Origin of the sequence: Streptomyces drozdowiczii (assembly GCF_026167665.1) — a bacterium.
GTDB classification, from domain to species: domain Bacteria; phylum Actinomycetota; class Actinomycetes; order Streptomycetales; family Streptomycetaceae; genus Streptomyces; species Streptomyces drozdowiczii_A.
Genome location: NZ_CP098740.1, coordinates 2,755,718 through 2,869,057, shown reverse-complemented (window position 1 = coordinate 2,869,057; position 113,340 = coordinate 2,755,718). Strand labels below are relative to the sequence as shown.

The 113,340-nt window shown below is 71.1% G+C and carries 108 protein-coding genes and 9 pseudogenes (2 of these 117 only partly in view); 83 read left to right on the top strand and 34 right to left on the bottom strand.

The window, feature by feature from the left end; all coding sequences use genetic code 11:
• From NEH16_RS12830 to tuf, 5 genes are all read left to right on the top strand, one after another.
• Positions 1-3,472 carry the 3' portion of a DNA-directed RNA polymerase subunit beta' gene (locus tag NEH16_RS12830; RefSeq protein WP_073964459.1) on the top strand. It extends 428 nt beyond the left edge of the window, so the window shows 3,472 of its 3,900 coding nt (coding positions 429-3,900); its start codon lies beyond the left edge, outside the window; it ends in the stop codon at positions 3,470-3,472.
• 444 nt (positions 3,473-3,916) lie between these two features.
• A complete protein-coding gene (rpsL, locus tag NEH16_RS12825) occupies positions 3,917-4,288 on the top strand; it encodes a 30S ribosomal protein S12 (RefSeq protein ID WP_003948652.1) in 372 nt (123 codons plus the stop codon).
• A gap of 2 nt (positions 4,289-4,290) precedes the next feature.
• Complete coding sequence (gene rpsG, locus NEH16_RS12820) at positions 4,291-4,761, top strand: 30S ribosomal protein S7 (protein ID WP_073964452.1); 471 nt, start codon at positions 4,291-4,293, stop codon at positions 4,759-4,761.
• A gap of 38 nt (positions 4,762-4,799) precedes the next feature.
• On the top strand, positions 4,800-6,929 hold the full coding sequence (gene fusA / locus NEH16_RS12815) for an elongation factor G (RefSeq protein ID WP_073964451.1): 2,130 nt from the start codon (positions 4,800-4,802) through the stop codon (positions 6,927-6,929).
• A gap of 160 nt (positions 6,930-7,089) precedes the next feature.
• Positions 7,090-8,283, top strand: a complete 1,194-nt coding sequence (tuf, locus tag NEH16_RS12810) for an elongation factor Tu (RefSeq protein WP_018101246.1) — start codon at positions 7,090-7,092, stop codon at positions 8,281-8,283.
• Between the two features lie 106 nt (positions 8,284-8,389).
• Here the strand turns inward: tuf and NEH16_RS12805 are convergent, their stop codons facing one another.
• The 4 genes and pseudogenes from NEH16_RS12805 to NEH16_RS12790 all read right to left on the bottom strand — a co-directional run bounded on the left by NEH16_RS12805 (position 8,390) and on the right by NEH16_RS12790 (position 10,727).
• Complete coding sequence (locus tag NEH16_RS12805; protein WP_265547170.1) at positions 8,390-8,854, bottom strand: GNAT family N-acetyltransferase; 465 nt, start codon at positions 8,852-8,854, stop codon at positions 8,390-8,392.
• A complete protein-coding gene (locus NEH16_RS12800; protein WP_265542140.1) occupies positions 8,851-9,201 on the bottom strand; it encodes a hypothetical protein in 351 nt (116 codons plus the stop codon). Before NEH16_RS12800 ends, NEH16_RS12805 begins: the two co-directional genes overlap by 4 nt.
• Before the next feature lie 40 nt (positions 9,202-9,241).
• Positions 9,242-10,023 (bottom strand): annotated as a pseudogene (locus NEH16_RS12795) (helix-turn-helix domain-containing protein).
• Positions 10,024-10,301: 278 nt separating this feature from the next.
• Positions 10,302-10,727, bottom strand: coding sequence for an ATP-binding protein (locus NEH16_RS12790; protein WP_265542138.1), 426 nt, complete (start codon positions 10,725-10,727; stop codon positions 10,302-10,304).
• A 162-nt stretch (positions 10,728-10,889) separates the two neighbouring features.
• Between NEH16_RS12790 and NEH16_RS12785 the strand changes: the two genes are divergently transcribed.
• Positions 10,890-11,771 (top strand): helix-turn-helix domain-containing protein, encoded by an 882-nt coding sequence (locus tag NEH16_RS12785; protein WP_265542136.1) that lies wholly within the window; start codon positions 10,890-10,892, stop codon positions 11,769-11,771.
• Positions 11,768-11,976, top strand: a pseudogene (locus NEH16_RS12780) (DUF397 domain-containing protein). Before NEH16_RS12785 ends, NEH16_RS12780 begins: the two are co-directional and overlap by 4 nt.
• A gap of 33 nt (positions 11,977-12,009) precedes the next feature.
• On the opposite strand, the gene NEH16_RS12775 reads toward NEH16_RS12780, so the two are convergent.
• Complete coding sequence (locus NEH16_RS12775; protein ID WP_265542134.1) at positions 12,010-12,153, bottom strand: hypothetical protein; 144 nt, start codon at positions 12,151-12,153, stop codon at positions 12,010-12,012.
• A gap of 335 nt (positions 12,154-12,488) precedes the next feature.
• Here NEH16_RS12775 and NEH16_RS12770 point away from each other — a divergent pair, with 335 nt between their 5' ends.
• Positions 12,489-12,758 (top strand): GlsB/YeaQ/YmgE family stress response membrane protein, encoded by a 270-nt coding sequence (locus NEH16_RS12770; RefSeq protein ID WP_073964445.1) that lies wholly within the window; start codon positions 12,489-12,491, stop codon positions 12,756-12,758.
• Positions 12,759-12,879: 121 nt separating this feature from the next.
• Here NEH16_RS12770 and NEH16_RS12765 read toward each other — a convergent pair whose 3' ends face one another.
• From NEH16_RS12765 to NEH16_RS12755, 3 genes are all read right to left on the bottom strand, one after another.
• Positions 12,880-13,533, bottom strand: a complete 654-nt coding sequence (locus NEH16_RS12765) for a hypothetical protein (RefSeq protein WP_265542132.1) — start codon at positions 13,531-13,533, stop codon at positions 12,880-12,882.
• The gene (locus NEH16_RS12760) at positions 13,530-14,147 is read right to left on the bottom strand and encodes an RNA polymerase sigma factor (RefSeq protein WP_265542130.1); all 618 of its coding nucleotides are present in this window, start codon (positions 14,145-14,147) and stop codon (positions 13,530-13,532) included. The genes NEH16_RS12765 and NEH16_RS12760 overlap by 4 nt, the downstream gene beginning before the upstream one ends.
• Before the next feature lie 90 nt (positions 14,148-14,237).
• On the bottom strand, positions 14,238-14,786 hold the full coding sequence (locus NEH16_RS12755; RefSeq protein WP_265542128.1) for a helix-turn-helix domain-containing protein: 549 nt from the start codon (positions 14,784-14,786) through the stop codon (positions 14,238-14,240).
• A gap of 36 nt (positions 14,787-14,822) precedes the next feature.
• Between NEH16_RS12755 and NEH16_RS12750 the strand changes: the two genes are divergently transcribed.
• Positions 14,823-16,085 (top strand): alpha/beta hydrolase family protein, encoded by a 1,263-nt coding sequence (locus tag NEH16_RS12750; protein WP_265542126.1) that lies wholly within the window; start codon positions 14,823-14,825, stop codon positions 16,083-16,085.
• Between the two features lie 9 nt (positions 16,086-16,094).
• Here the strand turns inward: NEH16_RS12750 and NEH16_RS12745 are convergent, their stop codons facing one another.
• The 3 genes from NEH16_RS12745 to NEH16_RS12735 form a co-directional block, all read right to left on the bottom strand.
• Positions 16,095-18,218: an RNA repair domain-containing protein gene (locus tag NEH16_RS12745; RefSeq protein WP_265542124.1), complete on the bottom strand. Its 2,124-nt coding sequence runs from the start codon at positions 18,216-18,218 to the stop codon at positions 16,095-16,097.
• Positions 18,218-19,882, bottom strand: a complete 1,665-nt coding sequence (locus NEH16_RS12740; RefSeq protein ID WP_265542123.1) for an RNA ligase family protein — start codon at positions 19,880-19,882, stop codon at positions 18,218-18,220. Before NEH16_RS12740 ends, NEH16_RS12745 begins: the two co-directional genes overlap by 1 nt.
• An 87-nt stretch (positions 19,883-19,969) precedes the next feature.
• Positions 19,970-21,529, bottom strand: coding sequence for an FG-GAP and VCBS repeat-containing protein (locus NEH16_RS12735; RefSeq protein ID WP_265542121.1), 1,560 nt, complete (start codon positions 21,527-21,529; stop codon positions 19,970-19,972).
• Between the two features lie 444 nt (positions 21,530-21,973).
• On the opposite strand from NEH16_RS12735, the gene NEH16_RS12730 reads away from it, so the two are divergent.
• From NEH16_RS12730 to truA, 35 genes and pseudogenes are all read left to right on the top strand, one after another.
• Positions 21,974-24,253 carry a DNRLRE domain-containing protein gene (locus NEH16_RS12730; protein WP_265542119.1) on the top strand — a complete coding sequence of 760 codons (2,280 nt, stop codon included), beginning with the start codon at positions 21,974-21,976 and terminating at the stop codon, positions 24,251-24,253.
• 226 nt (positions 24,254-24,479) lie between these two features.
• Positions 24,480-30,374 carry a LamG-like jellyroll fold domain-containing protein gene (locus tag NEH16_RS12725; RefSeq protein WP_265542117.1) on the top strand — a complete coding sequence of 1,965 codons (5,895 nt, stop codon included), beginning with the start codon at positions 24,480-24,482 and terminating at the stop codon, positions 30,372-30,374.
• Positions 30,371-31,096, top strand: coding sequence for a DNA/RNA non-specific endonuclease (locus tag NEH16_RS12720; protein WP_265542114.1), 726 nt, complete (start codon positions 30,371-30,373; stop codon positions 31,094-31,096). Before NEH16_RS12725 ends, NEH16_RS12720 begins: the two co-directional genes overlap by 4 nt.
• Positions 31,090-31,626, top strand: a complete 537-nt coding sequence (locus tag NEH16_RS12715; protein ID WP_265542112.1) for an SMI1/KNR4 family protein — start codon at positions 31,090-31,092, stop codon at positions 31,624-31,626. Before NEH16_RS12720 ends, NEH16_RS12715 begins: the two co-directional genes overlap by 7 nt.
• 463 nt (positions 31,627-32,089) lie before the next feature.
• Positions 32,090-32,398 carry a 30S ribosomal protein S10 gene (rpsJ, locus tag NEH16_RS12710; protein ID WP_003948644.1) on the top strand — a complete coding sequence of 103 codons (309 nt, stop codon included), beginning with the start codon at positions 32,090-32,092 and terminating at the stop codon, positions 32,396-32,398.
• A gap of 13 nt (positions 32,399-32,411) precedes the next feature.
• Complete coding sequence (gene rplC / locus NEH16_RS12705) at positions 32,412-33,056, top strand: 50S ribosomal protein L3 (RefSeq protein ID WP_018101228.1); 645 nt, start codon at positions 32,412-32,414, stop codon at positions 33,054-33,056.
• A 4-nt stretch (positions 33,057-33,060) separates the two neighbouring features.
• Positions 33,061-33,708, top strand: coding sequence for a 50S ribosomal protein L4 (rplD, locus tag NEH16_RS12700; RefSeq protein WP_073964435.1), 648 nt, complete (start codon positions 33,061-33,063; stop codon positions 33,706-33,708).
• Positions 33,708-34,031: a 50S ribosomal protein L23 gene (rplW, locus tag NEH16_RS12695; protein ID WP_003966958.1), complete on the top strand. Its 324-nt coding sequence runs from the start codon at positions 33,708-33,710 to the stop codon at positions 34,029-34,031. The genes rplD and rplW overlap by 1 nt, the downstream gene beginning before the upstream one ends.
• A gap of 38 nt (positions 34,032-34,069) precedes the next feature.
• Complete coding sequence (gene rplB / locus NEH16_RS12690) at positions 34,070-34,906, top strand: 50S ribosomal protein L2 (RefSeq protein WP_073964434.1); 837 nt, start codon at positions 34,070-34,072, stop codon at positions 34,904-34,906.
• Between the two features lie 12 nt (positions 34,907-34,918).
• Positions 34,919-35,200 (top strand): 30S ribosomal protein S19, encoded by a 282-nt coding sequence (gene rpsS / locus NEH16_RS12685; RefSeq protein ID WP_073964433.1) that lies wholly within the window; start codon positions 34,919-34,921, stop codon positions 35,198-35,200.
• A gap of 40 nt (positions 35,201-35,240) precedes the next feature.
• The gene (gene rplV / locus NEH16_RS12680; protein ID WP_004571827.1) at positions 35,241-35,588 is read left to right on the top strand and encodes a 50S ribosomal protein L22; all 348 of its coding nucleotides are present in this window, start codon (positions 35,241-35,243) and stop codon (positions 35,586-35,588) included.
• A complete protein-coding gene (gene rpsC / locus NEH16_RS12675; RefSeq protein WP_018101223.1) occupies positions 35,588-36,424 on the top strand; it encodes a 30S ribosomal protein S3 in 837 nt (278 codons plus the stop codon). The genes rplV and rpsC overlap by 1 nt, the downstream gene beginning before the upstream one ends.
• Before the next feature lie 5 nt (positions 36,425-36,429).
• Positions 36,430-36,849, top strand: a complete 420-nt coding sequence (rplP, locus tag NEH16_RS12670) for a 50S ribosomal protein L16 (protein WP_018101222.1) — start codon at positions 36,430-36,432, stop codon at positions 36,847-36,849.
• Positions 36,849-37,073, top strand: coding sequence for a 50S ribosomal protein L29 (gene rpmC / locus NEH16_RS12665; RefSeq protein ID WP_014047786.1), 225 nt, complete (start codon positions 36,849-36,851; stop codon positions 37,071-37,073). Before rplP ends, rpmC begins: the two co-directional genes overlap by 1 nt.
• The gene (rpsQ, locus tag NEH16_RS12660; RefSeq protein ID WP_018101221.1) at positions 37,073-37,360 is read left to right on the top strand and encodes a 30S ribosomal protein S17; all 288 of its coding nucleotides are present in this window, start codon (positions 37,073-37,075) and stop codon (positions 37,358-37,360) included. Before rpmC ends, rpsQ begins: the two co-directional genes overlap by 1 nt.
• A 101-nt stretch (positions 37,361-37,461) precedes the next feature.
• On the top strand, positions 37,462-37,830 hold the full coding sequence (gene rplN, locus NEH16_RS12655; protein WP_003966950.1) for a 50S ribosomal protein L14: 369 nt from the start codon (positions 37,462-37,464) through the stop codon (positions 37,828-37,830).
• A gap of 2 nt (positions 37,831-37,832) precedes the next feature.
• A complete protein-coding gene (rplX, locus tag NEH16_RS12650) occupies positions 37,833-38,156 on the top strand; it encodes a 50S ribosomal protein L24 (protein ID WP_003966949.1) in 324 nt (107 codons plus the stop codon).
• Positions 38,156-38,713, top strand: a complete 558-nt coding sequence (rplE, locus tag NEH16_RS12645) for a 50S ribosomal protein L5 (RefSeq protein WP_018101220.1) — start codon at positions 38,156-38,158, stop codon at positions 38,711-38,713. Before rplX ends, rplE begins: the two co-directional genes overlap by 1 nt.
• Positions 38,714-38,715: 2 nt before the next feature.
• The gene (locus NEH16_RS12640; RefSeq protein WP_003948630.1) at positions 38,716-38,901 is read left to right on the top strand and encodes a type Z 30S ribosomal protein S14; all 186 of its coding nucleotides are present in this window, start codon (positions 38,716-38,718) and stop codon (positions 38,899-38,901) included.
• A 224-nt stretch (positions 38,902-39,125) separates the two neighbouring features.
• The gene (gene rpsH / locus NEH16_RS12635; protein WP_018101219.1) at positions 39,126-39,524 is read left to right on the top strand and encodes a 30S ribosomal protein S8; all 399 of its coding nucleotides are present in this window, start codon (positions 39,126-39,128) and stop codon (positions 39,522-39,524) included.
• A 21-nt stretch (positions 39,525-39,545) separates the two neighbouring features.
• Positions 39,546-40,085 (top strand): 50S ribosomal protein L6, encoded by a 540-nt coding sequence (rplF, locus tag NEH16_RS12630; RefSeq protein WP_018101218.1) that lies wholly within the window; start codon positions 39,546-39,548, stop codon positions 40,083-40,085.
• A 2-nt stretch (positions 40,086-40,087) separates the two neighbouring features.
• A complete protein-coding gene (gene rplR, locus NEH16_RS12625) occupies positions 40,088-40,471 on the top strand; it encodes a 50S ribosomal protein L18 (RefSeq protein WP_018101217.1) in 384 nt (127 codons plus the stop codon).
• 46 nt (positions 40,472-40,517) lie between these two features.
• Positions 40,518-41,123 (top strand): 30S ribosomal protein S5, encoded by a 606-nt coding sequence (gene rpsE / locus NEH16_RS12620; RefSeq protein ID WP_018101216.1) that lies wholly within the window; start codon positions 40,518-40,520, stop codon positions 41,121-41,123.
• Positions 41,123-41,305, top strand: coding sequence for a 50S ribosomal protein L30 (rpmD, locus tag NEH16_RS12615; protein WP_003966943.1), 183 nt, complete (start codon positions 41,123-41,125; stop codon positions 41,303-41,305). Before rpsE ends, rpmD begins: the two co-directional genes overlap by 1 nt.
• A 1-nt stretch (position 41,306) precedes the next feature.
• Complete coding sequence (gene rplO / locus NEH16_RS12610; protein WP_018101215.1) at positions 41,307-41,762, top strand: 50S ribosomal protein L15; 456 nt, start codon at positions 41,307-41,309, stop codon at positions 41,760-41,762.
• Between the two features lie 222 nt (positions 41,763-41,984).
• A complete protein-coding gene (gene secY / locus NEH16_RS12605; protein ID WP_073964432.1) occupies positions 41,985-43,304 on the top strand; it encodes a preprotein translocase subunit SecY in 1,320 nt (439 codons plus the stop codon).
• A complete protein-coding gene (locus tag NEH16_RS12600) occupies positions 43,304-43,963 on the top strand; it encodes an adenylate kinase (protein ID WP_073964431.1) in 660 nt (219 codons plus the stop codon). The genes secY and NEH16_RS12600 overlap by 1 nt, the downstream gene beginning before the upstream one ends.
• Before the next feature lie 129 nt (positions 43,964-44,092).
• Positions 44,093-44,928 (top strand): annotated as a pseudogene (map, locus tag NEH16_RS12595) (type I methionyl aminopeptidase).
• A gap of 164 nt (positions 44,929-45,092) precedes the next feature.
• Positions 45,093-45,314 carry a translation initiation factor IF-1 gene (gene infA / locus NEH16_RS12590; RefSeq protein WP_003956442.1) on the top strand — a complete coding sequence of 74 codons (222 nt, stop codon included), beginning with the start codon at positions 45,093-45,095 and terminating at the stop codon, positions 45,312-45,314.
• Positions 45,315-45,374: 60 nt separating this feature from the next.
• Complete coding sequence (gene rpmJ / locus NEH16_RS12585; protein WP_003956441.1) at positions 45,375-45,488, top strand: 50S ribosomal protein L36; 114 nt, start codon at positions 45,375-45,377, stop codon at positions 45,486-45,488.
• Positions 45,489-45,679: 191 nt separating this feature from the next.
• Positions 45,680-46,060, top strand: coding sequence for a 30S ribosomal protein S13 (rpsM, locus tag NEH16_RS12580; protein ID WP_018101211.1), 381 nt, complete (start codon positions 45,680-45,682; stop codon positions 46,058-46,060).
• A 92-nt stretch (positions 46,061-46,152) separates the two neighbouring features.
• On the top strand, positions 46,153-46,569 hold the full coding sequence (gene rpsK, locus NEH16_RS12575; RefSeq protein ID WP_265547168.1) for a 30S ribosomal protein S11: 417 nt from the start codon (positions 46,153-46,155) through the stop codon (positions 46,567-46,569).
• Positions 46,570-46,706: 137 nt separating this feature from the next.
• Positions 46,707-47,729 (top strand): DNA-directed RNA polymerase subunit alpha, encoded by a 1,023-nt coding sequence (locus NEH16_RS12570; RefSeq protein WP_003966937.1) that lies wholly within the window; start codon positions 46,707-46,709, stop codon positions 47,727-47,729.
• Positions 47,730-47,864: 135 nt separating this feature from the next.
• Positions 47,865-48,341 carry a 50S ribosomal protein L17 gene (gene rplQ, locus NEH16_RS12565; RefSeq protein WP_073964429.1) on the top strand — a complete coding sequence of 159 codons (477 nt, stop codon included), beginning with the start codon at positions 47,865-47,867 and terminating at the stop codon, positions 48,339-48,341.
• A gap of 88 nt (positions 48,342-48,429) precedes the next feature.
• Entirely contained in the window at positions 48,430-49,284 is an 855-nt protein-coding gene (gene truA, locus NEH16_RS12560) for a tRNA pseudouridine(38-40) synthase TruA (RefSeq protein WP_073964428.1), read from the top strand.
• On the opposite strand, the gene NEH16_RS12555 is transcribed toward truA, so the two are convergent.
• Positions 49,281-50,138, bottom strand: a complete 858-nt coding sequence (locus NEH16_RS12555; protein ID WP_265542084.1) for a hypothetical protein — start codon at positions 50,136-50,138, stop codon at positions 49,281-49,283. The two genes, truA and NEH16_RS12555, sit on opposite strands and share 4 nt — an antisense overlap.
• 58 nt (positions 50,139-50,196) lie before the next feature.
• Here NEH16_RS12555 and NEH16_RS12550 point away from each other — a divergent pair, with 58 nt between their 5' ends.
• The 4 genes from NEH16_RS12550 to glmM all read left to right on the top strand — a co-directional run bounded on the left by NEH16_RS12550 (position 50,197) and on the right by glmM (position 54,587).
• On the top strand, positions 50,197-51,825 hold the full coding sequence (locus tag NEH16_RS12550; RefSeq protein ID WP_265547166.1) for an ABC-F family ATP-binding cassette domain-containing protein: 1,629 nt from the start codon (positions 50,197-50,199) through the stop codon (positions 51,823-51,825).
• A 224-nt stretch (positions 51,826-52,049) separates the two neighbouring features.
• On the top strand, positions 52,050-52,493 hold the full coding sequence (rplM, locus tag NEH16_RS12545; protein ID WP_073964425.1) for a 50S ribosomal protein L13: 444 nt from the start codon (positions 52,050-52,052) through the stop codon (positions 52,491-52,493).
• Positions 52,494-52,538: 45 nt separating this feature from the next.
• On the top strand, positions 52,539-53,063 hold the full coding sequence (gene rpsI / locus NEH16_RS12540; protein WP_073964424.1) for a 30S ribosomal protein S9: 525 nt from the start codon (positions 52,539-52,541) through the stop codon (positions 53,061-53,063).
• Positions 53,064-53,228: 165 nt separating this feature from the next.
• A complete protein-coding gene (glmM, locus tag NEH16_RS12535) occupies positions 53,229-54,587 on the top strand; it encodes a phosphoglucosamine mutase (protein WP_073964423.1) in 1,359 nt (452 codons plus the stop codon).
• Between the two features lie 31 nt (positions 54,588-54,618).
• Here the strand turns inward: glmM and NEH16_RS12530 are convergent, their stop codons facing one another.
• On the bottom strand, positions 54,619-55,593 hold the full coding sequence (locus tag NEH16_RS12530; RefSeq protein ID WP_265542081.1) for a DUF389 domain-containing protein: 975 nt from the start codon (positions 55,591-55,593) through the stop codon (positions 54,619-54,621).
• Between the two features lie 17 nt (positions 55,594-55,610).
• Positions 55,611-56,603 carry a type I pantothenate kinase gene (gene coaA, locus NEH16_RS12525; protein WP_018101201.1) on the bottom strand — a complete coding sequence of 331 codons (993 nt, stop codon included), beginning with the start codon at positions 56,601-56,603 and terminating at the stop codon, positions 55,611-55,613.
• A 141-nt stretch (positions 56,604-56,744) separates the two neighbouring features.
• Here coaA and NEH16_RS12520 point away from each other — a divergent pair, with 141 nt between their 5' ends.
• Together NEH16_RS12520 and NEH16_RS12515 are read left to right on the top strand one after the other, a co-directional pair.
• Entirely contained in the window at positions 56,745-57,599 is an 855-nt protein-coding gene (locus tag NEH16_RS12520; RefSeq protein ID WP_265542078.1) for a hypothetical protein, read from the top strand.
• 168 nt (positions 57,600-57,767) lie between these two features.
• Positions 57,768-58,526, top strand: a complete 759-nt coding sequence (locus NEH16_RS12515; protein WP_374215660.1) for a DUF6008 family protein — start codon at positions 57,768-57,770, stop codon at positions 58,524-58,526.
• 89 nt (positions 58,527-58,615) lie between these two features.
• Here the strand turns inward: NEH16_RS12515 and argG are convergent, their stop codons facing one another.
• The gene (argG, locus tag NEH16_RS12510; protein ID WP_073964420.1) at positions 58,616-60,061 is read right to left on the bottom strand and encodes an argininosuccinate synthase; all 1,446 of its coding nucleotides are present in this window, start codon (positions 60,059-60,061) and stop codon (positions 58,616-58,618) included.
• Between the two features lie 136 nt (positions 60,062-60,197).
• Here argG and NEH16_RS12505 point away from each other — a divergent pair, with 136 nt between their 5' ends.
• Positions 60,198-60,656 carry a DUF4396 domain-containing protein gene (locus tag NEH16_RS12505; protein ID WP_073964419.1) on the top strand — a complete coding sequence of 153 codons (459 nt, stop codon included), beginning with the start codon at positions 60,198-60,200 and terminating at the stop codon, positions 60,654-60,656.
• Positions 60,657-60,668: 12 nt separating this feature from the next.
• On the opposite strand, the gene NEH16_RS12500 is transcribed toward NEH16_RS12505, so the two are convergent.
• The 3 genes from NEH16_RS12500 to NEH16_RS12490 all read right to left on the bottom strand — a co-directional run bounded on the left by NEH16_RS12500 (position 60,669) and on the right by NEH16_RS12490 (position 62,766).
• Positions 60,669-61,313 (bottom strand): dihydrofolate reductase family protein, encoded by a 645-nt coding sequence (locus NEH16_RS12500; protein ID WP_265542072.1) that lies wholly within the window; start codon positions 61,311-61,313, stop codon positions 60,669-60,671.
• 87 nt (positions 61,314-61,400) lie between these two features.
• Positions 61,401-62,333: a zinc-binding dehydrogenase gene (locus tag NEH16_RS12495; RefSeq protein ID WP_265542070.1), complete on the bottom strand. Its 933-nt coding sequence runs from the start codon at positions 62,331-62,333 to the stop codon at positions 61,401-61,403.
• Between the two features lie 34 nt (positions 62,334-62,367).
• On the bottom strand, positions 62,368-62,766 hold the full coding sequence (locus tag NEH16_RS12490; RefSeq protein ID WP_265542069.1) for a nuclear transport factor 2 family protein: 399 nt from the start codon (positions 62,764-62,766) through the stop codon (positions 62,368-62,370).
• A 123-nt stretch (positions 62,767-62,889) separates the two neighbouring features.
• Here NEH16_RS12490 and NEH16_RS12485 point away from each other — a divergent pair, with 123 nt between their 5' ends.
• The gene (locus NEH16_RS12485; protein ID WP_265542067.1) at positions 62,890-63,807 is read left to right on the top strand and encodes a LysR family transcriptional regulator; all 918 of its coding nucleotides are present in this window, start codon (positions 62,890-62,892) and stop codon (positions 63,805-63,807) included.
• A gap of 18 nt (positions 63,808-63,825) precedes the next feature.
• On the opposite strand, the gene NEH16_RS12480 is transcribed toward NEH16_RS12485, so the two are convergent.
• The 3 genes from NEH16_RS12480 to NEH16_RS12470 all read right to left on the bottom strand — a co-directional run bounded on the left by NEH16_RS12480 (position 63,826) and on the right by NEH16_RS12470 (position 65,646).
• Positions 63,826-64,248: a RidA family protein gene (locus NEH16_RS12480; RefSeq protein ID WP_265542065.1), complete on the bottom strand. Its 423-nt coding sequence runs from the start codon at positions 64,246-64,248 to the stop codon at positions 63,826-63,828.
• Positions 64,249-64,360: 112 nt separating this feature from the next.
• Positions 64,361-64,612: a hypothetical protein gene (locus tag NEH16_RS12475; RefSeq protein WP_265542063.1), complete on the bottom strand. Its 252-nt coding sequence runs from the start codon at positions 64,610-64,612 to the stop codon at positions 64,361-64,363.
• 50 nt (positions 64,613-64,662) lie between these two features.
• A complete protein-coding gene (locus NEH16_RS12470; protein WP_265542061.1) occupies positions 64,663-65,646 on the bottom strand; it encodes an Lrp/AsnC family transcriptional regulator in 984 nt (327 codons plus the stop codon).
• A gap of 130 nt (positions 65,647-65,776) precedes the next feature.
• On the opposite strand from NEH16_RS12470, the gene NEH16_RS12465 reads away from it, so the two are divergent.
• The 8 genes and pseudogenes from NEH16_RS12465 (at position 65,777) to tsaE (ending at position 74,692) form a co-directional block, all read left to right on the top strand.
• Positions 65,777-67,267: an MFS transporter gene (locus tag NEH16_RS12465; RefSeq protein ID WP_265542059.1), complete on the top strand. Its 1,491-nt coding sequence runs from the start codon at positions 65,777-65,779 to the stop codon at positions 67,265-67,267.
• 93 nt (positions 67,268-67,360) lie between these two features.
• Entirely contained in the window at positions 67,361-69,208 is a 1,848-nt protein-coding gene (gene glmS / locus NEH16_RS12460; RefSeq protein ID WP_073964412.1) for a glutamine--fructose-6-phosphate transaminase (isomerizing), read from the top strand.
• Between the two features lie 22 nt (positions 69,209-69,230).
• Positions 69,231-69,598: pseudogene (locus NEH16_RS12455) on the top strand (holo-ACP synthase).
• Between the two features lie 201 nt (positions 69,599-69,799).
• Entirely contained in the window at positions 69,800-71,266 is a 1,467-nt protein-coding gene (locus NEH16_RS12450) for an NAD(P)H-hydrate dehydratase (protein WP_265542057.1), read from the top strand.
• Positions 71,267-71,308: 42 nt separating this feature from the next.
• Entirely contained in the window at positions 71,309-71,695 is a 387-nt protein-coding gene (locus tag NEH16_RS12445; RefSeq protein ID WP_265542055.1) for a DUF488 domain-containing protein, read from the top strand.
• A gap of 52 nt (positions 71,696-71,747) precedes the next feature.
• Positions 71,748-72,895 (top strand): annotated as a pseudogene (gene alr, locus NEH16_RS12440) (alanine racemase).
• A 39-nt stretch (positions 72,896-72,934) separates the two neighbouring features.
• Positions 72,935-74,172: pseudogene (locus tag NEH16_RS12435) on the top strand (alpha/beta fold hydrolase).
• The gene (tsaE, locus tag NEH16_RS12430; protein ID WP_265542053.1) at positions 74,141-74,692 is read left to right on the top strand and encodes a tRNA (adenosine(37)-N6)-threonylcarbamoyltransferase complex ATPase subunit type 1 TsaE; all 552 of its coding nucleotides are present in this window, start codon (positions 74,141-74,143) and stop codon (positions 74,690-74,692) included. Before NEH16_RS12435 ends, tsaE begins: the two are co-directional and overlap by 32 nt.
• 380 nt (positions 74,693-75,072) lie before the next feature.
• Here the strand turns inward: tsaE and NEH16_RS12425 are convergent, their stop codons facing one another.
• A complete protein-coding gene (locus NEH16_RS12425) occupies positions 75,073-75,618 on the bottom strand; it encodes a hypothetical protein (protein ID WP_265547164.1) in 546 nt (181 codons plus the stop codon).
• Positions 75,619-75,841: 223 nt separating this feature from the next.
• Here NEH16_RS12425 and tsaB point away from each other — a divergent pair, with 223 nt between their 5' ends.
• The 7 genes from tsaB to NEH16_RS12390 all read left to right on the top strand — a co-directional run bounded on the left by tsaB (position 75,842) and on the right by NEH16_RS12390 (position 80,715).
• Positions 75,842-76,489, top strand: coding sequence for a tRNA (adenosine(37)-N6)-threonylcarbamoyltransferase complex dimerization subunit type 1 TsaB (gene tsaB, locus NEH16_RS12420; protein ID WP_265547163.1), 648 nt, complete (start codon positions 75,842-75,844; stop codon positions 76,487-76,489).
• Positions 76,486-76,980 carry a ribosomal protein S18-alanine N-acetyltransferase gene (gene rimI / locus NEH16_RS12415; protein ID WP_073964403.1) on the top strand — a complete coding sequence of 165 codons (495 nt, stop codon included), beginning with the start codon at positions 76,486-76,488 and terminating at the stop codon, positions 76,978-76,980. Before tsaB ends, rimI begins: the two co-directional genes overlap by 4 nt.
• A complete protein-coding gene (gene tsaD, locus NEH16_RS12410) occupies positions 76,980-78,080 on the top strand; it encodes a tRNA (adenosine(37)-N6)-threonylcarbamoyltransferase complex transferase subunit TsaD (RefSeq protein ID WP_265542050.1) in 1,101 nt (366 codons plus the stop codon). Before rimI ends, tsaD begins: the two co-directional genes overlap by 1 nt.
• Entirely contained in the window at positions 78,077-78,358 is a 282-nt protein-coding gene (locus NEH16_RS12405) for a hypothetical protein (protein WP_073964401.1), read from the top strand. Before tsaD ends, NEH16_RS12405 begins: the two co-directional genes overlap by 4 nt.
• A 63-nt stretch (positions 78,359-78,421) precedes the next feature.
• The gene (locus NEH16_RS12400) at positions 78,422-78,892 is read left to right on the top strand and encodes a VOC family protein (protein WP_265542048.1); all 471 of its coding nucleotides are present in this window, start codon (positions 78,422-78,424) and stop codon (positions 78,890-78,892) included.
• Positions 78,893-78,939: 47 nt separating this feature from the next.
• Positions 78,940-79,605, top strand: a complete 666-nt coding sequence (locus tag NEH16_RS12395) for a hypothetical protein (RefSeq protein ID WP_265542047.1) — start codon at positions 78,940-78,942, stop codon at positions 79,603-79,605.
• 135 nt (positions 79,606-79,740) lie between these two features.
• Positions 79,741-80,715 carry a polysaccharide deacetylase family protein gene (locus NEH16_RS12390; RefSeq protein ID WP_374215661.1) on the top strand — a complete coding sequence of 325 codons (975 nt, stop codon included), beginning with the start codon at positions 79,741-79,743 and terminating at the stop codon, positions 80,713-80,715.
• On the opposite strand, the gene NEH16_RS12385 is transcribed toward NEH16_RS12390, so the two are convergent.
• Entirely contained in the window at positions 80,706-81,116 is a 411-nt protein-coding gene (locus NEH16_RS12385; protein WP_265542043.1) for a DUF6234 family protein, read from the bottom strand. The two genes, NEH16_RS12390 and NEH16_RS12385, sit on opposite strands and share 10 nt — an antisense overlap.
• A gap of 307 nt (positions 81,117-81,423) precedes the next feature.
• Here NEH16_RS12385 and groES point away from each other — a divergent pair, with 307 nt between their 5' ends.
• Together groES and groL are read left to right on the top strand one after the other, a co-directional pair.
• Positions 81,424-81,732, top strand: coding sequence for a co-chaperone GroES (gene groES / locus NEH16_RS12380; RefSeq protein ID WP_018101172.1), 309 nt, complete (start codon positions 81,424-81,426; stop codon positions 81,730-81,732).
• A gap of 103 nt (positions 81,733-81,835) precedes the next feature.
• Complete coding sequence (gene groL, locus NEH16_RS12375) at positions 81,836-83,461, top strand: chaperonin GroEL (RefSeq protein ID WP_073964396.1); 1,626 nt, start codon at positions 81,836-81,838, stop codon at positions 83,459-83,461.
• A gap of 161 nt (positions 83,462-83,622) precedes the next feature.
• On the opposite strand, the gene NEH16_RS12370 is transcribed toward groL, so the two are convergent.
• Positions 83,623-83,889, bottom strand: a complete 267-nt coding sequence (locus NEH16_RS12370) for a hypothetical protein (RefSeq protein ID WP_265542039.1) — start codon at positions 83,887-83,889, stop codon at positions 83,623-83,625.
• A gap of 104 nt (positions 83,890-83,993) precedes the next feature.
• Here NEH16_RS12370 and NEH16_RS12365 point away from each other — a divergent pair, with 104 nt between their 5' ends.
• Entirely contained in the window at positions 83,994-84,443 is a 450-nt protein-coding gene (locus tag NEH16_RS12365) for an SRPBCC domain-containing protein (protein ID WP_265542037.1), read from the top strand.
• Positions 84,440-84,778, top strand: coding sequence for an ArsR/SmtB family transcription factor (locus NEH16_RS12360; protein ID WP_265542035.1), 339 nt, complete (start codon positions 84,440-84,442; stop codon positions 84,776-84,778). Before NEH16_RS12365 ends, NEH16_RS12360 begins: the two co-directional genes overlap by 4 nt.
• 129 nt (positions 84,779-84,907) lie before the next feature.
• On the opposite strand, the gene NEH16_RS12355 is transcribed toward NEH16_RS12360, so the two are convergent.
• From NEH16_RS12355 to NEH16_RS12335, 5 genes are all read right to left on the bottom strand, one after another.
• Positions 84,908-85,936 carry a hydroxyacid dehydrogenase gene (locus NEH16_RS12355; protein ID WP_265542033.1) on the bottom strand — a complete coding sequence of 343 codons (1,029 nt, stop codon included), beginning with the start codon at positions 85,934-85,936 and terminating at the stop codon, positions 84,908-84,910.
• A gap of 28 nt (positions 85,937-85,964) precedes the next feature.
• On the bottom strand, positions 85,965-86,819 hold the full coding sequence (locus NEH16_RS12350) for a carbohydrate ABC transporter permease (protein WP_073862660.1): 855 nt from the start codon (positions 86,817-86,819) through the stop codon (positions 85,965-85,967).
• Positions 86,816-87,703 carry a carbohydrate ABC transporter permease gene (locus NEH16_RS12345; RefSeq protein WP_073964391.1) on the bottom strand — a complete coding sequence of 296 codons (888 nt, stop codon included), beginning with the start codon at positions 87,701-87,703 and terminating at the stop codon, positions 86,816-86,818. Before NEH16_RS12345 ends, NEH16_RS12350 begins: the two co-directional genes overlap by 4 nt.
• A gap of 4 nt (positions 87,704-87,707) precedes the next feature.
• Complete coding sequence (locus tag NEH16_RS12340; RefSeq protein ID WP_265542030.1) at positions 87,708-89,036, bottom strand: ABC transporter substrate-binding protein; 1,329 nt, start codon at positions 89,034-89,036, stop codon at positions 87,708-87,710.
• A 107-nt stretch (positions 89,037-89,143) separates the two neighbouring features.
• Positions 89,144-90,256: a substrate-binding domain-containing protein gene (locus NEH16_RS12335; RefSeq protein WP_265542028.1), complete on the bottom strand. Its 1,113-nt coding sequence runs from the start codon at positions 90,254-90,256 to the stop codon at positions 89,144-89,146.
• Positions 90,257-90,369: 113 nt separating this feature from the next.
• Here NEH16_RS12335 and NEH16_RS12330 point away from each other — a divergent pair, with 113 nt between their 5' ends.
• Positions 90,370-92,193, top strand: coding sequence for a DUF2264 domain-containing protein (locus tag NEH16_RS12330; protein WP_430523777.1), 1,824 nt, complete (start codon positions 90,370-90,372; stop codon positions 92,191-92,193).
• A 39-nt stretch (positions 92,194-92,232) separates the two neighbouring features.
• On the opposite strand, the gene NEH16_RS12325 is transcribed toward NEH16_RS12330, so the two are convergent.
• The gene (locus NEH16_RS12325) at positions 92,233-93,006 is read right to left on the bottom strand and encodes an SDR family NAD(P)-dependent oxidoreductase (RefSeq protein ID WP_073964387.1); all 774 of its coding nucleotides are present in this window, start codon (positions 93,004-93,006) and stop codon (positions 92,233-92,235) included.
• Positions 93,007-93,058: 52 nt separating this feature from the next.
• Positions 93,059-93,729, bottom strand: a pseudogene (locus tag NEH16_RS12320) (MOSC domain-containing protein).
• 89 nt (positions 93,730-93,818) lie between these two features.
• Here NEH16_RS12320 and NEH16_RS12315 point away from each other — a divergent pair.
• Positions 93,819-94,721: a LysR family transcriptional regulator gene (locus NEH16_RS12315; protein WP_265542026.1), complete on the top strand. Its 903-nt coding sequence runs from the start codon at positions 93,819-93,821 to the stop codon at positions 94,719-94,721.
• 88 nt (positions 94,722-94,809) lie between these two features.
• Here NEH16_RS12315 and NEH16_RS12310 read toward each other — a convergent pair whose 3' ends face one another.
• Positions 94,810-95,133: a WhiB family transcriptional regulator gene (locus tag NEH16_RS12310; RefSeq protein WP_265542024.1), complete on the bottom strand. Its 324-nt coding sequence runs from the start codon at positions 95,131-95,133 to the stop codon at positions 94,810-94,812.
• A 426-nt stretch (positions 95,134-95,559) separates the two neighbouring features.
• Between NEH16_RS12310 and NEH16_RS12305 the strand changes: the two are divergent.
• From NEH16_RS12305 to NEH16_RS12290, 4 genes and pseudogenes are all read left to right on the top strand, one after another.
• Positions 95,560-96,170: pseudogene (locus NEH16_RS12305) on the top strand (response regulator).
• A 247-nt stretch (positions 96,171-96,417) separates the two neighbouring features.
• Entirely contained in the window at positions 96,418-96,993 is a 576-nt protein-coding gene (locus NEH16_RS12300) for a sigma-70 family RNA polymerase sigma factor (RefSeq protein WP_018101160.1), read from the top strand.
• 160 nt (positions 96,994-97,153) lie between these two features.
• A complete protein-coding gene (guaB, locus tag NEH16_RS12295) occupies positions 97,154-98,656 on the top strand; it encodes an IMP dehydrogenase (RefSeq protein WP_073964384.1) in 1,503 nt (500 codons plus the stop codon).
• Positions 98,657-98,763: 107 nt separating this feature from the next.
• Positions 98,764-99,888 (top strand): GuaB3 family IMP dehydrogenase-related protein, encoded by a 1,125-nt coding sequence (locus tag NEH16_RS12290; RefSeq protein WP_018101158.1) that lies wholly within the window; start codon positions 98,764-98,766, stop codon positions 99,886-99,888.
• Between the two features lie 72 nt (positions 99,889-99,960).
• Here the strand turns inward: NEH16_RS12290 and NEH16_RS12285 are convergent, their stop codons facing one another.
• Both NEH16_RS12285 and NEH16_RS12280 read right to left on the bottom strand, forming a co-directional pair.
• On the bottom strand, positions 99,961-100,491 hold the full coding sequence (locus NEH16_RS12285; RefSeq protein ID WP_265542022.1) for a hypothetical protein: 531 nt from the start codon (positions 100,489-100,491) through the stop codon (positions 99,961-99,963).
• A 122-nt stretch (positions 100,492-100,613) separates the two neighbouring features.
• Complete coding sequence (locus NEH16_RS12280) at positions 100,614-101,876, bottom strand: nucleotide sugar dehydrogenase (RefSeq protein ID WP_265542020.1); 1,263 nt, start codon at positions 101,874-101,876, stop codon at positions 100,614-100,616.
• A gap of 242 nt (positions 101,877-102,118) precedes the next feature.
• Between NEH16_RS12280 and NEH16_RS12275 the strand changes: the two genes are divergently transcribed.
• From NEH16_RS12275 to NEH16_RS12250, 6 genes and pseudogenes are all read left to right on the top strand, one after another.
• A complete protein-coding gene (locus NEH16_RS12275) occupies positions 102,119-103,828 on the top strand; it encodes a glycerol-3-phosphate dehydrogenase/oxidase (protein ID WP_265542018.1) in 1,710 nt (569 codons plus the stop codon).
• A 142-nt stretch (positions 103,829-103,970) separates the two neighbouring features.
• Positions 103,971-105,911: a serine/threonine-protein kinase gene (locus tag NEH16_RS12270; protein ID WP_265542016.1), complete on the top strand. Its 1,941-nt coding sequence runs from the start codon at positions 103,971-103,973 to the stop codon at positions 105,909-105,911.
• Positions 105,912-106,110: 199 nt separating this feature from the next.
• Positions 106,111-108,905, top strand: a pseudogene (locus NEH16_RS12265) (protein kinase).
• Between the two features lie 114 nt (positions 108,906-109,019).
• Entirely contained in the window at positions 109,020-110,651 is a 1,632-nt protein-coding gene (locus NEH16_RS12260; protein WP_265542014.1) for a serine/threonine-protein kinase, read from the top strand.
• A gap of 152 nt (positions 110,652-110,803) precedes the next feature.
• Complete coding sequence (locus tag NEH16_RS12255) at positions 110,804-112,432, top strand: succinic semialdehyde dehydrogenase (protein WP_265542012.1); 1,629 nt, start codon at positions 110,804-110,806, stop codon at positions 112,430-112,432.
• Positions 112,433-112,483: 51 nt separating this feature from the next.
• A protein-coding gene (locus NEH16_RS12250; RefSeq protein ID WP_265542011.1) for a GMC oxidoreductase crosses the window boundary here: on the top strand, positions 112,484-113,340 show its 5' portion. 967 nt of this gene lie beyond the right edge of the window; 857 of the gene's 1,824 nt are visible here — the first part of the coding sequence; its start codon is at positions 112,484-112,486; its stop codon lies beyond the right edge, outside the window.

The following is a 113,340-nucleotide window of genomic DNA, read 5'->3' as shown; positions in this document are numbered from 1 at the left end:
CCGCACCCGCGACCTCCCCTCCCTGGAGGCCCACGTCTCCGTCGAGCGCCAGCAGATCGAGAACCGCCGCGACTCCGACCTGGAGAACCGCGCCAAGAAGCTCGAGTCTGACCTGGCCGAGCTGGAGGCCGAGGGCGCCAAGGCCGACGTGCGCCGCAAGGTGCGCGAGGGTGCCGAGCGCGAGATGAAGCAGCTGCGCGACCGTGCGCAGCGCGAGATCGACCGCCTCGACGAGGTGTGGAGCCGCTTCAAGAACCTCAAGGTCCAGGACCTGGAGGGCGACGAGCTGCTCTACCGCGAGCTGCGTGACCGCTTCGGCACGTACTTCGACGGCTGCATGGGCGCCGCCGCGCTGCAGAAGCGCCTGGAGTCCTTCGACCTCGACGAGGAGGCCGAGCGCCTCCGCGAGATCATCCGTACCGGCAAGGGCCAGAAGAAGACCCGTGCGCTCAAGCGCCTCAAGGTCGTCTCCGCGTTCCTGCAGACGAGCAACAAGCCCAAGGGCATGGTGCTCGACTGCGTGCCGGTCATCCCGCCGGACCTGCGTCCGATGGTGCAGCTGGACGGTGGCCGCTTCGCGACCTCCGACCTGAACGACCTGTACCGCCGCGTGATCAACCGCAACAACCGCCTGAAGCGGCTTCTCGACCTCGGCGCGCCCGAGATCATCGTGAACAACGAGAAGCGCATGCTCCAGGAGGCCGTGGACGCCCTCTTCGACAACGGTCGTCGCGGTCGCCCGGTCACCGGCCCCGGTAACCGCCCGCTGAAGTCCCTCAGCGACATGCTGAAGGGCAAGCAGGGTCGTTTCCGTCAGAACCTGCTCGGCAAGCGCGTGGACTACTCCGCGCGTTCCGTGATCGTCGTCGGTCCGCAGCTCAAGCTGCACCAGTGCGGTCTGCCGAAGGCGATGGCGCTGGAGCTCTTCAAGCCGTTCGTGATGAAGCGCCTGGTCGACCTGAACCACGCGCAGAACATCAAGTCGGCCAAGCGCATGGTCGAGCGCGGCCGCACCGTGGTGTACGACGTCCTCGAAGAGGTCATCGCCGAGCACCCGGTGCTGCTGAACCGTGCGCCCACGCTGCACCGCCTCGGCATCCAGGCCTTCGAGCCGCAGCTGGTCGAGGGCAAGGCCATCCAGATCCACCCGCTCGTCTGCACCGCGTTCAACGCGGACTTCGACGGTGACCAGATGGCCGTGCACCTGCCGCTCTCCGCGGAGGCGCAGGCCGAGGCCCGCATCCTGATGCTGTCCTCGAACAACATCCTCAAGCCGGCCGACGGCCGCCCGGTCACGATGCCGACCCAGGACATGGTGCTGGGTCTGTTCTTCCTGACCACCGACGGCGACCTCCGTGACACCAAGGGCGAGGGCCGCGCGTTCGGCTCCACGGCCGAGGCGATCATGGCGTTCGACGCCGGCGAGCTGGCGCTCCAGTCGTCCGTCGACATCCGCTTCCCGGTGGGCACCATCCCGCCGCGCGGCTGGGTGCCGCCGGTCGCCGAGGAGGGCGAGCCCGAGTACCAGCCGGGTGACACCTTCCGGCTGCGGACGAGCCTGGGCCGCGCGCTCTTCAACGAGCTGCTGCCCGAGGACTACCCGTTCGTCGACTACTCGGTCGGCAAGAAGCAGCTCTCCGAGATCGTCAACGACCTCGCCGAGCGCTACCCCAAGGTCATCGTGGCGGCGACGCTCGACAACCTGAAGGCGGCCGGCTTCCACTGGGCGACCCGTTCGGGCGTCACCGTGGCCATCTCCGACGTCGTCGTGCCCGAGGCCAAGAAGGCCATCGTCAAGGGCTACGAGGAGCAGGACGAGAAGGTCCAGAAGCAGTACGAGCGCGGTCTGATCACCAAGGACGAGCGCACGCAGGAGCTCATCGCGATCTGGACCAAGGCGACCAACGAGGTTGCCGAGGCCATGAACGAGAACTTCCCCAAGACGAACCCCATCTTCATGATGGTTGACTCGGGTGCCCGAGGAAACATGATGCAGATGCGTCAGATCGCCGGTATGCGTGGTCTGGTGTCCAACGCCAAGAACGAGACGATCCCGCGTCCCATCAAGGCGTCCTTCCGTGAGGGCCTCACCGTTCTGGAGTACTTCATCTCCACGCACGGTGCCCGTAAGGGTCTGGCGGACACCGCCCTGCGTACCGCCGACTCGGGTTACCTGACCCGTCGTCTGGTGGACGTCTCGCAGGACGTGATCATTCGCGAGGAGGACTGCGGCACCGACCGCGGCCTCAAGCTGAAGATCGCCGTCAAGGGTGCCGACGGTGTCCTCCGCAAGACGGACGACGTCGAGACCTCGGTCTACGCCCGCATGCTCGCCGAGGACGTCGTGGTGGACGGCAAGGTCATCGCGCCTGCCAACGTCGACCTCGGTGACGTCCTGATCGACGCCCTGGTGGGCGCCGGCGTCGAGGAGGTCAAGACCCGCTCGGTCCTGACCTGTGAGTCCGCGGTCGGCACCTGTGCCTTCTGCTACGGGCGCTCGCTCGCCACCGGCAAGCTGGTCGACATCGGTGAGGCGGTCGGCATCATCGCCGCCCAGTCCATCGGTGAGCCCGGCACCCAGCTGACGATGCGTACCTTCCACACCGGTGGTGTGGCCGGTGACGACATCACCCAGGGTCTGCCGCGTGTCGTCGAGCTCTTCGAGGCGCGTACGCCCAAGGGTGTCGCCCCGATCTCCGAGTCCGCGGGCCGTGTCCGCATCGAGGAGACCGAGAAGACCAAGAAGATCGTCGTCACCCCGGACGACGGCAGCGACGAGATCGCCTTCCCGATCTCGAAGCGCGCCCGTCTCCTGGTGGGCGAGGGCGACCACGTCGAGGTGGGCCAGAAGCTCACCGTGGGTGCCACCAACCCGCACGACGTGCTGCGCATCCTCGGCCAGCGCGCGGTCCAGGTCCACCTGGTCGGCGAGGTCCAGAAGGTCTACAACTCGCAGGGCGTGTCGATCCACGACAAGCACATCGAGATCATCATCCGGCAGATGCTCCGCCGCGTGACGATCATCGAGTCCGGCGACGCGGAGCTGCTGCCGGGCGAGCTCGTCGAGCGCTCGAAGTTCGAGACCGAGAACCGTCGTGTGGTCACCGAGGGCGGTCACCCCGCCTCCGGCCGTCCGCAGCTGATGGGTATCACCAAGGCGTCGCTGGCGACGGAGTCGTGGCTGTCCGCGGCCTCCTTCCAGGAGACGACCAGGGTCCTGACGGACGCGGCGATCAACGCCAAGTCCGACTCCCTGATCGGCCTCAAGGAGAACGTCATCATCGGTAAGCTCATCCCGGCCGGTACGGGCCTGTCCCGCTACCGCAACATCCGGGTCGAGCCGACCGAGGAGGCCAAGGCCGCGATGTACTCGGCCGTCGGCTACGACGACATCGACTACTCGCCGTTCGGCACGGGCTCCGGCCAGGCCGTTCCGCTGGAGGACTACGACTACGGTCCGTACAACCAGTAAGCGAGTCGCTTGATACGCCGAAGGGCGGTCGCCCCGCACACGCGGGGTGGCCGCCCTTCGGCGTGTGATACGTCACAGCGCCGGGCCCGAGCCGCGGGCCTCCGGGGCCGCCCGAGGGCTCGTACGGCCCCAGAGGCGCCCTCAGGGGGCCGTAGGGCATCCGTACGGGTCGGGACAAGCCGGGCGCGCGGGCCGGCCGTCCGAGCTGGACGCCATTTGTTTTGACCCAGGTCCGTGAGGTAGGTACGCTCAGACCTTGTGCCTGGGGTGTGCCTGGGTTCGTGTGCGTGTCCTCAACCGCATGGCGAGCCTGTCTTCGGCCACCGTGATCCGTGCTCCTCATACCGTTCCGGTACGGGCTCGCAGGATTCGACACACCCGACCGCGTGGGTCGGTGACGTTCCAGGTTAGTTTCACCGACGGCACACAGAAACCGGAGAAGTAGTGCCTACGATCCAGCAGCTGGTCCGGAAGGGCCGGCAGGACAAGGTCGAGAAGAACAAGACGCCCGCACTCGAGGGTTCGCCCCAGCGCCGCGGCGTCTGCACGCGTGTGTTCACGACCACCCCGAAGAAGCCGAACTCCGCGCTCCGGAAGGTCGCGCGTGTGCGTCTGACCTCGGGCATCGAGGTCACGGCCTACATCCCGGGTGAGGGACACAACCTGCAGGAGCACTCCATCGTGCTCGTGCGTGGTGGCCGTGTGAAGGACCTGCCGGGTGTTCGTTACAAGATCATCCGCGGCTCGCTCGACACCCAGGGTGTCAAGAACCGCAAGCAGGCCCGCAGCCGCTACGGCGCCAAGAAGGAGAAGTAAGAATGCCTCGTAAGGGCCCCGCCCCGAAGCGCCCGGTCATCATCGACCCGGTCTACAACTCTCCTCTTGTCACGTCGCTGATCAACAAGATCCTGCTCGACGGCAAGCGTTCCACCGCCGAGCGGATCGTGTACGGCGCCATGGAGGGTCTTCGTGAGAAGACCGGCGCCGACCCGGTCATCACGCTGAAGCGCGCGCTGGAGAACGTCAAGCCCTCGCTCGAGGTCAAGTCCCGCCGTGTCGGTGGCGCCACCTACCAGGTGCCGATCGAGGTCAAGCCCGGTCGTGCCGCCACTCTGGCCCTCCGCTGGGTCGTGGGTTACTCCCGCGCCCGCCGCGAGAAGACGATGACCGAGCGCCTCATGAACGAGCTGCTCGACGCCTCGAACGGTCTTGGCGCTGCCGTCAAGAAGCGTGAGGACACCCACAAGATGGCCGAGTCCAACAAGGCCTTCGCGCACTACCGCTGGTAGTCGCTACCCCCATCGAGACCGAGAGAAGACTGAGCCTTATGGCCACCACTTCGCTTGACCTGGCCAAGGTCCGCAACATTGGGATCATGGCCCACATCGACGCGGGCAAGACGACCACCACTGAGCGGATCCTGTTCTACACCGGCGTCTCGTACAAGATCGGTGAGGTCCACGACGGCGCTGCCACGATGGACTGGATGGAGCAGGAGCAGGAGCGCGGCATCACCATCACGTCCGCCGCGACGACCTGCCACTGGCCGCTCAACGATGTTGACCACACCATCAACATCATCGACACCCCGGGTCACGTCGACTTCACCGTCGAGGTGGAGCGTTCGCTCCGCGTCCTCGACGGCGCCGTCACCGTGTTCGACGGTGTGGCCGGCGTCGAGCCGCAGTCCGAGACCGTCTGGCGTCAGGCGGACCGCTACGGCGTGCCGCGTATCTGCTTCGTCAACAAGCTCGACCGCACCGGTGCCGACTTCCTGCGCTGCGTCAGCATGATCGTGGACCGCCTCGGCGCGACCCCGATCGTCATGCAGCTGCCGATCGGTGCCGAGGCGGACTTCACGGGCGTCGTCGACCTCGTGTCGATGAAGGCCTTCGTGTACCCCGAAGAGGCCGCCAAGGGCGAGATGTACAACGTCGTTGACATCCCGGCCGAGCTCCAGGAGCAGGCGGACGAGTGGCGCGGCAAGCTGCTCGAGGCCGTGGCCGAGAACGACGACGCCATGATGGAGCTGTACCTGGAGGGCACCGAGCCCACCCAGGAGCAGCTGCACGAGGCGATCCGTCGCATCACCCTGGCCTCCAAGGGCGGCGCCGACTCCGTCACCGTCACCCCGGTGTTCTGTGGCACCGCGTTCAAGAACAAGGGCGTCCAGCCCCTGCTCGACGCGGTCGTCCGCTACCTGCCTTCCCCCCTGGACGTCGAGGCCATCGAGGGCCACGACCCCAAGGACCCCGAGACCGTCGTGAAGCGCAAGCCCTCGGACGACGAGCCGCTGTCGGCTCTGGCGTTCAAGATCGCGAGCGACCCGCACCTCGGCAAGCTCACCTTCGTCCGGATCTACTCCGGTCGCCTGGACGCCGGCACCGCGGTGCTGAACTCCGTGAAGGGCAAGAAGGAGCGCATCGGCAAGATCTACCGCATGCACGCGAACAAGCGTGAGGAGATCGACTCGGTGGGCGCCGGCGACATCATCGCCGTCATGGGCCTGAAGCAGACCACCACCGGTGAGACGCTGTGCGACGACAAGAACCCGGTCATCCTGGAGTCCATGGACTTCCCGGCGCCGGTCATCCAGGTCGCGATCGAGCCCAAGTCCAAGGGTGACCAGGAGAAGCTGGGTGTCGCCATCCAGCGCCTCTCCGAGGAGGACCCGTCCTTCCAGGTGCACTCCGACGAGGAGACCGGCCAGACCATCATCGGTGGTATGGGCGAGCTTCACCTCGAGGTGCTCGTCGACCGCATGAAGCGCGAGTTCCGCGTCGAGGCGAACGTCGGCAAGCCGCAGGTCGCGTACCGCGAGACGATCCGCAAGGCCGTCGAGCGCATCGACTACACGCACAAGAAGCAGACTGGTGGTACCGGCCAGTTCGCGAAGGTGCAGATCGCCATCGAGCCCCTCGAGGGCGGCGACGCGTCGTACGAGTTCGTCAACAAGGTCACCGGTGGCCGCATCCCCCGTGAGTACATCCCCTCGGTGGACGCGGGTGCCCAGGAAGCCATGCAGTTCGGTGTCCTGGCCGGTTACGAGATGGTGGGCGTCCGCGTCACCCTGATCGACGGTGGTTACCACGAGGTCGACTCCTCGGAGCTGGCCTTCAAGATCGCCGGTTCGCAGGCGTTCAAGGAGGGTGCCCGCAAGGCGTCCCCCGTGCTCCTCGAGCCGATGATGGCCGTCGAGGTCACCACGCCCGAGGACTACATGGGCGATGTCATCGGCGACCTCAACTCCCGCCGTGGCCAGATCCAGGCCATGGAGGAGCGCAGCGGCGCTCGCGTCGTGAAGGGCCTCGTGCCCCTCTCGGAGATGTTCGGCTACGTCGGAGACCTCCGCAGCAAGACCTCGGGTCGCGCAAGCTACTCGATGCAGTTCGACTCCTACGCCGAGGTTCCGCGGAACGTCGCCGAGGAGATCATCGCGAAGGCCAAGGGCGAGTAACTCTCCCGAGCTCACGCTTTAGGCTTGTCACCGGAGCCCGTGGGGCATTCGTCGCGCAGTTCACACTTCGCGGAGAATGCCCCCGGGGGCCGGCATCCCAGCAAAGATCACCTGGCGCCGATGAAGCAAGGCGTACAGAACCACTCCACAGGAGGACCCAGTGGCGAAGGCGAAGTTCGAGCGGACTAAGCCGCACGTCAACATCGGCACCATCGGTCACATCGACCACGGTAAGACGACCCTCACGGCCGCCATTACCAAGGTGCTGCACGACGCGTACCCGGACCTGAACGAGGCCTCGGCCTTCGACCAGATCGACAAGGCTCCCGAGGAGCGCCAGCGCGGTATCACCATCTCGATCGCGCACGTCGAGTACCAGACGGAGTCGCGTCACTACGCGCACGTCGACTGCCCGGGTCACGCGGACTACATCAAGAACATGATCACCGGTGCCGCGCAGATGGACGGCGCCATCCTCGTGGTCGCCGCCACCGACGGCCCGATGCCGCAGACCAAGGAGCACGTCCTCCTGGCCCGCCAGGTCGGCGTTCCGTACATCGTCGTCGCCCTGAACAAGGCCGACATGGTGGACGACGAGGAGATCCTGGAGCTCGTCGAGCTCGAGGTCCGCGAGCTGCTCTCCGAGTACGAGTTCCCGGGCGACGACCTGCCGGTCGTCAAGGTCTCGGCGCTCAAGGCGCTCGAGGGCGACAAGGAGTGGGGCAACACCGTCCTCGAGCTCATGAAGGCCGTGGACGAGAACATCCCGCAGCCCGAGCGCGACGTCGACAAGCCGTTCCTGATGCCGATCGAGGACGTCTTCACGATCACCGGTCGTGGCACCGTCGTCACCGGCCGTATCGAGCGTGGTGTCCTCAAGGTCAACGAGACCGTTGACATCGTGGGCATCAAGCAGGAGAAGACCACCACCACGGTCACCGGCATCGAGATGTTCCGCAAGCTGCTCGACGAGGGCCAGGCCGGTGAGAACGTCGGTCTGCTCCTCCGTGGCATCAAGCGCGAGGACGTCGAGCGCGGCCAGGTCATCATCAAGCCCGGTTCGGTCACGCCGCACACCGAGTTCGAGGCCCAGGCCTACATCCTGTCGAAGGACGAGGGTGGCCGTCACACCCCCTTCTTCAACAACTACCGCCCGCAGTTCTACTTCCGTACCACGGACGTGACCGGCGTCGTGACCCTCCCCGAGGGCACCGAGATGGTCATGCCGGGCGACAACACCGTCATGTCGGTCCAGCTGATCCAGCCGGTCGCCATGGAGGAGGGCCTGAAGTTCGCCATCCGTGAGGGTGGCCGGACCGTGGGCGCCGGCCAGGTCACCAAGATCAACAAGTAATCACTTGTTGCGTCTGACCTGGTAGCTCCGCACAGAGCACCAAGAAGGGCCCCGTCCCACCGTTCACGCGGTGGGGCGGGGCCCTTCGGCTTACAGGCTTACGGGCTTACGCGGCAGGCTCGGGCCACCTGACCATGAACACGTCCACCGGGTCCTCCCGCTCGGTCCCGAAGCCGTGCCGCTCGTACAGCCGCCGCGCGGCGCTGCCCTGGAGCACGTTGAGCCGCACCGGCACCCCTTCCGCGTCCGTACGCGCCAGCAGGCGCCGCAGTACGCCGGAGCCGATGCCCCGCCCCTGGAGCGCCGCGTCCAGGAAGAAGCTCTCCAGGCACCACCCGTCCTCGTGCGGCTTCAGCGTCACGCAGCCCGCGAAGCGGCCGTCCACCACGACGACCGAGGTGTGCTCGGGGACGTACGAGTCACGCATCCGCTGCCGCACCCGGTGCTCGTCGTAGCGGCCGAGGCGGACCAGGTCGGGGCGCATCACGACGGCGCGGAGCTCGACGATGTCTTCGAGGTCGCCGGGGGTGGCGGGGCGCAGGTCCCAGGCGCGTTCGGTGTAGGTGCTCAGCACGGTGTCCCGCAGTCGCTTGCCGCCTGCGGGCCCGCCAGGGCGTCGAGGCTGTAGCCGAGCGCGGCGAGTCCCGCGACGGCCGCCGTGAGTCCGAGTGCGGTGCGCCACCGTCCTCGTACGGCGGTGAAGGCGGCCAGGGCGGTAAGGGCTCCACCGCCCGCGAGGAGAGGCAGGCCGAGTAGAAGCACCTCCGGATTGGTCTCACCCTCGAAGGCGCCGAAGAGGCCCCTGCGGCCGTACGGAAGCCAGATCGCGAGGCCCGCGAGGGCGCCGAGCAGCGCGGTGAGGAGCCCTGCGGTGCCGGTGAGGGCTTCGCGTCGGGGGGTCGGATGCGCGGTTTCCATGTACGGGGAGACGCCCGTCCGGGCCCGGCGGTTCGGCTGGTCAGGCGGCTCTTTGGGGTTCCGCCTCGCGGCAGTCGCGGCAGTGGCCCGGTTCGGGGGCGCGGAAGACTCGGTCGCAGCGGTCGCAGTCCTGGAGGGGACGGCCTGTTCCGGGGCGTCGGGCAGTGGGGGCGGGAGGTGTGCGGTCAGGCGGTTGCGGACGAGTCCGGCCGGGTGCCTGAGGGGGGTCGGGAGGTCGCTCGTCAGCGCGTGCCGCACGGTGGCGGGGTGCACCTCGCGGTCGAGCCAGGCGGTGACTGCGGGGGCGAGGTCGCTGATCTCCCTTGCGGACAGCGTGAGTTGGGGTGCGTGGCGGCGGAGGCCGGCGAGGAGATCCGCGGCGGCCCGGTGCCGCGTCTCGACCGGGATGGGCGGCGCGGGCTGCCTGGGCGGGGCGGCGGGGGCGGGCGCGGCTTGCGTGGGTGCGGTCGTGTGCGGCTGGTTGTACGACGTCGTACGGGTGACCACCCGGCCGTCCGCCAGGCGTACGCGGTCCCGGTGCAGATACCCGGCATCCTCCAACTCCCTTAGCGCGGAGGCGATGCGGGCCTCGCTCTCCGGGAAGCGGGCTGCGAGGAACTTGATGCCGATCCTGGCGCCCGTGGGCAGCGACTGGATGTGCGCGGCGAGCCCGATCGCGGTCAGCGAGAGGTCCGCGTGCTGGGCGAGCTGGTTGCCGATCACCGTAAAGCCGGTGGTGTGGCGGACGTTGACGTGCCGGATGCCTGCGGCGGGGGAGCCGGAGGGGGCGCGAGGGGGCGCGATAACCTGCGGGGTAGCCATCAGGAAGTCGTTCTCTTCCGTGTTGGTCAGGCCCTCGGTGGAGATTGGCGTCTCGCCGGGGGCCGTCACGTTCTGTGGTGTTGTCGCGGCGAGCATATGCCAGCGAACCCGGCCCGAATCCAGCCCAGTTGCCCGAGTTCACTCGCGCGAGTGATGCAGGTCAAGACGGGGTGGGGTGGGTATTGGTCTGGTTCTTTCCCAGGTTCTTTAAAAGCCTTTTTGCGTCGCGAAGGACCGCGACCCGGTGGCCCGGGACGCGGTCGGGGGCGTCACGGTAGTCACCGTACGAGGTCGAGTTCCGCCCAGACCGTCTTGCGGGGCAGCGGCCCCTCTTCGACGCCCCAGCGGTCCGCCAGCGCCGCGACGATGAGCAGGCCGCGCCCGCTCTCCGCGTACGGGGCGGGGTGGTCCGGTACGGGGAGGCGGTCACTCCGTGTGTCCGTCAGCTCGATCCGCAGCCGCTGTTCCGGGCTGACGGTGAGGCTCAGGCGGAAGTCCCGGCCCTGCACCCGCCCGTGCGTGGCCGCGTTCGCGGCCAGCTCGGCCACGATGTGCGCGGCGGCCTCGGTGGGGAGCCCCCAGTCGCCCAAATGCGCCGTCGTGAGCAGCCGGGCGAGCCGTGCGCCCCGGCGCGTGGGGGAGAGCCGTACGGCGAACTCCCGGGCGGGAGCGGAAGTTTCGGTTCGGGTGATTTCTCGATTCACGTCACTCAGGGTGGCCGCGCGCCCCTACCGTGAACAGTGACTCGGTGCTTACGTACGGTCATTGTCCCGAGCTTGTCCAGCGTTGTCCCCGCTGTACGGGGTGACGCCCAGGGGACGTACACGGTTGAGGAAGAACGGCACGCGCGTGGAAGCGGGGCACGGATGAGTGTGGACGAGATCGGTACGGACCGGCAGCCCGACGCCGGAGCGGACGAACCCGGCTGGGACGTCGACCCCGACGACGAGTCGGGCGTCGCGGTGGTCGCCGCCGTGGGCCGCCAGATCAGGGCCTGGCGCGAGGCGGCGGGCCTGACGGCGGCGGAGTTCGGTACGCGGCTGGGGTACGGGGAGAACCTGATCTACAAGGTGGAGGGCGGTCGCCGGATCCCTCGGCCTGAGCTGCTGGACATGGCGGATGAGGTGTGCGGGGCGGGCGGCAAGATCGCCGCGATGAAGAAGGACCTCGCGGAGGTGCGGTACCCGAAGAAGGTCCGGGATCTGGCGAAGTTGGAGGCGCGGGCCGTTGAGGTGGCGGCGTACGGCAGTCATAACCTGCACGGCCTCTTGCAGACTGAGGAGTACGCCAGGGCCCTCATCGGCACGAGACGGCCCGTCCTCTCGACGGACGAGCTGGAGCGGGCCGTGGCCGCGCGCGTGGCGCGGCAGTCCATCTTCGAGCGTGTGCCCGCGCCTGAACTCAGCTTCGTCCAGGAGGAGTCCTCGCTGCTCCGCCCGGTCGGCGGCCGGGAGGTCTGGCATCGGCAGCTGGACAACCTGCTGCGGCTGGGCGAGTTGCCCTTCGTTGACATTCAGGTGATGCCGACCGCCCGGTGGGACCACCCAGGAACGGGCGGCCGCATCCAGGTGCTGAAGTTCGCCGACGGATCGGCCGTTGGCCGTGCGGACGATGAGTTCGCTGGCAGGCCCATTGTTCACCCCAAGCAGCTTCGTATCCTTGAGCTAGGGTTCGGCATCATCCGGGCTCGCGCTTTAACTCCGGAGGAGTCCATGGCTTTCATCAAGCAAGTACGGGGAGAAACATGACCCACAGGCCGACTGCCGGGGAAGCCTCTGAGCTGCGGTGGTTCAAGAGCAGCTACAGCGACAGCAGCAACCCGAATGACTGCGTTGAGGTCGCTGCCTCTCCGGGGCTGTGCACGTCCGTGACTCGAAGGACCTGTCCGTGCCGGAGCTCGCCTTCGGCACGGACGCTTGGGCGGGGTTCGTTTCGTACGCCGCTGACTCCTAGGGAGTCGTCAGTGACCTGGGCCGCCAGGTCCGACTAGGACGCGTCGCGCAGGGCGGCGGCGTGGGCTGGTCGGGCCACGTCGTCGGCCCAGGCGCCGCCGGCCCGGTCGTCCTTGCCGATTCGGGCGAACCCCCGGTCCAGCAGGCCACGGGCCTCGGCGTCCCGCTTTCGGGCCACCGCCTTGACCGCGCCGATGGCGTTCGCCAGGGCGCTGGCCGGCCGCGACCGACGCGGCGCGGACGTCCAGGTCGAGCCGCCAGAACAGCGGCACCCCCGCGAAGCGGACGAACAGAAGGCGGCGGCGGTCGGAGCGAGAGAAGTCCGGGTCGATACGGATGCTGTCGACCGGTCGGACCCCTCCCAGGGCCCCCACCGCGCGATCCAGGCAGTCCGGGAACCGGGCATCGCCGCCGGGCCCGCCGAACGCATCTGCGCAGCCGATGTTTGAAGGCGCCCTTCCGGTAAAGACGGTCGTTGACAAAATCTTTATACGACCAGGTAGGTGGGACATCATGGGCATCATCGCGTGGATCATCATCGGGCTTCTTGCGGGTCTCATCGCCAAGGCGCTCGTGCCGGGCAAGGACCCGGGCGGCATCATCATCACGATGCTCATCGGCATTGCGGGCGGCCTTCTCGGCGGCTGGCTCGGCAAGGTCATCTTCGGCGTCGACTCCATCGACGGCTTCTTCGAACTCTCCACCTGGATCGCGGCCATCGTCGGCTCGATCATCCTGCTCGTGCTCTACCGGGTCATCACCGGCAACCGCCGCCACGCCTGACCCACACCGCTCCGCACGGTCGCGAAACGGCTCCCCCAGCCACGGGGGAGCCGTTTCGCGTATCCCGGACGCCACCCGCCAACAGGTGGACAGATGGTTCACCGGCAGGGGAGCCGCGAACTCAGTCGGCGGTGGCGGGGGGCGGCAGGGGCCCCGGCTGCGCGAAGGGCCGGGGATCGCACGGGGCCGCGGCGCCCTTGATCGCGGAGTACCACGCGATGTCCTGGTCGATCTCGATCACCAGGGTGTCGCCGGGGTGGAGGGTGGCCCGCCATCCGGAATCGGTAGGAGGGCCCTTCCTCTCCGTGTCCGGCGGTGTCGAGGGCTTGATTCCGGGCATGCCCTCCACCGGCTTCCCGATGTCGATCTTCATCTCGGGGTCTGCGACGCCAGCCGGGGGCTCGATGACCTTCCCCCGGGGCCGGACGCAGGAGCTTCCGAGGGGCAGGGTGTCGATGCTCACCAGCACGCCCAGCTCGCGTACCCGCTTCACGAGTGCCTTCTGTTCTTCGGGGTCCGGGGTGAGGTCGTAGAGGGTGACGGTGACGGTGCCGTCCCCGTTCCGGTCCACGGCGTACGCCTCCGGCGTCGTGGGCGACCCGGGCAGCAGCATCGCCGCCACCGTCGCCGCGGTGGCCAGTCCGGCGACGAGCGCGAGCCGCGGTGCGGTGATCACGCGGCGCGGGCGCGGGCGCGCCGGGACGGGCTCCGGGCCGCGCGCCGCGATCTCCCGCTTCAGCTCTTCGAGCAGCCGGTCCTCGAACGTCGTCTTCATGCCCTCTCCCCTGCTCCCGCGATCAGTGCGTCCCCGGCGAGTGCCGGCGCCGGTTCGTCCGTGACGCCGCCGGCCGCCCCGCGCAGCGTCTTGCGCGCCCGGTGCAGCCGCACCCGGGCGGTCACCTGGCGCAGGCCGAGCGCCGAGGCGGCCTCGGGGAGGGTGAGCTGGTCCACGGTGATGAGCTCCAGCAGCGCGCGCTCGCCCTGCGGCAGGCCGGAGAGCGCGGCCAGGGCCCGGCGGCCGGCGGCCTCGGCGTCCAACTGCTCCTCCAGGCGCGCGATGTCGTCCGCCTCCAGCAGCCTGCGGCCCGCGATCCGGGCGCCCAGGGCCGCTTGGCGGGCGGTGCGGCGGGCCTCGGCGCCGACCAGGTTGCGGGCTATGCCGTACAGCCAGGCCGTCTCGCTGCCCCGGCCCGGACGGTAGGAGTCCGCGGAGTCGATCGCGGCGAGGAAGACCTCCGCCGTCAGGTCCGCGACCGTGTGGGGGTCGGTGACGCGCCGGGCGACGAAGCGGGTGATCGCGTCGAAGTGGCGCCGGTAGAACTCCTCGAAGAGGTCCGGGTCGCGCGCTGCCGCCGCCGGTCCGTCCTTGTCGCGGGTGTCGCTCGTCAAGGTGGTGTCTCCCAGTCCGCCGGCCTGCCTGTCACACCTACTTGGCGGCGGACGGGAAAGGCGTTACACGGGCGCGCCTCTTGAAGTTCGCTACGTCCCCGCTTCCGAGGGAGGCGCTTCCATCGGGAAGTGGATCGGGCTGAGCAGGTACTGAGTCCGCTCCGGGCTCGGCTCGTTGGCGAGTTTCGGGGCGATCGCCGCGCGCAGGCCGCCGATCAGCTCCTCCAGCTCCGCCGGGCTCAGCCAGACCGAATGCTGGCGGTAGCCCACCCGGTCCGCCACGGGATCGGCCCCCTCGCGGTCCAGGTAGGCGGTGAACTCGGCCAGCAAGGCCGTCATCGCGGTGGCGAAGGCGCGCCGGTGGTCCTCCGGGGTGAGCGCGGAGACCTCCTCCGGGCCGATCCTGGCCCGGTCCTGCCGTAGCCGGTAGTGCCGTTCCACGGCGCCGCGCACCCGGCGCTCCTCGGCCACCTCGAGGATGCCCCCGGCCGCCAGCAGGTCGATGTGCCGGTAGACGGTGGCCTTGGAGGCTTCCGGGATGCGGGCGCGGAGCTGAGAGGTGGTCAGCGTCCGTACGCCACCCATCGCGAGAACGATCCGCAGCCGGATGGGATGGGCGAGCAGGTCCAGGGAGTCCACCCGCTCACCTTCTCATGGCTGATACCTTTCTCACTCATGAGACTGGTTGAGGGCGGGGTACCGGGGACGGCGCGGCGATTCGCCGCGCTGTTGCGGACGGAGCGGTTCGAGGAATCCGTGGAGCTGTTCGCACCCGCGCTGCGGGCGGCGCTCCCCGCCGAGCAGCTGCGGCTCGCCTGGTCGACCGAGGTCGCGGGACGCGGCGGCCGCGCGGCCGTGGAGGAGCCGGTGGCCGAGGCCGGCTCGGCGCGCGTGCGCATACCGGTGCTCTGCGCCGAGGGCGGATTCACCGTGGTCACGTCGGTCGGTGACGACGGGCTGTTGCAGGGGCTGCGGTTCGACACGCAGGGCGACGCCGCGTGGGAGCCGCCGGGTTACGTGGACGAGGACCGGTTCACCGAGTGCGACGTCGTCGTGGGCGACGGGCCGCTCGCCGTCCCCGGCACGCTCACCCTGCCCGTGGGCGAGGGGCCGTGGCCCGCCGTGGTCCTGCTCAGCGGCGGCGGCGCGTTCGACCGGGACGAGACCATCGGCGCGAACAAGCCGCTGAAGGACCTCGCGTGGGGCCTCGCCTCCCGGCAGGTGGCCGTCCTGCGCTTCGACAAGGTGACCTTCGCCCACCCGGACCTTCTGCCGCCGGACTTCACGATGGCCGACGAGTACGTGCCCCACGCGCTCGCCGCCGTCCGGCTGCTGCGGCAGCGGCCCGAGGTGGCCCCGGACCGGATTCACCTGCTGGGGCACAGCATGGGCGGCAAGGCGGCGCCCCGGATCGCCGCGGCCGACCCGTCCGTAGCGGGCCTGGTGCTGCTCGCCGCGGACACGCAGCCGATGCACGAGGCGGCCGTCCGGGTGGCCCGCCACCTGGCAGAACTCGCCCCCGGGCCGGCCGCCGACGCGATGGTGTCGACCCTGGTCCGGCAGGCCGCCGCGGTGGCGGACCCGGGGCTCACGCCCGACACGCCCCCGGAGTCGCTGCCGCTGGGCTTCTCCGCCTCCTACTGGCTCGACCTGCGCGCCTACGACCCGTCGGCCACGGCCGCCCGGCTGCACCGCCCGATGCTGATCCTCCAGGGCGGCCGGGACTACCAGGTGACCGTCGCCGACGACCTCGCGGGCTGGCGGCGCGCCCTCGCGGACCGCCCGGAGGTGTCGATCCGCGTCCACGAGCGCGCCGACCACCTCCTCTTCGCCGGAAGCGGCCCGTCCACCCCGGCCGACTACGCGCGGCCCGGCCATGTGGACCCCGGGGTGGTGGACGACGTGGCGAACTGGCTGACGCGGCGCGCGACCCCGTAGCGCCCGCCCTCAGGTGTCGCGCGGACGCGCCACCGGGTTCGGGCCGGGGCGCAGCGACGCCCCCCTGAGCCCGCGCAGGACCTCCGCCCCGATCTCCGCCAGGCGGTGCGCCTCCGGGGGTGTCGCGCCCAGGCCGATCGCGTAACCCGTGTGGTCGGGGGTCGTGATCGGGCGGGGCCAGACGCGGGTGTCGGGGGCGCCGGCTTCCGCGAGGGCGGCGGTCAGGGCCAGGAGGCGGCCTCGCAGGCGCCCCTCCTCGGACGGGGCCGCCGCCGCGAGAGCCCAGGCGGTGTGCTCCGTGAGCGGGGGCGGGGCGCAGAGCGCGGCCGGTTCCGTGTCCAGCAGCTCCCAGGCCCGGAACAACTCCGCCGTCAGCACGTCACGCCCCGCGGCGCTCACCTGGGCCGTGCAGGAGCGGACCGGTGCCGTCGGCGTGTACACCGTGACCGGGTCGCCCGTCGCCGGGCCCCCGCCCACCGGTTCGCGCCAGTCCCATGCCGCCCAGGTCGCGAAGAAGTCCCGGAGGCCGCCGCCCCCGTGTGCCGTACGGGCCGCGAGGGTCGCCCAGGCGATGCCCGGCAGGCCGCCGCACGGCGCGGAGTCCAGGCCCCGCGCCGCCGCCCACTCCTTCACGCCCCGCGCGAGCGCGGTGAACGCCTCCTGACGCGGGAACGCCTCCGCGTCGCTCACCGCGCTCAGCGCGACGGCCGCCGCCTCGCCCAGCTCCGCGCGGCGCGCCACCGCTTCGGCCGGGGGCACGGTCCCCGTCGCCACGGTGACCAGGTCCACCCGCAGCCCGTCCACGTACCAGCGCAGCCCGGGGACACGGGCCCCGCTCACCTCGCGCAGGTCCCGCGCCTCCGGGAAGGCGGCCGCGAGCCGGTCCCGTACGCCCGTGACGTCGGGGAGCGCCGCCACCAGGTCCAGGTCGGCGCCGGGGAGTGCGCAGCCCATGCGCCGCGAGCCGACGAGGTGGACGTGCGCGCCGGGGAGGGCGGCGGCGACGCGTTCCGCCACCTCTTCGGTGTGGAGGGAGGCCGCGCCGAGCCCCACCCGTACCCCGTAGTGATCCGACACATGCAGGCCACCCGGCCCGGGCTCTTCCCCGAGCAGGGTCGCCGTACACGCCCGCAGCCGGTCCGTACGCAGCAGTACGCGGTCCAGCCGCGACACCCGCCCCGACAGGGACGAGATCGCGGCCAGCGGATTGGCCGACGGGTCGAAGGTCGGGGTGTCGTCGGCGGGGCCGTGCACCTCCGTCCACGCGTCCGCCATCGCCAGGCGGGTCTGCGGATGGTCGCCGCCGTCGTTGAAGTCGCCGACCAGGACGAGTTCGCCCTCCACCGCCGCCAACCCCGTGGCCAGGTCGGCCAGTTCGGCGTCCCGGCGGGCCGCGCCCTCGGGGGAGTGGTCGCTGCTGAGATGCGTGACGGCCACCGTGACCGGGCCGTCCGCCGTTTCCACGACCGCCGCCGCGACCGCCTTGTGCGGGCCCAGTACGTGCACCGCCGCCTCGCTCACCGGCAGGCGGCTGAGCAGCAGCAGGCCGTGATCGGGGACGTCGTGGCCGGCCGGGTCGGTCGCGAGGGTGTAGTGAGCACTCACCCACTCGCAGCGCAGCAGCAGCGCGAGCAGCGCCGGCTCCACCTCCTGGAGCGCGATCACGTCCGCGTCCGCCGCGCGCAGCGCCTCGGCCAGCAGGGGGCGGCGGCGCGCGGTGTCGATGCGGTCGCTGTCGTAGCGGTCCCAAAGGGTGTTCCAGGTGAGGACCGTCAGCGGACCCGGCGGACCCTTCGCGCCGGTCGGCGCCACGGACCAGGTGCCCGTCGCGGGGGAGTACGCGTGCGGGGTCCGGGCCGTGAAGTACGGGGAAGGCAGGCGGCGCGCCTCCCGTATCCGCCCGGCGTCCGTCGCGTCGATGCGGTCCGTGCCCGTCGCCCGGTCCCAGACGACCTCGCCGTCCGCCTCGAAGAAGAGGACCCGGTGCCAGGGGATGTCGCCGCCCGGCGTGAACCGGTCCAGCGGCACCCGCTTCGGCTCCCGGCCCCGCTGCGCCACGCCCAGCACGAAGCGCGCCGGGTCGAAGCGGGCGTCCCAGCGGACCCGGTGGTAGATCTCCTCGCTCGTACGCATCAGGCCCGGTCCTCCACGGTTCCGCTGGTGCCGATGTACCAGGTGCGGTGCGCCTGGCCGGGATACGGGGGCACGAACCGGTGCAGCTGCGACGCCAGCACCTGCGGCGGTACGGGGTGCTCCCGGCGCCCGTTGCGCGCGGCCAGCTCCGCCTCGCCGATCCACGCCACGGCGTGCGTCACCAGCGCGTCGCGGCGGCGGGCGACCGCGTGGACCAGGGAGCGCTGGTGCGGGTTGAGCGAGGTGGCGTCCCAGACCACCGTCGCGCCGGGGACGAGGGCCGCGTCCAGCCGGTCCAGGCCCTCGCGCAGCACGTCCCCGTTGGCGCTCTGGTCGGCCCGCGAGCCCCTTGCCATGCGCAGATCGTCCAGCGAGATGTACGCGGCGACCCCCGGCAGGCCCCGGGCGAAGGTGCTCTTGCCGCTGCCCGAGGGCCCGGCCAGCTGGACCAGGCGCGGGAAGTCCCCGGACCGCCACCGCCAGGTCGCGGCGACGGCCTCCTCGGCGGTGGCGATACGGCCGTCCGCGTACGCCTCGCGGGCCTGCGCCAGGCAGCGCGCGGCGGCCTCCGGCCCGAGCCCGGCGAACGCCTCGGCCAGCCCGTCCGGCTCCCGCACCTCCTCCGCGTGCAGCGCCGACCACTCGACCTGCTCCCGCGCCCCGGCGGTGTCCGCCAGCACCCCGGACACCGCGTGCAGCACGGACAGGTCGGCGGCGAGCGCCATCCGGGCCAGCCCGGCGCGCCGCTCCTCGTCGGGGTAGGGCCGGTGCAGCCCGGGGGCCAGCCCGACGAGGTCCGCGACGCGCCGGGCGAGCGGCATGCCGACGCTGGGGGCGAGGAGCGGCGCGAGGGCGGTGCGGCGGGTGCCGTGCAGCAGCGCGGCGAGGACACCGGCGAGCCGGTCGTCCCCGGTGCGGCCGAGGGCGTCCAGGGCGTCGGCGGCGGCGAGGGCCTTCTCCGGCCCGTCTCCCGGACCGGCGCCCACCGCCGCCGCCAGCGCCGCCGGGTCGACGGGCGCTCCGGACCGTACGGACCAGAGCGCCGCCGCGGGCCCGAGCCCGTTCTCCACGACCTCCGCGTGCATCCAGTGCGTATCGGTCACCACATGGCCCGGCCGCACCCACTTCCCGACGACGCGCCCGAACAGCGCGGCCGGGAAGCTCGCGGCCGGCCGGACGACGTACCCCTCCTGCCGCCCGGTGTCCGGCTTCAGCGCGCGCAGCGCCTTCGCGTCGAAGACCCCGCGCCACAGCACCGGGGGCGCCGGGATGCCCAGGGAGCGCAGGAAGCCCACGGTCCGGTCCCAGCCGAGACAGCGGTCGCCGTCCCACACGGAGAACCCGTAGAAGTGGCTCTCCAGCGCGTCGTACGCCAGGGAGTGCCGCGCGAACATGTTCTCGCCGCAGATCCGCCACCCCTGTGGGATCCGGGGACCGACGCGGGCCTGGAGGGCCTTCACCCAGGTCCGCGACGGATGGTGCGCCGAGTCCAGCGAACGGGCGTGCAGCCCGTCGGCGTACAACGTGGTGTTCTCCCCGTCCAGCTTCTCGGTGACGACGACCTCGGTCCCGGCCAGCGCCGCCAGGTCGGTCATCCGCACGTCGTCGGAGGTGGCCCCGGGCGACCAGGGCAGATGAGCCGTCCGTGGATAGTGCGTCCGCATGCTCTTCCGCCCCCGTGCCGTTGCCGTATCCGGTCGGAAACTGTAGGGGCGGGGGGCTCGCGCGTACGAACGAATTACGCGGGCGGGTCAGTGCGGCAGCGCCGCCCCGAACGCGTCGCCGTCGCTGCCCGCCGAGAAACCGAGGTCGGCCTCCGCGAGGGCCGTGGCCGACTCCAGGGTGCCGGGCTTGACCTTGAGCACGGTGACGGTCCCGGCCGCGTTGCCGGGGGCGCCGACCAGCGGTTCGACGCGGCCGTTGCCATCGGTGTCCAGGGCCCCGACCGTCCAGCCGAAGTGGTCGCCGACGGCCGGGTCGCCGGGCACCTTGTCGGTGTCCTGGTCGATCCACAGTGCGCCCTTGGTCGTGACACCACCGGTCGCGTTGCCGAAGAGGATCATGGAGGCGCCGGCACCGGTCGCGGAGCCGATCGCCTCGCTGCGCATGCCGACGACGAGGTCGTCCGTGCCGTCCCCGTCGAAGTCGCCCGAGGCGAGGCTGGACGCGAAGTAGTCCTCCATCTCGGGTGCGCCGGAGATGCCGGGGGAGTCCTGGTCGAAGAGCTTCACGCGGCTGGTGGCGGACAGGCCTTGGGAGCTCCCGTAGAAGACCGCGAGCCGTCCGGCCGCGCCCTTCCCGCCGACCTGCTCGTCGGACACGCCGACAGCGACGTCCGCGTAGGCGTCGTCGTTGAAGTGGCCTACCGCCAGCGCGCTGCCCGCGAATTCGCCGATGCCGTCGACGTTGCCGGAGTCGATGTAGCCGCCGGCGGCCGGGGCCCCGTTCTTGATGGGGCCGTACAGGATGTGCAGCGAGCCCCGGTCGGAGCTGCCGGCTATCTGCTCGCCGATGGTGGCGGAGATCAGATCTCCGACGCCGTCGCCGTTGACGTCGGCCACGGCGAGCTGCTCGCCGAAGCGGTCCTCCTTCTCGGGGCCGCCGGGCACGTTCGCCGTGTTCTGGTCGATCTGGATGGTGTCCTTGGCGTTCAGGCCGGTGGACGTGCCGAACATGATCTTGATGGTGCCAGCGTTGGACGCGCCCCCGGCGCTGTCGAGGGGCTGGCCGATGGCGAGGTCGCAGTAGCCGTCGCCGTTGACGTCACCGGTGGCCAGGGTGTACGCGAAGATCTCGTCCTTGGCCACCGCGCCCGGGTAGGACGCCGTGTCCTCGCTGAAGGTCTCGGTCGTGGAGTTGTAGATCCCGCCGGAGCCGCCGTAGTGGACGCTCAGCATCCCGGCCCCCTCGACGTCCCCGATCGCCTCCATCGGCGAGGCCACCGCGAGGTCGGCGTACCCGTTGTTGTCGAAGTCGCAGCTAGCCACCGACTGGCCGAAGGCGTCGTCGTTCTCCGGGTCGCCCCCCACGCCCGGAGACGCCTGGTCGATGCGGACCGCGCTGCGGGAGGGCCCGGTGGAGGTGCCGTTGGCGATGATGACCGAACCGGCGCCCGCGTGGCCCGACACGGTGTTTCCGGGCAGGCCGACGACGAGGTCCGGCTTGCCGTCGCCGTTGAAGTCATAGGGCTTGGCCGCATGGCCGGAGCCGGCCGTGAGGGCGACCGTCGCCACCACGCCCACGGAGGCGAGCAGGGCGACGGCCGCATGCCACGCCTTGGGCCGACGCTTCGTTGCCTTCTCTTCGGCCATGACTGTCCTTCACTCGTCTCCGGGGCATGCCGAGTTCGCTCCATGGCCGGTTTCCGCACCATGAGTGCCTCACGCGGAAGGCGGGAACGGAGTGGCCCGCGGCGCGGTCCGCGCGATCGACGTCGCAGGCTATCCCGTTGATCATCTCGACTTGATCACGGTCGGGCGGTCGCGCGAGACGGTGTATCAGGGCTGGCTGAAACCGTTTGTCGCAGGCAGAGATGGGTAGTTGGGTCCGTGGAGGAGGCGTGAAGACCCCGTGTGACACGGACTCGGGGTGACATGTCGTTATGAATCCGTTGTCATGGCCATGGTTCGGGCGTCCGTTGATCACTTAACGTGTACGCCGCCGAGGTCTCGTGATCTTCGTCGGGTCCCGGCTCCCTGCTTCCGGCCGATCGCTCCCCACGGGTGGGCGGTCGGTCTTCGGTTTGAAGGAGTTCCGTGCCCAGCCGCCCCCGCCCCCGTCCGCACGCGGTCTTCCGGCACGCCTTCGCGGGGCGCTCCTCGCGCGCCGCCGCCCTGACGGCGGGCAGCGTGCTCCTGGCGCTGGGCGCGACCCTGCTGCCGCCCCCGGCCCTGACGCCGTTCGCGCGCGCCGCCGACGCCGCGGCGCCCTGGTCCGACACCGAGGCGCCCACCCAGCGCACCGGGACCGCGGCGGGCCGCGACCACGAGGTCGGCGCCGACCGCACCGACGCCACCGGCCGCAACGACCTCGACCCGGCGGACCTGGAGACGGGCGATGGCGCCCTGCCGCTGCACGACGGTGGCAACGGGTTCGCGACGGTCGAGCCGGAGGCGGCGCAGACCGCCCTCGAACCGGGCACCGAGGCCACCGAAAAGGACGGCACGACCGGCTACGACCCGGACGAGAGCGTCGAGATACCCGCCGAACGTACGGCCACCTCCAAGGAGTTCGGCAACCCCGACGGCACCCGCACCACCCGCGTCTACACCGAACCCGTGCACTACGAGGACGCCTCCGGCACCTGGCAGGACATCGACACCTCGCTGGTCCCGGCCGACGAGGCCAAGGGCGCTCCCGAGGCCGCGAAGACGGACGGCGACCGGCTGGCCGCCGCCTCCGACGACACCGGACTCACCCTCGCCCCCCAGGGCGACGACCCGGCCCTGGCCCGGCTGACCCTGGACGAGGGGCAGCACGCGGTCGGCTTCGGGCTCGACGGTGCGTCGGACACCACCGCGCAGGTCCACGGCGACACCGCGCACTACGCCGGCATCCGGCCGGGCGCGGACGTGACCCTTCAGGCGACACACGGCGCGGTCAAGGAGACCATCGTCCTCGACTCGGCCGACGCGCCGCACGTCTGGACGTTCCCGCTCGACCTCGACGGGCTCACCCCCTCTCTGGACCAGCACGGCGCGGTCCTCCTGAAGGATGCGGACGGCGCCGCCCAGGCGGTCATCCCCAAGGGCTGGATGGAGGACTCGTCGCACGACGCGGAGACCGGCGGCCCCGCCCTCTCCGGCGACGTCGACTACGCCCTCACCGAGAAGGACGGCCGCTGGTCGCTGAAGGTCGAGTTGGACGACGCGTGGCTCGCCGCTCCGCAGCGCGTGTACCCGGTCAAGGTCGACCCGAGCGTGGACGACATCGACAGCAACGGCGACGCCTTCGTCCAGGACTCCTGGCCGGACAGCAACTTCGCCGGGGACGACGAGCTGAAGATCGGCAGCTACGACGGAGGCACCAACCGCGCCATCAGCTACATGCGGTTCAACAACGTCACCAGCAAGCTCAAGAACCGCTACATCCTCAACGCCGACCTCGGTCTGTTCAACGTCTTCTCCTCAAGTTGCAGTGCCCAGAAGATGACGGTCAACCAGGTCACCGGCTCGTGGAGCTCCACCACGGTCACCTGGAACAACCGTCCGGCGAGCCTCGACCACCTGATCGCCTCCGACTCGTTCGCCTACGGCGAGAACTGCGGCGGATCCAAGTGGCGGACCATCGATCTCGGCAACAAGGGCGTCGACCTCGTCCAGGGCTGGGTGGACGGCTCCATCACCAACAACGGGCTGGCGATCTGGGCCGACTTCGACAGCTCCGGCCCCTGGAAGCGCTTCGGCAGCGCCAACTCGGCGAACAAGCCGTACCTCAGCGTCACCCACAGCGCCTACGGCGCGTGGTACACCGTCGGGTCGCAGACCGCCCCGCTGACCGGCGGCCAGAGCGGTGAGGTGGACGTCACCGTCAAGAACACGGGTGACTTCACCTGGGAGCCCCAGGGCTGGAACGAGGTCCGCCTCGGCACCCGGGTGCGCAACTACAGCACCGGCGCCCTCATGGAACAGAAGGCGTTCACCCGTCTCAACGAGCGCCTGACCCCGGGCGACGACACGACCCTGAGCGCCCGCATACCCCCGCTTCCCCGGGGAAGTACAAGGTCAACTTCGACGTACAGCGGCTGCGCGACCAGAAGTGGTTCTCCACCGAGAGCGTCCCGGTCGCCACCGTCACCGTCACCTCCCAGGACATCGGCCCCCGGGTCACCGACGTCTACCCGCACCCCGGCGGACAGGTCGGCAGCCTCACCCCGACCCTGTTCATGGACACCGAGACCGTCGACCACTACCCGGCCGGCGCCGCGATCGACCACTACTTCGAGGTCTGCTCGGGCACGACGGCCAAGCCCACCGGCTGCGTCAACTCCGGCTGGCAGACCAAGCGGACCTGGAACGTCCCCGCGTCCAAGCTGACCTGGGGCAAGCAGTACATCTGGCGCGTCAAGGCCCGCGAGAACGGCCTGGCGACCGCGCTCAGCCCCTTCTACACCTTCACCACCGCCGTCGAGCAGCCCGCGATCACCTCACACCTCGGCGACCAAGGACCGGCCGGTGACGGCCGCGAGGTCGACCCCGGCATCGGCAACTACACGACCACCGACACCGACGCGACCGTCGCCACGACCGGCCCGGGCTGACCGTGGCCCGCACCTACAACAGCCGTGACCCGCGCTCCGACAACGCCTTCGGGGCCGGCTGGACCACCCGCTACGACATGCGGATCGCACCCGACGGGGACGGCACCGGCAACGTCGTCGCCACCCTGCCCACGGGCCGCCAGGTCCGCTTCGGCAAGAACCCCGACGGCAGCTACGCACCCCCGTACGGCAGCTTCTCCACCCTCACCTCGGTCACCGGAGGCGGCTGGACGCTGACCGACAAGGACCAGACCTCGTACGTCTTCGACGGCGACGGGCGCCTTACCCGGGTCACCGACTACCGCGACCGCGCCCAGACCCTCACGTACAACACCTCCGGCGAGCTCACCACCGTCAACGCGGCCGGTGGCCGTGCCCTGCACCTCACCTGGTCCGGCGGACACGTCAAGACGGTCACCACCGACGCCCCGGCGACCGGCGCGGACCCGCTGACCTGGACGTACACCTACGACGGCGACCGGCTGACCCAGGTCTGCGGCCCCGAGGACACCACCGGGCACTGCACCGCCTACCGCTACGGCGACGGCTCGCACCACCGCACCGTCGTCCACGACGCCGGACCGTTCTCCTACTGGCGCCTGGACGAGAAGGACGGCGCCACCGACGCCGCGAGCGACCTCCCGCTCGACCGCGACGAGCACGCCGCGACCTACCAGGACGTCCAGCTCGGCACCGCCGGCGCGCTCAAGGGCAGCGCCGACACCGCCGCCACCTTCAACGGCACCACGTCCTATGTGCAGCTGCCGGACCAGCTGATCTCCGACACCCCGTACCTCACCGCCGAACTGTGGTTCCGCACCACCGGCAGCGGTGTCCTGCTCAGCTACCAGGACCACACGCTGGAAGAGGCCACCGCCGGCAAGAACACCCCCGCCCTCTACGTCGGCACTGACGGAAAGCTGCGCGGCGAGTTCTGGAACGGCAAGGCCGCGCCCATCACCTCGGCCACCACCGTCAACGACGGCACCTGGCACCACGCGGCCCTCACCGCCGCCGGCAACACCCAGACGCTGTACCTCGACGGCAAGAAGGCCGGCAGCCTCAGCGGCGACATCACCCAGTACGACCAGCGCTTCGTCTACCTCGGCGCCGGCTACTGGAACGGCTGGGCCGCCACCACCGGGACCATCGGCCACCTCACCGGCGACATCGACGAGGCAGCCGTCTACAGCCGCCCCCTCGGCGCGAGCACCATCGCCCAGCACCACGCCGCCGCCCAGGTCGCCCAGCAGCTCACCGGGGTGACCCTGCCCAGCGGACGCGTGCACTCCGCGGTCGCGTACGACACCGTGCACGACCGGGTGTCCTCGTACACCGACGCGAACGGCGGCGACTACACGCTCTCCGACCTCGCGGCGACCGGGACCGACGCCAAGCCCGCCACCGACGACCAGGACGCCGTCGACGGCACCACCACCCTCACCGTCACGGTCACCGACCCCGAGAAGCGCACGTCCGCGTACACCTACGACCCGCTCCAGGGCAACCGGCTCATCAGCCAGAAGGACACGGCGGGCCACACCGGCACCTTCGCCTACGACACCGGCGGCTTCCTGGCCGCCACCACCGGCCCCGACGGCACCGTCACCCGCTTCGGCAACGACGAACGCGGCAACAAGGTCTCCCAGACCACCTGCCGCGACGCCGCCGACGAGGCCACCTGCCACACCGCGTACTACGCCTACTACCTGAACACCTCCGACCCGCTCGACCCCCGCAACGACCAGCTGACCGCCGTCCGCGACGCCCGTTCGGCGAGCGCGTCCGACGACACGTACAAGACGACGTACGGCTACGACGCCCACGGCGACCGCGTCTCCACCACCACCCCGGCCACCCCGGACTTCCCCTCCGGCCGCACCGAGTCCTCCACCTTCACCGACGGCACCGAGCCCGCGGTCGGCGGCGGCACGGTCCCGGCGGGCCTGCTCGCCGACACGACGGACGCACGGGGCGGGGTGACCGAGCGCGCGTACACCGCGGCGGGTGACCTGGCCGAGGTGACCGATCCGGCGGGCGTGGCCACCGCGTACGCCTACGACGCGCTCGGCCGCGAGACCGCCCAGAAGGAGACGTCCGACGCCCAGCCCGACGGCGTCACCACGACGACCGTCTACGACGGTGAATCCCGGCCGGTCACGGTGACCGATCCCGCCGTCCCCAACGCGGTCACCGGCAAGCAGCACCGGGCGAGGACCACCTACACCTACGACGCCGACGGCAACGTGCTCACCGAGTCGGTCTCCGACACCGTGGGCGGCGACCCGGCCCGCACCACCGAGCGCGGCTACGACACGCACGGGCGGCAGAAGTCGATGACCGACCCGTCCGGGGCGACCGAGACCAGCACCTACGACGTGTTCGGCCACCGCGTCGCCGGCACCACGGCCGACGGCCAGAGCTACGAGTACGCCTACACCGCGCTCGGCGCGCTCGCCGAGGTGACCCTGAAGGACTGGAAGGGCGACCCGAACAACCCGTCCGACCCCGTCGACAAGGTCATCGACTCCTACGCGTACGACCCGGCGGGCCGGCTCGCCGAGCACACGGACGCCATGGGCCGCACGACCCGCACCACCTACTACGACGACGGGCTGGAGGCGCGGCAGATCCTGACCGGGTTCCACAACCCGGACGGCACCACCCGGGACCTCGTCCTCAGCGAGAAGAAGTACGACGCCGCGGGCAACCTCACCTCCGAGACCACCGGCAACGGCACCGTCACCACCGCCTACGAGGTGGACGCGGCGGGCCGCACCACCGCGGAGGTCCTCGACCCGTCCGGCCTGGCGCGGCGCACCGCCTACACCTTCGACGCGTCCGGCGCCGTTCTCACCGAGACGCACACCGGAGCGGGCGGCAGCCGCGCCGAGAAGGTCACCTACGAGCGGGACATCACCGGCGAGGCCACCCGCCTGACGGTGGAGAACGGCGACGAGGACCTGGTCACCACCCGGACCGTGGACGACCGCGGCCTGGTGCTGTCCGAGACCTCGGCGCGGGGCAACGCACCCGGCGCGGACGCCGCCGCGTACACCACCGACTACGGCTACGACGCGCTCGGCCGCCAGACCGAGGCGAAGGCACCCCCGGTCACCGCGGAGACCCGCGACGGCGGCGCGAGCACCGTCCGCCCGGTCACCCGCACCGGCTACAACGCCTTCGGCGACCCGACCGACCAGCAGGACCCCGACGGGAACGTCACGCACACCACGTACGACGGACTCGGCCGGGAGACCGCCACCACCCTGCCCGGCTACACCCCGCCGGGCGGCTCCCCGCTCGTCACCCGCACCTCCCGTACCTACGACTCCGCGGGGCGGCCGGTCACCGAGACGGACGAGCTGGGCGGGGTCACCACCTACACCTACGACCAGCTCGGCCACCTCGCCGGAGTGACCCGGCCGGCCCCGGCCGAGGGCGCCGACCGGCCCGTCACCACGATGACGAACGACCTCCTGGGCGAGCAGCTGTCGGTCACCGAGCCCACCGGCGCCCGTTCCGAGGCCACCTACGACGACCTCGGGCGGCAGATCACCTCGACCCGGCTGGAGCGCCGACCGGCTCCGGGCGCGTTCACCACCACGCTGACGTACGACGACTCCGGCAACCTGGTCGCCACGAAGAGCCCCACCGGGATCACCGAGGGCAGCGAGTACAACGCGGCCGGCGAGCCGGTCTCGCAGACGGACGCCGCAGGGAAGAAGACGCTCTACACCTACGGGCCGACAGGGCTCACCACGTCGACCACGACCCCGCAGGGCCGGACCACCCGCGCCGGATTCGACCTGGCCGGGCGCGCCGTCTCCGCTTCCGACGAGGACGCCACGGGCAAGGTGCTGAGCACCCGCAGCTCGACGTACGACGCCGACGGCAACCCCGTCGCCGTCACGGACGCCCTGCACCACACCGTCCGGCAGCGCTACGACGCGCTGGGGCGGCTCACCGAGCTGGTCGAGCCCGTCGACGCCGACACGTCCATCACCACTACCTTCGGCTACGACGCGGCCGGACAGCGGACTCGGCTGACCGACGGACGCGGAAACACCACCTGGACCACCTTCACCAGCCACGGTCAGCCGGAGTCGATCGTCGAGCCGTCCACCACGGCCGACCCGGCCGAGGCCGACCGCACCTGGACCACGGTGTACGACGCGGCGGGTCGTCCCGCCGAGGAGCGCCAGCCGGGCGGGGTGACGCAGACGCGCACCTTCGACGCGCTGGGCCGCGTCACCGAGGTCACAGGGTCCGGCGCCGAGGCGGCGACCACCGCCGACCGCTACGGCTACGACGCGGCCGGGAACCTCACCTCGGTGAGCGCCCCGGGCGGGACCGACCGCTACACCTACGACGACCGGGGCAATCTGCTCACCGCGTCCGGCCCCTCGGGCACGGCCACGCTGGCCTACGACGAGGAGGGACACCTCACCGGGCGCACGGACGCCGCGGGCCACGCGGTCTTCGGCTACGACACGGCGGGCCGCCTCGCCTCGGCGGCCGATCCGCTGACCGCGACGACCCTGACCTACGGGTACGACAACGCCTCCAGGCTGACTTCGGTCGGCTACGGCACGTCGGGCGCTCACCGGTCCTTCTCCTACGACGCCCTGGACCGGCTGACCTCCGACACGCTCAAGGCCCCCGGCGGCGCGACGACTGCGTCCACCGGATACGGCTACGACGCCGCGTCCCGCCTGGTGTCGGAGACCACCAGCGGTACGGCGGGACACGGTGAGCAGGACTACGCCTACGACTGGGCGGGCCGGCTCACAGAGTGGACCGGGGCCGACGGCGCGAAGACGTCGTACGGCTGGGACGCCGCCGGCAACCGCACCAAGGCCGGTTCGACCACGGCCACGTACGACGCTCGGAACCGGCTGCTGACCGCGGGGGACACCTCGTACAGCTACTCACCGCGCGGTACTCGGACCGGCAGCACCGAGGGCGGCGTCACGCACACGGCGGCGTTCGACGCGCTGGGACGCATGATCACCAGCGACGACACCACCTACACCTACGACGGCCTCGGGCGCGTGGTGGGCCGTGGGGACGACGCCTTCACGTACGCCGACCAGTCGAACGACCTGGTCAGCGATGGCGGCTCGCTGGTCTTCCGGGGCCCCGACGGTGACGCGGTGGCCACCGCGGACCCGGACGGCGGCAACGCCTCGGCGGTCCTCTCCGACCAGCACGGCGATGTGACCGGCCGCTTCACGCCGGCCACCGGTGAGCTCGCGGGCTCCTCCGCGTACTCGCCGTTCGGCCAGGTCACCGCCCGGACGGCGGGCGGGACGGGCTCCCTCGGTTACCAGGGCGAGTACACCGACCCGGACTCCGGGCAGGTGGACATGCACGCCCGCTGGTACGACCCGTCCACCGGCGGCTTCTCCTCCCGCGACTCCTGGACCCTGAACCCGGCGCCGTCCGGGCAGGCCAACCGTTACGCGTACGGGGCCGGCAGTCCGCTGCTCAACACGGACCCGAGCGGGCACTGCCTGGAGGACCTGTGCATCGGCGAGGCGGCCTTGGGCACCCTGCTGGCCGGGTACCTGGGATCGTCCATCTCCGAGTACTACCGGCAGCACCCGGTGCACATCTCGTGGCCTTCCTTCTCGTGGCCCTGGTCGCACTCCAGCAGCAGTTCGGCGACGACCTCGCACACCAACATCTTCGGCAACTCGATGTCGTCCACCGCGAACGCCATCGCCGCCCAGGCGGCGGCGCAGGCGGCGGCCGCGCGGAAGCATTCCGGTTCACCGGCGCGGGATCACCCGAGCTACTCCGACTACACGCCCTACCGCGCGCCAGGACGCCCGCAGGCACCCCGTCCGCCGGGCCCGCCCCCGCCGCCCCGCCGCCGCCGTGGGCCCAGATGATCAAGGCCGTCCTGCGCGTTGTCCACGCCAGGCCGACGAGCAGCAAGGACACGGACGCCGAGCACCAGGCGTTCGTCGACAACTCGATGACTCGGTCCCAGGCCGAACTGGAAGTGACCCAGGAGGAGCTGCGCGGATACTTCAAGTCCTTCCCGCGCGCGGGCGGCCAGGAGTTCGCCGATGGGCTGCTGGCCCCTGATCCGGCCGCGGCCCCCGGTGGCGGCAGTGGCACGGACACACGCGACGATCCTTGCGACACGTCACGCGCGGAGCGGTACAACTACCAGCCCCTGCGGAACGGCCGCCCGGACGGAGCGACCGGCCTCATCTGCCCGGCCGACCTCAAGCCCAAGGGGAGCAAGCGTGACGACGGCGCCGCTGTGTCCGTCTCCGGATTCCCGGAGGGCAACAACGTGGATGCCTCGGGCAAGCCGATCTACAATCGCACGCACATCATCGGAGACATGTTCCACGGTGAATGGCGGACCGAGAATCTGTTCACCGGGTACGACCGGATGAACAAGAGCGGAATGAAGCGCTGCGAGAACAAGATGGCGAAGCAGCTGAGGGCGAACAATCCCGTCTTCTATTCCGGTCAGCTCATCTACGGTGCCGGAAACAGCGCGATACCGGAAAGTATCCGAATGACGGCATACACGAAGAATGGGCGTCTCTTCGATGTGACGGTCCAGAACAGCTCTGATTGGCAGACGACATGCTGAACGTGACAGCTCTGGAAGACGTGGCTCCCGCCATGGTGCCGTTCCGCTCCGAGGCGTCACGCCCCATCGATTTCGCCGCTGTCTCCTCGGCGCTGGGCTGCGACCTGCCGACGGACTTCAAGGAGCTGGCCCGCCGCTACCCGACACTGGAGTTCGACGGGTTCCTGCGCGTGCCGCTGCCTCGACCCGGTGCCGAGTCCGCTTTTGTCGACGGAATCCGTCAGGAACTTGAAATCCTGCGGGATCTGGAGGACGACGACATGGCGGAAGGGTATACGGCCTATCCGGCGCCCAATGGGCTGCTTCCCTGGAGTGAGTCCCTCTCCGGTGACGTCTTCTACTGGCGGGTCGCGGGTTCGGACCCCGATGCCTGGCCCATCGTCGTGAACAGCAGGAACGATGAGTGGTGGGAGTTTCCGGGCGGGGCCGTCGCCTTCCTCGTCGGGTTGATCGACGGCTCGGTCGAGCGGCGAGGCCTGCCCGGGGACGTTCCGAGCAGGCATCCCGCGGTGCGCGTCTTTCCGGGGTGATCTCGTACGGCCCGCGCCGCCCCGTACCTTCCACAGAGGGCGGGGCCCGGGGTCGCCCCGATGCGCGCCTGCGTTTGACCAGCCACTCGGCCGGGGTAAGATCCTCGGCCCGATTGGCCAGGCCCGCAGCCCGTATGGCACACTAGCCAGGTTGCTCGGTTGAGTGTCAATGCTGCGCGCCTCCCGCCGGGAGGACCGGAAGCGAGTCCCACAGTACTCGTCGGCCCCATGCGGGCCGGACGTACGGGAATCTTCCGGGAAGCGTAAGTGGGGCACCGGCCAGGCACCCGGTGGGGTTTCACCCCCGGCAGCGTGGTCTTCGGCCCGCACCCCCTTGGTTGGGAAATCCTTCGGGACTTCTGCGTAGAGGGGATGCGACACGCCCGACCGCGTGGGTCGGAGGTGGGGATACCAGAACCCCGGGTTCCAGAGCGTTAAACGAGAGACAGGACTACTAGTAGCCATGGCGGGACAGAAGATCCGCATCCGGCTCAAGGCCTACGACCACGAGGTCATCGACTCCTCGGCGAAGAAGATCGTCGAGACGGTGACCCGCACTGGTGCGTCGGTCGCGGGCCCGGTGCCGCTGCCCACTGAGAAGAACGTGTACTGCGTCATCAAGTCGCCGCACAAGTACAAGGACTCTCGCGAGCACTTCGAGATGCGCACGCACAAGCGCCTCATCGACATCCTCGACCCCACGCCGAAGACGGTTGACTCGCTGATGCGTCTCGACCTGCCGGCTGGCGTCGACATCGAGATCAAGCTCTGAGGGGACGGCCGAGATGAGCAAGAACATCAAGGGCGTCCTGGGCGAGAAGCTCGGCATGACCCAGGTCTGGGACGAGAACAACCGGGTCGTCCCGGTGACCGTCGTCAAGGCCGGTCCGTGCGTCGTGACGCAGGTCCGTACGAACGACAGCGACGGCTACGAGTCGGTGCAGATCGCCTTCGGCGAGATCGACCCGCGCAAGGTGAACAAGCCCCTCAAGGGTCACTTCGCCAAGGCCGACGTCACCCCGCGCCGCCACCTGGTGGAGATCCGCACTCCTGACGCCAGCGAGTACACGCTCGGCCAGGAGATCAATGCCGAGGTGTTCGAGTCCGGCGTCAAGGTCGACGTCACGGGCAAGAGCAAGGGCAAGGGCTTCGCCGGTGTCATGAAGCGTCACAACTTCCGGGGCCTCGGCGCCGGTCACGGCGTGCAGCGCAAGCACCGTTCCCCCGGTTCGATCGGTGGCTGCGCCACCCCTGGGCGTGTCTTCAAGGGCATGCGCATGGCCGGTCGCATGGGTAACGAGCGCGTCACCACCCAGAACCTGACCATCCACGCGGTTGACGCGGAGAAGGGTCTGCTCCTCATCAAGGGCGCGGTCCCCGGTCCGAACGGCGGCCTCGTCCTGGTCCGTACCGCGGCCAAGGGGGCTTGAGGTAATGAGCACCATTGACATCCTTTCGCCGGCAGGCGACAAGGCCGGTACCGTCGAGCTCCCCGCGGAGATCTTCGACGCGAAGACCAGCGTTCCGCTGATCCACCAGGTCGTCGTCGCACAGCTGGCAGCTGCCCGTCAGGGCACGCACAAGACCAAGTCCCGTGGCGAGGTCCGCGGTGGTGGGCGCAAGCCGTACCGCCAGAAGGGCACCGGCCGCGCGCGCCAGGGTTCGACCCGCGCGCCGCAGTTCGTCGGCGGTGGCGTCGTCCACGGCCCGCAGCCGCGTGACTACTCGCAGCGCACCCCGAAGAAGATGAAGGCCGCCGCCCTCCGCGGTGCCCTCTCCGACCGGGCGCGTCACTCCCGTATCCACGTCGTCACCGGCGTGGTCGAGGGTGGGGTCTCCACGAAGGCCGCCAAGACGCTGTTCGGCAAGATCTCGGAGCGCAAGAACCTGCTCCTGGTCGTCGACCGCAGCGACGAGGCCGCGTGGCTCTCCGCACGCAACCTGCCCCAGGTGCACATCCTGGAGCCGGGCCAGCTGAACACGTACGACGTGATCGTCTCTGACGACGTGGTCTTCACCCAGGCCGCCTTCGAGTCCTTCGTGTCTGGCCCCCAGACCGAGACCGAAGGGAGCGACGCCTGATGAGCGAGGCGACCGTTACCAGCAAGACCTACTCCGACCCGCGCGACGTTCTCGTCAAGCCGGTTGTCTCGGAGAAGAGCTACGCGCTGCTCGACGAGAACAAGTACACGTTCATCGTCGCGCCGGGCTCCAACAAGACCCAGATCAAGCAGGCCGTCGAGGCGGTCTTCTCGGTCAAGGTCACCGGGGTCAACACGATCAACCGCCAGGGCAAGCGCAAGCGCACCCGCACCGGTTTCGGCAAGCGCGCCGACACGAAGCGCGCCATCGTGACCCTCGCTGAGGGCGACCGTATCGACATCTTCGGCGGCCCGACCTCCTAGTGAGGCCGAGTCGTCCGGAATCGGACGAGGACTGAGAAATGGGTATCCGCAAGTACAAGCCGACGACCCCGGGCCGTCGTGGCTCCAGCGTCGCCGACTTTGTCGAGATCACGCGGTCCACGCCGGAGAAGTCGCTGGTCCGCCCCCTGCACAACAAGGGCGGCCGTAACAACACCGGTCGTGTGACCGTTCGCCACCAGGGTGGTGGCCACAAGCGCGCCTACCGCGTGATCGACTTCCGTCGTCACGACAAGGACGGCGTGCCGGCCAAGGTCGCGCACATCGAGTACGACCCCAACCGCACCGCGCGCATCGCGCTCCTGCACTACGCGGACGGCGAGAAGCGCTACATCATCGCGCCGCGTGGCCTGACGCAGGGCGACCGTGTCGAGAACGGCCCGGCCGCCGACATCAAGCCCGGCAACAACCTGGCGCTGCGCAACATCCCGGTCGGTACGACCATCCACGCCATCGAGCTGCGGCCCGGCGGCGGCGCGAAGTTCGCCCGCTCCGCGGGTGCCTCCGTGCAGCTGCTGGCGAAGGAGGGCACCATGGCCCACCTTCGTATGCCGTCGGGTGAGATCCGCCTGGTCGACGCCCGCTGCCGCGCCACCATCGGCGAGGTCGGCAACGCCGAGCAGTCGAACATCAACTGGGGCAAGGCCGGCCGTATGCGGTGGAAGGGCGTCCGCCCGACCGTCCGTGGTGTCGTCATGAACCCGGTCGACCACCCGCACGGTGGTGGTGAGGGCAAGACCTCCGGTGGCCGTCACCCGGTTTCGCCGTGGGGTAAGAAGGAAGGTCGTACTCGTTCGCCCAAGAAGGCGTCGAACAAGTACATCGTCCGCCGCCGCAAGACGAACAAGAAGCGCTAGGAGCGGGTTTAGATGCCGCGCAGTCTCAAGAAGGGGCCCTTCGTCGACGGCCACCTCGCCAAGAAGGTGGACGCACAGAACGAGGCAGGCACCAAGAACGTCATCAAGACCTGGTCCCGTCGCTCGATGATCGTCCCGGCCATGCTGGGTCACACCATCGCGGTGCACAACGGCAAGATCCACGTCCCGGTGTTCGTCACCGAGTCGATGGTCGGCCACAAGCTCGGCGAGTTCTCGCCGACTCGCACCTTCCGCGGCCACGTCAAGGACGACCGGAAGTCGAAGCGCCGCTAACGCGGGGTGACTGACTATGACTTACACCGAAGGGACAACCATGGAAGCCAGGGCCCAGGCGCGGTACATCCGCGTCACGCCCATGAAGGCCCGCCGCGTGGTGGACCTCATCCGTGGCATGGACGCCACGGAGGCTCAGGCGGTCCTGCGTTTCGCCCCGCAGGCCGCGAGCGTGCCGGTCGGCAAGGTGCTGGACAGCGCCATTGCCAACGCCGCACACAACTACGACCACACCGACGCCTCTTCGCTGGTCATCAGCGAGGCGTACGTGGATGAGGGCCCGACCCTGAAGCGGTTCCGTCCGCGTGCCCAGGGCCGTGCCTACCGGATCCGTAAGCGGACCAGCCACATCACCGTGGTCGTCAGCAGCAAGGAAGGAACCCGGTAATGGGCCAGAAGGTAAACCCGCACGGGTTCCGGCTCGGCATCACCACGGACTTCAAGTCCCGCTGGTACGCCGACAAGCTGTACAAGGACTACGTCAAGGAAGACGTCGCCATTCGTCGCATGATGACGAAGGGCATGGAGCGCGCCGGTATCTCGAAGGTTGAGATCGAGCGCACCCGCGACCGCGTCCGCGTCGACATCCACACCGCTCGCCCGGGCATCGTCATCGGCCGCCGCGGCGCCGAGGCCGACCGCATCCGCGGCGAGCTGGAGAAGCTGACCGGCAAGCAGGTCCAGCTGAACATCCTCGAGGTCAAGAACCCCGAGGTGGACGCTCAGCTGGTGGCCCAGGCCGTCGCCGAGCAGCTTTCCTCCCGCGTCTCCTTCCGTCGTGCCATGCGCAAGAGCATGCAGAGCACGATGAAGGCCGGCGCCAAGGGCATCAAGGTCCAGTGCGGCGGTCGCCTCGGCGGCGCCGAGATGTCCCGCTCGGAGTTCTACCGCGAGGGCCGTGTGCCCCTGCACACGCTCCGCGCGAACGTCGACTACGGCTTCTTCGAGGCCAAGACGACCTTCGGCCGCATCGGCGTGAAGGTCTGGATCTACAAGGGCGACGTCAAGAACATCGCCGAGGTCCGCGCCGAGAACGCTGCTGCCCGTGCGGGCAACCGCCCGGCCCGTGGCGGCGCTGACCGCCCGGCCGGCCGCGGTGGCCGCGGTGGCGAGCGTGGCGGCCGCGGCCGCAAGCCGCAGCAGTCGGCTCCGGCCGCCGAGGCCCCCAAGGCCGAGGCGACCGCCGCTGCTCCGGCTGCTGAGAGCACCGGAACGGAGGCCTGACCGAAATGCTGATCCCCCGTAGGGTCAAGCACCGCAAGCAGCACCACCCGAAGCGCAGCGGCATGTCCAAGGGTGGCACGCAGGTTGCGTTCGGCGAGTACGGCATCCAGGCGCTGACCCCGGCGTACGTGACGAACCGTCAGATCGAGTCCGCTCGTATCGCCATGACGCGTCACATCAAGCGTGGCGGCAAGGTCTGGATCAACATCTACCCGGACCGTCCCCTCACCAAGAAGCCTGCCGAGACCCGCATGGGTTCCGGTAAGGGTTCCCCGGAGTGGTGGATCGCCAACGTCAAGCCCGGACGCGTCATGTTCGAGCTGTCGTACCCCAACGAGAAGATCGCCCGTGAGGCGCTGACTCGTGCGGCCCACAAGCTGCCGATGAAGTGCCGGATCGTCAAGCGCGAGGCAGGTGAAGCGTGATGTCGGCCGGTACCAAGGCGTCCGAGCTGCGCGAGCTGGGCAACGAGGAGCTCCTCAACAAGCTCCGCGAGGCCAAGGAAGAGCTGTTCAACCTCCGCTTCCAGGCGGCGACGGGTCAGCTCGAGAACCACGGTCGGCTCAAGTCCGTCCGTAAGGACATCGCCCGGATCTACACCCTGATGCGCGAGCGCGAGCTCGGTATCGAGACGGTGGAGAGCGTCTGATGAGCGAGAAGACTGTGACTGAGAGCAAGACCGCCGAGCGCGGCTTCCGCAAGACCCGCGAGGGCCTCGTCGTCAGCGACAAGATGGACAAGACCGTCGTCGTCGCCGTCGAGGACCGCGTGAAGCACGCGCTGTACGGCAAGGTCATCCGCCGTACGAACAAGCTCAAGGCCCACGACGAGCAGAACGCCGCCGGCGTCGGCGACCGCGTCCTCCTGATGGAGACCCGGCCGCTGTCCGCCACGAAGCGGTGGCGCATCGTCGAGATCCTCGAGAAGGCCAAGTAATTCCTGAGGGGACTTCCCCTCAGGTCAGTTCCGCCAGGCTCGGCAGGGGCTCCCGTTAGCGGGGCCCCTGCCGGGAACCGGCAGACGATCAGGAGATAGACGTGATCCAGCAGGAGTCGCGACTGCGCGTCGCCGACAACACGGGTGCGAAGGAAATTCTCACCATCCGTGTTCTCGGTGGCTCGGGTCGCCGCTACGCGGGCATCGGTGACGTCATCGTCGCCACCGTCAAGGACGCGATCCCCGGTGGCAACGTGAAGAAGGGTGACGTCGTCAAGGCGGTCATCGTTCGCACCGTCAAGGAGCGTCGTCGCCAGGATGGCTCGTACATCCGCTTCGACGAGAACGCCGCCGTCATTCTGAAGAACGACGGCGACCCCCGCGGCACCCGTATCTTCGGCCCGGTGGGCCGTGAGCTGCGCGAGAAGAAGTTCATGAAGATCATCTCGCTCGCGCCGGAGGTGCTGTAAGCATGAAGATCAAGAAGGGCGACCTGGTACAGGTCATCACCGGTAAGGACAAGGGCAAGCAGGGCAAGGTCATCGTGGCCTACCCCGCTCAGGACCGCGTCCTCGTCGAGGGTGTCAACCGGGTCAAGAAGCACACCAAGGCCGGCCAGACCGCTCGCGGTTCGCAGACCGGTGGCATTGTGACGACCGAGGCCCCGATCCACGTCAGCAACGTGCAGCTGGTTGTTGAGAAGGACGGCAACAAGGTCGTTACTCGCGTCGGCTACCGCTTTGACGACGAGGGCAACAAGATCCGTGTTGCCAAGCGCACCGGTGAGGACATCTGATGACTACCACCACCGCGCCGCGTCTCAAGACGCGCTACCGCGAGGAAATCGCCGGCAAGCTGCGTGAGGAGTTCTCCTACGAGAACGTCATGCAGATCCCCGGTCTGGTCAAGATCGTGGTCAACATGGGTGTGGGCGACGCCGCCCGCGACTCCAAGCTGATCGACGGTGCCGTCAAGGACCTCACCACGATCACCGGTCAGAAGCCGGCCGTCACCAAGGCCCGCAAGTCGATCGCGCAGTTCAAGCTGCGCGAGGGTCAGCCGATCGGCTGCCACGTCACCCTCCGCGGTGACCGCATGTGGGAGTTCCTGGACCGTACGCTGTCGCTCGCGCTGCCGCGTATCCGTGACTTCCGCGGCCTGTCGCCCAAGCAGTTCGACGGCCGTGGCAACTACACCTTCGGTCTCACGGAGCAGGTCATGTTCCACGAGATCGACCAGGACAAGATCGACCGGGTCCGGGGCATGGACATCACCGTGGTCACCACGGCGACCAATGACGACGAGGGTCGTGCCCTCCTTCGTCACCTCGGCTTCCCGTTCAAGGAGAACTGACCGTGGCGAAGAAGGCTCTGATCGCTAAGGCCGCCCGTAAGCCGAAGTTCGGCGTCCGGGGTTACACCCGGTGCCAGCGCTGCGGCCGGCCCCACTCCGTCTACCGCAAGTTCGGCCTCTGCCGCGTGTGCCTTCGTGAGATGGCTCACCGTGGCGAGCTGCCGGGCGTGACCAAGAGCTCCTGGTAATTCTCCTTCGCCCTTTGGGCGTTGGGAATCACCGGAGACTCTCGGTAAGCATCTGGTCGGCAGGAGCCCGGCCCCGCATGCCGTAGGCTTGCAGGGTTGGGCGCCTGCCGCCCATGACCGACTTACTACGCCGTAGGTCCCCGCACCGCACCCGTCCCGCCTCTGAGCGGGGAGAGGGATGGCGCATACAGGAAACCCCGGCGAGAGAGGCCGAAGGCCAACTCATGACCATGACTGATCCCATCGCAGACATGCTCACGCGTCTGCGCAACGCGAACTCGGCGTATCACGACGACGTCGTGATGCCGCACAGCAAGATCAAGTCGCACATCGCGGAGATCCTCCAGCAGGAGGGCTTCATCACCGGCTGGAAGGTCGAGGACGCCGAGGTCGGCAAGAACCTCGTCCTCCAGCTGAAGTTCGGCCCGAACCGCGAGCGCTCGATCGCCGGCATCAAGCGGATTTCGAAGCCGGGTCTGCGTGTCTACGCAAAGTCCACCAACCTGCCGAAGGTCCTCGGCGGCCTGGGCGTGGCGATCATCTCCACGTCCCACGGTCTCCTGACCGGCCAGCAGGCTCAGAAGAAGGGCGTAGGTGGGGAAGTCCTCGCCTACGTCTGGTAGTCGGGAACGGAGGAATAGCTCATGTCGCGAATCGGCAAGCTCCCCATCCAGGTTCCCGCCGGTGTGGACGTCACCATCGATGGCCGCACGGTCAACGTGAAGGGCCCCAAGGGCACCCTCACGCACACCGTCGCGTCGCCGATCGAGGTCACCAAGGGTGAGGACGGCGTCCTGAACGTCGTCCGCCCGAACGACGAGCGTCAGAACAAGGCCCTGCACGGCCTGTCCCGCACGCTGGTGGCGAACATGATCACCGGTGTGACCCAGGGGTACATCAAGGCGCTCGAGATCAGCGGTGTCGGTTACCGCGTCCAGGCGAAGGGCTCCAACCTGGAGTTCGCCCTGGGCTACAGCCACCCGATCCTGATCGAGGCCCCGGAGGGCATCACCTTCAAGGTGGAGACCCCCACGAAGTTCACCGTCGAGGGCATCGACAAGCAGAAGGTCGGCGAGACCGCGGCCAAGATCCGCAAGCTGCGGAAGCCTGACCCGTACAAGGCCAAGGGCGTCAAGTACGCCGGCGAGGTCATCCGCCGCAAGGTCGGAAAGGCTGGTAAGTAGCCATGGCATACGGCGTGAAGATCGCCAAGGGCGACGCGTACAAGCGCGCGGCTCGCAAGCGGCGCCACATCCGCGTCCGCAAGCACATCTCCGGTTCGCCGGAGCGTCCGCGCCTGGTCGTGACCCGCTCCAACCGCCACATGGTCGCCCAGATCATCGACGACATCGCGGGCCACACGCTCGCGTCGGCGTCGACCCTGGACGTCTCCATCCGTGGTGGCGAGGGCGACAAGAGCAGCCAGGCCAAGCAGGTCGGCGCCCTGGTCGCCGAGCGTGCCAAGGCCGCAGGCGTCGAGGCCGTCGTGTTTGACCGCGGTGGTAACCAGTACGCCGGGCGGATTGCCGCTCTGGCTGACGCCGCCCGTGAAGCCGGGCTGAAGTTCTAGCCCCGGTTCCTACGCACAGCGGACGTAACAGAGAGAGGTAAATCCAATGGCTGGACCCCAGCGCCGCGGAAGCGGTGCCGGTGGCGGCGAGCGGCGGGACCGGAAGGGCCGTGACGGCGGCGCTGCCGCCGCCGAGAAGACCGCGTACGTCGAGCGCGTCGTCGCGATCAACCGAGTCGCCAAGGTTGTGAAGGGTGGTCGTCGCTTCAGCTTCACCGCGCTGGTCGTGGTGGGCGATGGTGACGGCACCGTCGGTGTCGGTTACGGCAAGGCCAAGGAAGTTCCCGCGGCCATCGCCAAGGGCGTGGAAGAGGCCAAGAAGAACTTCTTCAAGGTCCCGCGTATCCAGGGCACCATCCCTCACCCGATCCAGGGTGAGAAGGCTGCGGGCGTCGTCCTGCTCAAGCCGGCTTCCCCCGGTACCGGTGTGATCGCCGGTGGCCCGGTGCGCGCCGTTCTCGAGTGCGCCGGCGTCCACGACATCCTGTCGAAGTCGCTCGGGTCCTCGAACCCGATCAACATCGTGCACGCGACCGTGGCGGCCCTCCAGGGCCTGCAGCGTCCCGAGGAGATCGCGGCCCGCCGCGGTCTGCCCCTCGAGGACGTCGCCCCCGCGGCCCTGCTTCGTGCGCGTGCGGGAGCGGGTGCGTAATGGCTCGCCTCAAGATCACGCAGACGAAGTCGTACATCGGCAGCAAGCAGAACCACCGCGACACCCTGCGTTCGCTCGGGCTCAAGCGCCTGAACGACTCGGTTGTCAAGGAGGACCGCCCCGAGTTCCGCGGCATGGTGCACACCGTCCGCCACCTCGTGACGGTTGAGGAGGTCGACTGACATGGCGGAGAACAAGCCGCTGAAGGCGCATGACCTCCGGCCTGCCCCGGGTGCCAAGACCGCCAAGACCCGTGTGGGTCGTGGTGAGGCGTCCAAGGGTAAGACCGCTGGTCGTGGTACCAAGGGCACCAAGGCCCGTTACCAGGTTCCGCAGCGCTTCGAGGGTGGGCAGATGCCCCTCCACATGCGTCTGCCGAAGCTCAAGGGCTTCAAGAACCCGTTCCGCACGGAGTACCAGGTCGTGAACCTGGACAAGCTCGCGACGCTCTACCCCGAGGGTGGAGAGGTCACGGTGGCCGACCTGGTCGCCAAGGGTGCCGTGCGCAACAACCACCTCGTCAAGGTCCTCGGACAGGGCGAGATCTCCGTGGCGCTGCAGGTTTCGGTTGACGCCGTCTCCGGCTCCGCCAAGGAGAAGATCACCGCCGCCGGCGGTACCGTCACCGAGCTCGTCTGAGACAACTCGGACACTCAGGTGGCCTGAACATCCGACCGGGGATGCCCTCTCAAATGGGGCATCCCCGGTTGGTCGTTCCTAGGGGGGCATGTACGCCGGTAAGGTGGCGTCCGTTGCTGTGGTATCCCCTGGGCGCACGCGCCCGGGCTCCTTGGCTTTTCGTATCCGTCGATCCTCAAGACCGTCACCTCTACGCTCTGCGCGGGGGTCGCAGGAGGCACCGTGCTCACCGGCTTCGCCCGGGCGTTCAAGACGCCCGACCTGCGCAAGAAGCTGCTCTTCACTCTCGGCATCATCGTGCTCTACCGGCTCGGGGCCCACATCCCGGTACCGGGCGTGAGCTACGAGAACGTCCAGACCTGTGTTGATCAGGCCAGCAAGGGCAACAACAGCCTCTTCGGCCTGGTGAACATGTTCAGCGGTGGTGCGCTGCTGCAGATCACGATCTTCGCGCTCGGCATCATGCCGTACATCACGGCCAGCATCATTCTCCAGCTGCTGACCGTGGTCATCCCCCGACTCGAGGCGCTCAAGAAGGAGGGGTCGTCCGGCCAGGCGAAGATCACGCAGTACACGCGTTATCTGACGGTCGCGCTCGCCATCCTCCAGGGCACCGGCCTGGTCGCCACCGCCCGCAGCGGCGCCCTGTTCAGCGGCTGCCCGGTCGCCGACCAGATCGTCCCGAACCAGTCGCTGTTCACGACCATCACGATGGTCATCACGATGACCGCCGGCACCGCCGCCGTGATGTGGCTCGGTGAGCTCATCACCGACCGCGGCATCGGCAACGGCATGTCGATCCTGATGTTCATCTCGATCGCGGCGACCTTCCCGTCGGCCATGTGGGCCATCAAGACCAGCGGCAAGCTGGCGGACGGCTGGATCGAGTTCTTCACCGTCATCCTGGTCGGCTTCGTCATGGTGGCCCTCGTCGTCTTCGTCGAGCAGGCCCAGCGCCGCATCCCGGTGCAGTACGCGAAGCGCATGATCGGACGCCGTTCGTACGGTGGCACCTCCACCTACATCCCGCTGAAGGTGAACCAGGCGGGTGTGATCCCCGTCATCTTCGCTTCTTCGCTGCTCTACATCCCGGCCCTGATCGTCCAGTTCTCCAACTCCAAGGCCGGCTGGGCCATCTGGATCCAGGACAACCTGACCAAGGGCGACCACCCGTACTACATGACGGTCTACTTCCTCCTGATCGTGTTCTTCGCCTTCTTCTACGTGGCGATCTCGTTCAACCCCGAGGAAGTCGCCGACAACATGAAGAAGTATGGTGGCTTCATCCCGGGTATCCGGGCTGGTCGACCTACTGCCGAGTACCTGAGCTACGTGCTCAACAGGATCACTTGGCCGGGCTCGCTGTACCTGGGTCTGATCGCTCTGGTGCCGACGATGGCGTTGGCAAGCTTCGGTGGCGCTAACCAGAACTTCCCGTTCGGCGGGACGAGCATCCTCATCATCGTGGGTGTGGGTCTGGAGACCGTGAAGCAGATCGAGAGTCAGCTCCAGCAGCGCAATTACGAAGGGTTCCTCCGCTGATGCGAATCGTCCTCGTCGGCCCGCCGGGTGCCGGCAAGGGAACGCAGGCCGCGTACCTTGCCAAGAACCTGTCGATTCCGCACATCTCCACGGGCGACCTCTTCCGCGCCAACATCAGCCAGGGCACCGACCTTGGCAAGCGGGCCCGCGCCTACATGGACGCGGGGCAGCTGGTGCCGGACGAGGTGACGATCGGGATGGCCAAGGACCGCATGTCCCAGCCGGACGCGGTCAACGGCTTCCTGCTCGACGGCTTCCCGCGCAACGTGGGCCAGGCCGAGGCTCTGGACGTGATGCTCAAGGACGAGGGCGTGAAGCTGGACGCCGTGCTCGACCTGGAGGTCCCCGAGGACGAGGTCGTGAAGCGGATCGCGGGTCGCCGCATCTGCCGCAACGACAGCGCGCACGTCTTCCACGCCACGTACAACCCGCCGAAGACCGAGGGCGTCTGCGACACCTGCGGCGGCGAGCTGTACCAGCGCGACGACGACAGCGAGGAGACGGTGCGTACCCGGCTGGAGGTCTACCACACGCAGACCGAGCCGATCATCGACTACTACCGGGCTCAGGACCTGGTGGTCACCATCTCCGCGCTCGGCAAGGTCACCGATGTGACCGACCGGGCCATGGAGGCGCTGAAGAAGTCCGCGGAGGACTGAGCGCCCACCCCGCAGTAGCGCAGTACAAGCCGGCCGCGGCGTCCTCGGACGCCGCGGCCGACTGCTTGCCGCCGCGTATCGTGGAAGACCCGCCCCCCGTTCACCGTCCCACCGGAAAGGCGCCGCAGCATGGTGCAGATCAAGACCCCGAGCAGATCGCGAAGATGCGCGAGGCGGGGCTGGTGGTCGCTGCCATCCACGCGGCCACCCGTGAGGCGGCGGTGCCCGGCGCCACCACCCGCGACCTGGACCAGGTCGCCCGCAAGGTGATCGCCGACCACGGCGCGAAGTCGAACTTCCTCGGGTACGGCGGGTTCCCCGCGACCATCTGCACCTCGGTGAACGAGGTCGTCGTCCACGGCATCCCGGACGACAAGACGGTCCTCAAGGACGGCGACATCATCTCCATCGACGCCGGCGCGATCGTGGACGGCTGGCACGGCGACGCCGCGTACACCGCCTTCGTCGGTACGGGGCACGCGCCGGAGCTGATCGAGCTCTCCCGGGTGACCGAGGAGTCGATGTGGGCCGGCATCGCGGCGATGAAGGTCAACAACCGCCTCGTCGACATCTCCAAGGCGATCGAGTCCTACATCCGCCGCCAGCCCCGCCCCGCCACCGGCAAGTACGGGATCATCGAGGACTACGGCGGGCACGGCATCGGCACCGAGATGCACATGGACCCGCACCTGCTGAACTACGTCTCCCGCAAGCGCGGCAAGGGCGTCAAGCTGGTCCCGGGCCTCTGCCTGGCCATCGAGCCGATGGTCTCGCTGGGCACCCCGCACACGGAGGTGCTGGAGGACGAGTGGACCGTGATCACCACGGACGGCACCTGGTCCTCGCACTGGGAGCACTCCATCGCCCTCACGGAGCAGGGCCCGCTGGTCCTCACCGCCCCGGACTGCGGCCGCGAGAAGCTGGCGCAGTACGGCATCGAGGCCGCTCCGGACCCCCTCGGCTGATTGGGGCCGCGCAGGAGGTCTAAGGATCTCCCGCGGTGGGCAAACTTGACGGATTCGCCTTTGGGAGTCCGCTGACGTAGACTGACTCGTCGGCTCTCGTGCATCCGTGTGCCCGCATACGAAGAACGAAAGTCGATCAAGGTAGCCGATTCGAAGGGCGAAGCGTGGCCAAGAAGCAAGGTGCCATCGAAATTGAGGGCACCGTGATCGAGTCCCTCCCGAACGCCATGTTCAAGGTGGAGCTCCAGAACGGTCACAAGGTCCTCGCGCACATCAGCGGCAAGATGCGTATGCACTACATCCGCATCCTCCCGGATGACCGGGTCGTCGTGGAGCTCTCTCCGTACGACCTGACGCGTGGCCGGATCGTCTACCGCTACAAGTAGATCTTGCCGCCGTCCGCTTCCGTGCGGACGTGGGCACTGACCCGGAGAACCTGACATCCCATGAAGGTCAAGCCGAGCGTCAAGAAGATCTGCGACAAGTGCAAGGTGATCCGCCGTCACGGCCGGGTCATGGTCATCTGCGACAACCTGCGCCACAAGCAGCGCCAGGGCTGACGCACGACCCCCTGCATCTCGCAGTTCGCGCGACGCACGTAACACGTACATACGCAGAGCCCGTCCAAGCCACGGCTGACGGCACCTCCGGCGGGGGCCGGGGACCCGGACGTACCACCTCTCCCAGCGAGGGGTCGGCGGTCGGGAGTGGTTCTGCGGAAGACCCCCGACTTAACAACTGGAGCCATTGAATGGCACGCGTTTCAGGTGTTGACATCCCGCGCGAAAAGCGCGTGGAGGTTGCCCTCACCTACGTCTTCGGTATCGGGCGCACCCGGTCCAAGGAGATCCTCGCCGCCTCCGGCGTGAACCCGAACACCCGCGTTCGTGACCTGGCCGAAGAGGACCTGGTCAAGATCCGCGAGTACGTGGACGCCAACCTCCGCACCGAGGGTGACCTCCGCCGCGAGATCCAGGCCGACATCCGCCGCAAGGTCGAGATCGGCTGCTACCAGGGTCTCCGTCACCGTCGCGGTCTGCCCGTCCACGGCCAGCGCACCAGCACCAACGCCCGTACCCGCAAGGGTCCGCGTCGCGCGATCGCCGGCAAGAAGAAGCCCGGCAAGAAGTAGTCCTCAGCGGACGCACTGCGGGCGACCGGCATATCCGGCCTCCGCAGCAACCAGCGGTCTTCGCTGTAGGACCGATCACCTCCCCTCTCCATCTGGAGTCAAGACATGCCCCCAAGGGACGTCAGGGCGCAGCCAAGAAGGTGCGTCGCAAGGAAAAGAAGAACGTCGCTCACGGCCACGCGCACATCAAGAGCACGTTCAACAACACGATCGTCTCGATCACGGACCCCACGGGCAACGTGATCTCCTGGGCCTCCGCCGGCCACGTCGGCTTCAAGGGCTCGCGCAAGTCCACCCCCTTCGCCGCGCAGATGGCCGCCGAGTCGGCCGCCCGCCGCGCGCAGGAGCACGGCATGCGCAAGGTCGACGTCTTCGTGAAGGGTCCGGGCTCCGGCCGCGAGACCGCGATCCGTTCGCTCCAGGCCACCGGCCTGGAGGTCGGTTCGATCCAGGACGTCACCCCGACGCCGCACAACGGCTGCCGTCCGCCGAAGCGGCGCCGCGTCTGAGTTGTCACGGCCGGTGACGGCCGTGCGCCAGTAGCGCCGGGTCCGGGCGGTACTCCTCTTCGGAGGCGTACCGCCCGTACCCTTGTTACATCTGTCGGGCATCAAATAGTGGGTGCCCCCGACTGAAGGATCACAGCATGCTTATCGCTCAGCGTCCGTCGCTGACCGAAGAGGTCGTCGACGAATTCCGCTCGCGGTTCGTCATCGAGCCGCTGGAGCCGGGCTTCGGCTACACGCTCGGCAACTCCCTGCGCCGCACGCTCCTCTCCTCGATCCCGGGTGCCGCTGTCACCAGCATCCGCATCGACGGTGTCCTGCACGAGTTCACCACCGTGCCGGGCGTCAAGGAGGACGTGACCGACCTCATCCTCAACATCAAGCAGCTGGTCGTCTCCTCGGAGCACGACGAGCCCGTCGTGATGTACCTGCGCAAGCAGGGCCCCGGCCTGGTCACCGCCGCGGACATCGCTCCGCCGGCCGGTGTCGAGGTGCACAACCCGGACCTCGTCCTCGCCACGCTGAACGGCAAGGGCAAGCTGGAGATGGAGCTGACCGTCGAGCGCGGTCGCGGCTACGTCTCCGCCGTCCAGAACAAGCAGGTGGGCCAGGAGATCGGCCGTATCCCGGTCGACTCCATCTACTCGCCGGTGCTCAAGGTCACGTACAAGGTCGAGGCGACCCGTGTCGAGCAGCGCACCGACTTCGACAAGCTGATCGTCGACGTCGAGACCAAGCAGGCCATGCGTCCGCGTGACGCGATGGCTTCGGCCGGTAAGACCCTGGTCGAGCTGTTCGGTCTGGCGCGCGAGCTCAACATCGACGCCGAGGGCATCGACATGGGCCCGTCGCCGACGGACGCCGCGCTCGCGGCGGACCTGGCGCTGCCGATCGAGGAGCTGGAGCTCACGGTCCGCTCGTACAACTGCCTCAAGCGCGAGGGCATCCACTCGGTGGGCGAGCTGGTGGCCCGCTCCGAGGCGGACCTGCTCGACATCCGCAACTTCGGTGCGAAGTCGATCGACGAGGTCAAGGCGAAGCTGGCCGGTATGGGCCTGGCGCTGAAGGACTCGCCTCCCGGCTTCGACCCGACCGCCGCCGCCGACGCCTTCGGCGCCGACGACGACGCGGACGCCGGTTTCGTGGAGACCGAGCAGTACTGAGCCTGTACTCCGGCGATTGAAGACGTGTCCTCAATCGCCGGACGGGCTTGATTTCACACTTCCGCGCGGCGGCCGCCGCGTGGGAACTGACATCGGTACCTGATACGGCCGGTGCAGCACACAAGGAGAAAACCCATGCCGAAGCCCGCCAAGGGTGCCCGTCTGGGCGGCAGCGCCGCGCACGAGAAGCTTCTTCTCAACAACCTCGCGAAGTCGCTGTTCGAGCACGGCCGCATCACCACGACCGAGGCCAAGGCGCGCCGCCTGCGTCCGGTCGCGGAGCGTTTCATCACCAAGGCGAAGAAGGGCGACATCCACAACCGTCGCCTGGTGCTGCAGTCGATCACGGACAAGGGCGTCGTCCACACGCTCTTCACCGAGATCGCCCCGCGGTACGAGAACCGCCCCGGTGGTTACACCCGCATCACCAAGATCGGCAACCGTCGTGGCGACAACGCCCCGATGGCCGTCATCGAGCTGGTCGAGGCGCTGACCGTGGCGCAGCAGGCCACCGGTGAGGCCGAGGCCGCCACCAAGCGTGCGGTCAAGGAAGACGCGGCCAAGAAGGACGAGACCCCGGTCGAGTCCGTCGAGGACGCGAAGGACGCCTGAGCGTTCCGGAACCACTGAACGGGTCCGCATCACCCTCCGGGGCGGTGCGGGCCCGTTCGGCTGTGCGGGATCTTGAGAGGATGCGCTGGTGAGTGACGAGGTGGAGCCCGGCTTCGTACGGGTACGGCTGGACCTGGCCTACGACGGCAAGGACTTCTCGGGCTGGGCGAAGCAGACCGCGCGGCGGACGGTCCAGGGCGAGATCGAGGATGCGCTGCGGACCGTGACCCGCTCCTCACGCACGTACGACCTGACGGTGGCCGGCCGCACCGACGCCGGGGTGCACGCCCGGGGCCAGGTCGCCCACGTCGACCTGCCGGAAGAGGTGTGGGCCGAGCACGCCGAGAAGCTGCTGCGGCGGCTCGCCGGGCGGATGGCCCCCGATGTGCGGGTCTGGCGGATCAAGGAGGCACCGCCGGGGTTCAACGCCCGGTTCTCCGCGCTGTGGCGCCGTTACGCGTACCGCGTCGCCGACCGCCCCGGCGGCGTCGACCCCCTCGTCCGGGGCCATGTGCTCTGGCACGACCGGCCGCTGGACGTGGCCGCGATGAACGCCGCAGCGGCGCGGATGACCGGGGAGCACGACTTCGCGGCGTACTGCAAGAAGCGCGAGGGCGCGACGACGATCCGGACGCTCCAGAAGCTGCACTGGGTGCGCGACGCGGAGACCGGGATCATCACCGGGACCGTGCAGGCGGACGCCTTCTGCCACAACATGGTGCGGGCCCTCGTCGGGGCGATGCTCTTCGTGGGCGACGGGCGGCGCCCCGATCCGTGGCCGGCCGAGGTGCTGGCCGCCGCCGTGCGCGACCCCGGGGTGCATGTGGTGCGCCCGCACGGGCTGACGCTGGAGGAGGTCGCGTATCCGGCGGACGAGCTGCTGGCGGCGCGCGCGGTGGAGGCGCGCAATGTGCGGACGCTCCCCGGGGCGGGCTGCTGCTAGGTGGTCGTGATGTCGGCGGCGGCCGACGCCTGGACCTCGCCGCGGTGGCGGATGCGGCGGAACGTGTAGTCCGTCAGGTCGTCGCCGGTCGTGTAGACGTCCTTGTCGGCCTTGGTGGCGTCGCGGCCGTCCGTGAAGCCGCCGACCGTGAAGTACGCGTACCGGCCGTACGAGTTCGCCGTACGGCGGCAGATCACGCCGTCGCGGCAGAAGACCGGGATGCCCGAGCCGCTCAGCGAGGCCAGGCCGCCGGTCGCCAGCTGGGCGGTGCGTTTCGCCTGGGCCTCCGTGTCGAAGACCGCGATGCCGACGGTGACCGCCACGCCGTCGCGGCTGTACGTGGCCCGGATGACCTGGTCGCAGCCGTTGGCGGTGAGGACCGCGCCCAGCGCGCCCTGGGTGGTCGCCGCGCACTGCTTGGTGCGGTGGGTGGCGCCCCTGGCGTACGTACGGCCTCCGGCGGTCAGCTTGTCGTCGGGGAAGAAGGCGTCCACGTCGACCGGCAGCCGGTCCTTCTTGACGTCGGCGATGTAGTCCCGGGGGTCCGGCGGGGGCGGGGGTGCCACCGAGGAGAAGGACGGCTCGGGGGCGGGGAGTCCGGTGGGCAGGCCGTCCGCCGTGGGCGCCTCGCTCGCGTGCTTGCCGGCGGAGGGGCCGCCGCCGTTCGCGGAGACCACCGCCGTCGCCACGACCGCGGCGACGGCCGCCGCGGTGAGGGCGCCGCCGCCGATCAGCAGCCACTTCTTGCGCCGGGCGCGGGCCGCGGAGGCGTCGGCCAGCGCCTCCCAGTCGGGAGTGCCGCCGCTGCCGGGCTCCTCGGGCCCCTTGGAAGGCCCCCCGTCCCCAAAGCTCATGCCGCGCATCCTAGACGCCGCGTAATCCGGTTGGGCCAAGCGTCCGGTGCCCGTGACAATGCTCTGTATGGGACATCTCGAAGCGGGCCACCTTGAGTACTACCTTCCGGACGGGCGGGTGCTGCTCGGCGATGCCTCGTTCCGGGTGGCCGACGGTGCCGTCGTCGCCCTCGTCGGGGCGAACGGGGCCGGCAAGACCACGCTGCTGCGGCTGCTCGCCGGGGAGCTGCAGCCGCACGGCGGCTCGGTGTCGGTGAGCGGCGGGCTCGGCGTGATGCGCCAGTTCGTCGGCTCGGTCCGCGACGAGCGCACCGTCCGCGACCTGCTGGTCTCCGTGGCGCAGCCCCGTATCCGGGAGGCCGCGCTCGCCGTCGACCGGGCCGAGGAGCGCATCCTCACCGTGGACGACGAGGCCGCGCAGATGGCGTACGCGCAGGCGCTGAGCGACTGGGCGGAGGCGCGCGGCTACGAGGCCGAGACGGTGTGGGACATGTGCACCATGGCCGCGCTCGGCGTCCCGTACGAGAAGGCGCAGTGGCGCGAGGTGCGCACGCTCTCCGGCGGTGAGCAGAAGCGGCTGGTCCTGGAGGCCCTGCTGCGGGGCCCCGACGAGGTGCTGCTCCTGGACGAGCCGGACAACTATCTGGACGTGCCCGGCAAGCGGTGGCTGGAGGAGCGGCTGAGGGAGACCCGCAAGACGGTGCTCTTCGTCTCCCACGACCGGGAGCTGCTGTCCCGCGCCGCACAGAAGATCGTCAGCGTGGAGCCCGGCCCGGCCGGCAGCGACGTCTGGGTGCACGGCGGCGGCTTCGACACGTACCACCAGGCCCGCAAGGAGCGGTTCGCCCGCTTCGAGGAGCTGCTGCGGCGCTGGGAGGAGGAGCACAAGCGGCTGAAGGCCCTCGTGCACCGGCTGCGCCAGCAGGCGGCGATCAGCCCCGACATGGCGAGCCGCTACCACGCGATGCAGACCAGGTTCCGGAAGTTCGAGGAGGCCGGCCCGCCGCCGGAGCCGCCGCGCGAGCAGGACATCCGGATGCGGCTGCGCGGCGGCCGGACCGGGGTGCGCGCGGTGACCTGCGAGGGCCTGGAGCTGACCGGCCTGATGAAACCGTTCGACCTGGAGGTCTTCTACGGGGAACGGGTCGCGGTCCTCGGCTCCAACGGGTCCGGCAAGTCCCACTTCCTGCGGCTGCTCGCGGGCGAGCCCGTGGCGCACACGGGGGAGTGGAAGCTCGGTGCGCGGGTGGTCCCCGGGCACTTCGCGCAGACCCACGCGCACCCGGAGCTGCTGGGCCGCACGCTGGTCGACATCCTGTGGACCGAGCACGCCAAGGACCGGGGCGGGGCGATGTCCGTACTGCGCCGCTACGAGCTGGAGCGGCAGGGGGACCAGCCGTTCGAGAAGCTGTCCGGCGGGCAGCAGGCCCGGTTCCAGATCCTGCTCCTGGAGCTGACCGGCACGACCGCGCTGCTGCTGGACGAGCCGACGGACAACCTGGACCTGGAGTCGGCGGAGGCGTTGCAGGACGGTCTGGAGGCGTACGAGGGCACGGTGCTCGCGGTGACGCACGACCGCTGGTTCGCGAAGAGCTTCGACCGGTACCTGGTCTTCGGCTCGGACGGGGTCGTCCGCGAGACGTCGGAGCCGGTGTGGGACGAGCGGCGGGTCGAGCGGGCGCGGTAGGGGACGCGTTTTGACCCGTCCGGGGCCGGACGGGTAGTCTCGACGTTTGTTATGCGTATGGGCTGCGTCTTCTTGACGCGCAGAGCCTTTGCGCAGGTTCTCTGGAGCAGTTACCAGTGGCTCGCATACGGGCGTCGTCCCGGCATTGTGTGCCCCAGCTGCATGATCGCTTCAGAGGTGTCGTGTGTCTGGACCCCATCCACTGAAGAAGCGAAGGCTACGAAGTGCGTACGTACAGCCCCAAGCCCGGCGATGTGACCCGTCAGTGGCACATCATTGACGCGCAGGACATTGTCCTGGGCCGTCTCGCCACCACGGCTGCGAACCTCCTGCGAGGCAAGCACAAGGCGATTTACGCCCCCCACATGGACATGGGCGACTTCGTCATCATCATCAACGCCGACAAGGTTCACCTGTCCGGCAACAAGAGGACCCAGAAGATGGCGTACCGCCACTCCGGGTTCCCGGGTGGTCTGCGCTCCGTGCGCTACGACGACCTCCTCGCGAACAACCCCGAGAAGGCCGTCGAGAAGGCCATCAAGGGCATGATCCCCAAGAACTCCCTGGGCCGCCAGATGATCTCGAAGCTGAAGGTCTACGCGGGTGACCAGCACCCGCACGCTGCGCAGCAGCCGGTTCCGTACGAGATCACCCAGGTCGCGCAGTAGTCCCGGCCTCCCCCCTAAGACGCAAAGAAAGATCTGAGGAGAATCGTGGCCGAGACCACTGTTGAGACCGTCGAGGGCACCGAGGGCGAGGAGAACTTCGCCGAGGTGACCACCTTCGAGTCCGAGGTCCCCGTCGAGGGTGAGTACACCTCCGAGTCGCTCGCCGGCCGCTTCGGCGACCCGCAGCCCGCCGCCGGCCTGGGCCGTCGCAAGAACGCCATCGCCCGCGTCCGGATCGTTCCGGGCACCGGCAAGTGGAAGATCAACGGTCGCACCCTCGAGAGCTACTTCCCGAACAAGGTGCACCAGCAGGAAGTCAACGAGCCCTTCAAGGTGCTCGAGCTCGACGGCCGTTACGACGTCATCGCCCGCATCGCGGGTGGCGGCGTCTCGGGTCAGGCCGGCGCCCTGCGCCTGGGTGTGGCCCGCGCGCTGAACGAGGCGGACGTGGACAACAACCGCGCGACCCTGAAGAAGGCCGGCTTCCTCTCCCGCGACGACCGTGCGGTCGAGCGCAAGAAGGCCGGTCTCAAGAAGGCCCGCAAGGCCCCGCAGTACAGCAAGCGCTAAACCGCCTGCTCATCCGCGTTACACGTTCGCCCCGGCGGCACCTCTCGTGCTGCCGGGGCGTTCGTTTATCGACATCCTCGGGCATATAACGGCATAAGGCGTTCATAGGCTTGTTGGTTGCGTGATCTGATCTTTTGCGTTTCGGAGCACTTTCGGAGGACACCAGTGGGACGACTCTTCGGCACGGACGGCGTGCGCGGTGTCGCCAATGCGGATCTGACGGCCGAGCTCGCGCTCGGCCTCTCGGTGGCCGCGGCACACGTACTGGCCGAGGCGGGCACCTTCGAGGGCCATCGGCCGACGGCCGTGGTCGGCCGTGACCCGCGCGCCTCCGGAGAGTTCCTGGAGGCGGCCGTCGTGGCCGGTCTGGCGAGCGCCGGCGTCGACGTCCTGCGCGTCGGCGTGCTGCCGACCCCGGCCGTGGCCTACCTGACCGGCGCGCTCGGCGCCGACATCGGGGTCATGCTCTCCGCCAGCCACAACGCCATGCCGGACAACGGTGTCAAGTTCTTCGCCCGGGGCGGCCACAAGCTCGCCGACGAGCTGGAGGACCGCATCGAGACGGTCTACGAGCAGCACCGCACCGGTGAGCCGTGGACCCGCCCCACCGGCGCCGGCGTCGGCCGCGTCACGGACTACGTGGAGGGCTTCGACCGGTACGTCGCCCACCTCATCGGCGTCCTCCCGAACCGCCTCGACGGCCTGAAGGTCGTCCTGGACGAGGCGCACGGCGCCGCCGCCCGCGTCTCGCCCGAGGCGTTCGCCCGCGCCGGGGCCGAGGTCGTCACGATCGGCGCCGAGCCGGACGGGCTGAACATCAACGACGGCTGCGGCTCCACCCACCTGGCGCTGCTGCGCGCCGCCGTCGTCGAGCACGGCGCGGACCTGGGCATCGCCCACGACGGCGACGCCGACCGCTGCCTGGCCGTGGACGCGGCGGGCGAGGAGGTCGACGGCGACCAGATCCTCGCCGTGCTGGCCCTCGCCATGCGCGAGGCCGGACAGCTGCGCCGGGACACCGTGGTCGGCACCGTGATGTCGAACCTCGGCTTCAAGCTGGCCATGGAGCGCGAGGGCATCCAGCTCGTCCAGACGGCCGTCGGCGACCGCTACGTGCTGGAGTCCATGAAGGCCGAGGGCTACGCGCTGGGCGGCGAGCAGTCCGGCCACGTCATCGTCCTGGACCACGCCACGACCGGCGACGGCACCCTGACCGGCCTGATGCTCGCGGCCCGGGTCGCCGCGACGGGCCGCTCGCTCGCCGAGCTGGCCGGGGTCATGGAGCGCCTGCCGCAGGTCCTGGTCAACGTCCCGGACGTGGACAAGGCCCGCGTGCACACCTCGCAGGAGGTGGCCGCCGCCGTCGCCGAGGCCGAGCGCGAGCTGGGCCACACCGGCCGCGTGCTGCTGCGCCCCTCGGGTACGGAGCCGCTGGTACGGGTCATGGTCGAGGCGGCGGACATCGAGCAGGCCCGTACGGTGGCGGGGCAGCTGGCGGACGTCGTGAAGTCGGCGCTGGGCTGACGGCCCGGAGGGGCGGGCCGGTGCCCGCCCCTCAGCGCGTCGGCGCCGAGGGCTTCGTACGGGCGCGCTGGTGGGCCCGCTGGTGGCGCCGGGTCGTCCGCCACAGCGCCTTCTGCACCAGCAGCGTCAGCGTGCCCGCGAGCACGATCCCGCCGAGGTTCGCCAGCAGCTGCTGGACGGACCCGGTCATCTGGCCGTAGTCCCGGTAGCTGAAGGCCACCGCCGCGTTGGCGGCCGCCGGCACCGTGGTCACCGAGATCGCGACCCCGATGAGCGCGCCGGACTTCGCCGAGGTCAGCGAGAGCGTGCCCGCGATCCCGGCCAGGAACGCCACGACGAACGACATCCAGTCCGGCTGCCAGACGAACGCGGTGTTGGGCCGCTTCCCCTCGATCATCGACATGTCGAACAGCCCGAAGGCGTCCATCAGCCAGGCGAAGCCCACCGTCAGCAGCATCGCCGCCGCGAACCCCCCGATCAGCGCGATCAGCGAGCGCCCCACCAGGCGCGGGGCGCGCTGCACCAGCGCCGTCGAGATCCCGGCCAGCGGCCCGAACTCGGGCCCCACCGCCATCGCGCCCACGATCAGGATCGCGTTGTCCAGCATCACCCCGCAGGCGGCGAGCATCGTCGCCACCGCGAGGAACGCGACATAGGTGGCGCTGAACGTCGAGTCGTCGTGCGTGGCCTCGACCAGCTCCTCCCAGAGCACCGCGTCCGAACCCTCGCCCGGCGCCGCCTCCTCCGCCCGGTCGGCGCGCGCGGAGAGCGTCAGGTCCATGTTCTCGACGGTGATCGCGCCGAAGTCGTCGAGCCCGAGCCGGCGCAGCTCGGCGATCAGCTCGTCGCCCGCCTCGCGCGCCACGTCGCACAGCACGATGTCGCCCACCGGGTCGCGCGCGACGCCCGGCAGCACCGCGAGGTGCGCGGTGCCGACGGTGCGCTCCAACAGGTCCGTCACCTCGTCCGTGCGGTCGGCGGGGACGAGCAGGCGCAGATGCAGCACGGAAACCCTTTCCGGAGTCAGAGCTTGCGCAGGGACAGCCGCTGGACCTTGTGGTCGGGCCCCTTGCGCAGCACCAGCGTGGCACGTCCGCGGGTCGGCGCCACGTTCTCCACGAGATTCGGCCGGTTGATGGTGCGCCACATGGTGGCCGCGTACTCCATCGCCTCGGCCTCGGAGACCTGGGTGTACTTGCGGAAGTACGAGGACGGGTCCTGGAACGCCGTCTCGCGCAGCTTCCGGAAGCGGTTGAGGTACCAGGTCTCGATGTCCTCCGGCTTGGCGTCCACGTACACGCTGAAGTCGAAGTAGTCGGCGAGCCCGACCCTGGTGCGGCCGTCCTTGCCGGGCAGGGCGGGCTGGAGGACGTTCAGCCCCTCCACGATGAGGATGTCCGGGCGGCGCACGGTGAGCCGTTCGCCGGGGACGATGTCGTAGATCAGGTGGGAGTAGACCGGGGCGGTGACCTCGTCCTTGCCCGCCTTGATGTCGGCGACGAAACGGGTGAGGGCGCGCCGGTCGTACGACTCCGGGAACCCCTTGCGGGACATCAGGCCGCGCGCGTGGAGCTCCTTCATCGGCAGCAGGAACCCGTCGGTGGTGACCAGCTCGACCCGGGGGTGCTCCGGCCAGCGGGCCAGCAGCGCCCGGAGGATGCGCGCGGTGGTGGACTTGCCGACGGCGACACTGCCCGCGACGCCTATGACGAACGGGGTGCCGCGCTGCGCGCCCTGCCCGTTGCCCGCGTCGCCGAGGAAGGTGTTCAGCGCGCCGCGCAGCCCGGAGGTGGCCTGCACGTACAGGTTCAGCAGCCGCGAGAGCGGCAGGTAGACGTCCCGCACCTCGTCGAGATCGATGACGTCGCCGAGCCCGCGCAGCCGCTCCACCTCCTCGGCGGTCAGCGGCAGCGGCGTCTTGTCGCGCAGCGCGCTCCACTCCGCCCGGGAGAGGTCGACGTACGGCGTCGCCGCGTGCTCGGCGCGGCGGGGGCTCCGTGCGGGTGAAGTGATCACGTCTTCATTGTCGCGGGAGTTCCACGGGAGCGGGGGGTGGGCTCGGTCACGGTGGCGGTGCGGGCATACCGGTGCGGGCCCGGTTCCGGGGCGCTGGTAGCCTGCCGCCCCGCCTTTCTCCTACGCGGCAATGAGGTGCAAATGAGATCAGGCAGAACCGGGGTCGTGGCGGCGCTCGCGGGGGCTCTGGCCCTTTCGGCGTTCACGGCACCGACGGCGCGGGCCGCCGACACCGGGATCACGGTGTCGCGGATCGTCGTCAACGGGGGGAAGCCCATCGTGGTGGGCACCACGGAGGTGAAGGAGCCCCCGGTCACGTTCCGGATCACCCTTCCCCCGGGGTACAGCACGGCCGACCCCTTCGCGTACGACGCGGAACCGTTTCTGTACCACGGGACCACGCCGGCCAAGGGCATCGACAGCGGTGGGCTCCAGATGGGGATCTACACCTGCTACGAGAAGAGCGACCGGATCGCGGACTGCGAGGGGTCCCTGTACGTGGACCCGTACTACCGGCTGGACTCCAACAACGACGCCACGACCTGGAAGATCGGCGTCAAGGCGCAGCTGTTCCGCGACGACTCCCACCTCGTGGCCGAGGAGTACCTGGCCACCTCCGGGACGGTCCAGATCCGGCGCTATGCCAAGGCCACCGTCGACGCCGCGCCCGAGCCGGTGGCGAAGGGCAAGCCGATCACCGTGACCGGCACCCTGAAGCGGGCGGACTGGGTGAAGCACGCGTACACCGGGGTGGCGGACGCGTCCGTCCAGTTGCAGTTCCGGCCCAAGGGCACCACCTCGTACAACACCGTGAAGACGGTGCGGTCCAGCTCCACGGGCGCGCTGAGGGCGACGGTCACCGCGACCCTCGACGGGGACTGGCGGTGGAGCTTCGGCGGCTGGTCCACCACGGGCGGCGCGGTCTCGTCCGCCGACTACGTCGATGTGAGCGGCGCGGGCGGGATCGTCAGGGAGATGCACGCACGGCCCTGGTGACCTGCGGCGATGCGGGCCGGGTGCGCTTCGGGGCACCCGGCCCGCTTCTCTTCGGTGCCGGGTTCGGCAATCCGGAAGAAGCAAAACGGACGGTTCGCCAGCAGTCTCTTCGCACACGTATGTGTTTTCTCGAAGGGACCTCGTATGGATCACTCAGGAATGCCAGGAATGACGGGTATGCCGGGGATGGAGTCCACCGTTTCGACGGCGGACACCCTGGGGGCCGTCTTCATCATCGCCTGGGCCGTCGCGATGTGGGCCGCCGTCGCCGTGCTGGCGGTCGGGAACCGGCGGTCGGTGCGGCCGTGGGTGTACAAGTTCGCCGTGGCGCTCATCGGCATCGGTGTCGTGGGCCAGGTCGGCCACTTCCAGGAGCATGTCGCGCAGGCCGCCTACTGGATCGCGCACCCGTACGACCCGGCGTGGATGACCCCGTGGGGCAACAGCTTCTCCCGGGGCCTCGGGCAGATCGACCCGAGCAAGCCGTCGCTCGGGATGGAGATCCTGCACCTGGCCGGGAACTTCATCTTCCTCGCCGGACTGGTCGGCATCGTGCAGATCACGCACCGGGTCACCGGGGAGCTGAAGTCGCGCAAGTGGGCCCGGATGGGCGTCTGGATGCAGGGCATACACGGCCTGGAGCACATCGTGCTGACCGCCTCCATCGCGCTCGGAGCGAGCCGGGCCATCGGCCTCTCGACCTGGTTCGGCGCCATCGAGCCCGGCCCGGCGCTGGTCACGTACCGCGTCTGGTGGCACTTCGTGGCCAACGCGGTCGGCACGGTCATCCTCGGGATCTCCGTCTACCACCTGTGGAAGGAGAAGCGGGCGGTCAAGGCGAGCTTCGCGCCCGTGGAGGAGGCCCCGGCCGTGCTCCCCGCCGAGGACGGCCCCGCGCGCACCCTCGAACCGGCGGGGCGCCCCTGACCGTGGCTCCGCGCACTCCCGCCGTACGGAAAGGAGCCGGCCGGGCACCCCGAGAGGTGTCCGGCCGGCTCTGTCGCGTACGGGACGGGTCAGTCCGTGCCGGCCTCCATCGCCGCGCGGTCCAGCATCTCGTCCTGGTCCGAGACCTCGCCGCGCGAGGCGATGGCCTCGGCGCCGCCCTCGGGGAGCTGGCCGATCAGGCCGGTGGCGGCGGCCTGGGCCGCGCCGATGGCCGGGTTCGCGGTGCCGATCATGCCGAGGCCCGCGTACTGCTCCAGCTTGGCGCGGGAGTCCGCGATGTCCAGGTTCCGCATGGTGAGCTGGCCGATGCGGTCGACCGGGCCGAAGGCGGAGTCCTCGGTGCGCTCCATGGAGAGCTTGTCCGGGTGGTAGCTGAAGGCCGGGCCCGTGGTGTCGAGGACCGAGTAGTCCTCGCCGCGCCGCAGCCGCAGGGTCACCTCGCCGGTGACGGCCGTGCCGACCCAGCGCTGGATCGACTCGCGGACCATCAGCGCCTGCGGGTCCAGCCAGCGGCCCTCGTACATCAGCCGGCCGAGGCGGCGGCCCTCGTTGTGGTACTGGGCGAGGGTGTCCTCGTTGTGGATGGCGTTGACCAGGCGCTCGTACGCGGCGTGCAGCAGGGCCATGCCGGGGGCCTCGTAGATGCCCCGGCTCTTGGCCTCGATGATCCGGTTCTCGATCTGGTCGGACATGCCCAGGCCGTGGCGGCCGCCGATGGCGTTCGCCTTCAGGACCAGGTCGACGGCGGTCTCGAACTTCTCGCCGTTGATCGTGACCGGGCGGCCCTGGTCGAAGCCGATCGTGACGTCCTCGGTCTCGATCTCGACCGACGGGTCCCAGAACCGCACGCCCATGATCGGCTCGACGGTCTCCACACCGGTGTTCAGGTGCTCCAGCGTCTTGGCCTCGTGGGTGGCGCCCCAGATGTTGGCGTCCGTGGAGTACGCCTTCTCGGTGCTGTCCCGGTAGGGCAGGCCGTGGGCGACCAGCCACTCCGACATCTCCTTGCGGCCGCCGAGCTCCGTCACGAACTCGGCGTCCAGCCAGGGCTTGTAGATGCGCAGGTGCGGGTTGGCCAGCAGGCCGTAGCGGTAGAACCGCTCGATGTCGTTGCCCTTGAACGTGGAGCCGTCGCCCCAGATCTGGACGTCGTCCTCCAGCATCGCCCGGACCAGGAGCGTGCCGGTGACCGCGCGGCCCAGCGGCGTCGTGTTGAAGTACGCCCGGCCGCCCGAGCGGATGTGGAACGCCCCGCACGTCAGCGCGGCCAGGCCCTCCTCCACGAGTGCGGCGCGGCAGTCGACCAGGCGGGCGAGCTCGGCGCCGTACGTCTTGGCGCGGCCCGGGACCGAGGCGATGTCGGGCTCGTCGTACTGGCCGATGTCGGCGGTGTAGGTGCACGGGACGGCACCCTTGTCGCGCATCCACGCGACCGCGACCGAGGTGTCGAGGCCGCCCGAGAAGGCGATGCCGACGCGTTCGCCGGTGGGCAGGGAGGTGAGGACCTTGGACATAGGAAGATTATGCATCATCTCGCATGATCATGCAACGCCCCGTGTGCGACGCTTCCGGGAATACCCCTAGGGGGTATGTGGTTGAGAGGGGCGGTACGGGAAACCCGTCCCGTACCGCCCGACGGAGGGAAGCGCGATGGATCACGTCCACCACGGCGGTCACGCCACCTGGCGGATGGCGGCGCAGGCGACCCTGCACTGCCTCACCGGCTGCGCGATCGGCGAGATCCTCGGCATGGTGATCGGCACGGCGGCCGGCCTGCACAACGGCGCCACCGTGGCCCTCTCCATCGCCCTGGCCTTCGTCTTCGGTTACGCGCTGACCATGCGCGGCGTCCTGAAGGCGGACGTGCCCCTGCGGCAGGCGCTGAAGGTGGCGCTGGCCGCCGACACGCTGTCGATCGCCGTCATGGAGCTCATCGACAACACCGTCATGGTCACCATCCCCGGCGCCATGGACGCGGGCCTGTCCGACGTCCTCTTCTGGGGCGCGCTCGCCGGCTCGCTGGCCCTCGCCTTCGTCATCACCACACCGGTCAACCGCTGGATGATCGGACGCGGCAAGGGCCATGCCGTGGTGCACGCCTACCACTGAGGGCCCACGGGCTCACTTCCGCCAGAACAGGTGGTGCGTCACCCCGCTCGGGCTCGGTACGACGTCCAGGTGGAAGCGGTCGCGGAGGTCGTCCGGGGAGTCCCAGAGGCGCATGCCCGTCCCGAACTTCACCGGGGACACCGCCACATGCAGGGTGTCGACCAGGTCGGCGTCCAGGAACTCCCGGATGGTCGAGACCCCGCCGCCGAGCCGGACGTCCTTGCCCTGCGCGGCCTCCCGGGCCTGGGCGAGGACGTCGGCGGGCTCGCCGTCCACGAAGTGGAAGGTGGTGTCGGAGAGCGTGAAGGAGGGCCGCTTGTGGTGCGTCAGGACGAACACCGGGGTGTGGAACGGCGGCTCGTCGCCCCACCAGCCCTGCCACTCGTGGTTCTCCCACGGACCGCGCTGCGGGCTGAACTTGTTGCGGCCCATGATCTCGGCGCCGATGTTGAGCGAGAAGTCCCGCGTCATGTAGTCGTCCAGGCCCCGGCTGCCGCCCGGGTCCCTCCGGCCCGGCCAGCTCGCGGTCGCCCCGGCCCAGGAGAACAGCTGCCCCGGGTCGACATGGCCGAAGGGCCGCTCCAGGGTCTGGTTCTCCCCGCAGGCGACCCCGTCGGCGGAGACGGTGAAGTTCTGGACCTTCAGCAGTTGAGTCATGGGTGCTCTTCTCCCGGTGATGGGTGACAACGCAAGGGGTGACTCCTCGGGGGGCCCGGACTCATCGCCGTACGCCGCCCCGATTTCTCATCCCACCGTAAGCACCGCGTTCCCCCGCACCCGGCGCGCCCGGATGTCCGTGATGGCGTCCCCGGTGCGCGACCAGTCGCGGACCGAGCCTATCTCCGGGTGCAGCCGCCCGCCCGCCACCAGCCGTACCAGGGTGGCGAGTTCGGCGGCATACGTGGTGTCGGCGCGGGTGTAGTCGAAGTGGGCGATACGGGCCTGGGCGGGGCCGCCGAAGAAGTCGAAGAAGTCCAGCGTGACCGGGGTGCGGCTCGCCTGGCCGAACCAGACCAGCAGGCCGCCCGGGGCCAGCCGGGCCAGCGCGGCCGGCAGCGAGTCCCCGCCCACCGACTCCAGGACCACGTCGTACGGCCCCTCCGCGTCCTCCGGCGAGGTCACCACCGCCTCGGCCCCCAGCTCCAGCAGCCGCGCCCCGCGCTCCCGGGTCGCGCTCACCGCCGTCACCGCCGCGCCCGAGGAGGCCGCCAGCTCCGTGACGTAGTGGCCGACGCCGCCGCTCGCCCCGGTGAGCAGGACCCGCCGCCCCGCCACCGGACCGGCCGCGCGCAGCAGGCGCAGCGCGGTGATCCCGGCGAGCGGGAGGGCCGCCGCCGTCACCGCGTCCACGCTGTCGGGGAGCGCGGCGAGGCTGTGCACCGGGACGGCGACGCGCTCGGCCCAGCCGTACGCGGGCGGGTGGCCGACGACGCGGGTACCGGCGGCCGGGCCGGTCCCGTCGGCCGCCGCCCGGACGACCGTGCCGGCGACGTCCTTGCCGGGGCGCCAGCCGGGCCACCGGCGGTCGAGCTGCCCGTCGAGCTGGAAGGACTCGCCCCGGTTGACCGAGTACGCCTCGACCGCGACCAGGGCCTCGTCGGCGGCGGGTTCGGGCTCGGGGGCGTCGCCGATCCGGACCGTGCCGCCCTCGTCGGCGGCGGGAAGTTGTGCGCGCATGGTGGGCTCCTCAGCTCCTCAGCTCCTCGGCTGCTCAGGCGAAGACGACGTTGTGGGCGTGCAGGGTGTCGAAGTGCTCCCGGACGGCGGCGATGCGGCCGTCGCGCACGGTGAAGACGGCCAGGCAGTGCTGGTCGTACCGGCCGCCCTTCCGCGTCAGCGCGCGTGTCTTCCATTCCGCGAGCACCCGCTCGCCCTCCGCGATCACTCCCAGGAACTCCATCTCCACGGTCTCCGGCACCAGCCGGGCGGTCATCGTCGCCACGAACTCGTCGAAGATCTCGTCCGGGCCGGTCCAGGTGCCCGAGACGGGCAGGTCACCGGCGAGCGTCCAGGTGGTGTCGGCGTCGAAGAACGCCCTCAGCCGGTCCATGTCGCCCGCGGCGAGGGTCTTCATGTAGTCGAGGACGACGTCCTTGGGGGTGCTGTGCATGATCGTGAATCCCTTCCTCCGTGTTGTTCCCGACGCTACGGAGACCGGGGCCGCGCAGGGAAAGACCTGTTCCCGATCACTCCAGACCCGCCCGGCATCAGCGCAGGTCATATGCTGTTCGGCATGTCGGATCTACGGCGCCTGCGCTATTTCCTGGCCGTGGCGGAGGAACGCAACTTCACCCGCGCCGCCGAGCGCCTGCACATCGCGCAGCCCGCGCTCAGCCGCCAGATACGTGAGCTGGAGCGGGAGTTGGGCGTACGGCTCCTGGACCGCACCACGCACTCCGTCGAACCCACGGAGGCCGGGCGGCTGTTGATGGAGCGCGGCGCGGCCCTCAGCGAGGAGGCGGACCGCCTCTGGCGCGAGGTGCGCGGCTTCGCCGGGGGCGAGAGCGGCACGCTGGTGCTCGGCTACAGCATGAGTACGAGCTACGAGACGGCCCCCGCGATCCTCGCCGCCCTGGCGGACCGGCTGCCCGGCGTCACCGCCGACACCCGGCTGCTGTCCACGGCCGAGATCCTGTCCGGGGTCGCCGACGGCACCCTCGACGCGGGCCTGGTCCGCTGCCCGCCGCCGACGCCCGAACTCGTGCGGACGCTCGTACGGCTGGAACCGCAGGGCGTCCTGATGTCCGCCGCCCACCGCCTCGCGGCGCGCCCCGCCGTGGACCCGGCCGAGCTGTCCCCGGAGACGCTGCTCATCCACCCGCGCGAGGCCAACCCGGGCCACTACGACGCGATCACGGCCCTCCTGGCCGAGGCGGGCGCCACCCCCGAACTGCGCCTGCGCCCGCTGACGTTCGACGCCGGCCACACCCCGGTCGCCCGGGGCGACGCGGTCTCGGTCGTCGGGGACTCGGCCGCCCCGAGCCTGCCCGCCGGGCTGGTGTGGCGCCCGCTGACCGGGGGAGCGGCCATCGAACTCCACCTCCTCACCCGGGGCCGGGGCGCCCGCCCGGTGGTCGCCCAACTCCTGCGTACGGCGGGGGAGGTGGCCCGGGCCGGGGGGTGGCTGCGGTCGCCGGGGGCGGCGGGGTGAGCGGGGCGGCCCGTCGGGTCACCGGGGGACGACGGCCAGCGCCTCCACCTCGATGAGCAGCTCCGGCCGGTAGAGAGCGGCCACCTGCACGGCCGTGCTGGCCGGGGGCCGCCGCACGTCGACATGGACGTCCCGGGCTGCCCGGATGGCGGGCAGGAACGCCACATCGGTGACGAAGAAGCTGAGCTTGGCGACGTCGGCGAACGTCGCCCCGCCCGCGGCGAGGCAGCGCGCGAGGTTCTCGAAGACCTGCCGGGCCTGGGCCGCGGGGTCGCCCTCCCCGACCACGTCCCCGTTCTCGTCGAGCGCGACCTGGCCGGAGATCACGACGAGCCTGCCCTCCCCGGTGACGACATGGCTGTAGCCCTGGGCGGGGGCGACTCCGTTGGGCGGTATGTGGGTCAGCGTGGACTCGCCGGACCCGTCGTGTGCGTTGTGCACGGGAACCTCTCTCCTGTGGTGGCTGATGGGCTCAACCATATGTGTCCGCAGGCGAGTTGGGTTCCCGCTGAACTGCCGCCCAGGATGTCAGCGCCACGCCGCGGTGATGTCCTCAGGGCCCCACTGCGCGGGCGCCTACGGCGGCCAGCGTCCGCAACCAGTCCTCGGGGGCGGCGGCGTGCTCCAGCGCCGCACCGTGGTCCCGCATCCCCTGACCGCCGGCGACCGCGTCGAACAGCGCCCGCCGGGCGAGCGGCGCCGGCTGGCTCCGGGTCGCCTGGAAGAAGACGTACGGTCGGCCCGACCGGGCGCAGAACTCCTGCACCAGCCGGGTCTTGCCGATCCGCCGCCGCCCCTTGATCACCAGGGCCTGCCCCGCGCTGCCCGCATACGGATTCCTGTGACCGCCGGTGCCTACCCCCGGAACTGCCGGTACGTCAGCTGCTTCACCCGGCGCAGCAGCGGCATCGACTCCACGTGCTCGACGCCGTCCAGGCCGCCCAGGCGTTCGCTGAGGTAGCGGTAGAGGTGGGCGGAATCGCGGGTGATCACGACCGCCATCAGATTGGACGGGCCCGTGGTGGCCGCCGCGTACGCCACCTCGGGGTCGGCCCCCAGCGCCTCGCCCACCGCGTGGAGGGCGCGGGGGGCGGCGGTGACGCAGAGCATGCTGGAGTTGCGGAAGCCGAAGTAGCCGGCGTCGAACTCCACGTCCACGTACAGCGCGCCGGACGCGGTCAGCCGGGCCAGGCGGCGCCGGACCGCCGATTCGGAGAGGCCGGTCGCGCTCTGGAGTTCGGCGTACGTGGCCCTGCCGTCCCGTTCCACCGCGGCGACCAGGGGTTCGTCGTCGGCGGTGATGACCCGCGGGCCGGGCGGGGCGGGGTCGGCGGCCGGGGCGAGGGCGGCGGCCTCCTCTCCCGTCAGCGCGGTGCTCTTGTGCAGCCAGCCGCTCGGGCCGCCGTAGAACCGGTGCAGCAGCTGGTGCGCGCGGATGTCCACGATGTGCGGGGTGCGCGGCAGCTTGCCGAGGAGCAGGTCGTCGGCGTCGCCCCGGTTGCGTACGTTGGCCGTGCAGGTCACCTCCGTGCCGCCGGAGGTCAGCCCGACCCAGGCGGTGTCGGGGCGCTTGGCCAGGGCCTCCGCGATGGCCGTCGCGCCCTCCGGCGCGCACCGCACCCGCAGCAGCCAGTGCTCGAACGGCTCGTCCGACGCGGCGCACCTGACCCCGACGACCCGCAGCCCGCCCTCCGCCCGCAGCCTCCGGAAGCGGCGCGCGACCGTCTGGTCGGAGACGCCGAGGACGGCCGCGATCCGGCTGAAGGAGGCGCGGGCGTCCAGTTCGAGGGCGTGCAGGATGCGCAGGTCCAGGGCGTCGCCCCGGGTGGGTGATTCCACTCCCGAAGGCCCCTTCCGTGTCGGATTCCGGCGCCGGGGTGTCACTGGCTGGGGATTCCGGCCGCCCGCATCCGATCGTACGGGGGTGGCCGCCGGTCACACGGAACCCGTACGGGAGAAGGACAAGGACATGCGTAAGTGGGGGCCGCTCACCGCGGTCTGTCTGGGGACGTTCATGCTGCTGCTGGACGTCACGATCGTCATCGTGGCACTGCCCGACATGGCGAAGGCGCTCGACGCCTCGCTCTCCGACCTGCAATGGGTCATCGACGGCTACGCCCTCGCGCTGGCCGCCCTGCTCCTCGGGATAGGCGCGGCGGCCGACCGGCTCGGCCGGCGCCGGGTCCACGTCGTCGGCGTCGTGCTCTTCGCCGCCGCCTCGCTGGCCTGCGGGCTCGCCTCCTCGCCGGGCCTGCTGGTGGCGGCGCGCGCCGTCCAGGGCGTGGGCGCCGCCGCGATGTTCGCGACGACGCTGCCGCTGCTCGCCTCGGTCTACCGGGGCAAGGACCGGTCCGTGGCGCTCGGGCTCTGGGGCGCGGTGGCCGGGGGCGCCGCCGCGATCGGGCCCGTGGTCGGCGGGCTGCTCGCCGAGGGGCCCGGCTGGCGGTGGATCTTCTACGTCAACCTCCCCGTGAGCGTCGCCGCGATCTGGCTGACCGGCAGGACCGTGCCCGAGTCGCACGGGGCGCGGGACCGGCGCACCGACTGGGCGGGGACCGCCGCCTTCGCGGTGTTCGCCGGGGCGGCCACGTACGCCGTCGTCCGGGCCGGCAGCGTCGGCTGGGCGTCCGGGCAGACGCTCGCCACGTTCGGGATCGCCGCGCTCGCCCTGGTCTGCTTCGTCGTCGTGGAACTGCGCGTCGAGCACCCGCTGCTCGACCTCTCGCTGTTCCGCACCTCCGCGTTCACCGGGGTGATGGCCGGGGCGCTCGCCTTCAACATGGCGGCCTTCGGCGTGCTGCCGTACACCTCGATCTGGTTGCAGACGGTCCTCGGACTCAGCCCGGTCCAGGGCGGCCTGGCGGTCCTGCCGCTCGCCGCCACCTCCTTCGTGGTCGCCGCCGCCGGCGGCCGGCTGCTGCACGGGGTGCAGCCCCGCTTCACCATCGGCATCGGACTCGCCCTCATCGGCGCCGGCACCCTCGCCCAGGCGGTCCTGGGCGCGGGCTCCTCCTGGCCCGCCCTGATCCCGGGCCTGGCGCTCGCGGGCATCGGTACGGGCCTGGTCTCGCCGGCCATCGCGGGCGCGGCGCTCGCGGCGGTCCCGCCGGAGCGGGCCGGGATGGCGGGCGGCGCGGTCAACACCTTCCGGCAGCTCGGTTACGCCTTCGGGGTCGCCGTGCTCGGGACGGTGCTGACCTCCCGGATGGCGGAGAGCCTGGGCGACGGGAGGTCCCACGCCCTGGCGGGCGGCGGCGCGGCGGGGCTGCGGGCCGCCGGGATGCCGGAGCACGCGCTGCGGACGGCGTTCGCCTCGGGGCTGAACACGGCCGCGGTGGTGGCCGGTGCGGTGGGCGTCGTCGCGGGCGTCGCGGTGCTGCTGCTGGTGAAGAAGGCGGAGCGGCCGGTGGCTGCGACGGAGGGCAAGGAACCCGTACCGGAGGCCGTGCGGGCGGGGTGAGGGCGCGGCGGCGCGTGGTCCTCAATCGGCTCATGGGCCCGGTTTTCTGCGATTATGCGAAGAACAGGGCCTTGTGACCATGAAGGGACCACTATGTGCGGAATCGTGGGTTACGTCGGCGGACAGTCGGCACAGGACGTCGTCGTCGCGGGCCTCAAGCGGCTGGAGTACCGGGGCTACGACTCCGCCGGCATCGCCGTCCTCGCCGACGGCGGGCTCGCCGCCGCCAAGAAGGCCGGGAAGCTGGTCAACCTGGAGAAGGCGCTCGGCGAACACCCGCTCCCGGCCGGCACCGCCGGGATCGGGCACACCCGCTGGGCCACCCACGGCGGGCCCACCGACGCCAACGCCCACCCGCACCTGGACAACGCCGGCCACGTCGCCGTCGTCCACAACGGGATCATCGAGAACTTCGCCGCCCTGCGCACCGAGCTGGGCGAGCGGGGCCACGATCTGCTCTCCGAGACCGACACCGAGACCGTCGCCCACCTCCTCGCCGAGGCGTACAGCCAGAGCGGGGAGCCGGCGGAGGCCATGCGCCAGGTGTGCCGCCGCCTGGAAGGGGCGTTCACCCTGGTCGCGGTCTTCGCGGACGCGCCCGACGTGGTCGTCGGCGCCCGGCGCAACTCCCCGCTCGTCGTGGGGCTCGGGGACGACGAGTCCTTCCTCGCCTCCGACGTCGCCGCGTTCATCGAGCACACCCGGTCCGCGATCGAGCTGGGCCAGGACCAGGTGGTGGAGCTGCGCCGGGACGGCGTCCTCGTCACCGGCTTCGACGGCCGGCCCGCCGAGGTCCGCGAGTACCACGTCGACTGGGACGCCTCGGCCGCCGAGAAGGGCGGTTACGCGTCCTTCATGCTCAAGGAGATCGCCGAGCAGCCGAAGGCCGTCACCGACACCCTCCTCGGCCGCATCGACCCCGAGGGCACCCTCCACCTCGACGAGGTCCGCATCACGCGCGGCGAGCTGCGCGAGGTCGACAAGGTGGTGATCGTCGCCTGCGGCACCGCGTACCACGCCGGGATGATCGCCAAGTACGCCATCGAGCACTGGACCCGCATCCCCTGCGAGACCGAGCTGGCCAGCGAGTTCCGCTACCGCGACCCGATCCTGGACCCGCACACCCTGGTCGTCGCCATCTCGCAGTCCGGGGAGACCATGGACACCCTGATGGCCCTGCGGCACGCCCGCGAGCAGGGCGCGAAGGTCCTCGCCATCTGCAACACCAACGGCTCGACCATCCCGCGCGAGTCCGACGCCGTCCTCTACACGCACGCCGGGCCCGAGGTCGCCGTCGCCTCCACCAAGGCGTTCCTCACCCAGCTCGTCGCCTGCTACCTCGTCGCCCTCTACCTCGGCCAGGTGCGCGGCACCAAGTGGGGTGACGAGATCCGGACCGTGATCCGGCAGCTCTCCGAGATCTCCGGCTCGGTCGAACGGGTCCTGGAGACCATGGAGCCGGTCCGGGAGCTGGCCCGTTCGCTCGCCTCCCACGACACCGTGCTCTTCCTCGGCCGGCACGTCGGCTTCCCGGTCGCCCTGGAGGGCGCGCTGAAGCTCAAGGAACTCGCGTACATGCACGCCGAGGGGTTCGCCGCCGGTGAGCTGAAGCACGGGCCGATCGCGCTCATCGAGGACGGGGTGCCCGTCGTCGTCGTGGTCCCCTCCCCGGCCGGGCGGTCCGTGCTGCACGGCAAGATCGTGTCGAACATCCAGGAGATCCGGGCCCGGGGCGCCCGTACCGTCGTCATCGCCGAGGAGGGCGACGAGGAGGTCGTCCCGTACGCCGACCACCTCATCCGCATCCCCGCAACGCCTACGCTGCTCCAGCCGCTGGTCGCCACCGTGCCGTTGCAGGTCTTCGCCTGCGAACTCGCGACGGCCCGGGGCAACGAGGTGGACCAGCCGCGCAACCTGGCGAAGTCCGTCACCGTGGAGTGAGCCGAGCAGTGAGGGTGGGAACGTGATCATCGGGGTCGGGATCGACGTGGCGGAGATCGAGCGGTTCGAGGCGGCGCTGGAGCGTACGCCGCAGCTCGCCTCTCGGCTGTTCGTGGAGGCGGAGCTGCTGCTGCCGAGCGGCGAGCGGCGCGGGATCGCCTCGCTGGCCGCCCGGTTCGCCGCGAAGGAGGCCCTGGCGAAGGCGCTCGGCGCGCCGGGCGGGCTGCTGTGGACGGACGCGGAGGTGTACGTGGAGGAGAGCGGGCAGCCGCGGTTGCGGGTGGGGGGACGGTGGCGGCTTGCGCCGCCGGGTTGGGGGTGCGGCAGTGGCATGTGTCGCTCAGCCATGACGCGGGGGTGGCGTCCGCGGTGGTGATCGCGGAGGGGTGACGTGGGCTCCGCCCCTGTGGCCCCGGGTGCCCCGGTGTGCCGGTTCCGTCCTCAATCGCCGGACGGGCTTGAATGTGCGGCCCGTCCTCGGTTCCGTTACCGATGTCCTCAAGCGCCGGACGGGCTTGATGGGGCCGGTCGCCGCTTGTCGGTGCCGCCCGTCGCCTGCGTGGGGTTCTCAACCTGCGTACGTTGGAAGGCATGCGTACCGCCTACAGCGTTGACACCGTACGGGCCGCCGAAGCGGCTCTCATGGCTCGGCTTCCCGACGGGGCCCTGATGCAGCGGGCCGCCGCCGGGCTCGCCGCCGCCTGTGCCGGGCTGCTGCGGCGGGGCGGGCGGGTCTACGGCTCACGCGTCGTCCTCCTCGTCGGCACCGGCGCCAACGGCGGCGACGCCCTGTACGCCGGGGCCCGGCTCGCACGGCGCGGCGCGGGAGTGGTCGCCGTGCGGGTCAGCCCGGGGCGGGCCCACGAGGCGGGCAGCGCGGCCCTGGTCGCGGCGGGCGGGCACGTCGTCGACGGGGCGGAGAGCACCGCGCACGAGGACTGGGCCGGGCGCATCGACCTCGTCGTGGACGCCATCACCGGCATCGGCGGACGCGGCGGACTGCACCCCGAGGCCGCCGAGCTGGTCCGGAAGTACACCGCGCACGGCGCGCCCGTCGTCGCCGTCGACCTGCCCAGCGGGGTCGAGGCGGACACCGGCGAGGTGACCGGCGACGCGGTGCGCGCGGACGCCACCGTCACCTTCGGCGCGTACAAGCCCGCGCTGCTCGTGGACCCGGCCGCCGAACGGGCCGGGGCGCTGAGCCTCGTGGACATCGGCCTCGGGCCCGAACTCCCCGCCGTGCCCGACCTGGAAGCGCTCCAGTACGCGGACGTGGCCGCCCTGCTGCCCGTACCGGCCGCCGAGAGCGACAAGTACCGGCGCGGGGTCGTCGGCATCGCCGCCGGATCGACGCGCTACCCGGGCGCCGCCGTGCTCGCCGTCTCCGGGGCGCTGCGCGCCGGGGCGGGCGCCGTGCGCTACGCGGGCCCCGGCGGCGAGGCGGTCATCGCCCGCCACCCGGAGACCCTGGTCCACGCGGGAAGGCCCTCCGAGGCCGGGCGGGTGCAGGCGTGGGTCGTCGGCCCCGGACTCGGCGACGGCACCGAGGCCGTGGCGGCCGTCTCCGACGTGCTGGCCACCGACGTGCCGGTGCTGGTCGACGCGGACGGGCTCCGGCTCCTGGACGCGGACGCGGTCCGGGCCCGCACCGCGCCCACCGTCCTCACCCCGCACGCCGGGGAGGCCGCCGCGCTGCTCGGCGTGGCGCGCGAGGAGGTCGAGGCGGGGCGGCTCGCCGCCGTACGGGAGCTGGCCGGGCGGTTCGGCGCGACCGTGCTGCTCAAGGGCTCGACCACCCTCGTCGCCACCGACGCCCCGCACACCCCGGTCCGGGTCAACCCGACCGGCACCCCGTGGCTGGCCACCGCCGGCAGCGGCGACGTGCTCTCCGGCCTCACCGGCTCCCTGCTCGCCGCCGGACTCGCCCCGCTCGACGCCGCGTCCGCCGGGGCCTATCTGCACGGGCTCGCCGCCCGCCGCGCCGCCGACGGCTCCCCGCTCGCCGCGATGGACGTCGCCGACGCGATCCCCGGGGCGTGGCGGGACGTCCGGGCCTGAGCGAAGCTGAGGGAGAAGACCGCCGAGGAGAGGTGACCGGCCGTGAGCAGCAGCGGTGACGTGCGCGTACGCCGGGTCTACGACGGGGTCGAGGAGGGCGACGGCACCCGCGTCCTGGTGGACCGGCTGTGGCCGCGCGGGGTGTCCAAGGAGAAGGCCGCGATCGACCGCTGGCTCAAGGACCTCACCCCGTCGGACGAGCTGCGCTCCTGGTACCACGAGGACCGCTCCGCCACCCGCTACGACGCCTTCGTCGAGCGCTACCGGGCGGAACTCGCCGGTCCGGCCGAGTCGGCGGCCGTGGACGAGCTGGCCGGGCTGGTCCGCGAGGGCGGCCCGGTGACCCTCGTGACGGCCGTCAAGGACGTCGAGCACAGCCACGTACCGGTCCTCGCCGACCACCTGGAACACGAGCTGCGCCACCGCTGACGCGCCCCGCCGGACCGGCCCGCCCGGGCGGGAATGAGAAACTGGGCGCGATATGAACGAGACAGCGTCCTTGCGAGCCCGTGCCGAGATCGACCTCGCCGCACTCCGCGCCAACGTGCGCGTCCTGCGCGACCGGGCGGCCGGGGCGCACCTCATGGCCGTGGTCAAGGCCGACGCCTACGGGCACGGCGCGGTCCCCTGCGCGCGCGCCGCGCGGGAGGCGGGCGCCGCCTGGCTGGGCACCGCGACCCCGCAGGAGGCCCTGGCCCTGCGCGCCGCCGGGCTCGACGGCCCGATGCTGTGCTGGCTCTGGACCCCCGGCGGGCCCTGGCGCGAGGCGATCGAGGCCGACATCGACGTGTCGGTCAGCGGGATGTGGGCGCTGGCCGAGGTCACCGAGGCCGCCGCGGCGGCCGGCCGGACCGCCCGTATCCACCTCAAGGCCGACACCGGACTCGGCCGGGCCGGCTGCCAGCCCGCCGACTGGCCCGAGCTGGTCGCCGCCGCCCGCGCCGCCGAGCGCGCGGGCACCGTCCGCGTCACCGGCCTCTGGTCCCACTTCGCCTGCGCCGACGAGCCGGGCCACCCCTCGATCACCGCCCAGCTGGACACCTTCCGCGACATGGTGGCGTACGCCGAGAAGGCCGGCGTCGAGCCCGAGGTGCGGCACATCGCCAACTCCCCGGCGACCCTGACCGTCCCCGAGTCCCACTTCGACCTGGTGCGGACCGGGATCGCCATGTACGGCATCTCGCCCAGCCCGGAGCTGGGCACGTCCGCCGACTTCGGGCTGCGGCCCGTGATGACGCTCGCCGCGTCCGTCGCCCTGGTCAAGCAGGTCCCGGCCGGCCACGGCATCAGCTACGGCCACCACTACACGACCCCCGCGAGACCACCCTCGCCCTGGTGCCCCTCGGTTACGCCGACGGCATCCCGCGCCACGCGTCGGGCCGGGGCCCGGTCCTGGTCGGCGGGGTGCGGCGGACGATCGCGGGCCGGGTCGCCATGGACCAGTTCGTCGTGGACCTGGACGGCGACGAGCCGGTGGCGGGCAGCGAGGCGGTGCTGTTCGGGCCCGGCGACCGGGGCGAGCCGAGCGCCGAGGACTGGGCGGAGGCCGCCGGCACCATCGCGTACGAGATCGTCACCCGGATCGGGGCCCGGGTACCGCGCGTCCACCTGGGCGCCACGACCGACTGACACGACCCACTGGCACGACCCACGAGGAGCGGGGCACGGGTGAGCGACATCAGCACGGGTGACGTGATGGCGACGGCGGCCGCTTCGGGGGCCGGCTGGCGCCGGGCGGGCATCGCCGGCGCCGCCATAGGCGTGCTCGCCGCCGGGGCCGCGGCCGGGGTCGCCGTGGAGCGGCTGACCGTCGGCCGGGGCATGCGCAAACGGGCCCGCCTCGCCCTGGACGCCACCGGCCCGTACGGCTCGCTGCGCGGGACGCCCGGCCGGGCCACCGCCGACGACGGCACCCAGCTGTACTACGAGGTGGACGAGGTCGATCCCCCGAGGACCCCGGCCCCACGGGCTCCCGCCGGCGCCGCCTCTTCGGCCGCAAGGCGCCCGCCCCCGTCACCGTCGTCTTCAGCCACGGCTACTGCCTCGGCCAGGACTCCTGGCACTTCCAGCGCGCCGCCCTGCGCGGCATCGTGCGCACCGTCCACTGGGACCAGCGCAGCCACGGCCGCTCCGAGCGCGGCCGCGCCCAGGCCCGCGCCGGGGGAGGGGTGCCCGTCGGCATCGACCAGCTCGGCCGCGACCTCAAGGCCGTCATCGACGCCGCCGCGCCCGACGGTCCGCTCGTCCTCGTCGGCCACTCGATGGGCGGCATGACGATCATGGCGCTCGCCGACCAGTACCCGGAGCTGCTGCGCGACCGGGTCGCCGCCGTCGCCTTCGTCGGGACGTCGAGCGGCCGGCTGAACGAGGTCAGCTTCGGGCTCCCCGTGATGGGCGTCAACGCCGTGCGGCGCGTCCTCCCCGGCGTGCTGCGGGCGCTCGGCTCGCAGGCGGAGCTGGTGGAGCGGGGGCGCCGGGCGACCGCCGACCTGTTCGCCGGGCTGATCAAGCGGTACTCCTTCGGCTCCCGGGACGTCGACCCGGCCGTCGCGCGGTTCGCGGAACGGCTCATCGAGTCCACCCCGATCGACGTGGTCGCCGAGTTCTACCCGGCCTTCGCCGAGCACGACAAGAGCGCCGCGCTGCCCCTCTTCCGGGACCTCCCGGTCCTCATCCTGGCCGGTGACAAGGACCTGGTGACGCCCAGCTCGCACAGCGAGGCCATCGCGGACCTGCTGCCCGACGCGGAACTCGTCATCGTGCCGGACGCCGGGCACCTGGTGATGCTGGAGCACCCCGAGACGGTGACCGACCGGCTCGCGGACCTGCTGGTGCGGGCCGGAGCCGTACCGGAGTCCTCTAACGTTGGCGGGCATGGAACCGCAGAACAACCCGGCGGCCGCTGAGGCCACCGCGTACGAGAACGCCCCCGGCGCCGTCACCGTCAAGCTGGCCGTCGACTCCCCCGAACAGATGCGGGCCCTCGGCCGCCGGCTCGCCGCCGCGCTGCGCCCCGGCGACCTCGTGATGCTCACCGGTGAGCTGGGCGCCGGCAAGACGACCCTGACCCGGGGGCTCGGCGAGGGCCTGGGCGTCCGGGGCGCGGTGACGTCCCCCACCTTCGTGATCGCCCGCGTCCACCCCCCGCTCTCCGACGGGCCCGCGCTGGTCCACGTCGACGCGTACCGCCTGGGCGGCGGGCTCGACGAGATGGAGGACCTGGACCTCGACGTGTCGCTGCCGGAGTCCGTGGTGGTCGTGGAGTGGGGCGACGGCAAGGTCGAGGAGCTTTCGGACGACCGGCTCCAGGTGTTCATCGACCGCGCGGTGGGGGACACGGACGACGAGCGCCGCACGGTGACCCTGGTGGGCGTGGGGGCGCGCTGGGCGGGGCTGCGGAACGAGTCCTGGACGCCGTGGGGCTGACCGCCCCGCTGTTTCCGACGCGGTGTCGGCAAAATGTTGCGCGGGACGGGGCGGGCATGGTGACATGGAGGACGAGAGCGTAGTTAGGTCTACCTAACCATGCCTTCCACCGGAGCCGGAGCCCCAGGAGGCGTCATGCCGACATCCGACCGAAAGACCGGCCCGCCGCGGGCGGTACCGACGAGCACTCTGCTGGCCGCGACGGCAGCGGCGACCGCGGTGTCCACCCCTCCGCCCGCGCGTAAGAATCCGGACGGGCGGCAAAATCAAGCCCGTCCGGCGAGTGAGGACGTCTGTGACGGGGGCGCGGACAACGCGCGCCGGTAGATCAAGCCCGCCCGGCGATTGAGGACAGCGCGACGGGGCCGCCGGGCCCCGGGCTAGGGGACCACCACCACGGTCGCCCCCACCGTGGCGAACCGCCACACCGCGTCCCCGTCGGCCCGGGACATCCGCACGCCCCCCGCCTTCACCGTCGGGTCCGGCGCCTCCATGGACCCGTCCTGCGCGGCGCTGAAGCCGATCGTCACGTCGTTGACCGTCGCGAACCGCACGACGTGCTCGATCGGCACCCCGTCCGACCCCTTGACGCTGCCCGACCGCGAGGTCACCGCGTAGGTGCCCGGCACGGCGCTCACCGAGCTGGGCATCACCTTGAACGTCCGGGACGCCTTGCCCTTCGCGTCCACCAGCCACACCCGGCGGTCCTTCAGCGCGTACACGACGCGCATGCCGCTGCCGGACCGGGCGGGGACGGCCAGCGGGTCCTTCTTCGGCTTGGCCGTGCCGTGCCCGCCGGCCGGGGCGGACGCCGACGCGCTGCTGGACGCCTTCGGCTTCGCCGTCAGGTCGTCCGGCACGTTGGCGGAAGCCTGGTACGCCAGGAAGCCGACCGCCGCGACGGCCGCCGCGGTGAGCGCGGCCACGATTCCCGAGCTGCCCCTTGCCACCGTGCGTGCCTCTTTCGCTGTCGTGTGCCGTCAGGCGCGAACCGTACGTCGTACGCGAACGTAAGTCGTACAAGCGTTTACACGTACTCCGCGTATACCCGGTGACGGTAGCAGCCGGGACCGCCCGGGCCGGGATGCCGTACGGGGCGCGGGGCGGGCCGCGCCGGAGCCGTAGGCTGTTTGCGTGCTCTTGCTCGCAATGGATACCGCCACCCCCGCCGTCACCGTCGCCCTGCACGACGGGACCCGCGTCGTCGCCGAGTCCGCGCAGGTCGACGCCCGCAGGCACGGGGAGCTGCTGCTGCCCGCCGTCGACCGGGTCCTCGCGGACGCGGGGCTGAAACTCGACGCCGTCACGGACGTCGTCGTGGGCGTCGGCCCCGGCCCGTACACCGGGCTGCGCGTCGGCCTGGTGACGGCCGCCACCTTCGGCTCGGCGCTCTCCGTGCCCGTGCACGGCCTGTGCACCCTGGACGGCCTCGCGTACGCCGCCGGGCGCTCCGGACTCGACGGTCCGTTCGCCGTCGCCACGGACGCCCGCCGCAAGGAGGTCTACTGGGCGCGGTACGAGGACGCCCGCACCCGGACCGAAGGACCGTCCGTCGACCGGCCCGCCGACATCGCGGACCGGCTCGCGGGCCTCCCGGTCGTCGGCGCGGGCGCGGTGCTCTATCCGGAGGCGTTCCCGGACGCGCGCGGTCCCGAGCACCTCGCGGCCGGCGCCCTCGCGGGCCTCGCCGCCGAACGCCTCGCGGCCGGCGACGAGCTGCTGCCGCCCCAGCCGCTCTACCTGCGCAGGCCCGACGCCCAGGTGCCGAAGAACTACAAGGTGGTCACCCCGAAGTGACCGTCACGACCGCGGTGCTGCGCGAGATGCGCTGGTGGGACATCGACCCCGTGCTCGCCCTGGAGCACGAGCTGTTCCCGGAGGACGCCTGGTCGGCGGGCATGTTCTGGTCCGAGCTGGCCCACGCGCGCGGCCCGGCCGCCACCCGCCGCTACGTCGTCGCCGAGGAGCCGGGCACCGGCCGGATCGTCGGGTACGCGGGCCTCGCGGCCGCCGGCGACCTCGCCGACGTACAGACGATCGCGGTCGCCCGCGACCACTGGGGCGGCGGGCTCGGCTCCGAGCTGCTGACCGACCTGCTCAGGCACGCCACCGCCTTCGAGTGCGCCGAGGTGCTGCTCGAAGTCCGCGTCGACAACACGCGCGCCCAGAAGCTCTACGAGCGCTTCGGTTTCGAACCGATCGGCTTCCGCCGCGGCTACTACCAGCCGGGCAACGTCGACGCGCTCGTCATGCGCCTCCACGTACACGAAGAAAACGAGACTGACTGATGGCTGACGAACCGCTCGTACTCGGCATCGAGACCTCCTGCGACGAGACCGGGGTCGGCATCGTCCGGGGGACCACGCTCCTCGCGGACGCCGTCGCGTCCAGCGTCGACACGCACGCCCGCTTCGGCGGCGTCGTCCCCGAGATCGCCTCCCGCGCCCACCTGGAGGCGATGGTCCCCACCATCGAGCGCGCCCTGAAGGAGGCCGGGGTCAGCGGCCGCGACCTGGACGGCATCGCCGTCACCGCCGGGCCCGGCCTGGCGGGCGCCCTGCTCGTCGGCGTCTCCGCCGCCAAGGCGTACGCGTACGCGCTGAACAAGCCGCTGTACGGGGTCAACCACCTGGCGTCCCACATCTGCGTCGACCAGCTGGAGCACGGACCGCTGCCCGAGCCCACCATGGCGCTCCTGGTCAGCGGCGGGCACTCCTCGCTGCTGCTCGCCCCGGACATCACCAACGACGTGCGGCCGCTCGGCGCGACCATCGACGACGCGGCCGGCGAGGCGTTCGACAAGATCGCCCGGGTGCTGGACCTCGGCTTCCCCGGCGGCCCGGTCATCGACCGCCTCGCCCGCGAGGGCGACCCGGCCGCCATCGCCTTCCCGCGCGGGCTCACCGGCTCGCGCGACCCCGCGTACGACTTCTCGTTCTCCGGCCTGAAGACCTCCGTCGCCCGCTGGATCGAGGCCAAGCGGGCGGCCGGCGAGGAGGTGCCGGTACGCGACGTGGCCGCGTCCTTCCAGGAGGCCGTGGTCGACGTGCTCACCCGCAAGGCCATCCGCGCCTGCAAGGACGAGGGCGTCGACCACCTGATGATCGGCGGCGGCGTCGCGGCCAACTCCCGGCTGCGCGCGCTCGCCGAGGAGCGGTGCGAGCGGGCCGGCATCCGGCTGCGCGTGCCCCGCCCCAAGCTGTGCACCGACAACGGCGCGATGGTCGCCGCGCTCGGCGCCGAGATGGTCGCCCGCAACCGGCCCGCCTCCGACCTGGAGCTGTCCGCCGACTCCTCGCTGCCCGTCACCGAGACCCACGTCCCGGGCGTCCACACCCACGACCACGACCACGTACACGAGGTCAGCAAGGACAACCTCTACTCATGAGCGCCCCGGTCACCGCCCTGATGTGGGAGGCCCGCGCCGCCGAGGGCCGGGGCGGCGAACTGGCGGAGTGGGCCCGCGCCCGCGCCGCCGAGCTGCCCCGCCCCCCGCTCCGCAGCGAGCTGCTGCGCGCCCCGCAGGACCGGGTCCTCGTCATCACCTGGTGGCAGGGCGAGTACGCCGACGAGCTGCCGGAGCTGCCCGAGCCGGACGCCGCCCTGGTGACCCGGGCGGTGCACCGCTGGCGCTTCGAATCGCTGGGCGACCCGGCAGGTCGATGAGTTCCCGACGCCTGCGCGGTCTACCCTTCACGGCACTTTGCCCCTGTACGTGAGGAGTGGACCATGCAGAAGGTCACCACGTTCCTGTGGTTCCCGAAGGACCTGATCGAGGAGGCGGCCGACTACTACGTCTCCGTGATCGGCGGCGACTCGCGCGTCCTGGAGACCACCCGCTGGACCGCCGCGAGCCCCGGCGAGGAGGGCAAGGCGATGACCGTCCGGTTCCAGCTGGACGGCGCGGAGTACGTCGCGTTCGACGGCGGACCCGAGTTCACCTTCAACGAGGCCGCCTCGCTCTCCGTCGAGTGCGACTCGCAGGAGGAGACGGACCGCCTGTGGAACGCGCTCACCTCCGGCGGCGGGCAGGAGATCCAGTGCGGCTGGCTCAAGGACAAGTACGGCCTGTTCTGGCAGATCGTCCCGCCGGGCCTCGGTGACGCGCTGACCGACCCGGACCCGGAGAAGGCCGCCCGCGCGATGAAGGCCATGCTCGGCATGAAGCGCCTGGACATCGAGGCCATCCGCAACGCCTGATCCCGGCCCGGCAATTGGGGCCAGGGGCGGTCGATAGGGTCGGCCCCATGTCCCCTCGCTTCGTGCTGCCGCCGCCCCCGCCGCCCGTGGAGATACGTTCCTGGCCCGACCGGGACGCGCTGCTCGCCGACCGGTCCTTCCTGCTCGGCGTGCTGGTCAGGGCGCACATCGGACCGGGCCGGCTGGGGCTGCTGTGGCTGTGGGGGGCGGTCGGCGCGATCGGCTGGTCGTTCATCGGGACGGCGATCATCGCCTTCGAGGATGCGTACGACGTCATCAGCGCGATCCTGGGCGTGGTGATGCTCGCGATGGGCGCCGCCGCCCTGATCCCGGCGGCGGTCCTGCTCGTCTCCGGACTGCGCCGGGACGTGGCGCTGCGCCGGCTGCTCACGCAGTGGGGCGAGCTGGACCGCGACCCCGCCCGCGACGCCGGACTCCGGCTGCCCGGCACGGGCCTGGGGTGGCTGCTGCCCTCCTTCGCGCTCGGCGCGCTGGGCCTCTACCTCTGCGTCGTCGTGCCCGCCGGAGCGGTCCGGGGCGAGGACACGTACGGACTGATGGCGCTGATCATGGGGCTCGGGCTGCTGGCCTGGCTCGTCGGGCTCGTCGGCGTCTTCAAGGCGTTCTGGCACCGGCGCTGGATCGTGCGGACGCTGGCCGGGGCGGCCGTGCGGCCCGCTCCGGTCGCGGAGGGCGGCGGCGTCCACCGCTGAAGCCTCTTCGGCCGCCCCCGTGTGAGCCACCCGGGGGACCGCGCGCGCCCGGCGGCGGTGTCGTGGCCGATGCCCCGTCACGTACTGGCAGGATCCGGCGCCATGCAGCCAGTACGACAAAAGGACAAATTGGCCATGAATGGGCGTGAACCGGGCGCGGTGACGGGCGGGCGGCAGCGGGTACGGGGTCGGCTGCGGCGCGGACCGGGTTACGCGGTCCTCGCCGCGCTCCTGGTCGCCGCCGCCGCGTCCGGCTGTGCGGCCGGGGACGACGCGGACACCGCGGCCCGGAGCGCGAAGGCCCAGGCGGGACAGCCGGGCGCGCCTGCGGAACCGGCGGGCGGGGCGCTCGGCACCCGCGCGGCGCAGGCGGAGCGGGCCAGGCTGGCCCAGGCGGCCCGCGCGGTCGCCGCCAAGAAGTGGGGCCTGGCGACCACGCCGCTCGCGGCGCCCGTACCGCCCGCGAAGAAGCCGCACCTCACGACCCGCAAGGGCTTCGAGGTCTCGGGCCAGGACGACTCGCTGCCGCCGGTCTTCACCCGGGTCCCCACCACGGACAAGGTCGTCTTCCTGACGATGGACGACGGGGACGACAAGGACCCCGAGCTGCTGAAGATGATGTCGGAGCTGAACATCCCGTACAGCGCCTTCCTCACCGACTACCTGGTGCGCGACGACTACACGTACTTCAAGGACGCCCAGTCGCGCGGGACGGTCCTCGGCAACCACACGCTCAACCACCGCTACCTGCCGGGGCTTTCGCACGACGAGCAGAAGCGCGAGATCTGCGGCCAGCAGGACATCCTCCAGGAGCAGTTCGGCAAGCGCCCCCGGCTCTTCCGGCCGCCGTACGGCAACTACAACACCGACACGCTGAAGGTCGCGAAGTCCTGCGGCATCACCGCCGTGCCGCTGTGGGAGGCGGAGGCGTTCCCCGACCACATGGAGTGGCGCGAGGAGGACCGGAAGCTGCACCCCGGCGACATCATCCTCACGCACTTCCGGGGCAAGGCGGACTGGAAGGGGAGCATGCCCGACCTGGTCCGGTCCGTCATGAAGGTCATCACGGACCAGGGCTACTCGGTGGCCCGCCTGGAGGACTACGTATAGGAAGCGGCGTAGGCGCGGACGTCCCCGGGCTCCGGGTGCGCGTCCTCGTAGGCGTCGTGCCAGGCCGTCAGCGTGAGGACCAGCAGCAGGCATACGCCGATCAGCTGGACGGCCCCCGCGATCGGCAGCCCGTGGCGCAGCAGCACCACGCCGATCAGGCAGGCCACCGCCGTGACGGCGGCCAGGACGAGAGTGCCGGACCAGTCCATCCCGGGCGGTCCGGCCTCTGCCATGTCCGGCCCCGGCGGCCGGGGGTCGGAGCCCGTGTACGCGTAGAAGAGGACCGCGCTGACCAACCCCTCCAGCGCGATGAGCAGCAGGCCGAGCACCATGTCGAGGCAGCCGGTCACCACGGGGCCGGGGCGCGAGGGGGCCGGGCGGTCGGAGGTTCGTATGCGCATGCCGCCACCGTCCACCTGGAACGGTCCGGGCGGCCCCGGCGTTGTCCCTACGGTGTCCGGAACGTTGTGCGGTCGCAGCCGTACGGCGGGGCGGGCGGCTCCCGGGTACGCCACGAGGGGCGTGAATTGGCACTCCGCTTGACCGAGTGCTAATCGCGGCCATAGTCTCAGTGCTGGCACTCCCCACTGGAGAGTGCCAGCAGTACTGCGCGACCGGCAGGTCCGGCACCCGCGACGACGGGCCCACCTGGTCGCCACCCCAAAGACTGTTAAACCCCGTGAGATCTCCGAAGGGGGAGACCGGATCGTGTCGACCGCCAGCTCCAAGGTTGCGATCAAGCCGCTCGAGGACCGCATCGTGGTCCAGCCGCTCGACGCCGAGCAGACCACGGCCTCCGGCCTGGTTATCCCGGACACCGCCAAGGAGAAGCCCCAGGAGGGCGTCGTCCTGGCCGTGGGCCCGGGCCGCTTCGAGAACGGCGAGCGCCTGCCGCTCGACGTCAAGACCGGCGATGTCGTGCTGTACAGCAAGTACGGCGGCACCGAGGTGAAGTACAACGGCGAGGAGTACCTCGTCCTCTCGGCGCGCGACGTCCTCGCGATCATCGAGAAGTAATTCACCCACGTTTGCTTCTGTTCTGCGCCCCTGGCCCCCTGCGAACTAACCAGCCGGGCGGCAGGGGCGCAGTTCTTGTTTTTGAGAGGAACAGTTCAGCTCCATGGCGAAGATCCTGAAGTTCGACGAGGACGCCCGTCGCGCCCTTGAGCGCGGCGTCAACAAGCTTGCCGACACGGTCAAGGTGACGATCGGCCCCAAGGGCCGCAACGTCGTCATCGACAAGAAGTTCGGTGCCCCCACCATCACCAACGACGGTGTCACCATCGCGCGCGAGGTCGAGCTGGACGACCCGTACGAGAACCTCGGTGCCCAGCTGGTGAAGGAGGTCGCCACCAAGACGAACGACGTCGCGGGTGACGGCACCACCACCGCCACCGTCCTCGCCCAGGCGCTCGTCCGCGAGGGTCTGCGCAACGTCGCCGCCGGCGCCTCCCCGGCCGCCCTGAAGAAGGGCATCGACGCCGCGGTCAAGGCCGTCTCCGAGGAGCTCCTCGCGACCGCCCGCCCGATCGACGACAAGTCCGACATCGCCGCCGTGGCCGCGCTCTCCGCGCAGGACCCGCAGGTCGGCGAGCTCATCGCGGACGCGATGGACAAGGTCGGCAAGGACGGTGTCATCACCGTCGAGGAGTCCAACACCTTCGGTCTGGACCTCGACTTCACCGAGGGCATGGCCTTCGACAAGGGCTACCTGTCCCCGTACATGGTGACCGACCAGGAGCGTATGGAGGCCGTCCTCGACGACCCGTACATCCTGATCCACCAGGGCAAGATCGGCTCGATCCAGGAGCTGCTGCCGCTCCTGGAGAAGGTCATCCAGGCTGGTGGCTCCAAGCCGCTCCTGATCATCGCCGAGGACGTCGAGGGCGAGGCCCTGTCGACCCTGGTCGTCAACAAGATTCGCGGCACGTTCAACGCCGTCGCCGTCAAGGCGCCGGGCTTCGGTGACCGCCGCAAGGCCATGCTCGGCGACATCGCCACCCTCACGGGTGCGACCGTCATCGCCGAGGAGGTCGGCCTCAAGCTCGACCAGGCCGGTCTGGACGTGCTGGGCACCGCCCGCCGCGTGACCGTCACCAAGGACGACACCACCATCGTCGACGGTGGCGGCAAGTCCGACGAGGTCGCCGGCCGCGTCAACCAGATCAAGGCCGAGATCGAGGCCACGGACTCCGACTGGGACCGCGAGAAGCTCCAGGAGCGCCTGGCGAAGCTGGCCGGCGGGGTCTGCGTGATCCGCGTCGGTGCCGCCACCGAGGTCGAGCTCAAGGAGAAGAAGCACCGTCTGGAGGACGCCATCTCCGCGACCCGCGCCGCGGTCGAGGAGGGCATCGTCTCCGGTGGTGGCTCCGCCATCGTCCACGCCGTCAAGGTCCTCGAGGGCAACCTCGGCAAGACCGGCGACGAGGCCACCGGTGTCGCGGTCGTCCGCCGCGCCGCCGTCGAGCCGCTGCGCTGGATCGCCGAGAACGCCGGCCTCGAGGGCTACGTCATCACCTCGAAGGTCGCCGAGCTCGACAAGGGCCAGGGCTTCAACGCCGCCACCGGCGAGTACGGCGACCTGGTCAAGGCCGGCGTCATCGACCCGGTCAAGGTCACCCGCTCCGCCCTGGAGAACGCCGCGTCCATCGCGTCGCTGCTGCTCACGACCGAGACCCTGGTCGTCGAGAAGCCGGCCGAGGAAGAGCCGGAGGCCGCGGGCCACGGCCACGGCCACTCGCACTAACGCGTAGCGCGAAGAGGCCCGGTCCCCTGCGGGGGGCCGGGCCTCTCTGCTTGCGCGGGGCTTCGTCACGGGGATCTCGGGGAGCCGGCCTTCTCGGCGCCCGGTCCCGCCGTGGACCGTCCACGCCGACAAGGGCTGTGAAGCGACGGTCGGCCGCCGGGTCAGCGCCATTCCGGTGGAATGTTGGCCAGTTGACCCAGCAGATCCCAGTCGGCCGGCTTCAGCTGCGGCTTGTGCCACTGGGCGCCGTGACCGACCCAGTAGCCGCGCAGCTGGCGGACTTGCGTCACGGTGTCATCACCGATGCCGGACTCGTTGTAGCAGCACTCGCAGATGACGTATCGAGGGAACCCGTGCTCGTAGAGAGCCTCCCCGTCATCCAGCCCGCAGATACGGCAAGCGGTCTCAACCGTGTTCTCCGTCCACACAGGCTATCGATCCCACCCCGTGCAGGCGCAACCCTTGGGTTGCGTTCGGGGAGTCGAAGTGCAACTCTGGGGTTGCATCTAATGGTGACGACGAAGGAGCCCTCATGAGCGAGGACCGGATCGAGAGCGAGACCTTGATCGCGGCGCCCCTGGAGCGGGTCTGGTCGCTGGTGGCCCAGCCCGGGTTCTGGGTGGCCGACAAGGCGAGTCTGCCCGGGACCGTGGCCGAGGAGGGGGCGCTGATGACGGCGAGGAACGCCGAGCACGGCGACTTTCCGGTGCGGGTGGAGAAGGTCGAGCCGCCCACGTACCTGGCGTATCGCTGGACCAGCGCGTTCCCCGGAGAAGAGCTGCGCGAGGACAACAGCACTCTCGTGGAGTTCACGTTGACCCCGGAAGGCGGGCAGACGCGGTTGCGCGTGGTCGAGAGCGGGTTCGCGGCGCTGGCCGCGTCCGAGGAGCTGCGCGGTCAGAATCTGAAGGACCACGCCGGAGGCTGGCCTCTGGAGCTCGACGCGCTCAAGGGCCGTGCCGAAGAACAGCCCGCCGCGTGACGGAGGAACACCCCGAGGCCGTCGACGGTGTGCTCGCCGCGCTGGCCGACCCGACGCGGCGCCGGCTGCTCGACCTGCTCGCCGCGCAGGGCGAGGCCACGGCCACGACGCTCGCCGGACCGCTCCCCGTCTCCCGGCAGGCGGTGGTCAAGCACCTCGCCGTCCTGGAGGCCGCCGGGCTGGTTTCCGGCGGCCGGGTCGGACGCGAGGTGCGGTACACGGTACGGCCTGTGGCGCTCGACGCGACGGCGCGATGGATGGCCTCGCTCGCGGCCTCCTGGGACCGGCGGCTGGCCCGCATCAAGCGCGTCGCCGAGGCGGCGGAACAGGAATGAGCACGCCATGGACACCACGGAGCAGGCCACCGTCCTGTGCGACATCGCCGACCGGCTCACCGAGGAAGCCGCCTCGGTCCTGGACCGGCGGGCACGCGTGAAGGCGGGGCCTTCGCGCGTGCCCGGGCGTCACGCCGATCGGGCCAGGGCCGCCGGGTGTACCGGGTCCGCGAACGGGCGGCCTGCCGCGTAGCGTTCCAGTTCGTCCAGTGCGTGGTCGGTCATGCGGTGGAGTTCGTTGCCCAGGGAGCCTGCTACGTGGGGGGTCAGGAGGACGTTGGGGAGGTCGTACAGGGGGGAGTCGGGGGGCGGTAGTTCGGGGTCCGTTACGTCCAGTACGGCGTGCAGGCGGCCCGGGAGCAGTTCGCGGAGCAGGGCCTCCTCGTCGATCAGGGAGCCCCGGGCCGTGTTGATCAGCGTCGAGCCGGTCCGCATCAGGGCCAGCTGGGGGGCGCCGATCATGTGGTGGGTCTCGGGGAGTTGGGGGGCGTGGACGGAGACCACGTCGGCGCGGGCGCACAGTTCGTCCAGGGGGACCGGCTCGACGCCCAGGCGCGCCGCCTCGGCCGCGGTGACGAAGGGGTCGTACAGCAGGACCGCCAGGTCGAAGGGGCGGAGCAGTTCGATGACGCGGCGGCCGATGCGGGAGGCGCCGACGATGCCCACCGTGCGGCGGTAGTTGCCGGCGCCGTCCAGCTCGGCGCGCCAGTCGTGGTCGGCGCGGACCTCGCGGTAGACGTGGGCGGAGTGCGGGACGCGCTTGTTGGCGAGCAGGATCGTGGCCAGGGTGTACTCCGCCACCGGCAGCGCGTTGGCCCCGGCCGCCGAGGAGACGGCGAGGCCGCGCTCCCAGCAGGCGTCGGTGATGTGGTGCTTGACGGAGCCGGCCGCGTGGACGACCGCCTTCAGGCGGGGCGCGGCGGCGAGGACCGGGGCGGTGAGCGGGGTCGCGCCCCAGCAGGTGAACAGGACCTCCGCCTCGGCGAGCGCGGCGGCGACGCGGGGGTCCGGGTCGGCCAGGTCGTGGGCGACGAGGGCCGGGTCCGTACGGGCGAGGGCGGTGAGCCGGTCGCGGTGGCGGGGCTCGAAGAGGCGCTCGTGGATGTCCGGGCCCATCGCGAGCAGGACGGACGGCCGGGGGTCAGTGGTGGACTGCATGGGGGTGAACGACTCCCTCGGGGTGGGGCTACTTGACGCTGCCGGCGGTGAGTCCGGCCTTCCAGTGCCGTTGCAGGGAGACGAAGGCGACGATCAGCGGGATGACGGCGAGGAGCGACCCGGTGACGACGAGCGGGTAGAAGCCCGGCTCGCTGTGGGTGTTGGTGTTCCAGGAGTACAGGCCGAGGCTCAGCGGGAAGAGCTTGCGGTCCGAGAGCATCACCAGCGGGAGGAAGAAGTTGTTCCAGATCGCGGTGAACTGGAAGAGGAAGACCGTGACGAACCCCGGCATCATCATCGGCAGCCCGATGGAGAAGAAGGTGCGCAGCTCGCCCGCCCCGTCGATGCGCGCGGCCTCCAGCGCCTCGCCCGGGATGTAGCCGGCGGAGAACACCCGGGCGAGATAGACGCCGAACGGGTTCACCAGGACGGGGATCAGCACCGACCAGTACGTGTTGACGAGGCCGAGCTTGCTGGCCAGCAGATACATCGGCAGGGCCAGCGCGGTCGTCGGGACGAGCACCCCGAGCAGGACGAGCCCGAACAGCTTCTCCTTGCCCCGGAACTCGTACTTGTCGAAGGCGTACCCGGCGGCGACGCAGATCAGCGAGCAGACCGCGGCGCCCACTCCCGCGTACAGCAGGCTGTTCCCGTACCACCGGAAGTAGACGCCGTCCCCGTACGAGGCGATGTCGGAGAGGTTCTTCGAGAGGTCGAAGCCCTTGAAGGAGAAGGTGTCCCCGGCGAGCAGCGAGCCGGTGTCCTTGGTGGCGGCGGTGACCAGCCAGACGAGCGGGAAGAGCATGTAGAGGACGGCCAGGAGCAGCGCTCCGTTGACGGCCGCCTTGGACAGCCAGGGGTTCTTGCGGGTCGTGGTGCTCATGCGTGCGCGCCCTTCCGGCCGGTGAGGCGGGTGACGACGAAGGACAGCAGGGCCGCGGTGAGCGCCAGGAGTACGGAGGCGGCGGCCGCGAGTCCGAAGTCGTTACGGGCGAAGGCCGCGGTATAGGCGTACATGTTCGGTGTCCAGGAGGAGGAGACGGCGGACCCGGAGCCGGTGTTGAGGATCAGCGGCTCGGTGAAGAGCTGGAGCGAGCCGATGATCGTGAAGAGCACGACCATGACGACCGAGGACCGGATCAGCGGGAGCTTGATGCTGAACGCGATGCGTCCGCCGCTCGCCCCGTCCACCGTGGCCGCTTCGAGCACCGAGCGGTCGATGGCCTGGAGGGCGGCGTAGAAGATCACCATGTTGTAGCCGAGCCATTCCCACAGCGCGATGTTCACGACGGAGGGCAGCGCGCCGCCGGGCGAGAAGAAGTCGAAGCCGATGCCGCCGGAGTGCATCGCGGAGACGACGGGGCTGAGGCCCGGGGTGTAGAGGTACAGCCAGATCATCGCGGCGATGATGCCGGGCACGGCGTGCGGCAGGAACAGCGCGAGCTGGAAGAAGCGCCGGGCGCGGGCGAGCGCCGAGTCGAGCAGCAGGGCGAGGCCGAGGGCGCCGCCGACCATCAGCGGGATGTAGACGGCGCAGTAGCCGAGGAGGACGAGGAAACCGTCGCGGAAGACCCGGTCACCCAGCGCCGCCGTGTAATTGCCGAGTCCGGTGAAGACCGTCTCGGATCCGCCGAAGCCGAGCCCCGACTGCTGTTCGGTGAAGAGGCTGAGCCAGACCGCGTATCCGATCGGGATCAGCATCACGGCGGTGAACAGGACGAAGAACGGGGTCAGCAGGATCGCGGCGGCGCGGGTGCGGGCTTTCATCCGGTCAGCCCTCGACCTTCAGGCCGCGCTTGGACAGCTCCGCGACGGTCGCGTCATGGGCGGCCTTCACGGCGTCGGGGATGGTGGTGCCGCCCCCGGCGAGCTTGCCGAAGCGGTCCTTGAGCGTGGTGTTGGTGGTGCCCATCGCGGGGCCCCAGGTCCAGCCCTGCTTGATCGCGGCGCCGCCGTCCTCGAAGACCTGGTAGATGTCCTGGCCGCCGTAGAACTTGGTGTCGAACGCCTTCTTGGCCGCCGGGCGCAGGGCGAGCGCGGCCGGGAAGGCGCTGGAGGTGCCGGAGGAGATACGGGCCTCGATGCCGTCCTCCGTGGTGGTCATCCAGGTCGCGAACTCGACGGCCGCGGCGGCCTTCTCGCTGTTCTTCGGCACCGCGAAGGTGGTCCCGCCGAGCATGCCGCCGGCGGGCTCGCCGTCCCAGGTCGGGATCGGGGCGACGGCCCACTTGCCGCTCTGCTCGGGCAGGGTGGAGCCGAGGACGCCGCCGCCCCAGGAGGCGCCGAGGTAGCCGACGGTGGAGCCGGTCTTCAGGGAGTTGGTCCAGGCGGGCGAGAAGGAGGCGTCGGTGCGGACCAGGCCGTCCTTCACCAGGCCCTGCCAGTAGTCGGCGACCTTGGTGGTGGCGGCGTCGGAGGTGTCGACCTTCCAGGTGTCGCCCTCGGCCTTGAACCACTGGGCGCCGGCCTGCCAGACCATCGCCTCGAAGGTGGTCGGGTCGTCCGGGAAGAAGGTGCCGATGCGGGCCTTGGAGTCGGCCTTCTTCACCTTCTCGGCCGCCGACTTGAACTCGGCCCAGGTCTTGGGGACCTCGATGCCGTACTTGGTGAAGAGGTCCTTGCGGTAGAAGAACGCCTGCGGCGCGGCGTCGAAGGGGACCGCCCAGCTCTTGCCGCCGAGCGTGGTCTGCTCGATCGCCTGCGGGAGGAACTTCTTCTTCACGTCGTCCGTGAGGTACTTCCCGATGTCCTGGAAGCCGCCCTGGCTGACGTACTCGGGGAGCTGCGGGTACTCGACGGAGACCAGGTCGGGGGCGTTGCCCGCCTTGATCGCGTTGGAGATCTTGGCGTAGCCGCCGGCGTTCCCGGAGGGGGTCTCCTCGAACTTCACATGGATGTTCTCGTGCGAGGCGTTGAACGCGTCCACGACCTCCTTGGTGCCCTTGGCCCAGCCCCAGAAGGTGATGGTCACGGGCTTGGCGGCGGTGCCGGTGCCGCCGCCCCCGGAGTCGTCCCCGCTCCCGCCGCAGGCCGTGACGACGGCGAGGGCGGTGACGGCTCCGGCTATGGAAAGAGTCGTTCTGCTCCAACTGCGGTTCACGGCGGGCTCCTGAGTCGACGGTGACAGGGACGTTGGGCGTGATCCTTGGTCCACCGATGACCGAAGTCAAGAGCGAAAGATTGATTGATCGAGAAAAGATCAGAACGTTATCGAGCGGTCGACGCCCGCACCCGCAGCCGCGGCAGCAGCGCCAGATGCCTGCCCGGCTCGTCCCCGTCCGGCCCCGAACCGTCCCGCCCGGCCCCCTCCCGCCCGGCCCCGATCCGCCCGATCAGCAGCTCCGTCGCGTACCGCCCGACGTGCCGCTTGGGCGGGCTGACCGCGGTGAGCGGGATGTCGCCCAGCGCCGCCACCTCGTCGTCGTACGCGATCACCGCCAGGTCCTCCGGCACCCGCACGCCCAGCTCCGACAGGCGCTGCACCAGGTGGATCGCGTCCACGTCGTTGTGCACGAGGACCGATGTGGCCCGGCCGGAGACCACCGCGTCGCGCACCTCGCGCACCGCCTCCTCGAAGCGCGCCGGGTCCACCTCCGGCCCGGACGTCCCGATCATCGCCGGAGCGCCCTCGGCGAGCCCCAGCACCGCGAGCGCGTCCTCGTACCCGGAGCGCACCGCGAGCGCGGTCGGGCTGTCGGCGCGGGCCACCAGGAGCGGGGTGCCGTGGCCGAGGCCGATCAGATGGCGCACCGCGAGCAGCACCCCGTGCCGGTGGTCGGAGCAGACCCGGTCCAGGCCGTCCAGCGCGGACCCCGGCGCCGGGGTCCGCTCCAGGAGCACGGCGGGCACCGGCAGCCCGGCCATCCAGTCCCCGTACGCCGCCTGGTCCTCGGCACCCCGCCAGGCCGGGGCGATGAGCAGCCCGTCGGCCCCGGAGGCGAGCAGCCCCTCGGCGCGCGCCCGGTCGCCCTCCGGCCGGTAGTCGGAGATCCGCAGCACGAGCCGTCCCCCGGCGCGCGCGGCCGCCTCGTGCGCCCCCCGGATGACCTCGGCGAAGTAGTACGTGGCCGAGGGGGCGATGAGCCCGAGCACCGGGCCGCCGCCCGGAACGGGGGCGTCGGGGGCGGCGGCGTCCCGGGGCCAGGAGACCGAGCCGTGGACCCGGTCCAGCAGTCCGCGCTCGGCCAGCGCCTCGGCGTCGCGGCGCGCCGTGACGGGGGAGACCCCCAGCAGGCCGGCCAGATCGGAGACACGGGCCGAGCCGCGCTCCCGTACCAGGGCCAGAAGTCGGTCGTGACGTTCAGCTGCACTCTCGCGCACGGCGGCAGTCCCCTTGTTGATCGCGATGTGGTGGCTCGGCTCGCCAGACCCTAATCCACTGTGATCGATTGATGGAAGTTTCGATCATTCGCAACGTCATCCCTTGACCTTCGATCAACCCGCGGTTCAGGATTTCCTGCGACGCCGAAGTCCGCCTCCCCTGGGAGCATCATGCCCACGACCAGTCCGTACACGGGTACACCCGTGCCGATTGGGAGCGCACGGCCGACCGACTGCTGCTCGCGGTACGCCCCTACGCCTCGCCCCGCCACGGCCGCATCGACCTCCCCGGCCCCCGGCCGAGCTGGTCCGGCCCCCTCTCCGACGGCCTGGAGGGCTACGCCCGCACCTGGCTGCTCGCCGCCCTGCGGACCGCCGGAGCGCGCGGCGAGGACCCGCACGGCTTCCTCGGCCGGTACGCCGAAGGGCTCGCCGCCGGTACGTCGGAGCCGGCGGGCAGCCCCGACGCCTGGCCCCTGATCGCGGACGTCCCCCAGGCCATCGTGGAATCCGCGTCCATCGCCCTGGGCCTCCGCCTCACCCGCCCCTGGCTCTGGGACACCCTGGACGACGCCACCCGGCAGCGCGCCGCCGACTGGCTCCTCCCCGCCCTCGACGCGCCCCCGGTGAACAACAACTGGTGGTTCTTCGGGCTCACCGTCGCCGGCTTCCTCCAGGACGCCGGCATCGAGACCGACCGGGCCCGGAAGACCATCGACCGCGCGCTGGCCCACGTCGAGGACTGGTACCTGGGCGACGGCTGGTACAGCGACGGCCCGAACCGCTCCTTCGACCACTACAACGCCTGGGCGATGCACTTCTACCCCGTCCTGCACGCCCACCTCGCCGGCGACCGGGACCTCCTGGACCGCTACGGCCCCCGCCTGCACCGCCAGCTGGACGACTACAGCCGGATGTTCGGCGCGGACGGCGCCCCCATGCCGTTCGGCCGCTCCCTGATCTACCGCTTCGCCGCCGCGGCCGCGCCCTGGCTCGGCGCGCTGACCGGCCACACCCCGCTCACCCCGGGCGCGACCCGCCGCCTCGCCTCCGGCACCCTCCGCCACTTCCTGGACCACGGCGCCACCGACCGGGACGGCCTCCTCACACTCGGCTGGCACCGCCCGTACGAGCCCATGCTCCAGACGTACTCCGGCCCGGCCTCCCCGTACTGGGCCTCCAAGGGCTTCCTCGGCCTCCTGATGCCCCCGGACCACCCCGTCTGGACGGCCGACGAGGAGCCGCTGCCCGCCGAGACCGCGGACGCCGTAACCGTCCTCGGCCCGACCGGGATGCTCCTCCAGTCCACCGCGGCGGACGGCCTCGTCCGGCTCCACAACCACGGCTCGAACCATGTGGGCGACGAGGAGGACCCCGGCTACGCCCGCTTCGCGTACTCCACCCGCACCGGCCCCACGCACGGGAGCGCCGCACGCGACAACCACTTCGCGCTGCTGTCCGACGACGGAGAACCGACCGCCCGCCTCACCGCCGACCCGCTCGGCCCCGCCGCCTCCGCGCACACCCCGCTCCCCGGCATCCGCGTCGTCTCCGCCACCCTCGCCCACGGCCGCGCCGAGGTCCGCGCGCATCTGGTCACGGGGGCGCCCGAGGGCACGCCCGTCCGACAGACCGGCTGGGCGACCGGGGACGACGGAACGCTCACCGCCCAGCTCCACCCGGTCCACGGCTACGGGGACGGGGTCCGCGAACTGCCCGGCGGCGACACCATGTTCGACGAGACCTCCCGGCTCCTCGCCGTCGACGGCGCGACCACCGGACCCCGGTCCCTCTTCGTCGCGCTCGCCTCGCTCACCGGCGAGGCGGACCCGGCCCCCGTGGAAACCCTCGCCGGGATCCGCGTACAGAGCCCCCACGAGATCCATGTGACCTGGCACGACGGCACCACCGCCGTACTCCGACTCCCGGAGGAGTAAAGGCCCTGCTGGGGAGGCCCTGCTGGGGAGTGAAGGCCCCTACTGCGGCCCGTACTTGCGGCCCGTCCGCGAGGTCAGCCCGCCGAGCAGCCCGCGCGGGGCCAGCTTCACCGCGCCCATCAGCACCTTGTAGCGCGGGTCCGGGATCGACACCGACTTCCCGCGCGCCAGGTCCGCGAGCGCCGCGCTCACCAGCTTGTCCGCGTCGAGCCACATCCAGCCCGGGATGTTGCCGGTGCCCATCCCGGCCCGCTGGTGGAACTCCGTACGCACGAAGCCCGGGCACAGCGCCATCAGCCGCACCCCGGACCCGGCCAGGTCCTTCGCCGCGCCCTGGCTGAACTGCACGACCCACGCCTTCGAAGCCCCGTACGTGCCGCGCGGCACGAACGCCGCGACCGAGGCCACGTTGACGATGCCGCCCCGGCCGCGCTCCCGCATCGAGGCCGCCGCCGCCGAGGTCAGCCGCAGCACCGCCTCGCAGTGCACCTTGAGCATCGTCAGCTCGTCGGCCATCGGGACCTCCAGATAGCGCCCCTTGTTGCCGAAGCCCGCGTTGTTCACCAGCAGGTCGACCGGGTGCCGGGTGTCCCCGAGGCGCTCCTCGACCGCGCGGATGCCCTTGTCCTCGGACAGGTCGGCCCGCAGCACCTCCGCCTCGATGCCGTGCCGGTCGTGCAGCTCCGTCGCCTGCTCGCGCAGCCGCTCCGCGTCCCGGGCCACCAGGACCAGGTCGTACCCGTCGGCGGCGAGCCGCCGGGCGAAGGCGGCACCGATGCCCGCCGTCGCGCCCGTGATCAGTGCAGTCGTCATACGCGGCACGTTAGAGCATCCCGGAACGGCGCCTCCGGGCGCTCCCGCGGCCTCAGGAGGCGGTGAGCTCCGCCGCGTACGCGCGCGCTTTGCGCAGCGTCGAAGGGCACAGCGCCTCGCCCGCCGGGAGGAGCAGCGGCAGCAGGTCGCGCCGGGTCGTGACGGCCCGGAACTGCAACTCCACCGTCACGTCGTGGTCCGGCCGGTGCACGATCTCGACCGGGTCGCCCGCCCGGACGGTGCCCGGCGTGATCACCCGCAGATACGCCCCCGGGGCCGCCGCCTGCGTGAACCGCTTCACCCAGCGGGCCTCGCCCAGGTGACCCTGGAACGTACGGCACGGGATGCGGCCCGACGCGACCTCCAGGACCAGCTCGCCGCCGATCCGCCAGCGCTCGCCGATCAGGGCCCCGCCGACCCGCAGCCCCGCCGTGGTCAGGTTCTCGCCGAACGTGCCGTTGGGCAGCGCGCGGCCCAGCTCGCGCTCCCAGGCGTCCAGGTCCTCCCGGGCGAACGCGTACACCGCCTGGTCCGAGCCGCCGTGGTGGCGCAGGTCGCACACCGCGTCCCCGGCGACACCGCTGCCGCCCTCGCCCCGGGGCCCGGGGTCCGAGACCCGTACCGGCCCGTCCACGGGGTGCTTGTCGATCCCGGTCCTGCCCCCGGGGCGTCGGTGTAGGACGCCGGCGTGGGACGCCCCGCGTTCACGGTCAGCACAGTCATCGCGGTCATACCGGAACGGTATCCAACCCCCTCCCAAAGTCACACGCGAATATCCTGCGACCGCCCCAAGGCCCGCTTATGCTGGAGGGGTGATCGAAGCCCGCCACCTCCGCGTCCTGCGCGCCGTCGCCGCCACCGGCTCCTTCTCCGCCGCCGCCCGGGAACTGGGCTGCACCCAGCCCGCCGTCAGCCAGCAGATGAAGGCCCTGGAGTCCTCCGCGGGGACCACGCTGCTCATCCGGACCGGCCGCGAGATGCGGCTGACCCAGGCGGGCGAGGCGCTGGTGCGGCACGCGTCGGGCATCCTCGCCGGGCTCACCGCCGCCGAGGAGGAGGTCGCGGCGATCGCCGGACTGCGGGCCGGCCGGGTCCGGCTCGTCTCGTTCCCGAGCGGCAGCTCCTCGCTGGTCCCGGGCGCCCTGGCCGCCCTGCGCGCCGCCCACCCCGGCACCCGGGTCTCCCTCGTGGAGGCCGAGCCGCCCCGGTCGGTCGAGATGCTGCGCGACGGCGACTGCGACATCGCCCTCGCCTTCCGCTACGGGGATACGGGCGCCGAATGGGACGACCTGGTGGTCCGGCCCCTGCTCACGGACCGCCTCACGGGCCTGGTCCCCGAGGGGCACGCGCTGGCGGACCGGGACGAGGTGGGCATCGCGGAGCTGGCCGGGGAGTCCTGGATCGCCGGGTGCCCGCGGTGCCGCAGGCAGCTCGTGGAGGTGTGCGAGGAGTCCGGCTTCACCCCGCGCATCGACTTCGCCACCGACGACTACCCGGCGGTGATCGGCCTGGTCGGCGCGGGCCTGGGCGTCGCCGTACTGCCCGCCCTGGCCATCGAGTCGGTACGCCCCCGAGGAGCCAGGACCCTCACGGTGTCCCCGGCCATCGAACGCGAGATCGTCGCCCTGACCCTGCCGGACCTGGCAAGGGTCCCGGCGGTGGCGGCAACCCTGGACCACCTGGCACTGGCGTCATCCAGCCCCTCCGGCGTCTGAGGCGCGGGGTCCGGGGCGGAGCCCCAGGTTTCGGGAAGGGGCGGGGTGGGGTGCAGAAACGTTTCTCCCCCGATACGCGCAGCAACGGTCACCCATGCCCCGGCGGCGACGCCGGCCCCGCGGTGATCAACCGATTCCGCGCACGCCCCATCAACTCCTCACGCTCATCCTCCGTGAGTCCACCCCACACCCCGTAGGGCTCACGGACGGCCAGCGCGTGCGCCGCGCACTCCGCGCGTACGGGGCACCGCATGCACACCTCTTTCGCGGAGGTCTCCCGGGCGCTCCGGGCGGCACCCCGTTCCCCCTCGGGATGGAAGAAGAGCGAGCTGTCGACCCCGCGGCAGGCCGCCAGCAGCTGCCAGTCCCACAGATCGGCGTTGGGTCCGGGAAGTCGGGAGAAATCGGCCATTGCTTGTCCCCTCGAAACCGTGCTGAGTCGGAAGCGTCGTCGTGCGTCGTGGGTGGGTGCTTGTCGATGACCGTGTACAAGACCGTACATCTACGGTGTTAGTAGATGTAAATATGACTGATTGCGAATCTAGCCACAGACACCACCAAAAGGGAAGAAATCCCGCTAAATGGGGCACGGAGCCGCCAAAAGTTTCGGTTGACGACTGGACGACCCGTGGCGCTCTCCTCCGTGAGCGCTTACTCACGTAGAGTGCCGAACTCGGTCTTCCAACCCGTAACTCTTTCGAGTGACCATCGTTGAGAGTGCGGAGGCGGTTGGCAGAAAGAGCGATCGGGCAGATGTCCGAGAGCGTCAACCGCACAGGTGACGACTTGTAACAGCCTGGAGGCTCAAGGTGACGCGCATCAGCTGCGGAGGGCGGTCATGACTTCCGTCCTCGTCTGCGACGACTCCCCGCTTGCCCGAGAAGCGCTCCGTCGCGCGGTCGCGACCGTGCCCGGCGTCGAGCGTGTGACGACGGCCGCCAACGGCGAGGAAGTCCTCCGCCGCTGGGGTGCCGACCGTTCGGATCTGATTCTCATGGACGTACGCATGCCCGGGCTCGGGGGGTGGAGACGGTCCGCCGGCTGCTCTCCGCCGACCCCGGCGCCCGGATCATCATGCTGACCGTCGCCGAGGACCTGGACGGCGTCGCGCTCGCGGTCGCCGCCGGTGCCCGCGGCTATCTGCACAAGGACGCCTCCCGGGCCGAGCTGCGGGCGACCGTCACCCAGGCGCTGGCCGACCCGACGTGGCGGCTCGCCCCGCGCCGGCTGCGGTCGGCCGAGATGGGTGCGGCGCCCACGCTCACGGCGCGCGAGATCCAGGTGCTGGAGGGGATGAGCCACGGCCGCTCCAACGCGGAGATCGGCCGCGAGCTGTTCCTCTCGGAGGACACGGTGAAGACGCACGCCCGGCGGCTCTTCAAGAAGCTCGGGGCCTCGGACCGCGCCCACGCGGTGGCCCTGGGCTTCCGATGGGGTCTGGTGCGCTGACAGTCGGCCCGGGCCCCAGGCCCGGGCAGGGGTGCGGCGCCCGCCGCCGTACCCCGCCGATCCGGCGGTATGTGACGCTTCCCGGCCGATGCCGCATCCTTGAGACGTGGAGTTCCTCGGGAACGATTCGGTCGAGCGGAAGGGGAGGGCGCAGGACATGACTTCCGGCGCACCCGCTCATAACGCTTCGGTGCACAACTACGGACGCGGTGCCGCGGATGAAGCGGGACCGGGGCACCATGGTCCGATGCGCGACGACGGGACGACGGTGATCGGTGCCCTGGTGCACCGCGCCGTCGAGGGCGACGCGCAGGCCACGCACGACCTGCTCGCCCACGTCCACCCCCTCGCCCTGCGCTACTGCCGGTCCCGGCTGAACCGGCTGCCCGGCGACGCCCGCCACTTCGTGGAGGACCTGGCGCAGGAGGTCTGCGTCGCCGTGCTCATGGCGCTGCCGCGCTACAAGGACACGGGCAGGCCCTTCGAAGCCTTCGTCTTCGCCATCGCCGGTCACAAGGTGGCCGACCTCCAGCGCGCCGCGATGCGGCACCCCGGCTCGACCGCCGTGCCCTCCGACGAGATGCCGGAGCGCCCCGACGACTCGCTCGGGCCCGAGGAGCGCGCGCTGCTCAGCAGCGACGCCGCCTGGGCCAAGAAGCTCCTGGCCAACCTCCCGGAGAACCAGCGCGAACTGCTCGTGCTGCGCGTCGCCGTCGGGCTGACCGCCGAGGAGACCGGCCAGATGCTCGGCATGTCCCCGGGCGCCGTCCGGGTCGCCCAGCACCGGGCGCTCAGCCGGCTCCGGGCCCTCGCGGAGCAGTGAGCCGGCCTGGGCCGCGCGGTGTGCCGGGCGCCTCGGAGACGTACACCACAACCGTAGAAAGCTACAGAACCTGCGGGTGATCTTGCTCGTGGAATGAGACGCCTCCCGAGGCCGTTAGCATGGACATCCGCACCGATCAAGGCCATTTGGGGAAGGTGTCATGACTGCAAACGTCGACGGAGTGCCCGAGAAATTCGCGACGCTCGGGCTGACATACGACGACGTGCTGCTGCTGCCGGGCGCATCCGAAGTGCTGCCCAACGCGGTCGACACCTCGACGCTCATCTCGCGCAACGTCCGCGTCAACATCCCGCTGCTGTCCGCCGCCATGGACAAGGTCACCGAGGCCCGCATGGCCATCGCGATGGCCCGCCAGGGCGGCGTCGGCGTCCTCCACCGCAACCTCTCGGTCGAGGACCAGGTCAACCAGGTCGACCTGGTCAAGCGGTCCGAGTCCGGCATGGTCAGCGACCCCATCACGGTCGGCCCGGACGCCACGCTCGCCGAGGCGGACGCGCTCTGCGCCAAGTTCCGCATCAGCGGTGTCCCGGTCACCGACCAGGCGGGCAAGCTGCTCGGCATCGTCACCAACCGCGACATGGCCTTCGAGTCGGACCGCTCCCGCCAGGTGCGCGAGGTCATGACGCCGATGCCGCTCGTCACCGGCAAGGTCGGCATCTCCGGCGTGGACGCCATGGAGCTGCTGCGCCGCCACAAGATCGAGAAGCTGCCGCTGGTGGACGAGGCGGGCCTCCTCAAGGGCCTCATCACCGTCAAGGACTTCAAGAAGGCCGAGCAGTACCCGAACGCGGCCAAGGACGCCGACGGCCGACTGCTCGTCGGTGCCGCCGTGGGCGCCAGCCCCGAGGCGCTGGACCGCGCCCAGGCGCTGGCCGAGGCGGGCGTCGACTTCCTCATCGTGGACACCTCGCACGGCCACAACAGCAACGCGCTCAACTGGATGGCCAAGATCAAGTCGGCCGTGAGCGTCGACGTGATCGGCGGCAACGTGGCGACCCGCGACGGCGCCCAGGCCCTGATCGACGCCGGTGTGGACGGCGTCAAGGTCGGCGTCGGCCCCGGTTCCATCTGTACGACCCGCGTCGTCGCCGGCATCGGCGTCCCGCAGGTCACCGCGATCTACGAGGCCGCGCTGGCCGCCCGCGCGGCGGGCGTCCCGGTCATCGGCGACGGCGGCCTCCAGTATTCGGGTGACATCGGCAAGGCGCTCGCCGCCGGTGCCGACAGCGTGATGCTGGGCTCCCTCCTCGCGGGCTGCGAGGAGTCCCCGGGCGAGCTGATGTTCATCAACGGCAAGCAGTTCAAGTCGTACCGGGGCATGGGCTCGCTGGGCGCGATGCAGTCCCGCGGCCAGGGCCGCTCCTACTCCAAGGACCGGTACTTCCAGGCCGAGGTCGCCTCGGACGACAAGCTCGTCCCCGAGGGCATCGAGGGCCAGGTCCCCTACCGCGGCCCCCTCGCCAACGTGCTGCACCAGCTCGTCGGCGGCCTCCGCCAGACCATGGGCTACGTGGGCGCCGCGACCGTGGACGAGATGGAGAGCAAGGGCCGCTTCGTGCGGATCACCTCGGCGGGCCTCAAGGAGAGCCATCCGCACGACATCCAGATGACGGTCGAAGCACCGAACTACAGCAAGAAGTAACGCGACACGCGTGCGAGAGGGGCGGTCCCGGGGTTCCCCGGACCGCCCCTCCGGCGCGTGTCGGGGATACTGGACAGCGCAGACGCAGAGGGAAAGGCCACATCATCGTGACTGAGATCGAGATCGGGCGCGGCAAGCGCGGCCGCCGGGCATACGCATTCGACGACATCGCCGTCGTCCCGAGCCGCCGGACCCGCGACCCGAAGGAGGTCTCGATCGCCTGGCAGATCGACGCCTACCGCTTCGAGCTGCCGTTCCTGGCCGCCCCCATGGACTCCGTGGTGTCCCCGCAGCACGCCATCCGCATCGGCGAGCTGGGCGGCCTCGGAGTCCTCAACCTGGAAGGGCTGTGGACCCGGCACGAGGACCCGCAGCCGCTTCTGGACGAGATCGCGGAGATGCCCGTCGAGACGGCGACCCGCCGGCTCCAGGAGATCTACTCCGCGCCGATCCAGGAGGAGCTGATCGGGCAGCGCATCAAGGAGGTGCGCGACTCCGGCGTCGTCACCGCCGCCGCGCTCTCCCCGCAGCGCACCGCCCAGTTCTCCAAGGCCGTGGTCGACGCGGGCGTGGACATCTTCGTCATCCGCGGTACGACGGTCTCCGCCGAGCACGTCTCGGGCGCGGCCGAGCCGCTGAACCTGAAGCAGTTCATCTACGAGCTGGACGTCCCGGTGATCGTCGGCGGCTGCGCCACGTACACCGCCGCCCTGCACCTGATGCGGACCGGCGCGGCCGGTGTCCTCGTCGGCTTCGGCGGCGGCGCCGCGCACACCACGCGCAACGTGTTCGGCATCCAGGTCCCGATGGCGACCGCCGTCGCGGACGTGGCCGGTGCCCGCCGCGACTACATGGACGAGTCCGGCGGCCGTTACGTGCACGTCATCGCGGACGGCGGCGTCGGCTGGTCCGGCGACCTGCCGAAGGCCATCGCCTGCGGCGCGGACGCCGTGATGATGGGCTCCCCGCTGGCCCGCGCGACGGACGCGCCGGGCCGGGGCCGGCACTGGGGCATGGAGGCCGTCCACGAGGACGTGCCGCGCGGCAAGCTGGTGGACCTGGGCTCGGTCGGGACGACCGAGGAGGTCCTGACCGGCCCCTCGCACACCCCGGACGGCTCGATGAACATCTTCGGGGCCCTGCGCCGCGCGATGGCCACCACGGGCTACAGCGACCTCAAGGAGTTCCAGCGCGTCGAGGTGACGGTGGCGGACTCGCAGCACCGCCGCTGAGTTTTCCCGTAGGTACGCCGGAGGGCCCGGACCGCGCTCGCGGTCCGGGCCCTCCGGCGTGTCCGGCTGTGCCTACGCGGCCGTCTTGCGGGCCGTGGAGAACGCCACCACGGCGGCGATCGCGAAGAAGACGAAACTCAGGAAGTCGGAGTCTTCCTTCCACACCGTGTTCAGGTCGCTGAAGTGGTCGAAGAAGATGTCCGTGACCGAGAGCGGAAGCTGCTTGCTGATGATGATCGCCTCGCCCAGCAGCTGACCGAGGTAGACGCCGAGCAGAGCGAACGCGCCGCTGACGACCGGCAGGGCAGGGTTGCGTCCGCCGAGCTTGCCCGCCGCGAAGCCGACGATGGCACCGACACCCACGGCCGCGTAGCCGATCTCGTGCTTCGTGGCGCCGATGATCGCGCCGTAGATCCCGGCCGCGACGAGGGCCGCGACGAGCGCGACGACCACACCCAGCGCGATGTTGTTGCGGGCCGGAGGGGCCGGGGTGAACGGCGCGGGGCCGCCGCCGAACGGGGCGCCGGGCTGCTGGCCGGCGAACGGGTTGCCGTCCTGCGGCTGGCCGTAGGGCTGGTTCGGCGGTGGTACGGACTGGCTCATGCTGGGTTCTCCCCCTGGGGACGTCTACGCACTGCTGTGCGAGGAGTGACGCCGCAGGCTAGCAGCCGGTTCCGACATCGGCCCACCGAAATCCTTGGGGGGACTGGGCCGAGGGCCCGTCATCACAGCCGGTGGGCGGCCCCGGCCGGGGTCGCGCCGCGGGTGTCCAGGAGCAGCTGCGCCTTCACGGCGAGGCCCTGGAGGTCGTACGTACGGTGGTGCTGGAGCAGCACCGTGAGGTCCGCGCCCGCCGCCGCCTCGTACAGCGAATCGGCGCGGGGGACGGGGAGTTGGCGGACGCGCCAGTCCAGGACGTGCGGGTCGTGGAAGCCGATCTGGGCGCCCATGTCCATCAGCCGGGTGGCGATCTCGCGGGCGGGCGACGCCTCCTGGTCGGCGAGGTCGGGCTTGTAGGTGACGCCCAGCAGAAGAACTCTGGCGCCGCGCACCGCTTTTCCGTGTTCGTTGAGGAGGGTGGCGCAGCGCTGGATCACGTACTGCGGCATCCGCTCGTTGATCTCCTGCGCCAGCGAGACCATCCGCAACGGCGGGCCGGGGGTGCGGTGGTGGTACGGGAGATGGCCCGGGTCGACCGGGGCGCCGTGGCCGCCGACACCGGGGCCGGGGCGGAAGGGCTGGAAGCCGAAGGGCTTGGTCTCGGCGCACCTGATGACGTCCCAGAGGTCGACGCCCAGGTCGTGGCAGAGCACCGCCATCTCGTTGACCAGGGCGATGTTGACGTACCGGAAGTTGGTCTCCAGGACCTTCGTCATCTCGGCCTCGCGGGTGCCCCGGGCGCGGACCACCTTGTCGGTGAGCCGGCCGTAGAAGGCGGCGGCCGATTCGGTGCAGGCGGGGGTGAGGCCGCCGATGACCTTGGGGGTGTTGGCGTAGACGTGGGTGCGGTTGCCCGGGTCGAGCCGGCTGGGGGAGTGCGCGAGGTGGAAGTCGCGCCCGCCGCGCAGGCCCGAGCCCTCCTCCAGGATCGGGAGCAGGAAGCCCTCCGTGGTGCCGGGGGGCACGGCCGATTCGAGGAGCACGGTGGTGTGCGGGCGCAGCCGGGCGGCCAGCGCGCGGGCCGCGTCGGCGACGGCGCTCAGGTCGAGGGTGCGGTCGGGGCCGAGCGGGGTGGGCGCGCAGATCACGGCGGTGCGGACCCGGCCCAGCTCGGCCTGGTCCGTGGTGGGCCGGAAGCCCAGCGAGAGCATGCGGCGGATGTCGGAGGCCGGCAGCGATCCCTCGACCGGGGCACGCCCCGCGGCGACCTCCGCGAAGGCGCGGGGGTCGGTGTCGTAGCCGATCGTCTGGATACCGGCGTGGACGGCGGCCTGGGCCAGGGGCAGGCCGAGGTGACCGAGTCCGATGACGGCGAGGTCTGCAGGCACGGGGTGGGCCGTCCTTCCCATAAGACCAGGAGGCAGAAAGCGCAACCGCTGTGGACAGCGCTATGTCAGGTTAGGCGTAAATATGACCGTTATGTCGCATTGCGCGGCCCTTGTCGTCCGGGTGTTGTCCACAGGCGGTGGCTGAAGTCGCGCAGCGCGGACAGAATCGATCTGTGGGCACGGGCACCGAACGCATGATCGGGGCCACGATCCGTGCCGGACCCGAGCAACCGGGAGGCAGCGTGAGGACAGCGACACTGGGACCCGCGGAGCGCGCCGAGGCGCTCGCCGCCATGGCCGAGCGCGAACTGGACGTGCTGGTCGTGGGAGCGGGCGTGGTCGGCGCCGGGACGGCGCTGGACGCGGTCACGAGAGGGCTCTCGACCGGACTGGTCGAGGCGCGCGACTGGGCGTCCGGCACGTCGAGCAGGTCGAGCAAGCTGATCCACGGCGGCCTGCGCTATCTGGAGATGCTCGACTTCGCCCTCGTACGGGAGGCACTGAAGGAGCGCGGGCTGCTCCTCGAACGGCTGGCGCCGCACCTGGTGAAGCCGGTGCCCTTCCTCTACCCCTTGCAGCACAAGGGCTGGGAGCGGCTGTACGCCGGTTCCGGCGTCGCGCTGTACGACGCGATGTCGGTCTCCTCCGGGCACGGCCGGGGCCTGCCCACGCACCGCCACCTCTCCCGCCGCCGGGCCCTGCGCGTCGCACCGGCCCTGAAGCGGGACGCCCTGGTGGGGGCCTTGCAGTACTACGACGCCCAGATGGACGACGCCCGCTATGTCGCCACCCTGGTGCGCACCGCCTCCGCGTACGGCGCGCAGGTGGCGAACCGGGCGCGGGTCACCGGCTTCCTCCGGGAGGGCGAACGCGTCGTCGGCGCCCGTGTGGAGGACGTCGAGGCGGGCGGTGAGTACGAGGTCAGGGCCAAACAGGTGGTCAACGCGACCGGGGTCTGGACGGACGACACCCAGTCGCTGATCGGCGAGCGCGGCCAGTTCCACGTACGGGCCTCCAAGGGCATCCACCTGGTCGTCCCCAAGGACCGCATCCACTCCTCGACCGGCCTCATCCTGCGCACCGAGAAGTCCGTGCTCTTCGTGATCCCCTGGGGCCGGCACTGGATCGTCGGCACCACGGACACCGACTGGGACCTGGACAAGGCGCACCCGGCCGCCTCCAGCGCCGACATCGACTACCTGCTCGAACATGTGAACGCGGTCCTGTCGACGCCCCTGACCAGGGACGACGTCGAGGGCGTGTACGCGGGCCTGCGGCCCCTGCTCGCCGGTGAGTCCGACGCCACCAGCAAGCTGTCGCGCGAGCACACCGTCGCCCACCCGGTGCCGGGCCTCGTCGTCGTCGCGGGCGGCAAGTACACGACGTACCGGGTGATGGCGAAGGACGCCGTGGACGAGGCGGTGCACGGGCTCGACCAGCGGGTCGCCGACTGCGTCACCGAGGACGTCCCGCTGCTCGGCGCCGAGGGCTACCGCGCCCTGTGGAACGCGCGCGCCAGGATCGCCGCCCGCACCGGCCTCCACGTCGCCCGGGTGGAGCACCTGCTCAACCGGTACGGCTCGATGACCGAGGAGCTGCTGGAGCTGATCGTCGCCGACCCCGCGCTGGGTGAACCGCTGCCGGCCGCCGACGACTATCTGAAGGCCGAGATCGTGTACGCCGCCTCGCACGAGGGCGCGCGTCACCTGGACGACGTACTGACCCGGCGCACCCGGATCTCCATCGAGACCTTCGACCGGGGCACCCGCTCCGCCCGGCTCTGCGCCGAGCTGATGGCGCCGGTCCTCGGCTGGGACGCGGAGCGGATCGACCGGGAGGCCGAGCACTACGAGAAGCGGGTGGAGGCGGAACGCGAGTCGCAGCGCCAGCCGGACGACCTGACGGCGGACGCGGCGCGGCTGGGCGCACCGGACATCGTGCCCCTGCTGTGACCTCATCCTCCTTCGGCGGGGCCCGCCATGACCGGGCCGGAAGCGGTACCGGGACCCGGCAGCAGGACCCGGCACCGGGACCGGTCCCGGGGTGAGGGACAATGAACGCTCTGCCAGGGCGGGTTGATCGCAGAGGGGACGCATGTCGGAGGCGGAGCAGGCACGGGAGCCCCAAGGGGACACGGACGGACGTCTCCTGGCGGGGCGGTACCGGCTGGGGGAGGTGCTCGGCCGGGGCGGTATGGGCACGGTCTGGCGTGCCGTTGACGAGACCCTGGGCCGCACGGTCGCGGTCAAGGAACTGCGGTTCCCGTCGGCCATCGAGGAGGACGAGAAGCGCCGCCTCATCACGCGCACGCTGCGCGAGGCCAAGGCGATCGCGCGCATCCGGAACAACGGCGCGGTCACGGTCTACGACGTGGTGGACGAGGACGACCGGCCGTGGATCGTCATGGAGCTCATCGAGGGCAAGTCGCTGGCCGAAGCGGTCCGCGAGGACGGCGTCCTGACGCCCAAGCGGGCCGCCGAGATCGGCCTCGCCCTCCTCGACGTGCTGCGCTCCGCGCACCGCGAGGGCATCCTGCACCGCGACGTGAAGCCGTCCAACGTGCTGATCGCCGAGGACGGCCGGGTCGTGCTCACCGACTTCGGGATCGCCCAGGTCGAGGGCGACCCCTCGGTCACCTCCACCGGCATGCTCGTCGGCGCCCCCTCCTACATCTCGCCGGAGCGGGCGCGCGGCCACAAGCCCGGCCCGCCCGCCGACCTCTGGTCGCTCGGCGGCCTGCTCTACGCGAGCGTCGAGGGCACCCCGCCGTACGACAAGGGCTCCGCCATCGCGACCCTGACCGCCGTCATGACCGAGCCGCTGGACCCGCCGAAGAACGCGGGCCCGCTGGAGGAGGTCATCTACGGGCTGCTCACCCGGGACCCCGAACAGCGGCTGGACGACGCGGGGGCGCGCGCCCTGCTCAACGACGTCATCAGCTCCTTCGAGCAGCCGGAGCGCCCCGTTCCGCCGCCCGCCGACGCCACCCAGGTCATGGCGCTGCCCAAGGGCGTCGCCGACGCCAAGCCCGCGTCCGGTGAGGCGGGCGAGGGCACCCGGGACCGGCTGCGCGGCGCGCTGCGCTCCGTGCGCAACGCCAAGACGCCCGCCGCCGGTGCGGCCGCCGCCCCCGTCACCGCACCGCCCGTCCCGGCCCGGCCGACCTCGGCGCCCGGCGCCGCGTCCCCGTCCGGGGCCGTGCCGCCGCAGCGCCCGGCCCCCTCGCCGGTCACCGCGCCCCGGGCGTCCCTCACGGACGTGGTCCCGCGCCGCACCCTCGCGATCATCGCGGCGGTCATCGTGCTCGCGGTCCTCGGCACCGTGCTGGCGCTCACGCTCGGCGGCGGCGACGACAAGCCCGACGACTCCGGAAAGAAGAGCACCGGTGCCTCCGCCCCCGCCGGGGCCCCGAGCGCCGACACCCCGTCCGGCTCCTCCGACGCCGCGCAGGGCGACAGCGGCAAGGAGCAGGACCCCGGCCAGGGCGAGGACAAGGACAAGGACAAGGGCCAGGACGACGGCGCGGCCGGTGAGCAGGGCGAGGACGGGAAGAAGGACGGCAAGGCCGACGACGCCGTGCCCGCCGGCTACCACACGGTGACCAACAAGCAGTTCCACTTCTCCATCGCCATGCCCAAGGACTTCCGCTTCGACACCACCTCCGGCCAGGGCGCCGGTGCGATCTACAACGAGGACGGCGGCTTCCCCCGCCTCCAGGTCGACTACACCTCCTCGCCCGGCAACGACGCCGCCGCCTCCTGGAACTCCGCCCGGGGCGGAGTCGCCGCCACCAGCACGAACTACCACCACCTGGGCATCAAGAAGGTCGAGTACAACGGCTACCCGACCGTCGCCGACTGGCAGTTCGAGCGTACGCAGCAGGGACAGCGGGTACGCGTGCTCAACCGGGGCTTCAAGGCGGACGGCGACCACGGCTACGCGATCATGATCAGCTGCAAGGCCGACGCGTGGGACGGCAAGGAGTGCCGGGCGCTGCGGAAGGCGGCGTTCGACTCGTTCAAGCCGGTCGACTGAGGTCGGCGGCGGCGGGATTCGGCCCGGCGGCTCGGCCGGTTGGGCCGACCTGCCGCGTGGCCGCCGCTTGCCACGTATGGTGAGAGCCTGGAGACCGTACGCAGCCGAAACACGCAGTCAATTGCACCGCAAGCGACTGTGATTGACCAATTCGGTGCGGTCTTCGTGACCGGGGGACAGCGCGCTCTGGGGAGGCGTCGTGGACGACTACGCGGGTCGGGTGCTCGCCGACCGCTACCGCCTTCCGCTGCCCCCGTCCGACGCGTACGAACTCGTGGAGACGCGGGCCTTCGACACCTACAGCGGGCAGGAGGTCCTGGTCCGTCAGGTGCCGCTGCCCGAGGTCGTGGACGCGGAGTTCGTGGAGGGCGACGGGCGCACGTCCGCCGCGCCGCGCACCGCCCGGCGGCCCGCCGACCCGGCCGTCCGGCGCGCCATCGAGGCCGCCCAGGCGGCGGCCCAGGTGCCCGACCATCCGCGCCTGGACCAGGTCTTCGACGTGTTCGCGGAGGAGGGCTCGCTCTGGATAGTGAGCGAACTCGTCGCGTCCCGCCCGCTCGCCGCGCTCCTCGCCGAACGCCCGCTGAATCCCTACCGGGCCGCCGAGATCGGCTCCGACGTGCTGACCGCGCTGCGCGTGCTGCACGCGCACGGCTGGACCCACCGCAACATCACCGTGCGCACGGTGCTCGTCTGCGACGACGGGCGCGTCGTGCTGACCGGCCTCGCCGCCGGGGCGGCCGAGGAGGCGCTGTGCGGCTACAGCCCGGTGCCGCGCCCCGAGGACGAGGAGCCGGACGAGGACGGATTCGGCGGGCCCGCCGTCGAGACCGGCCCCACCGGCCCGTATGTGCCGCCCGCCGGCCTGCTGCCCGCCTCCCGGGGCCCGGCGGCGATAGAGCCCGGCGGCCCGTACGGCTCCGAGGAGGGCCCCGCCGAGGACACCGCCTCCCGGCCGGTGCCGCCCGCCGGGCTGCCCCTGCCCGCCGCCGGGGCGGACAGCGCCGCGCGCGCCCGGGCCGGAGCCATCGCCGCGTACCGCGCGGGCACCCGCGCCGCCGCCCGCCGGGAGGCACCCCCGGAGCGGGACGAGTGGGCACGGGACACCGCGCCGTCGGGCCCCGGCGCGCAGGGACGCCCGGAGGGCGACGCGTACGACGGGGAATCCGGGCCGTGGAGCGCGCTGCCGCCGGCCCGGGACGACGCGTACGGCGACGACCCCGACGAGCCGCGCCCCGGCACCCCGCCGCGCCCCCGCCCCGAGCTGCCGCAGCTGCCCGGCGGCTGGGTGCGCGGCCCGGACGCGCCGGGGCCGTACGACGCCCACCCCTACGACGACGAGGACGACGACGAGGACGAGGACGACGGCCCGCCGCCCCGCCGCCTCCACCTCACCGGCACCTGGGACGACGGGCCCGCCGCCGGGCGCCCCGTGCCCGCGGGCGGCTCCCGCGAGGACGCGCTGCGCGCCGACGCGGCGCGCCGGGGCACGCCCTCCGGCGCGCGCGCCGCACTGCCGACGGGCCGGGAGGCGTACGGCCCCGAGGCGCGCGGCCGCGACGCCTCCGATTCGTACCGCGCCGAGAAGCCGGGCCCCGACGCTCCCGGCGGACGCTGGGACGACGAGGACGCCGAGGACACCGGCGCAGCCGCGTACCGGGGCCCCGCCACCGCGCTCGCCGCCGAGCGGGCGCGGCAGGCGCGGATCGCCGTCGTCGGCGCGGTCACCGAGCGGTGGGCGCCCGAGCAGGCCGGGCCCGTCCACGGCAACTGGCAGCTGGCGCCGCCCATCGGCCCCGCCACCGACCTGTGGGCTCTCGGCGCACTGCTCTTCCGCGCCGTCCAGGGGCACGCGCCCTACCCGGAGGACAGCGCGGCCGAGCTGGTCCAGATGGTGTGCGGCGAACCGCCCGCCTTCGCCGAGGAGTGCGGGCCGCTGCGCCCGGTCGTGGAGTCGCTGCTGCGGCAGGACCCCACCGAGCGGCCCGACGTGGAGGAGCTGAGCGGCTGGCTGCGCTCCCTCGTACGGTCGGCGCCGGAGCCGGAGGCCGGGTTCGACGTCGTGCCGCTGCCCGCCGAGGACGCCACCCGGCTCCCCGTCGTCCGCAGGCGCGGCGAGCTCGTCCGCAAGCGGCGCTCCCGGCGCGGCGGGGGACGCACGCCCGGCACCGGCAGGACCGGGAAGCCGTGGACCGCACCGCCGTCACCCACCGCGAGCCCCGCCTGAAGCCGCCGCGTGAGCCCCGCGCGCCACGGGAGCCCCGCGCGCTGCGGCAGGGCGACCAGCCGCGCCGGCTCGGCCGGACGCTGCTGATCCTCATCATGCTGGCGCTCGTCGCGGCGATCGCGTACGCGGTGCTGTTCATGCCCAAGTCCGGCGAGGAGGACGGCAAGGGGTCCGGCGCCGCCCCCTCCCGTACCGCCTCCGCGCCCCCGGCGTCCGCGGCGCCCGAGCCCACGGCGCGCGCGTCCGAGAAGCCGTCCGCGCCCGCCTCCTCCGGGGCGCAGAAGCCGCAGACCACCAGGTCCGCCGCCGCGCTCGCGCCCGGGTACACGCTGCGCAAGGACGCCGAGGGCTTCGAGGTCGGGCTGCCGAAGGGCTGGCAGCGCAGCCCCGCCAACGCGGAGCGTCAGATCCGCTACGGGAGCGACGGGTTCAGCGTGCTCATCGTCCCCGGCCGCGACACCGCGAAGGCCAACGGCAGCGATCCGCTGGACTACCAGCGGGACAAGGAGCCGGAGCTGAAGCCGTTCCGGGACTCCAGCTGGTCGTCGGCGAGCGGTCTGCGGCGCACGGACGTCGGCCGACAGGCCATGGCGGAGGGCCAGTTCACCTGGCAGGACGCCAACGGCCGCGAGGTGTACGTGCGCAATCTCGTCATGCTCGTCGGCGGGCGGTACCACATCCTCCAGGTCATCGGCCCGGAGGACGAGCGGGACCGGATCACCGAGATCTATCAACAGGCCAGCGTCTCCTACCGGGTGACGGACTGACCGGCTCCCGGCGGGGATTCGCATCACAGTGCGGTCTCGTGGGCGATGCGAGGTTCCGTGGCCGCACGTCCCCTCCGTAACCTGTCATCCGAGGCAACGGGGGCGGGGACACAGGTGGATCGATCACAGGGCACGGAAGCGGGGCTGCTGCTGGCCGGGAGGTACCGGCTGGGCGACGTCCTCGGACGCGGTGGCATGGGCAAGGTGTGGCGCGCCCACGACGAGGTGCTGCACCGCACGGTCGCCGTCAAGGAGCTGACGGCCGGTCTGTACGTGGCCGAGTCGGACCGGATCGTGCTGCACCAGCGCACGCAGAAGGAGGCCCGCGCCGCCGCCCGGATCACCCACCCCGGCGTCGTCACCGTCCATGACGTGGTCGAGTACGACAACCGGCCGTGGATCGTCATGCAGTACGTGGACGGGCCGTCGCTCGCCGACCGGGCGAAGGAGTCCGGCGGCGAGATCGAGGCCCGCGAGGCCGCCCGCATCGGGCTGCACGTCCTGGGCGCGCTGCGCGCCGCGCACGGGGCCGGGGTGCTGCACCGGGACGTGAAGCCGGGCAACGTGCTGCTCGCCCGGGACGGCCGGGTCCTGCTCACCGACTTCGGGATCGCCGCGATCGAGGGCGACTCCACCATCACCCGGACCGGTGAACTCGTCGGCTCCATCGACTATCTGGCACCCGAGCGGGTACGCGGCGGCGACCCGGGGCCCGCCTCCGACCTCTGGTCCCTGGGCGCCACGCTGTACACGGCCGTCGAGGGGCGCTCGCCGTTCCGCCGGACGTCCCCCATATCGACCATGCAGGCCGTCGTCACCGAGGAACCGCCGCCGCCCGGCCGGGCCGGGGCGCTCGCCCCCGTCATCACCGCGCTGCTGCGCAAGGAGCCGGCGGACCGCCCGTCGGCGGCGGAGACCGAGCGGATGCTCCTGGAAGCCATGGAGGGCCGCTCGCCCCGGGCCGCCCAGGCGTTCGTGCCGACGCAGCAGGTCTCCGAGGAGATACTGCGCGGGGGGACCGCGGTGCTGCCCCACCCCGTCGTGCAGCCGGGACCGCCCCCCGCCCCGGCTCCCCGCCGCAGCCGCTGGCGTACGAGGGTCCTGGTCATCGTCCTGGCCGCGGTGCTCGGCGGCGGCGCGGGGATCGCCGCGATGCTGTACGCGCACCGCTCGGACGCGGCCGGGAGCGGGGACGGCGGCACGGCCGCGCACGGCGGCCGGACCCCGGGGCCGGACACGTCGAAGACGAAGCCGACGCCCACGCCGAGCTCCTCGGGCACCGTGACGCGGGACGTGCCGGACGGCTGGCGGCGCGTGGTGGACCCGTCCGGGTTCAGCGTGCTGCTGCCGGAGGGCTGGACGCGCAAGGTCACCGACAACAACATCGACTACAGCCCCGACGGGGGCGTGCACTACTTCCGGGTCAGCTCCGACCCGGCCCCCGACTTCGACAACTCCTACGACCACATGACGGGGCTGGAGAAGACGCTCAGCACCCGGCTGCCGGAGTACCGGCGGGTGGAGCTGAACACCAACCTCTACCGCGACCACCCCGGGTCCATCTGGGAGTTCACCTGGACCGAGAAGGACGGCGAGGCGCGGCACGCGATCGACCAGATGTACTTCGAGAAGGACGGCGGCCCGGAGTACGCGCTCTACATGACGGGCCCGGCGGACGACTGGGACGAGACCCGCGACCGCTTCAACGCGATCCTCCGCAGCTGGCGCCCCCCGGCCGAGCAATAGGCCCCTGGCCGAGCAATAGCACCTGATCAGGGCTTATACCGCCAGTGATCACTGGCTGGGTCGGCGGGGGCGTGGCGGGACTCCGGGAGAGACGGTGAAAAGGTGTTACCCACGGGTACCCAAAGCCTTCCCGCCGACGTACTCTCGCCCTCATGACGGACTCGCAGGCCCCCACGTCCCCCGCCGCCGCCACGGTCGGCACCAACCCCGTGGCCGCCGCCCCCGCGGGCGTGCGCACGGCCGCCGATGTCGCGACGCCCGAGGTGATCGCCCGGCTGACGCGCGGCGTCACCGGCTCCGGCCGCACCGCCAACCACACGCCGTTCACCGGCGAGAAGCTGGCGGACCTGCCGGAGTCCAGCCCCGAGGACGTGGCCACCGCCTTCGCGCGGGCCCGCGCCGCCCAGCCCGCCTGGGCCGCCCTGCCGGTCCGCGCCAGGGCCGCGGTGCTCCTGCGCTTCCACGACCTGGTCCTGAGCCGCCAGTCCGAGATCCTCGACCTCATCCAGCTGGAGACCGGCAAGGCCCGGCTGCACGCCCACGAGGAGGTCCAGGCGGTCGCCGTCGCCGCCCGGCACTACGGCCGCAGGGCGTCCGCGTATCTGAAGCCGAGGCGGCACACCGGGGTCGTGCCGACGCTCACCAAGGTCACCGAACTCCGTCAGCCGCGCGGTGTCGTCGGCCAGATCGCCCCCTGGAACTACCCGCTGGAGCTGTCCGTCGGCGACGCGCTGCCCGCCTTCGTCTCCGGCAACGCCGTGGTGATGAAGCCCGACACCGAGACCGCGCTCACCGCCCTGTGGGCGCGCGACCTGCTGATCGAGGCGGGGCTCCCGGCCGAGGTCTTCCAGGTCGTCCTCGGCGAGGGACCGGTCGTCGGCCCCGAGGTCGTCAAGCACGCCGACTACGTCTCGTTCACCGGCTCCACCCGCACCGGCCGCGAGGTGGCCCAGGGCGCGGCGGCCCGGCTGGTCGGCGTCTCGCTCGAACTCGGCGGCAAGAACGCCATGCTGGTCCTGGCCGACGCCGACGTGGAGAAGGCCGCCGCCGGAGCCGTCCGCGCCTGCTTCTCCTCGGCCGGCCAGCTCTGCATCTCCATCGAGCGGCTGTACGTCCACGAGTCGGTCGCCGACGACTTCGTGGAGCGGTTCGCCGCCCGGACGAAGGCGATGCGGCTCGGCAGCGCCCTCGCGTACGGCGCCGACATGGGCTCGCTGGTCGGTGAACGGCAGCTGGAGACCGTCAGCCGGCATGTCGCCGAGGCCGTCGAGAAGGGCGCCAGGCTGATCGCCGGCGGGGTCGCCCGCCCGGACATCGGCCCGCTCTTCTACGAGCCGACGATCCTGGACGGCGTCGAGGCGCCCATGGCCGTCTGCACCGAGGAGACCTTCGGCCCGGTCGTCTCGGTCTACCGCTTCCGCGACGAGGACGAGGTCGTGGAGCTGGCCAACGCCACCCCGTACGGCCTGAACTCCAGTGTCTGGACCCAGGACTCCCGGCGCGGCCACCGGATCGCCGCCCGGCTGCGCACCGGCACCGTCAACATCAACGAGGGGTACGCCCCCGCGTACGGCAGCGTGCAGTCCCCGATGGGCGGCATGAAGGACTCCGGTCTCGGCCGCCGCCACGGCTCCGAGGGCATCCTCAAGTACACCGAGGCCCAGACCGTCGCCCAGCAGCGGCTGATCCCGCTCGCCCCGTCCTTCGGGATGGACGACGAGAAGTACGCCGCGTTCATGACCCGCAGCCTGAAGGCGATGAAGGCGTTCCGCCTGCGCTGACGCCCCCGCGCGCCCCGCACCACTTCTGTCCTTTTCGTACCGAGGAGTGCCATGTCCCAGGACAGCCCTGCCCAGAATCAGGACCGGCCGGCCGGTGCGGCCGACGACGACGCGTACGACTACGACGTGATCGTCGTCGGGTCCGGCTTCGGCGGTGCGGTCTCGGCGCTGCGGCTGACCGAGAAGGGGTACCGGGTCGGCGTCCTGGAGGCGGGGCGCCGCTTCACCCCTGGGACCCTGCCGAAGAACTCCTGGGACCTGAGGAACTACCTCTGGGCGCCCGCCCTCGGCCTCTTCGGCATCCAGCGCGTCCACCTGCTCGGCAAGGTGATGGTGCTGGCCGGTGCCGGGGTGGGCGGCGGCTCGCTGAACTACGCCAACACGCTGTACGTGCCGCCCGCCCCGTTCTTCGAGGACCGGCAGTGGGCGCACATCACGGACTGGCAGGACGAGCTGAAGCCGTACTACGACCAGGCCAAGCGGATGCTCGGGGTCCGGCTCAACCCCACGACGACCCCCTCCGACGTCCACCTCAAGGCGACCGCCGAGGCCATGGGCGTCGGGGACACCTTCCACCTCGCCCCGGTCGGCGTCTTCTTCGGAGACGGCCGGGACGCGGACGGCACCGCGCGCGCGAAACCCGGCGGCACGGTCCCGGACCCGTACTTCGGCGGGGCGGGCCCGGCGCGCAAGGCGTGCACCGAGTGCGGCGAGTGCATGACCGGCTGCCGGCACGGCGCGAAGAACACCCTCAACGAGAACTACCTCCACCTCGCCGAGAGGGCCGGCGCGGTCATCCACCCCATGACCTCCGTGGTCGCCGTCACCGAGCACCCCGAGGGCGGCTACCGCGTCGCCACCGTGCCCACCGACCGGCGGAAGAAGGCGAAGCCCACGGCCCTGCGCGC

Bases quoted from the DNA above. Each gene is read 5' to 3' on its own strand.
- rpsG (WP_073964452.1), top strand. From the start codon at position 4,291: ATGCCTCGTAAGGGCCCCGCCCCGAAGCGCCCGGTCATCATCGACCCG.
- fusA (WP_073964451.1), top strand. From the start codon at position 4,800: ATGGCCACCACTTCGCTTGACCTGGCCAAGGTCCGCAACATTGGGATC.
- NEH16_RS12800 (WP_265542140.1), bottom strand. From the start codon at position 9,201: ATGGAAACCGCGCATCCGACCCCCCGACGCGAAGCCCTCACCGGCACC.
- NEH16_RS12785 (WP_265542136.1), top strand. From the start codon at position 10,890: ATGAGTGTGGACGAGATCGGTACGGACCGGCAGCCCGACGCCGGAGCG.
- NEH16_RS12770 (WP_073964445.1), top strand. From the start codon at position 12,489: ATGGGCATCATCGCGTGGATCATCATCGGGCTTCTTGCGGGTCTCATC.
- NEH16_RS12765 (WP_265542132.1), bottom strand. From the start codon at position 13,533: ATGAAGACGACGTTCGAGGACCGGCTGCTCGAAGAGCTGAAGCGGGAG.
- NEH16_RS12750 (WP_265542126.1), top strand. From the start codon at position 14,823: ATGAGACTGGTTGAGGGCGGGGTACCGGGGACGGCGCGGCGATTCGCC.
- NEH16_RS12745 (WP_265542124.1), bottom strand. From the start codon at position 18,218: ATGCGTACGAGCGAGGAGATCTACCACCGGGTCCGCTGGGACGCCCGC.
- NEH16_RS12740 (WP_265542123.1), bottom strand. From the start codon at position 19,882: ATGCGGACGCACTATCCACGGACGGCTCATCTGCCCTGGTCGCCCGGG.
- NEH16_RS12735 (WP_265542121.1), bottom strand. From the start codon at position 21,529: ATGGCCGAAGAGAAGGCAACGAAGCGTCGGCCCAAGGCGTGGCATGCG.
- NEH16_RS12720 (WP_265542114.1), top strand. From the start codon at position 30,371: ATGATCAAGGCCGTCCTGCGCGTTGTCCACGCCAGGCCGACGAGCAGC.
- NEH16_RS12715 (WP_265542112.1), top strand. From the start codon at position 31,090: ATGCTGAACGTGACAGCTCTGGAAGACGTGGCTCCCGCCATGGTGCCG.
- rpsJ (WP_003948644.1), top strand. From the start codon at position 32,090: ATGGCGGGACAGAAGATCCGCATCCGGCTCAAGGCCTACGACCACGAG.
- rplC (WP_018101228.1), top strand. From the start codon at position 32,412: ATGAGCAAGAACATCAAGGGCGTCCTGGGCGAGAAGCTCGGCATGACC.
- rplD (WP_073964435.1), top strand. From the start codon at position 33,061: ATGAGCACCATTGACATCCTTTCGCCGGCAGGCGACAAGGCCGGTACC.
- rplW (WP_003966958.1), top strand. From the start codon at position 33,708: ATGAGCGAGGCGACCGTTACCAGCAAGACCTACTCCGACCCGCGCGAC.
- rplB (WP_073964434.1), top strand. From the start codon at position 34,070: ATGGGTATCCGCAAGTACAAGCCGACGACCCCGGGCCGTCGTGGCTCC.
- rpsS (WP_073964433.1), top strand. From the start codon at position 34,919: ATGCCGCGCAGTCTCAAGAAGGGGCCCTTCGTCGACGGCCACCTCGCC.
- rplV (WP_004571827.1), top strand. From the start codon at position 35,241: ATGGAAGCCAGGGCCCAGGCGCGGTACATCCGCGTCACGCCCATGAAG.
- rpsC (WP_018101223.1), top strand. From the start codon at position 35,588: ATGGGCCAGAAGGTAAACCCGCACGGGTTCCGGCTCGGCATCACCACG.
- rplP (WP_018101222.1), top strand. From the start codon at position 36,430: ATGCTGATCCCCCGTAGGGTCAAGCACCGCAAGCAGCACCACCCGAAG.
- rpmC (WP_014047786.1), top strand. From the start codon at position 36,849: ATGTCGGCCGGTACCAAGGCGTCCGAGCTGCGCGAGCTGGGCAACGAG.
- rpsQ (WP_018101221.1), top strand. From the start codon at position 37,073: ATGAGCGAGAAGACTGTGACTGAGAGCAAGACCGCCGAGCGCGGCTTC.
- rplX (WP_003966949.1), top strand. From the start codon at position 37,833: ATGAAGATCAAGAAGGGCGACCTGGTACAGGTCATCACCGGTAAGGAC.
- rplE (WP_018101220.1), top strand. From the start codon at position 38,156: ATGACTACCACCACCGCGCCGCGTCTCAAGACGCGCTACCGCGAGGAA.
- rpsH (WP_018101219.1), top strand. From the start codon at position 39,126: ATGACCATGACTGATCCCATCGCAGACATGCTCACGCGTCTGCGCAAC.
- rplF (WP_018101218.1), top strand. From the start codon at position 39,546: ATGTCGCGAATCGGCAAGCTCCCCATCCAGGTTCCCGCCGGTGTGGAC.
- rplR (WP_018101217.1), top strand. From the start codon at position 40,088: ATGGCATACGGCGTGAAGATCGCCAAGGGCGACGCGTACAAGCGCGCG.
- rpsE (WP_018101216.1), top strand. From the start codon at position 40,518: ATGGCTGGACCCCAGCGCCGCGGAAGCGGTGCCGGTGGCGGCGAGCGG.
- rpmD (WP_003966943.1), top strand. From the start codon at position 41,123: ATGGCTCGCCTCAAGATCACGCAGACGAAGTCGTACATCGGCAGCAAG.
- rplO (WP_018101215.1), top strand. From the start codon at position 41,307: ATGGCGGAGAACAAGCCGCTGAAGGCGCATGACCTCCGGCCTGCCCCG.
- NEH16_RS12600 (WP_073964431.1), top strand. From the start codon at position 43,304: ATGCGAATCGTCCTCGTCGGCCCGCCGGGTGCCGGCAAGGGAACGCAG.
- rpmJ (WP_003956441.1), top strand. From the start codon at position 45,375: ATGAAGGTCAAGCCGAGCGTCAAGAAGATCTGCGACAAGTGCAAGGTG.
- rpsM (WP_018101211.1), top strand. From the start codon at position 45,680: ATGGCACGCGTTTCAGGTGTTGACATCCCGCGCGAAAAGCGCGTGGAG.
- NEH16_RS12570 (WP_003966937.1), top strand. From the start codon at position 46,707: ATGCTTATCGCTCAGCGTCCGTCGCTGACCGAAGAGGTCGTCGACGAA.
- rplQ (WP_073964429.1), top strand. From the start codon at position 47,865: ATGCCGAAGCCCGCCAAGGGTGCCCGTCTGGGCGGCAGCGCCGCGCAC.
- NEH16_RS12555 (WP_265542084.1), bottom strand. From the start codon at position 50,138: ATGAGCTTTGGGGACGGGGGGCCTTCCAAGGGGCCCGAGGAGCCCGGC.
- NEH16_RS12550 (WP_265547166.1), top strand. From the start codon at position 50,197: ATGCTCTGTATGGGACATCTCGAAGCGGGCCACCTTGAGTACTACCTT.
- NEH16_RS12520 (WP_265542078.1), top strand. From the start codon at position 56,745: ATGAGATCAGGCAGAACCGGGGTCGTGGCGGCGCTCGCGGGGGCTCTG.
- NEH16_RS12515 (WP_374215660.1), top strand. From the start codon at position 57,768: ATGACGGGTATGCCGGGGATGGAGTCCACCGTTTCGACGGCGGACACC.
- argG (WP_073964420.1), bottom strand. From the start codon at position 60,061: ATGTCCAAGGTCCTCACCTCCCTGCCCACCGGCGAACGCGTCGGCATC.
- NEH16_RS12505 (WP_073964419.1), top strand. From the start codon at position 60,198: ATGGATCACGTCCACCACGGCGGTCACGCCACCTGGCGGATGGCGGCG.
- NEH16_RS12500 (WP_265542072.1), bottom strand. From the start codon at position 61,313: ATGACTCAACTGCTGAAGGTCCAGAACTTCACCGTCTCCGCCGACGGG.
- NEH16_RS12495 (WP_265542070.1), bottom strand. From the start codon at position 62,333: ATGCGCGCACAACTTCCCGCCGCCGACGAGGGCGGCACGGTCCGGATC.
- NEH16_RS12490 (WP_265542069.1), bottom strand. From the start codon at position 62,766: ATGCACAGCACCCCCAAGGACGTCGTCCTCGACTACATGAAGACCCTC.
- NEH16_RS12485 (WP_265542067.1), top strand. From the start codon at position 62,890: ATGTCGGATCTACGGCGCCTGCGCTATTTCCTGGCCGTGGCGGAGGAA.
- NEH16_RS12465 (WP_265542059.1), top strand. From the start codon at position 65,777: ATGCGTAAGTGGGGGCCGCTCACCGCGGTCTGTCTGGGGACGTTCATG.
- glmS (WP_073964412.1), top strand. From the start codon at position 67,361: ATGTGCGGAATCGTGGGTTACGTCGGCGGACAGTCGGCACAGGACGTC.
- NEH16_RS12450 (WP_265542057.1), top strand. From the start codon at position 69,800: ATGCGTACCGCCTACAGCGTTGACACCGTACGGGCCGCCGAAGCGGCT.
- tsaE (WP_265542053.1), top strand. From the start codon at position 74,141: ATGGAACCGCAGAACAACCCGGCGGCCGCTGAGGCCACCGCGTACGAG.
- tsaB (WP_265547163.1), top strand. From the start codon at position 75,842: ATGGATACCGCCACCCCCGCCGTCACCGTCGCCCTGCACGACGGGACC.
- tsaD (WP_265542050.1), top strand. From the start codon at position 76,980: ATGGCTGACGAACCGCTCGTACTCGGCATCGAGACCTCCTGCGACGAG.
- NEH16_RS12405 (WP_073964401.1), top strand. From the start codon at position 78,077: ATGAGCGCCCCGGTCACCGCCCTGATGTGGGAGGCCCGCGCCGCCGAG.
- NEH16_RS12400 (WP_265542048.1), top strand. From the start codon at position 78,422: ATGCAGAAGGTCACCACGTTCCTGTGGTTCCCGAAGGACCTGATCGAG.
- NEH16_RS12395 (WP_265542047.1), top strand. From the start codon at position 78,940: ATGTCCCCTCGCTTCGTGCTGCCGCCGCCCCCGCCGCCCGTGGAGATA.
- NEH16_RS12390 (WP_374215661.1), top strand. From the start codon at position 79,741: ATGAATGGGCGTGAACCGGGCGCGGTGACGGGCGGGCGGCAGCGGGTA.
- NEH16_RS12385 (WP_265542043.1), bottom strand. From the start codon at position 81,116: ATGCGCATACGAACCTCCGACCGCCCGGCCCCCTCGCGCCCCGGCCCC.
- groL (WP_073964396.1), top strand. From the start codon at position 81,836: ATGGCGAAGATCCTGAAGTTCGACGAGGACGCCCGTCGCGCCCTTGAG.
- NEH16_RS12365 (WP_265542037.1), top strand. From the start codon at position 83,994: ATGAGCGAGGACCGGATCGAGAGCGAGACCTTGATCGCGGCGCCCCTG.
- NEH16_RS12355 (WP_265542033.1), bottom strand. From the start codon at position 85,936: ATGCAGTCCACCACTGACCCCCGGCCGTCCGTCCTGCTCGCGATGGGC.
- NEH16_RS12350 (WP_073862660.1), bottom strand. From the start codon at position 86,819: ATGAGCACCACGACCCGCAAGAACCCCTGGCTGTCCAAGGCGGCCGTC.
- NEH16_RS12345 (WP_073964391.1), bottom strand. From the start codon at position 87,703: ATGAAAGCCCGCACCCGCGCCGCCGCGATCCTGCTGACCCCGTTCTTC.
- NEH16_RS12325 (WP_073964387.1), bottom strand. From the start codon at position 93,006: ATGACGACTGCACTGATCACGGGCGCGACGGCGGGCATCGGTGCCGCC.
- NEH16_RS12310 (WP_265542024.1), bottom strand. From the start codon at position 95,133: ATGGCCGATTTCTCCCGACTTCCCGGACCCAACGCCGATCTGTGGGAC.
- NEH16_RS12300 (WP_018101160.1), top strand. From the start codon at position 96,418: ATGCGCGACGACGGGACGACGGTGATCGGTGCCCTGGTGCACCGCGCC.
- guaB (WP_073964384.1), top strand. From the start codon at position 97,154: ATGACTGCAAACGTCGACGGAGTGCCCGAGAAATTCGCGACGCTCGGG.
- NEH16_RS12285 (WP_265542022.1), bottom strand. From the start codon at position 100,491: ATGAGCCAGTCCGTACCACCGCCGAACCAGCCCTACGGCCAGCCGCAG.
- NEH16_RS12270 (WP_265542016.1), top strand. From the start codon at position 103,971: ATGTCGGAGGCGGAGCAGGCACGGGAGCCCCAAGGGGACACGGACGGA.
- NEH16_RS12255 (WP_265542012.1), top strand. From the start codon at position 110,804: ATGACGGACTCGCAGGCCCCCACGTCCCCCGCCGCCGCCACGGTCGGC.